At 62.4% G+C, this 114,308-nt stretch carries 103 protein-coding genes, 2 tRNA genes and 2 pseudogenes (2 of these 107 running past the window's edge); 67 read left to right on the forward strand and 40 right to left on the reverse strand.

What is annotated here, in order from left to right:
- Together AC070A_RS12445 and AC070A_RS12450 are read right to left on the reverse strand one after the other, a co-directional pair.
- Positions 1-367, reverse strand: the start of a protein-coding gene (locus AC070A_RS12445) for a fatty acid desaturase family protein (RefSeq protein ID WP_113736746.1). It extends 617 nt beyond the left edge of the window; only the first 367 of its 984 coding nucleotides appear in the window; the start codon lies at positions 365-367; its stop codon lies beyond the left edge, outside the window.
- Positions 368-422: 55 nt separating this feature from the next.
- The gene (locus tag AC070A_RS12450) at positions 423-617 is read right to left on the reverse strand and encodes a hypothetical protein (RefSeq protein ID WP_162727986.1); all 195 of its coding nucleotides are present in this window, start codon (positions 615-617) and stop codon (positions 423-425) included.
- An 83-nt stretch (positions 618-700) separates the two neighbouring features.
- Here AC070A_RS12450 and AC070A_RS12455 point away from each other — a divergent pair, with 83 nt between their 5' ends.
- The 4 genes from AC070A_RS12455 to AC070A_RS12470 all read left to right on the forward strand — a co-directional run bounded on the left by AC070A_RS12455 (position 701) and on the right by AC070A_RS12470 (position 4,780).
- Entirely contained in the window at positions 701-1,795 is a 1,095-nt protein-coding gene (locus tag AC070A_RS12455) for a polyamine ABC transporter substrate-binding protein (RefSeq protein WP_057250997.1), read from the forward strand.
- A 104-nt stretch (positions 1,796-1,899) separates the two neighbouring features.
- Entirely contained in the window at positions 1,900-3,042 is a 1,143-nt protein-coding gene (locus tag AC070A_RS12460) for an ABC transporter ATP-binding protein (protein ID WP_057250995.1), read from the forward strand.
- 4 nt (positions 3,043-3,046) lie between these two features.
- The gene (locus tag AC070A_RS12465) at positions 3,047-3,958 is read left to right on the forward strand and encodes an ABC transporter permease subunit (protein WP_057250993.1); all 912 of its coding nucleotides are present in this window, start codon (positions 3,047-3,049) and stop codon (positions 3,956-3,958) included.
- A 3-nt stretch (positions 3,959-3,961) separates the two neighbouring features.
- On the forward strand, positions 3,962-4,780 hold the full coding sequence (locus AC070A_RS12470) for an ABC transporter permease subunit (RefSeq protein WP_112994584.1): 819 nt from the start codon (positions 3,962-3,964) through the stop codon (positions 4,778-4,780).
- An 86-nt stretch (positions 4,781-4,866) separates the two neighbouring features.
- On the opposite strand, the gene AC070A_RS12475 is transcribed toward AC070A_RS12470, so the two are convergent.
- On the reverse strand, positions 4,867-6,690 hold the full coding sequence (locus AC070A_RS12475) for an AsmA family protein (RefSeq protein ID WP_112994601.1): 1,824 nt from the start codon (positions 6,688-6,690) through the stop codon (positions 4,867-4,869).
- Positions 6,691-6,875: 185 nt separating this feature from the next.
- Between AC070A_RS12475 and AC070A_RS12480 the strand changes: the two genes are divergently transcribed.
- Positions 6,876-8,828: an acetoacetate--CoA ligase gene (locus AC070A_RS12480; RefSeq protein WP_112994583.1), complete on the forward strand. Its 1,953-nt coding sequence runs from the start codon at positions 6,876-6,878 to the stop codon at positions 8,826-8,828.
- 300 nt (positions 8,829-9,128) lie between these two features.
- On the opposite strand, the gene AC070A_RS12485 is transcribed toward AC070A_RS12480, so the two are convergent.
- Both AC070A_RS12485 and AC070A_RS12490 read right to left on the reverse strand, forming a co-directional pair.
- Positions 9,129-10,703: an ABC transporter permease gene (locus AC070A_RS12485; protein WP_255570980.1), complete on the reverse strand. Its 1,575-nt coding sequence runs from the start codon at positions 10,701-10,703 to the stop codon at positions 9,129-9,131.
- Positions 10,704-10,903: 200 nt separating this feature from the next.
- Positions 10,904-14,560 carry a PAS domain S-box protein gene (locus tag AC070A_RS12490; RefSeq protein WP_113736748.1) on the reverse strand — a complete coding sequence of 1,219 codons (3,657 nt, stop codon included), beginning with the start codon at positions 14,558-14,560 and terminating at the stop codon, positions 10,904-10,906.
- Between the two features lie 229 nt (positions 14,561-14,789).
- Here AC070A_RS12490 and AC070A_RS12495 point away from each other — a divergent pair, with 229 nt between their 5' ends.
- Together AC070A_RS12495 and AC070A_RS12500 are read left to right on the forward strand one after the other, a co-directional pair.
- Positions 14,790-15,239, forward strand: a complete 450-nt coding sequence (locus AC070A_RS12495) for a phasin (protein ID WP_113736749.1) — start codon at positions 14,790-14,792, stop codon at positions 15,237-15,239.
- Between the two features lie 192 nt (positions 15,240-15,431).
- Positions 15,432-15,508: transfer RNA gene (locus AC070A_RS12500), tRNA-His, on the forward strand.
- 65 nt (positions 15,509-15,573) lie between these two features.
- Here the strand turns inward: AC070A_RS12500 and AC070A_RS12505 are convergent.
- Positions 15,574-15,774, reverse strand: a complete 201-nt coding sequence (locus AC070A_RS12505; protein WP_143032880.1) for a hypothetical protein — start codon at positions 15,772-15,774, stop codon at positions 15,574-15,576.
- A 336-nt stretch (positions 15,775-16,110) separates the two neighbouring features.
- Between AC070A_RS12505 and AC070A_RS12510 the strand changes: the two genes are divergently transcribed.
- Together AC070A_RS12510 and AC070A_RS12515 are read left to right on the forward strand one after the other, a co-directional pair.
- Positions 16,111-17,874: an adenylate/guanylate cyclase domain-containing protein gene (locus AC070A_RS12510; protein WP_057250979.1), complete on the forward strand. Its 1,764-nt coding sequence runs from the start codon at positions 16,111-16,113 to the stop codon at positions 17,872-17,874.
- A 270-nt stretch (positions 17,875-18,144) separates the two neighbouring features.
- Positions 18,145-18,825 (forward strand): peroxiredoxin-like family protein, encoded by a 681-nt coding sequence (locus AC070A_RS12515; RefSeq protein WP_057250977.1) that lies wholly within the window; start codon positions 18,145-18,147, stop codon positions 18,823-18,825.
- Positions 18,826-18,899: 74 nt separating this feature from the next.
- On the opposite strand, the pseudogene AC070A_RS12520 reads toward AC070A_RS12515, so the two are convergent.
- From AC070A_RS12520 to AC070A_RS12530, 3 genes and pseudogenes are all read right to left on the reverse strand, one after another.
- Positions 18,900-19,015, reverse strand: a pseudogene (locus tag AC070A_RS12520) (LysR family transcriptional regulator); the annotation flags it as partial.
- Positions 19,016-19,335: 320 nt separating this feature from the next.
- On the reverse strand, positions 19,336-19,578 hold the full coding sequence (locus AC070A_RS12525) for a hypothetical protein (protein WP_057250975.1): 243 nt from the start codon (positions 19,576-19,578) through the stop codon (positions 19,336-19,338).
- Between the two features lie 577 nt (positions 19,579-20,155).
- A complete protein-coding gene (locus AC070A_RS12530; RefSeq protein WP_058320540.1) occupies positions 20,156-20,464 on the reverse strand; it encodes a hypothetical protein in 309 nt (102 codons plus the stop codon).
- Between the two features lie 476 nt (positions 20,465-20,940).
- Between AC070A_RS12530 and AC070A_RS12535 the strand changes: the two genes are divergently transcribed.
- Both AC070A_RS12535 and AC070A_RS12540 read left to right on the forward strand, forming a co-directional pair.
- Positions 20,941-21,282 carry a hypothetical protein gene (locus AC070A_RS12535; RefSeq protein ID WP_057251108.1) on the forward strand — a complete coding sequence of 114 codons (342 nt, stop codon included), beginning with the start codon at positions 20,941-20,943 and terminating at the stop codon, positions 21,280-21,282.
- Positions 21,283-21,941: 659 nt separating this feature from the next.
- Positions 21,942-24,332 (forward strand): arylsulfatase, encoded by a 2,391-nt coding sequence (locus AC070A_RS12540; protein ID WP_057250971.1) that lies wholly within the window; start codon positions 21,942-21,944, stop codon positions 24,330-24,332.
- 285 nt (positions 24,333-24,617) lie between these two features.
- On the opposite strand, the gene AC070A_RS12545 is transcribed toward AC070A_RS12540, so the two are convergent.
- Positions 24,618-25,499, reverse strand: a complete 882-nt coding sequence (locus AC070A_RS12545) for a LysR family transcriptional regulator (RefSeq protein ID WP_057250969.1) — start codon at positions 25,497-25,499, stop codon at positions 24,618-24,620.
- Between the two features lie 127 nt (positions 25,500-25,626).
- Here AC070A_RS12545 and AC070A_RS12550 point away from each other — a divergent pair, with 127 nt between their 5' ends.
- From AC070A_RS12550 to AC070A_RS12560, 3 genes are all read left to right on the forward strand, one after another.
- Positions 25,627-27,123: a CoA-acylating methylmalonate-semialdehyde dehydrogenase gene (locus tag AC070A_RS12550; RefSeq protein WP_057250967.1), complete on the forward strand. Its 1,497-nt coding sequence runs from the start codon at positions 25,627-25,629 to the stop codon at positions 27,121-27,123.
- Positions 27,124-27,445: 322 nt separating this feature from the next.
- On the forward strand, positions 27,446-28,552 hold the full coding sequence (locus tag AC070A_RS12555) for a YjgN family protein (RefSeq protein WP_082615835.1): 1,107 nt from the start codon (positions 27,446-27,448) through the stop codon (positions 28,550-28,552).
- On the forward strand, positions 28,542-29,597 hold the full coding sequence (locus tag AC070A_RS12560) for a M48 family metallopeptidase (RefSeq protein ID WP_162727984.1): 1,056 nt from the start codon (positions 28,542-28,544) through the stop codon (positions 29,595-29,597). The genes AC070A_RS12555 and AC070A_RS12560 overlap by 11 nt, the downstream gene beginning before the upstream one ends.
- 83 nt (positions 29,598-29,680) lie before the next feature.
- Here the strand turns inward: AC070A_RS12560 and AC070A_RS12565 are convergent, their stop codons facing one another.
- Positions 29,681-30,700, reverse strand: coding sequence for a Fe(3+) ABC transporter substrate-binding protein (locus AC070A_RS12565; protein WP_057250963.1), 1,020 nt, complete (start codon positions 30,698-30,700; stop codon positions 29,681-29,683).
- A 215-nt stretch (positions 30,701-30,915) separates the two neighbouring features.
- On the opposite strand from AC070A_RS12565, the gene rirA reads away from it, so the two are divergent.
- Complete coding sequence (gene rirA / locus AC070A_RS12570; RefSeq protein ID WP_112994600.1) at positions 30,916-31,380, forward strand: iron-responsive transcriptional regulator RirA; 465 nt, start codon at positions 30,916-30,918, stop codon at positions 31,378-31,380.
- A 134-nt stretch (positions 31,381-31,514) separates the two neighbouring features.
- Here the strand turns inward: rirA and AC070A_RS12575 are convergent, their stop codons facing one another.
- Both AC070A_RS12575 and AC070A_RS12580 read right to left on the reverse strand, forming a co-directional pair.
- A complete protein-coding gene (locus tag AC070A_RS12575; RefSeq protein ID WP_162727983.1) occupies positions 31,515-31,904 on the reverse strand; it encodes a response regulator in 390 nt (129 codons plus the stop codon).
- Between the two features lie 73 nt (positions 31,905-31,977).
- Positions 31,978-32,691 (reverse strand): helix-turn-helix transcriptional regulator, encoded by a 714-nt coding sequence (locus AC070A_RS12580; protein ID WP_057250959.1) that lies wholly within the window; start codon positions 32,689-32,691, stop codon positions 31,978-31,980.
- 649 nt (positions 32,692-33,340) lie between these two features.
- Between AC070A_RS12580 and AC070A_RS12585 the strand changes: the two genes are divergently transcribed.
- The 8 genes from AC070A_RS12585 (at position 33,341) to AC070A_RS12620 (ending at position 40,892) form a co-directional block, all read left to right on the forward strand.
- Positions 33,341-34,936: an ABC transporter substrate-binding protein gene (locus AC070A_RS12585; protein ID WP_057250957.1), complete on the forward strand. Its 1,596-nt coding sequence runs from the start codon at positions 33,341-33,343 to the stop codon at positions 34,934-34,936.
- 203 nt (positions 34,937-35,139) lie between these two features.
- Positions 35,140-36,144, forward strand: a complete 1,005-nt coding sequence (locus tag AC070A_RS12590) for an ABC transporter permease subunit (RefSeq protein WP_112994576.1) — start codon at positions 35,140-35,142, stop codon at positions 36,142-36,144.
- Between the two features lie 10 nt (positions 36,145-36,154).
- Entirely contained in the window at positions 36,155-37,063 is a 909-nt protein-coding gene (locus AC070A_RS12595) for an ABC transporter permease subunit (protein ID WP_057250954.1), read from the forward strand.
- A gap of 2 nt (positions 37,064-37,065) precedes the next feature.
- Entirely contained in the window at positions 37,066-37,908 is an 843-nt protein-coding gene (locus AC070A_RS12600) for an ABC transporter ATP-binding protein (RefSeq protein WP_082615831.1), read from the forward strand.
- Positions 37,905-38,735, forward strand: coding sequence for an ABC transporter ATP-binding protein (locus tag AC070A_RS12605; RefSeq protein ID WP_492384493.1), 831 nt, complete (start codon positions 37,905-37,907; stop codon positions 38,733-38,735). Before AC070A_RS12600 ends, AC070A_RS12605 begins: the two co-directional genes overlap by 4 nt.
- 179 nt (positions 38,736-38,914) lie before the next feature.
- Positions 38,915-39,259, forward strand: coding sequence for a RidA family protein (locus AC070A_RS12610; RefSeq protein ID WP_057250950.1), 345 nt, complete (start codon positions 38,915-38,917; stop codon positions 39,257-39,259).
- Between the two features lie 176 nt (positions 39,260-39,435).
- Positions 39,436-39,606 (forward strand): hypothetical protein, encoded by a 171-nt coding sequence (locus AC070A_RS12615; RefSeq protein ID WP_093231984.1) that lies wholly within the window; start codon positions 39,436-39,438, stop codon positions 39,604-39,606.
- A 155-nt stretch (positions 39,607-39,761) separates the two neighbouring features.
- A complete protein-coding gene (locus AC070A_RS12620; protein ID WP_373419808.1) occupies positions 39,762-40,892 on the forward strand; it encodes an AI-2E family transporter in 1,131 nt (376 codons plus the stop codon).
- 10 nt (positions 40,893-40,902) lie between these two features.
- On the opposite strand, the gene AC070A_RS12625 is transcribed toward AC070A_RS12620, so the two are convergent.
- Positions 40,903-41,700 carry a response regulator gene (locus tag AC070A_RS12625; protein WP_058320468.1) on the reverse strand — a complete coding sequence of 266 codons (798 nt, stop codon included), beginning with the start codon at positions 41,698-41,700 and terminating at the stop codon, positions 40,903-40,905.
- Positions 41,701-41,934: 234 nt separating this feature from the next.
- Between AC070A_RS12625 and AC070A_RS12630 the strand changes: the two genes are divergently transcribed.
- A complete protein-coding gene (locus tag AC070A_RS12630; RefSeq protein ID WP_244495600.1) occupies positions 41,935-42,090 on the forward strand; it encodes a NepR family anti-sigma factor in 156 nt (51 codons plus the stop codon).
- A 60-nt stretch (positions 42,091-42,150) separates the two neighbouring features.
- On the opposite strand, the gene AC070A_RS12635 is transcribed toward AC070A_RS12630, so the two are convergent.
- Complete coding sequence (locus AC070A_RS12635) at positions 42,151-42,399, reverse strand: YMGG-like glycine zipper-containing protein (RefSeq protein WP_034800856.1); 249 nt, start codon at positions 42,397-42,399, stop codon at positions 42,151-42,153.
- A 461-nt stretch (positions 42,400-42,860) separates the two neighbouring features.
- On the opposite strand from AC070A_RS12635, the gene AC070A_RS12640 reads away from it, so the two are divergent.
- Positions 42,861-43,184, forward strand: a complete 324-nt coding sequence (locus tag AC070A_RS12640) for a hypothetical protein (RefSeq protein WP_057250943.1) — start codon at positions 42,861-42,863, stop codon at positions 43,182-43,184.
- Positions 43,185-43,232: 48 nt separating this feature from the next.
- Positions 43,233-43,430 (forward strand): CsbD family protein, encoded by a 198-nt coding sequence (locus AC070A_RS12645; protein ID WP_057250941.1) that lies wholly within the window; start codon positions 43,233-43,235, stop codon positions 43,428-43,430.
- 130 nt (positions 43,431-43,560) lie between these two features.
- Here the strand turns inward: AC070A_RS12645 and AC070A_RS12650 are convergent, their stop codons facing one another.
- Positions 43,561-43,758: a hypothetical protein gene (locus tag AC070A_RS12650; RefSeq protein WP_057250939.1), complete on the reverse strand. Its 198-nt coding sequence runs from the start codon at positions 43,756-43,758 to the stop codon at positions 43,561-43,563.
- Positions 43,759-43,984: 226 nt separating this feature from the next.
- Here AC070A_RS12650 and AC070A_RS12655 point away from each other — a divergent pair, with 226 nt between their 5' ends.
- Both AC070A_RS12655 and AC070A_RS12660 read left to right on the forward strand, forming a co-directional pair.
- Complete coding sequence (locus AC070A_RS12655) at positions 43,985-44,149, forward strand: DUF1328 domain-containing protein (protein ID WP_065372751.1); 165 nt, start codon at positions 43,985-43,987, stop codon at positions 44,147-44,149.
- A gap of 290 nt (positions 44,150-44,439) precedes the next feature.
- Entirely contained in the window at positions 44,440-45,693 is a 1,254-nt protein-coding gene (locus AC070A_RS12660) for an NAD(P)/FAD-dependent oxidoreductase (protein ID WP_112994574.1), read from the forward strand.
- 81 nt (positions 45,694-45,774) lie between these two features.
- On the opposite strand, the gene AC070A_RS12665 is transcribed toward AC070A_RS12660, so the two are convergent.
- Complete coding sequence (locus tag AC070A_RS12665) at positions 45,775-46,527, reverse strand: SDR family NAD(P)-dependent oxidoreductase (RefSeq protein ID WP_112994573.1); 753 nt, start codon at positions 46,525-46,527, stop codon at positions 45,775-45,777.
- A gap of 92 nt (positions 46,528-46,619) precedes the next feature.
- On the opposite strand from AC070A_RS12665, the gene AC070A_RS12670 reads away from it, so the two are divergent.
- Positions 46,620-47,240, forward strand: a complete 621-nt coding sequence (locus AC070A_RS12670; protein ID WP_112994572.1) for a TetR/AcrR family transcriptional regulator — start codon at positions 46,620-46,622, stop codon at positions 47,238-47,240.
- A gap of 74 nt (positions 47,241-47,314) precedes the next feature.
- Here the strand turns inward: AC070A_RS12670 and AC070A_RS12675 are convergent, their stop codons facing one another.
- The gene (locus AC070A_RS12675) at positions 47,315-47,785 is read right to left on the reverse strand and encodes a hypothetical protein (RefSeq protein WP_218372964.1); all 471 of its coding nucleotides are present in this window, start codon (positions 47,783-47,785) and stop codon (positions 47,315-47,317) included.
- Between the two features lie 255 nt (positions 47,786-48,040).
- Between AC070A_RS12675 and AC070A_RS12680 the strand changes: the two genes are divergently transcribed.
- A complete protein-coding gene (locus AC070A_RS12680; protein WP_058325424.1) occupies positions 48,041-49,180 on the forward strand; it encodes a fumarylacetoacetate hydrolase family protein in 1,140 nt (379 codons plus the stop codon).
- 46 nt (positions 49,181-49,226) lie between these two features.
- Here AC070A_RS12680 and AC070A_RS12685 read toward each other — a convergent pair whose 3' ends face one another.
- Positions 49,227-49,475, reverse strand: a complete 249-nt coding sequence (locus AC070A_RS12685) for a hypothetical protein (protein WP_057250937.1) — start codon at positions 49,473-49,475, stop codon at positions 49,227-49,229.
- A gap of 204 nt (positions 49,476-49,679) precedes the next feature.
- Here AC070A_RS12685 and ggt point away from each other — a divergent pair, with 204 nt between their 5' ends.
- Positions 49,680-51,284: a gamma-glutamyltransferase gene (gene ggt, locus AC070A_RS12690; protein ID WP_058325425.1), complete on the forward strand. Its 1,605-nt coding sequence runs from the start codon at positions 49,680-49,682 to the stop codon at positions 51,282-51,284.
- Positions 51,285-51,388: 104 nt separating this feature from the next.
- Here ggt and AC070A_RS12695 read toward each other — a convergent pair.
- Positions 51,389-51,462, reverse strand: a tRNA-Gln gene (locus AC070A_RS12695).
- A gap of 373 nt (positions 51,463-51,835) precedes the next feature.
- Here AC070A_RS12695 and AC070A_RS12700 point away from each other — a divergent pair.
- The 3 genes from AC070A_RS12700 to AC070A_RS12710 are packed head-to-tail and all read left to right on the forward strand — an operon-like array spanning position 51,836 to position 54,535.
- Positions 51,836-53,419 carry a Ppx/GppA phosphatase family protein gene (locus tag AC070A_RS12700; RefSeq protein ID WP_112994570.1) on the forward strand — a complete coding sequence of 528 codons (1,584 nt, stop codon included), beginning with the start codon at positions 51,836-51,838 and terminating at the stop codon, positions 53,417-53,419.
- A complete protein-coding gene (locus AC070A_RS12705) occupies positions 53,416-54,153 on the forward strand; it encodes an RlmE family RNA methyltransferase (RefSeq protein WP_093231993.1) in 738 nt (245 codons plus the stop codon). The genes AC070A_RS12700 and AC070A_RS12705 overlap by 4 nt, the downstream gene beginning before the upstream one ends.
- 1 nt (position 54,154) lies before the next feature.
- Complete coding sequence (locus tag AC070A_RS12710) at positions 54,155-54,535, forward strand: VOC family protein (RefSeq protein ID WP_093231994.1); 381 nt, start codon at positions 54,155-54,157, stop codon at positions 54,533-54,535.
- 61 nt (positions 54,536-54,596) lie between these two features.
- On the opposite strand, the gene AC070A_RS12715 is transcribed toward AC070A_RS12710, so the two are convergent.
- Positions 54,597-56,006, reverse strand: a complete 1,410-nt coding sequence (locus tag AC070A_RS12715; protein WP_058325428.1) for a DHA2 family efflux MFS transporter permease subunit — start codon at positions 56,004-56,006, stop codon at positions 54,597-54,599.
- A gap of 189 nt (positions 56,007-56,195) precedes the next feature.
- Here AC070A_RS12715 and AC070A_RS12720 point away from each other — a divergent pair.
- The 5 genes and pseudogenes from AC070A_RS12720 to AC070A_RS12740 all read left to right on the forward strand — a co-directional run bounded on the left by AC070A_RS12720 (position 56,196) and on the right by AC070A_RS12740 (position 61,586).
- A pseudogene (locus AC070A_RS12720) lies at positions 56,196-57,183 on the forward strand (MBL fold metallo-hydrolase).
- A gap of 215 nt (positions 57,184-57,398) precedes the next feature.
- Complete coding sequence (guaB, locus tag AC070A_RS12725) at positions 57,399-58,901, forward strand: IMP dehydrogenase (protein ID WP_093231996.1); 1,503 nt, start codon at positions 57,399-57,401, stop codon at positions 58,899-58,901.
- Between the two features lie 99 nt (positions 58,902-59,000).
- Positions 59,001-59,417 carry an MAPEG family protein gene (locus AC070A_RS12730; RefSeq protein WP_093231997.1) on the forward strand — a complete coding sequence of 139 codons (417 nt, stop codon included), beginning with the start codon at positions 59,001-59,003 and terminating at the stop codon, positions 59,415-59,417.
- A gap of 143 nt (positions 59,418-59,560) precedes the next feature.
- Positions 59,561-60,589: an alcohol dehydrogenase AdhP gene (gene adhP / locus AC070A_RS12735; protein WP_112994569.1), complete on the forward strand. Its 1,029-nt coding sequence runs from the start codon at positions 59,561-59,563 to the stop codon at positions 60,587-60,589.
- Positions 60,590-60,710: 121 nt separating this feature from the next.
- On the forward strand, positions 60,711-61,586 hold the full coding sequence (locus tag AC070A_RS12740; protein ID WP_112994568.1) for a dienelactone hydrolase family protein: 876 nt from the start codon (positions 60,711-60,713) through the stop codon (positions 61,584-61,586).
- A gap of 12 nt (positions 61,587-61,598) precedes the next feature.
- Here the strand turns inward: AC070A_RS12740 and AC070A_RS12745 are convergent, their stop codons facing one another.
- Positions 61,599-62,510, reverse strand: a complete 912-nt coding sequence (locus tag AC070A_RS12745; protein ID WP_057250919.1) for a hydrogen peroxide-inducible genes activator — start codon at positions 62,508-62,510, stop codon at positions 61,599-61,601.
- Positions 62,511-62,698: 188 nt separating this feature from the next.
- Between AC070A_RS12745 and katA the strand changes: the two genes are divergently transcribed.
- Complete coding sequence (katA, locus tag AC070A_RS12750; protein WP_112994567.1) at positions 62,699-64,183, forward strand: catalase KatA; 1,485 nt, start codon at positions 62,699-62,701, stop codon at positions 64,181-64,183.
- 91 nt (positions 64,184-64,274) lie between these two features.
- Here the strand turns inward: katA and AC070A_RS12755 are convergent, their stop codons facing one another.
- Positions 64,275-65,225 (reverse strand): LysR substrate-binding domain-containing protein, encoded by a 951-nt coding sequence (locus AC070A_RS12755; RefSeq protein ID WP_112994599.1) that lies wholly within the window; start codon positions 65,223-65,225, stop codon positions 64,275-64,277.
- A 207-nt stretch (positions 65,226-65,432) separates the two neighbouring features.
- On the opposite strand from AC070A_RS12755, the gene AC070A_RS12760 reads away from it, so the two are divergent.
- Entirely contained in the window at positions 65,433-65,720 is a 288-nt protein-coding gene (locus AC070A_RS12760) for a YjiS-like domain-containing protein (protein WP_057250915.1), read from the forward strand.
- Positions 65,721-66,064: 344 nt separating this feature from the next.
- Here AC070A_RS12760 and AC070A_RS12765 read toward each other — a convergent pair whose 3' ends face one another.
- From AC070A_RS12765 to AC070A_RS12790, 6 genes are all read right to left on the reverse strand, one after another.
- The gene (locus tag AC070A_RS12765) at positions 66,065-66,892 is read right to left on the reverse strand and encodes a DUF937 domain-containing protein (RefSeq protein ID WP_112994566.1); all 828 of its coding nucleotides are present in this window, start codon (positions 66,890-66,892) and stop codon (positions 66,065-66,067) included.
- Positions 66,893-67,005: 113 nt separating this feature from the next.
- The gene (locus tag AC070A_RS12770) at positions 67,006-68,379 is read right to left on the reverse strand and encodes a glutamate--cysteine ligase (RefSeq protein ID WP_112994565.1); all 1,374 of its coding nucleotides are present in this window, start codon (positions 68,377-68,379) and stop codon (positions 67,006-67,008) included.
- Positions 68,380-68,637: 258 nt separating this feature from the next.
- Positions 68,638-69,375 (reverse strand): 16S rRNA (uracil(1498)-N(3))-methyltransferase, encoded by a 738-nt coding sequence (locus AC070A_RS12775; protein WP_112994564.1) that lies wholly within the window; start codon positions 69,373-69,375, stop codon positions 68,638-68,640.
- A gap of 10 nt (positions 69,376-69,385) precedes the next feature.
- Positions 69,386-70,891, reverse strand: coding sequence for an inorganic phosphate transporter (locus AC070A_RS12780; RefSeq protein WP_113736757.1), 1,506 nt, complete (start codon positions 70,889-70,891; stop codon positions 69,386-69,388).
- Between the two features lie 137 nt (positions 70,892-71,028).
- Positions 71,029-71,535 carry an NUDIX hydrolase gene (locus tag AC070A_RS12785; RefSeq protein ID WP_112994563.1) on the reverse strand — a complete coding sequence of 169 codons (507 nt, stop codon included), beginning with the start codon at positions 71,533-71,535 and terminating at the stop codon, positions 71,029-71,031.
- 206 nt (positions 71,536-71,741) lie between these two features.
- Positions 71,742-72,530, reverse strand: a complete 789-nt coding sequence (locus AC070A_RS12790; RefSeq protein WP_218372963.1) for a FadR/GntR family transcriptional regulator — start codon at positions 72,528-72,530, stop codon at positions 71,742-71,744.
- A gap of 273 nt (positions 72,531-72,803) precedes the next feature.
- Between AC070A_RS12790 and AC070A_RS12795 the strand changes: the two genes are divergently transcribed.
- On the forward strand, positions 72,804-74,078 hold the full coding sequence (locus AC070A_RS12795; RefSeq protein WP_093232007.1) for a DUF3422 family protein: 1,275 nt from the start codon (positions 72,804-72,806) through the stop codon (positions 74,076-74,078).
- Between the two features lie 70 nt (positions 74,079-74,148).
- Here AC070A_RS12795 and AC070A_RS12800 read toward each other — a convergent pair whose 3' ends face one another.
- Positions 74,149-75,045 (reverse strand): LysR family transcriptional regulator, encoded by an 897-nt coding sequence (locus AC070A_RS12800; protein WP_058320452.1) that lies wholly within the window; start codon positions 75,043-75,045, stop codon positions 74,149-74,151.
- Between the two features lie 106 nt (positions 75,046-75,151).
- Here AC070A_RS12800 and AC070A_RS12805 point away from each other — a divergent pair, with 106 nt between their 5' ends.
- The 4 genes from AC070A_RS12805 (at position 75,152) to glcF (ending at position 79,623) form a co-directional block, all read left to right on the forward strand.
- Entirely contained in the window at positions 75,152-76,591 is a 1,440-nt protein-coding gene (locus AC070A_RS12805; RefSeq protein ID WP_057250902.1) for an FAD-linked oxidase C-terminal domain-containing protein, read from the forward strand.
- Positions 76,588-77,799, forward strand: a complete 1,212-nt coding sequence (glcE, locus tag AC070A_RS12810; protein ID WP_112994561.1) for a glycolate oxidase subunit GlcE — start codon at positions 76,588-76,590, stop codon at positions 77,797-77,799. The genes AC070A_RS12805 and glcE overlap by 4 nt, the downstream gene beginning before the upstream one ends.
- A 29-nt stretch (positions 77,800-77,828) precedes the next feature.
- Complete coding sequence (locus tag AC070A_RS12815; RefSeq protein ID WP_057250898.1) at positions 77,829-78,209, forward strand: DUF4870 family protein; 381 nt, start codon at positions 77,829-77,831, stop codon at positions 78,207-78,209.
- A 118-nt stretch (positions 78,210-78,327) separates the two neighbouring features.
- On the forward strand, positions 78,328-79,623 hold the full coding sequence (gene glcF / locus AC070A_RS12820; RefSeq protein ID WP_112994560.1) for a glycolate oxidase subunit GlcF: 1,296 nt from the start codon (positions 78,328-78,330) through the stop codon (positions 79,621-79,623).
- A gap of 64 nt (positions 79,624-79,687) precedes the next feature.
- Here glcF and AC070A_RS12825 read toward each other — a convergent pair whose 3' ends face one another.
- Both AC070A_RS12825 and AC070A_RS12830 read right to left on the reverse strand, forming a co-directional pair.
- Positions 79,688-80,383 (reverse strand): L,D-transpeptidase, encoded by a 696-nt coding sequence (locus AC070A_RS12825; protein WP_093232011.1) that lies wholly within the window; start codon positions 80,381-80,383, stop codon positions 79,688-79,690.
- Positions 80,384-80,563: 180 nt separating this feature from the next.
- On the reverse strand, positions 80,564-81,334 hold the full coding sequence (locus tag AC070A_RS12830; protein WP_112994559.1) for a L,D-transpeptidase: 771 nt from the start codon (positions 81,332-81,334) through the stop codon (positions 80,564-80,566).
- A 254-nt stretch (positions 81,335-81,588) separates the two neighbouring features.
- Between AC070A_RS12830 and AC070A_RS12835 the strand changes: the two genes are divergently transcribed.
- Complete coding sequence (locus tag AC070A_RS12835) at positions 81,589-82,233, forward strand: DNA-3-methyladenine glycosylase I (protein WP_112994558.1); 645 nt, start codon at positions 81,589-81,591, stop codon at positions 82,231-82,233.
- Between the two features lie 130 nt (positions 82,234-82,363).
- Here the strand turns inward: AC070A_RS12835 and AC070A_RS12840 are convergent, their stop codons facing one another.
- Complete coding sequence (locus AC070A_RS12840; RefSeq protein ID WP_112994597.1) at positions 82,364-82,792, reverse strand: hypothetical protein; 429 nt, start codon at positions 82,790-82,792, stop codon at positions 82,364-82,366.
- A gap of 430 nt (positions 82,793-83,222) precedes the next feature.
- On the opposite strand from AC070A_RS12840, the gene hisS reads away from it, so the two are divergent.
- The 6 genes from hisS to AC070A_RS12870 all read left to right on the forward strand — a co-directional run bounded on the left by hisS (position 83,223) and on the right by AC070A_RS12870 (position 91,758).
- Positions 83,223-84,734: a histidine--tRNA ligase gene (gene hisS / locus AC070A_RS12845; RefSeq protein WP_112994557.1), complete on the forward strand. Its 1,512-nt coding sequence runs from the start codon at positions 83,223-83,225 to the stop codon at positions 84,732-84,734.
- Positions 84,735-84,739: 5 nt separating this feature from the next.
- Entirely contained in the window at positions 84,740-85,882 is a 1,143-nt protein-coding gene (locus AC070A_RS12850; protein WP_113736752.1) for an ATP phosphoribosyltransferase regulatory subunit, read from the forward strand.
- A complete protein-coding gene (gene hisG / locus AC070A_RS12855) occupies positions 85,879-86,574 on the forward strand; it encodes an ATP phosphoribosyltransferase (protein WP_112994556.1) in 696 nt (231 codons plus the stop codon). Before AC070A_RS12850 ends, hisG begins: the two co-directional genes overlap by 4 nt.
- 150 nt (positions 86,575-86,724) lie before the next feature.
- Positions 86,725-87,432: a glutathione binding-like protein gene (locus AC070A_RS12860; protein ID WP_112994555.1), complete on the forward strand. Its 708-nt coding sequence runs from the start codon at positions 86,725-86,727 to the stop codon at positions 87,430-87,432.
- An 89-nt stretch (positions 87,433-87,521) separates the two neighbouring features.
- Complete coding sequence (locus AC070A_RS12865; protein WP_112994554.1) at positions 87,522-88,745, forward strand: NAD(P)/FAD-dependent oxidoreductase; 1,224 nt, start codon at positions 87,522-87,524, stop codon at positions 88,743-88,745.
- A gap of 214 nt (positions 88,746-88,959) precedes the next feature.
- Positions 88,960-91,758 (forward strand): bifunctional diguanylate cyclase/phosphodiesterase, encoded by a 2,799-nt coding sequence (locus AC070A_RS12870; RefSeq protein ID WP_492384497.1) that lies wholly within the window; start codon positions 88,960-88,962, stop codon positions 91,756-91,758.
- 81 nt (positions 91,759-91,839) lie between these two features.
- Here the strand turns inward: AC070A_RS12870 and AC070A_RS12875 are convergent, their stop codons facing one another.
- The 3 genes from AC070A_RS12875 to groES all read right to left on the reverse strand — a co-directional run bounded on the left by AC070A_RS12875 (position 91,840) and on the right by groES (position 94,816).
- Positions 91,840-92,289: a hypothetical protein gene (locus tag AC070A_RS12875; protein ID WP_112994552.1), complete on the reverse strand. Its 450-nt coding sequence runs from the start codon at positions 92,287-92,289 to the stop codon at positions 91,840-91,842.
- A 527-nt stretch (positions 92,290-92,816) separates the two neighbouring features.
- Entirely contained in the window at positions 92,817-94,457 is a 1,641-nt protein-coding gene (gene groL, locus AC070A_RS12880; protein WP_057250876.1) for a chaperonin GroEL, read from the reverse strand.
- A 62-nt stretch (positions 94,458-94,519) separates the two neighbouring features.
- On the reverse strand, positions 94,520-94,816 hold the full coding sequence (groES, locus tag AC070A_RS12885) for a co-chaperone GroES (RefSeq protein WP_004675403.1): 297 nt from the start codon (positions 94,814-94,816) through the stop codon (positions 94,520-94,522).
- Between the two features lie 434 nt (positions 94,817-95,250).
- Here groES and AC070A_RS12890 point away from each other — a divergent pair, with 434 nt between their 5' ends.
- The 5 genes from AC070A_RS12890 to AC070A_RS12910 all read left to right on the forward strand — a co-directional run bounded on the left by AC070A_RS12890 (position 95,251) and on the right by AC070A_RS12910 (position 101,495).
- Positions 95,251-96,099 (forward strand): TIGR01459 family HAD-type hydrolase, encoded by an 849-nt coding sequence (locus AC070A_RS12890; RefSeq protein ID WP_057250874.1) that lies wholly within the window; start codon positions 95,251-95,253, stop codon positions 96,097-96,099.
- A gap of 13 nt (positions 96,100-96,112) precedes the next feature.
- On the forward strand, positions 96,113-97,099 hold the full coding sequence (locus tag AC070A_RS12895; protein WP_058325440.1) for a bifunctional riboflavin kinase/FAD synthetase: 987 nt from the start codon (positions 96,113-96,115) through the stop codon (positions 97,097-97,099).
- A 244-nt stretch (positions 97,100-97,343) separates the two neighbouring features.
- Positions 97,344-100,253: an isoleucine--tRNA ligase gene (gene ileS, locus AC070A_RS12900; protein ID WP_110878128.1), complete on the forward strand. Its 2,910-nt coding sequence runs from the start codon at positions 97,344-97,346 to the stop codon at positions 100,251-100,253.
- Between the two features lie 127 nt (positions 100,254-100,380).
- A complete protein-coding gene (locus AC070A_RS12905; protein ID WP_057250871.1) occupies positions 100,381-101,001 on the forward strand; it encodes a hypothetical protein in 621 nt (206 codons plus the stop codon).
- Positions 101,002-101,015: 14 nt separating this feature from the next.
- The gene (locus AC070A_RS12910) at positions 101,016-101,495 is read left to right on the forward strand and encodes a GNAT family N-acetyltransferase (RefSeq protein ID WP_057250869.1); all 480 of its coding nucleotides are present in this window, start codon (positions 101,016-101,018) and stop codon (positions 101,493-101,495) included.
- 52 nt (positions 101,496-101,547) lie between these two features.
- Here AC070A_RS12910 and AC070A_RS12915 read toward each other — a convergent pair whose 3' ends face one another.
- On the reverse strand, positions 101,548-101,997 hold the full coding sequence (locus tag AC070A_RS12915) for a nucleoside deaminase (protein WP_057250867.1): 450 nt from the start codon (positions 101,995-101,997) through the stop codon (positions 101,548-101,550).
- 73 nt (positions 101,998-102,070) lie between these two features.
- Here AC070A_RS12915 and AC070A_RS12920 point away from each other — a divergent pair, with 73 nt between their 5' ends.
- The 3 genes from AC070A_RS12920 (at position 102,071) to AC070A_RS12930 (ending at position 105,840) form a co-directional block, all read left to right on the forward strand.
- Entirely contained in the window at positions 102,071-104,245 is a 2,175-nt protein-coding gene (locus AC070A_RS12920; protein ID WP_162727981.1) for a pseudouridine synthase, read from the forward strand.
- 6 nt (positions 104,246-104,251) lie between these two features.
- Positions 104,252-104,812 carry a 16S rRNA (guanine(966)-N(2))-methyltransferase RsmD gene (gene rsmD, locus AC070A_RS12925; RefSeq protein WP_057250863.1) on the forward strand — a complete coding sequence of 187 codons (561 nt, stop codon included), beginning with the start codon at positions 104,252-104,254 and terminating at the stop codon, positions 104,810-104,812.
- Between the two features lie 146 nt (positions 104,813-104,958).
- Positions 104,959-105,840 carry a patatin-like phospholipase family protein gene (locus AC070A_RS12930; protein WP_057250862.1) on the forward strand — a complete coding sequence of 294 codons (882 nt, stop codon included), beginning with the start codon at positions 104,959-104,961 and terminating at the stop codon, positions 105,838-105,840.
- A 36-nt stretch (positions 105,841-105,876) separates the two neighbouring features.
- On the opposite strand, the gene AC070A_RS12935 is transcribed toward AC070A_RS12930, so the two are convergent.
- Entirely contained in the window at positions 105,877-107,712 is a 1,836-nt protein-coding gene (locus AC070A_RS12935) for a monovalent cation:proton antiporter-2 (CPA2) family protein (RefSeq protein WP_058325442.1), read from the reverse strand.
- Between the two features lie 146 nt (positions 107,713-107,858).
- On the opposite strand from AC070A_RS12935, the gene AC070A_RS12940 reads away from it, so the two are divergent.
- From AC070A_RS12940 to lpxK, 6 genes are all read left to right on the forward strand, one after another.
- Positions 107,859-109,205, forward strand: coding sequence for a TldD/PmbA family protein (locus AC070A_RS12940; RefSeq protein ID WP_058320535.1), 1,347 nt, complete (start codon positions 107,859-107,861; stop codon positions 109,203-109,205).
- Between the two features lie 82 nt (positions 109,206-109,287).
- On the forward strand, positions 109,288-110,103 hold the full coding sequence (locus AC070A_RS12945; RefSeq protein ID WP_058320437.1) for a 3'(2'),5'-bisphosphate nucleotidase CysQ: 816 nt from the start codon (positions 109,288-109,290) through the stop codon (positions 110,101-110,103).
- Positions 110,104-110,162: 59 nt separating this feature from the next.
- The gene (locus tag AC070A_RS12950; protein WP_057250859.1) at positions 110,163-110,399 is read left to right on the forward strand and encodes a DUF4170 domain-containing protein; all 237 of its coding nucleotides are present in this window, start codon (positions 110,163-110,165) and stop codon (positions 110,397-110,399) included.
- Between the two features lie 91 nt (positions 110,400-110,490).
- Positions 110,491-111,804, forward strand: coding sequence for a lipid IV(A) 3-deoxy-D-manno-octulosonic acid transferase (gene waaA, locus AC070A_RS12955; protein ID WP_058320436.1), 1,314 nt, complete (start codon positions 110,491-110,493; stop codon positions 111,802-111,804).
- Between the two features lie 25 nt (positions 111,805-111,829).
- Positions 111,830-112,534, forward strand: coding sequence for an HAD family hydrolase (locus tag AC070A_RS12960; RefSeq protein WP_112994551.1), 705 nt, complete (start codon positions 111,830-111,832; stop codon positions 112,532-112,534).
- Between the two features lie 311 nt (positions 112,535-112,845).
- Complete coding sequence (gene lpxK, locus AC070A_RS12965) at positions 112,846-113,886, forward strand: tetraacyldisaccharide 4'-kinase (protein WP_112994550.1); 1,041 nt, start codon at positions 112,846-112,848, stop codon at positions 113,884-113,886.
- A gap of 34 nt (positions 113,887-113,920) precedes the next feature.
- Here lpxK and AC070A_RS12970 read toward each other — a convergent pair whose 3' ends face one another.
- The gene (locus AC070A_RS12970) at positions 113,921-114,154 is read right to left on the reverse strand and encodes a DUF2093 domain-containing protein (protein ID WP_057250852.1); all 234 of its coding nucleotides are present in this window, start codon (positions 114,152-114,154) and stop codon (positions 113,921-113,923) included.
- A gap of 89 nt (positions 114,155-114,243) precedes the next feature.
- On the reverse strand, positions 114,244-114,308 hold the end of the coding sequence (gene mutL, locus AC070A_RS12975) for a DNA mismatch repair endonuclease MutL (RefSeq protein WP_112994549.1). The gene runs 1,747 nt beyond the window's last position; only the last 65 of its 1,812 coding nucleotides appear in the window; the start codon falls outside the window, past its right edge; its stop codon occupies positions 114,244-114,246.

The raw sequence follows: 114,308 nt of genomic DNA on the forward strand, positions 1-114,308 counted from the left end.
GCTGGTGGTGCGCGAGATGGTTCTGGCGATAGCCGTCGACGGTGGCAAGCACCGGCCAGGCGAGCAACAGGTCGCTCATCCAGTCGCTGAGTTTTCTGTTGCGGACGATGCGGTAATGCGCGGCCTCGTGGATCATGCAGCCGTGTGCATGCATGCGTCCGGCGATCAGCACAACGGCGAGCAGATAGACCAGCGGATTGCTGGCATATTCGCTGACGGCGATCGCCGCTGCGATCATCACCCAATCGAAAGCGATTGCGCCCAGCGCCTTGTGCGGCTCGAGCACGGAAAGGCGTTTCAGTTCCTTCGGGTCGATCCTGCGGCTTCGTCCGCCTGTGGCCTTCTCGCCAACGATCTTCTCGCCCATCGCAATACCCAAGCCTTGATGCACAACCGGCCGGAAAATCGCACGGCGATCATGGTTAATCAATTGTAAACGTCGGTCCGTACATGTCGAGCATCGACATGGTTAACTGCGGCGAGCGGTGACGCCCGGTTTGAGCAGCCGCCCGGCGGCTTGCCATAAGTGCCCGATTTTCCTTGGCTTGTGAAAAACACCGACCGATGCGGCGGCGCCTTTTGTTGGCACGAAAGCGCTTGAGGTTATCGAGAAACATGCCTAACCTCCGGCCTGAGCGAAGCGGATTGGACGGTGTCCCGGCATGCCGGGCCCGATACGAAAAATCAAAAGGGGAGTTGTATGTCCAAGCTCATCGTCACAACCCTGGCGGCAGCCGTACTGGCCGGTTCGACCATGCTGGCCTCGGCGCAGGAGCGCGTGGTCAACGTCTACAACTGGTCGGATTACATCGACAGCAGCATTCTGGAAGACTTCACCAAGGAGACCGGTATCAAGGTCGTCTATGACGTCTTCGATTCCAACGAGATCCTGGAGACGAAGCTGCTCGCGGGCGGTTCGGGTTACGACGTGGTCGTGCCGACGGCAACCTTCCTGCAGCGGCAGATCGCCGCCGGCGTGTTCCAGAAGCTCGACAAGTCGAAGCTGCCGAACCTTTCCAATATGTGGGACGTGATCATGGAGCGTACGGCGAAGTACGATCCGGGCAACGAATACGCCGTCGACTACATGTGGGGCACCACCGGCATCGGCTACAATGTCGACAAGATGAAGGCGATCCTGGGCACGGACGAGAAGCCCAACTGGGACGTGATCTTCAAGCCGGAACTGGCGGCGAAGTTCAAGGATTGCGGCATCCACATCCTCGATTCCCCGACCGACGTCATGCCGTCGGCGCTTGCCTATCTCGGCCTCAATCCGGATAGCCACGATGCTGCCGATCTGGAAAAGGCGGCCGAACTCCTGGCAAGCATCCGTCCCAACGTGCGCAAGTTCCATTCCTCGGAATACATCAACGCGCTCGCCAACGGCGACATCTGCCTTGCGGTCGGTTTCTCCGGCGACGTCTTCCAGGCCCGTGACCGCGCGGCCGAAGCGAAGGCCGGCGTGACCGTCGACTATGCGATCCCGTCGCAGGGTGCGCAGATGTGGTTCGACATGTTCGCGATCCCTGCCGATGCGCAGCACGTCGAGGAAGCCCATGCCTTCCTCAACTACATGATGAAGCCGGAAGTCGTCGCCAAGGCATCGAACTACGTCTTCTACGCCAACGGCAACAAGGCCTCGCAGCAGTTCCTCGACAAGGCCGTTCTGGAAGATACCGCCATCTATCCGTCGGAAGAGGTGATGCAGAAACTGTTCACGGTGACGCCCTTCGAGGCGAAGGAACAGAGGGTATTGACCCGACTCTGGACAAAGGTCGTAACCGGCCAGTAAGAGCGGAAAACGAATTGCCCGGACCTCAAAATCCGGGCAATTTTCTTAATGGGCGCCGGGGAAAACAAGAGCGCCCAATCGGCTGTATCATTCGGGGATAGATGATGAAGTCTCTCGGCAGTATTCGGCGGTCCTTTGCCCCCTGGGCGGATCCCGCTTCCAAGCCATTCATTTCCGTCAAGAACGTGACAAAGCGGTTCGGCGATTTCACCGCCGTCGACGACCTTTCGCTTGATATCTACACACGCGAGTTCTTTGCGCTCCTCGGCGCCTCGGGCTGCGGGAAGTCGACGCTCCTGCGCATGCTTGCCGGCTTCGAGCAGCCGACGTCGGGTGAGATCATTCTCGACGGGCAGAGCCTCGCCGGCATCCCGCCCTACCGGCGGCCGGTCAACATGATGTTCCAGTCCTACGCGCTCTTTCCGCACATGACGGTCGAGAACAACATCGCCTTCGGCCTCAAGCAGGACGGCATGCCGAAAGCGGATATCGCTGCGCGCGTCGCGCAGATGCTGAAGCTGGTGAAGCTCGAAAAGTTTTCCCAGCGCAAGCCGCACCAGCTTTCCGGCGGCCAGCGTCAGCGCGTCGCGCTCGCCCGCTCGCTTGCCAAGCGGCCGAAGGTGCTGCTCCTCGACGAGCCGCTCGGCGCGCTCGACAAGAAGCTGCGCGAGGAAACCCAGTTCGAACTGATGGACCTGCAGCAGGAACTCGGCCTCACCTTCGTCGTCGTGACGCACGACCAGGAGGAGGCGATGACCATGGCCGACCGCATTGCGGTGATGAGCCACGGCAAGGTCATCCAGGTCGCGACCCCGGCCGAGATCTATGAGGCGCCGAATTCCCGTTTCGTCGCGGACTTCATCGGCGACGTCAACATTTTCGAAGGAGCGGTCGGCGGGGCTGACGGCGGCTACGTGCGCCTTGAAGGCACCAACGGCTTCCCGATCCGCATGGCGTCGCCCGAAAGACCGGCTACAGGCGGCAAGTCCGCCGTCGCCGTCCGCCCGGAAAAGATTCGTGTCAGCCGCCAGCCGCCGGCACACGCGCCCGTCAACGCCGTCCAGGGGGAGATCTGGGATATCGGTTATCTCGGCGACATGACCGTCTTCCACGTGCGCCTGAAGGACGGACGCGTGATCAAGGCGTCGTCGCTGAATGCGGTGCGCGCGGTTGAGGATCCGCTCGGCTACGACCAGGAGGTCTGGATTTCCTTCGGCGAAGACGCCGGCGTCGTTCTGAAGGATTGAGACCATGACACGCGTCGCATCCGCTCTCTTCAGCCGCCTCGTCATCATCATCCCCTATGCCTGGCTGCTGTTTTTCTTCCTCATCCCCTTCTTCATCGTCTTCCGCATCTCGCTGTCGCAGACGGCAGTGGCGATGCCGCCCTATACGCCGGTCTTCGATCTCTTTGGCGGCCTGTCCGGAATCCTTGAAAAGGCGCGGGAGTTCTCGTTCGACAACTATGTCTGGCTGACGGAAGACGTCCTCTACTTCAACGCCTATGTATCGAGCGTCATCATCGCGGCGGTTTCGACTGTCCTGACGCTGCTGATCGCCTATCCGGTCGCCTACGGCATGGCGAAGGCACCGAAGACCATTCGGCCGACGCTCTTGATGCTGGTGATCCTGCCGTTCTGGACGAGCTTCCTGATCCGCGTCTACGCCTGGATCGCGATCCTGAAGCCCGAGGGCCTGCTCAATCAGTTCCTGATGAGTATCAACGTCATCGACCAGCCGTTGATCATCCTCAACACCAACTGGGCGATCTATATCGGCATCGTCTATTCCTATCTGCCCTTCATGGTGCTGCCGATCTATTCGTCGCTCGAGAAGATGGACCACACCCTGACCGAAGCGGCACTCGACCTCGGCTGCACGCCGTTTACGGCCTTCTGGCGCGTGACCTTCCCGCTCTCGCTCGCGGGCGTCGTCGCCGGCTGCCTGCTCGTCTTCATCCCGGCGGTCGGCGAGTTCGTTATCCCCGACCTGCTCGGCGGCTCGGAAACGCTGATGATCGGCAAGACCCTCTGGAACGAGTTCAACGCCAACCGCGACTGGCCGGTATCCTCGGCAGTGGCGACGATTCTGCTTCTGATCCTAGTGCTGCCGATCGTCTATTTCCAGAACGCGCAGGCCAAAGCCGACAGCGAGGGGAAGTAGGAGATGGGCACCTGGTCTCGCTTCAACATCGCCTCGATCGTGCTCGGCTTCGGGTTCCTCTACCTGCCGATCGTGCTTCTGGTGATCTTCTCGTTCAACGAGTCGAAGCTTGTCACGGTCTGGGCGGGCTTTTCGACCAAATGGTACACGCAGCTCTGGCACAATCAGGCGCTGCTCGATGCCGCCTGGGTGACGATCCGCGTCGCACTGATCTCGGCGACCTGCGCGACCGTGCTCGGCGCGCTCGCCGCATTGGCGCTCGTCCGCTTCACGCGCTTCCGTGGTCGCATGCTGTTTTCCGGCATGGTCTACGCGCCGCTCGTGATGCCCGAGGTGATCACCGGCCTGTCGCTGCTGTTGCTCTTCGTCGCGATCGGCCTTGACCGCGGCTTCTGGACGATCACGCTGGCGCACATCACTTTCACCATGTGCTTCGTCGCCGTGGTCGTGCAGTCGCGGCTCTTAAGCTTCGACCAGTCGATCGAAGAGGCAGCGCTCGATCTCGGCGCCACCCCGGTCCGCACCTTCTTTGCGATCACGCTGCCGGTTATCGCGCCGGCAGTGTTTTCCGGCTGGGTGCTGGCCTTCACGCTTTCGCTGGATGATCTGGTGATTTCGAGCTTCACGACGGGACCGGGCGCCACGACGCTGCCGATGAAGATCTACAGCCAGGTGCGGCTCGGCGTGACGCCGGAAATCAATGCGATCTGCACGATCCTCATCGGCATTGTCGCAATCGGGGTCGTCGTTGCCTCCATCGTCACCAAGCAGCGCGAGGCACAGCGCGAGCGCGACGAGCGGGCCGCCTTTGCGCAATCCTGAGCGGGAGCTGCTCCGCGCTTGGGCGTGAAGCGGCTTGTCCGTTGTGAACGGCAACCAGCGGCCGGCGTCCGTGACGCCGGCCGTTTTCAGTTGGGTTCGCCGAGGACCGACAGGGGCGAGATCACCGCATTCGGCCAGGACCCGCCGACGAAGAAGCGCAGCCTTTGTCCGGCATTGAGCGTGTCGATGAACGTGCCGGCGAGTGCCAGGCTGCCGGTGCGATAGGGAATGACGCCATTGACCGAGAGGCTGCCGGTTTTGCCGGTGAAAAGCGCCTGGTTCAGCCGCGCCGACCCCTGGCCGAAACTGGCTTCGATGTCGGCCGTCTGGAAAGCGAAGCTGCCATCGCTCGCCTGAGCCAGCGAGAAGAACTCTCCCGCCCTGACCAGGTCCGCGAAGGCGTTTGCGTCGAAACTGGAGAGGGTGCCGTTGGCGAGCGAGAGCCTGATGCGGCCCGAAGCCTCGGCCGCCTGCTCAGTCCAGAACGGATGCTCGGTCACCAGGTCGAAGTTGACGTTGCCGCGGCCGGACGGGATCGGGCCGGTAAACCCGAAGTCCGCGAGCGCTGCGGCGAGGTCGGCATTTTTCAGGACAAGTTCGAGTTTGCCGCCCTTTGCCAACCCCGCTTCCGAGACGGCGATCCGGCCACTGAGCCGGCCATTGGCATAGGTGCTGTCGGCGATGTCGATGGAAGCGCGCCCATGGTCGATGATGATGCCGGCCGCCACATCCACAAGCCGCAGCGGGCCGACCAATGCCTCCTGCGCCGACAGGCGGACATCGGCACGCCAGGTCCGCGCGAAAGCGTCACCGAGCTGCTTGGCGATGTCGTCAGGCTCCACCGGCAATTGATCGATGAGGGGTTGCAAACCGTTGAGGCCGATGCGGTCGAAGGCGAGCGTGCCCTCAATACGGGGCGTATCGTTGGCTGGCGTGGAGACGTCGAGAACACCGGTCGCGTTGGCGCCGCCCAGAGCAAACTGCAGATCGTCGAGCTTCAGGGAGCTATCACCTGTCGTGACATTGGCGCTGAGGTTGAAACTGCTGTCGGGCAGGGCACGCTCGGCTTTGCCCTCGAACCAGGCCGCCAGCGTTTGCAGGGATGCGGTCGAAAGCTGGAGCCGGCCCGAACTGATCGGTGTTTGTGAGAGACTGCCGACGCCTTCGAAAGAGAGGTTCAATGGCGTTGAGGTCAGCGATGTCCTGAGCGTCGTGTCGCGGCCGGCAAGAAGCGCCAGCGGTTCGTTGCAGTCGAGCGTCCAGGTTACCAGCTGTCCACCAATGCTGCCCGAGAACTGGGCGCCCAGAGGCTCGGAGAAGGACGGCCACTTGACCGTTCCGGAGATGCCGGAAAATTCACGGGTCTGATTGGTAATGAGATCGATGACCTGCAGGCGTCCGTTTTCGACCGTGACGTCACCGAAGGGCGTATCGTCGCCGGAGGTCGATCGCTCCGGCACAGTCAACCAGTGTGGACGTTGCCAGTTGAGCGTGCCATCCGTCCGCCTTTCCAGCGTGACGACCGGCTCGATCAAGCGGATGTCCTCGAGGTCCGGGTCGCCATCGATGGCTGAAAGCAGGCTGAAGGACGCGGTTATGCTGCCGATATGCACGAGCTTGCGCGATGTGCCATCTGCCGTCTCGATCGTCGCGGAGCGCAGCGTGAGGGTCGGTTCCGGCCAGAAGCTGATCTCGGGATTGCCTGTTATCCGGCTTTTCCCACCTGACCAGGCGTCGAGCATGTGCTCCACCGTCGGGCGCACGTCGGCGGTCGAAATCAGCAGAGGCAGTGCGGCATTGTAGGCGACAGCAAGCCCCACTCCGATCGCTGCGGCCCACAGGAAGTGGTGACGGCTGAGCCGCGACCGCAGGCGTGCGTCGCGCATCTTATGCAGGAAATTCCGTGTCATGTCTGCCCGGTCGCCATCGCTTGGATCTCGCATGTTGGATAGGCCTTCGGTCTTCAGAAATCAAATGCGACGGACAGGAAACAGACAGGTAAATGTCGCCGGCGCGATGCCGAGACGACTGCAGGTACTGTTTATTTTGCGATGCAGCATGGTATAGAGAGCATGGAGTAGGAGTGGAGGAAAGCATGCAAGCAGAGCAGCCATTGTGGGTTCCGAGTCCAGAGATCCGTGCGCATAGCCCAATGGCTGAATTCATCGCCTGGTGCAGCGAACGCTTCGGCAGAACCTTTGCGGATTATGACGCGTTCCATGCATGGTCGGTGGCCGAGCGTGGTGACTTCTGGACCGCAGTCTGGGAGCATTGCAACGTCGTCGGGGAGCGTGGCGCGACTGCCCTCGTCAATGGCGACCGGATGCTCGATGCCGGTTTCTTCCCCGAAGCGAAACTGAACTTCGCGGAGAACCTGCTTCGCGAAACCGGCGATGGCGATGCGCTTGTCTTCCGCGGTGAGGACAAGGTCGACTACCGCCTGTCGTGGAATGATCTGCGTGCTTTGGTGTCGCGACTACAGCAGGCGCTGAAAGCGCAGGGCATCGGCCCGGGCGATCGCGTCGCGGCGATGATGCCGAACATGCCGGAAACCATCGCGCTGATGTTGGCGACCGCCTCGATCGGGGCGATCTGGTCGTCCTGCTCTCCCGATTTCGGCGAGCAGGGCGTTCTCGATCGGTTCGGCCAGATCGCGCCGAAGCTGTTCATCGCCTGCGACGGCTACTGGTATAACGGCAAGCGCCAGGACGTCGACGCGAAGGTGCGCGCGGTCTCCGCGAGCCTTGCAGTGCCGGCGCTGATCATACCCTATGCCGGCGACAGCGCAGCGCTTGCGGCCTCGATCGCGGGCGGCAAGACTCTCGGAGATTTCATCGCGCCGTTCGAGGCGAAGACGCTGACGTTCGAACGGCTTCCGTTCAGCCATCCGCTCTATGTGCTGTTTTCGTCGGGCACGACGGGTGTTCCGAAGTGCATCGTTCATTCGGCCGGCGGCACCTTGCTGCAGCACCTGAAGGAGCACCGATTCCATTGCGGCCTGCGCCGCGGCGAAAACCTCTTCTACTTCACCACCTGCGGCTGGATGATGTGGAACTGGCTGGTCTCGGGCCTGGCGGTCGGCGCCACGCTTTGCCTCTTCGACGGCTCGCCCTTCTATCCCGACGGCAACGTGCTCTTCGACTATGCCGCCGCCGAGAAGTTCGCCGTGTTCGGCACCTCGGCCAAGTACATCGATGCGGTCCGCAAGGGCGGCTTCGTGCCGGCCAAGACCCATGATCTCTCCACCCTAAGGCTGCTCACCTCCACCGGTTCGCCCTTGTCGCCGGAAGGCTTCTCCTTCGTCTACGAAGGCATCAAGTCGGACGTCCAGCTCGCCTCGATCTCCGGCGGCACCGATATCGTCTCCTGTTTCGTGCTCGGCAATCCCTTGAAGCCGGTCTGGCGCGGCGAGATTCAGGGGCCCGGCCTCGGATTGGCGGTCGACGTTTGGAACGACGAGGGGCAATCCGTGCGCGGTGAAAAGGGCGAGCTCGTCTGCACCAAGGCGTTCCCGTCGATGCCGGTGATGTTCTGGAACGACCCGGAGGGTGCCAAGTATCGCGCCGCCTATTTCGAGCGCTTCGACAATATCTGGTGCCATGGCGACTTTGCCGAATGGACCGAACATGGCGGCATCGTCATTCACGGCCGCTCCGACGCGACTTTGAACCCCGGCGGCGTGCGCATCGGCACTGCGGAGATCTACAATCAGGTCGAGCAGATGGAGGAGGTCGCAGAAGCCCTCTGCATCGGGCAGGATTGGGAAGACGACGTACGCGTCGTTCTCTTCGTTCGCCTCGCATCTGGTATCGCGCTCACCGACGATCTGACCAAGGCGATCAAGAACCGCATCCGCATCGGCGCGTCGCCGCGCCACGTGCCGGCGAAGGTGATCGCTGTCGCCGACATCCCCCGCACCAAGTCGGGCAAGATCGTCGAGCTTGCCGTTCGTGACGTCGTGCACGGCCGTCCGGTGAAGAACAAGGAGGCGCTCGCCAACCCCGAGGCGCTCGACCTTTTTGCCGGGCTCGAGGCCCTTAAAAATTGAGGGCGCGTTAACTTGTTGGCGCTCCCCGAATTAACCACGCCTTCAGACTTGCTGAAAAATCACTAAAATTGCGGAGCCGCCTGGTAAGGTCTTGTTAAGAATTGGGGGCGCATGGTCATGTCAACTTGAGGCCGGTCGATGTAAGTCGGCGCTCGGCAGCGATGCCGCCGCAGACATGATGTCATCCCTTCTCGAGCACTTGTTGGTTTAGCATTCGATTATCGAGGTGGCCTCCCAGCCACCTTTTTTTTATGCCGTTGCTGCCGTCAGAAACTCGCAGGGCGGGCTTCCCGATACCTATCAGGATCGGCCTTCGAGAGACCGCGACACGGCAATGACCGGGATCATGCCGGCGATGACGATGATCATGGCGGCGACCGAAGCATCCTCCACCTTCGCCCGCGAGGCGTCCTCGTAGACGAGGGTGGCGAGCGTGTTGAAGTTGAAGGGCCGCAGCATGATCGTGGCGGAAAGCTCCTTCATCGTTTCGATGAAGACGAGCAGGGCTGCAGTCAGAACGGCTGGGCGCATCATCGGCAGCAACACGGTGCGCAGGGTCTGTCCGCCCGTGCGCCCGAGCGCGCGCGCGGCCATGTCGAGATGCGGAGAGAGCTTCTGGAAGCCGGCTTCGAGCGTGCCTTCCGCCATGGTGAGGAAACGCACGCTGCAGGCATAGATGATCGCAAAGCCGGTGCCGGTCATCATCAGGCCGGTGGAGATGCCGAAGGTTTCCCGCATGCCGGCGTCGACCGCATTGTCGAGAGCAGCCAGCGGAAAGAGCACGCCGATCGCCAGCACCGTGCCGGGCACACCGTAGCCGAAGGAGGCGAGCCGGCCGGCCGTGTCGGAGACGCGGGAGTGCCCGGTGCGCGCCGCATAGGCCAGCACGAAGCCGAGCAGCACCGTGGCCATCGCCGTCGCGCCCGAAACCAGGATGCTGTGGAAGAGAGCATTCAGAAGGCGAGGCTCCACGAACTGGTCGATCCGCTTCAGGGCGAAATTGCCGAGGATGAAAAACGGCACGGCGAAACCCGAGAGGACGGGCAGCAGGCAGGCGAACATTGCCGCCCATTTCTTCCAGCCGGTCAACGACAGCCGGACGGCGTCGTGGACGGCTGAGGTCGTCTTCTGGCTGGAAAAACGCTGGCGACGGCGTGCGGCCCGTTCAATCATCATCAGGCCGATGACGAAGACCAGCATGATGCAGGCGATCTGGGCGGCGCCCGCAAGACTACCGCGGTTCAGCCAGGTATCGAAGATCGAGAAGGTCAGCGTCTGCACGCCGAGGAATTCGACGGCACCGATATCGTTCAAGGTCTCCATCGCCACCAGCGTCAGACCGATCATGATCGCCGGGCGAGCCATCGGGATCTGGATGCGGAAGAACACTTTCAGCGGACCAGCGCCGAGCGTGCGCGCGACGTCCGCAGCCGCCCGTCCCTGCATCAGGAACATCGAGCGGCAGGCGAGGTAGATGTAAGGATAGAGCACCGAGCTCAGCACTAGCACCGCGCCGCCGAGCGAGCGGATATCCGGAAACCAATAGTCGCGGCTCGTCTTGAAGCCGAAGATCAAGCGGATCAGGCTCTGCACCGGCCCAGTGAAGGTGAAGAGCTCACCGAAGGCATAGGCCGCAAGATAGGCGGGGATGGCGAGCGGCAGCACCAGGGCGGCGGAGAGAAATCGGCGAAGCGGAAACTCGCAGCTTGCCACCAGCCAGGCGGTCAGGATGCCGATGATTGCCGTGGTGGCACCGGTCAGCGAAACGAGGAGCAGCGTTCGCCCGGTCGCGCGCGGAATGACGTTTTCCATGAGATGCGGCCAGTTGTCGCCCCCGCCCGAAACGGCGAGCCATGCGATCGCGATGATCGGCATCAGCACGATCACCGACGTCAGGCCGGCCCAGGTCGCCAGGAGAGGATGGGAAAGACCGGTTCCTGCACGTGCAAGACGCCGCTTTGTTCTCTGAGTGATGGACTGCAATCGATCGATTCCGAAGCGTGACGGCAGGAATAGCTAACCGGCGGCCAGCAAACTGGCCACCGTGAGTCAACATTTCCTTATAACATCCGGTCTCAGTTCGCCAAGACGCGTTGTGACGGGAAGGAGATTTCCACCAGCGTGCCTTCGTTCGGCGCGGAGGTGATCGAGAAGTGCGCCCGATTCGCTTCGGCCATGGCCTTCGTCAGCGGCAGGCCGAGCCCGGTGCCGTCGCCGCGCTTGCGTGCGCCGGTCGTCACCTGTCGGAATGGCTTCATCGCCTGGTCCAGCTCGTTGCGCGTCATGCCGACGCCGGTGTCGCGGATCCGCAGGATGACGCTGCCGTTCGCCTCGTAGGAGGTCGACACGACGATCTGACCGCCTGAGGGCGTGAAGCGGATGGCATTGGCCAGGATATTGAGCGCGATCTGCTTGATCGAACGGCCATCGGCGACGACGTTCGGCACGGCTGCCGAAAGCGAGGTGCGGATGATGACACGCTGGCTGTTGGCCTGCGGCTGGACGAGAGACACGGCCTCGGAAACCGCCTCGTTGATCTCGACGGCGCCGAAGTCGAGTTCCATCTCTCCGGCTTCGATCTTCGAGATATCCAGGAGATCATTGACGATATCGAGCACATGGCGGCCGGAGCGGCCGATATCGCCGGCATATTCGATATAGCGCGGGTGGCCGACCGGGCCGAAATGCTCACTCGCCATCATGTCGGAGAAGCCGATGATCGCGTTGAGCGGCGTGCGGATCTCGTGGCTGACGCGGGCTAGGAACTCGGTCTTGTGGGCGTTTGCCGTTTCTGCCGCGCGCTTGGCGTTCCGGAGCTCTTCTTCCGTCCGCTTCCACTGGGTGATGTCGCGGATCACGGCGCAGAAGCCGTTCGATGCCGAAAGCCTTCCGATGGTCATGAACAGAGGGATGAAGCCGCCATTGGCCTCCCGCCCGATCACCTCGCGGCCGTCGTTCAGCACGCTTGCGACGCCGTGGCCGGAAAGACCGTGCAGGTAGTCGATCACGGCCTTCTGGCTTTCATGGGCAAAGAGCGCCGCGAAGGGTTTGCCGCGGATCTCGCCCTCGTCATAGTTGAAGAGCGCGCTCGCCGAACGGTTCACCGAGCGGATATCGCCGTCATGGCCGAGAACGACCACGCCATCGGTGGCCGTTTCCAGAATGGATTTAAGCTCGTCGATTTCCGTCTTCAGGCGGTCGACCTGTTCGCTGCCTGCCACCGCCTCGTCACTCTTGGCCGGCTGGGCGCTCGGCGCGCTTGCCGGCGTCAGTGCCAGCATCAGCGCGCTGTTGCCGCCCCAGCGGATCGAGTGCAGGCGCGCGATGACCGGCCGCAATTGGCCGTCCTTGCGGATCAGCGTCATCGTGCCGTCGGGTTCGCCGTCGATCGCCTCTTCGCCGTTGGCAAACAGCGCGTCTATGCCGCCTTCCTGTGCGAACGCGCCGAGATCGCTATAGGCCGTGAGCCGCAGGAACTCCGGATTGGCATGCAGCAATTGCTCGCCGCGATGGACGAGCATGCCGATCGGCAGGCTGTCGAGGATCTCGCCGCTAAGACCGATGTCGGCCGTTTGCTGCTGGACGTCGGTCTCGCTGGCGGCGTCGCGTGTCTCTGCGTCAAGCTCGGTTTCGCTTCCGCTTGCCGCGACAGGTGCTGCGTCCTCAATTTCCGGCTCGTCCGACGGGGGCTGCAGCGAAGCGGTGTCGTCGTTCTCACCCGCAAGGAGGGGCCCGTCTGTTGCCGCGCTGACTGTTTTGCCGCTTTCCGACGCGGCGTCTTCCTCTTCAGGCGGCTTGCCGAAATTCTCGCCCAGTTGCCGGGCGATCTCGCGAAAGGCCGCCTGTTCGCCGCGTGTCAGCCCGTTCGCCGCGCGGTGCTGCTCAAGCTCGACGACCTTGTCGGAGGTTCGCCGGCCTGGTGTCTCGACGACGCGCAGCACCGGGCGCTCGCCCTGGAAGGGATTCGAGGGGGGCGTGGGCTCTTCGACAAGGCTTTCCTCTTCAGGTGGAAGTTCCGTTGCTTCCGGCACGACCGAGAAAAGCGGCAGGTCTTCGGGTTCGGCAGCGCTGCCTTCGCCCGTGATAGTCTCTGTCGCAGGTTCAGGTGCGGGCGACGGTTGTTCTTCGGCCTGCGGTCCGGCCGCAACCCGGCCTTCGGCCTCAGCCTCGCCGGCTGGACTTTCGCTCTCGGCCCGTTCTGGCAGGGGCTCGTCTGTCTCCGCCTCGGTGAGGCCGAGCGCCAGGCCGTTGGCGTTCTCGTCCTCGACGGCATCGGCCAGGCGCACGATGCCGAAACCGCGGAAGCCGTCGAATTCGCGCGAGCGGGAATAGGTGGGTAAAGCCGCAAGATCGACCGGAACCTTGAGGCTCGTGCCTTGAATGGGCCAGAAAATCGTCTTGCCGGACCAGGTGTCGCGTCGCTGCAGCAGCGTGCCGATCTTGTGGTCGCGGTCGAGGTCGTAGCGTACCGCGACTTCGGTGAAGCTTGCGCCAATCACGTCGGCCGCGCGCGGGCCGACCGCGGTTGCGAATTCCTCGGAGATTTCGCTGAAGCGGCCCTCGGCATCGATTTTCCAGACGAAACGCACCGCACGACCGCCGGGCGTGAAGACGAACTCCGCCGGCTCCCCGGCAGCCTTGTCCACTTCGGTGATTTCGGCCGTTTCGTCTTCGGCTGCCTCGACGACAGCCGCTTCGGCAGCGATTTCAGTGGTCTCGACGCTCAGGTCCTCTGCGTCGGGTTCGTCCGCGGACGGTGCAATTGTCGTCTCGTCGGCGGTACTGGACGGCTCCGGCTCGATGACAGCGTCCGCCAGGACGCCCACTTCATCCGTGACCTCGACACCGTTGTCGATCTGCTGTTCGACGTCCGATGCGTCGGGTTCGTCAGCCGTTTCCAACGGCTCGAGCGGCGCCAGGCTTGCGGCCGGTTCGTCGCCCATTTCGTCGGTTGCCAATTCGGCGTCGGTCGCAATCTCGCTTTCGTCCGGACCCTGATCCTGGACGGGCGGCAACACCGGCGCTTGCTCGGCTGCAGGAGAGTGTTCCTCGGGGTCGAGAGTGCCGAGAATGGTCTCGACGGCAAAGAGCAGGTGCAGCGACGGATCGTCGGCGATCTTGCCGACGGCTGCCGGCAGATGGCCCTTGCGGGTGGCGACCGGCCGTTTGATCAGCCAGTCGTGGTCGCGCGAGACCGCGACGACGAGTTGCTTGCGCGTCTCGTCCGACATGCCGAGGTCGGGAAAACCCGAGGAATGCGCGACAACGGCGCCCTCGCTGTCGAGCACGGCCATGTGGGTGTCGGGGCCGTCCAGGCCGGCGATCATGCGTGCGGCCCGATCTTCGATCGAAAGCGGTGCGCCTGCATGCGGCGCGGTGAAGAGCACGGCATCCTCGTCCGGCCGAACGCGGATCATTTCGACGGCGACATTGAGCGGCGTGCCGCGAAAGCCTGAGTACTTGCGGATCGAAAGCTGGCGGCGATCGCCGACGCGCACGAGTTGCGCGGCTGCGGCGCGCAACTGGCGCAGCGAAAGATCGTTCTGTTCCGGTCCTGCATCGATGAAGTCATAGATCGATCCGGCACCGAAGAACGCGGCGCCCTGATCGTTTGCCCAGAGGATGCGTGCGAAGTCCCGCGAAAACAGGATCGCCGCATCGCCACGGGCGAAATGCTCTCGCACCCGCGCATGCACGGCGATGTCGATGAAAGGATACTGTCTCGCGGGCATGAACGGGCCTATTGACGGATCGCTTACGGGTTAACACTCTATTAATACCCGGCGGATCCGCGGGGGTCCAGCGAGGCCCGAAGCTTCGTCCCGGCTTTCACCGCGAAAGGTTAATGCCCGGGTTTTTGTGCGCTGCACAATTTTATTGCAATGCACAAGGAGATCGACTATATAGTGCGCATCAAGCAACGGCGCCTCAGAAGAGGGCCTGACACCAAGGAGCGCTTTCATGGCTACCAAGAAGACCGACGACGTATTTTCCCTTTCCTCGTTCGACCCGGCGAAGATCACCGACAGCTTCCGCGATTTCGCGGAAAAGGGTGCCGCCCAGTCGAAGGAAGCCTATGCCAAGATGAAGACCGCCGCCGAAGAGGCGACGAAGACCGTCGAAGCCACGCTTGAAAGCGCTCAGACCGGCACCGTCGAAATCGGCCTCAAGGCGATCGACGCGCTGCGCACCAATGCGGAAAACTCGCTCTCGCACATGGAAGCGCTGCTCGGCGTGAAGTCGCTCTCCGAGTTTGTCGAACTGCAGACGAGCTTTGTCCGCAAGCAGGCCGAGCTTGCCGTCGAGCAGGCCAAGTCGATGCAGGAAGCGACCAAGAAGGTTGCCGAGAACGTCGCAAAGCCGGGCAAGGAAGCTGCCGAAAAGGCAATGTCCTCCTTCAGGAAGGTCTAAGCCGACCGACTGTGCTGCCTGGCGGGGAGCGACAGACCTTGTCGCCACCGGATCTGCCGGGCGCGCCGAAATCCAAAAAGACCGGATGGGTTGCCATCCGGTCTTTTTGCAGGATAATCTCAAGTTAAGGCTTGCAAAGCGACGGAAGTCTCCGTATGTGAGCCGCCAAGCGACACACATGTCGCGAGCAGTGCGGTTGTAGCTCAGTTGGTTAGAGCGCAGGTTTGTGGCACCTGAGGTCGTAGGTTCGATTCCCACCAACCGTACCATTTCCTTCTTATCTCATTGATATTGAAGCGCTTGCGTAGCAGCCATCGCCGCAAACATCGCGCGCTCAGAACAGCTTGGCCATCGCTCTCAGCGCCACCACGTCATCGACGCCATTCTGGTAAAGCTCGAACAGCCGGACTGCCAGCTCCTTAGCCTCCGATGAGCGGCGCGGAAGATTTCTCTCTCGTATCGCATCCCTGAAGACGTCTTCGATCTTGATGAATTCACCCGGCAGGATTGGCCGGCCCGTAACAGCGACAAGCATCGTTCCATCCTCCTTCCTCAATTCCGTATGCGAACCGCTTCTGGGGCGGGCCGCCTGTTCATCGCGGTCGCCCTGAGCCATCGCACAGGGTTTTTCCGATGGAGCAGAAACGCAGGAAGACAACTCTCTGTTCCTGCCGCTGCGCTACCCAGATCGGGCTAATCGGCTGCATGGCTGCCGCCCGAGGTGGATGAGAGACGGTCCAGTTGGGCCAACTGCCTATGGCGGGTCTCAGGCGTGAACAGGCAAGCCGCAGACCGACCGCAGACTGAATAGACATTGGGGCCATCCGCCGGTAAAATTTTGAGAAAGGATTCTCGGAAGGCGCCGCAATCCATGGCCAACGAATCCATCAAGCGCAGACTCGCCGCCATCCTGGCTGCTGACGTCGTCGGCTACAGCCGGCTGATGGAGCGTGACGAGACGAGCACCTACACGCGGCTCATGGCGCGGTGGAAAGAGGTGCTGGAGCCGCTCGTCGCCACCCACCAGGGCCGGGTCTTCAAGACGACAGGGGACGGCGTGCTCGTCGAATTCTCCAGCGCCGTCAATGCCGTCGAATGCGCCGCAGCACTTCAGCGGGAAATGATGGCCGCAAACAGGGATGTCCCGGCGGATCAGGCGATCGTGCTTCGCGTCGGCGTCAATATGGGCGATATCATGGTCGCCGACAGCGATCTCTATGGTGATGGCGTGAATGTCGCGGCCCGGATCGAGGCGCTCGCCAGACCCGGCGGCGTCGCCATCTCGGATGGTGTTCATGAATATATGCACGGCCGCATCGACCTCCACTTCACCGACAGCGGTCACCACGAGGTCAAGAACATCGAACGCCCGGTGCACATCTGGAGCTGGTCGCCGGACGAGTACGCGGGCGCTTCTGTCGAGGTCGTCGCCGAAACTCCGCCGCAGCTACCGGCTCGGCCCTCGATCGCCGTGCTGCCGTTCGACAACATGTCCGGCGATCCGGAGCAGGGTTATTTCGCCGACGGCATCACCGAGGACATCATCACCGATCTCTCGAAGGTTTCCGGCCTCTTCGTCATCGCCCGCAATTCCTCCTTTGCCTACAAGGGCAAGTCGCCGGATATCCGCAAGGTGAGCCAGGAACTTGGTGTGCGCTATGTTCTTGAAGGCAGCGTGCGCCGCGCCGCCAACCGCATCCGCATCAACGCCCAGATGATCGACGGCACGACGGGCGGTCATCTCTGGGCCGAGCGCTACGACCGCGGCATCGAAGACATTTTCGAGGTTCAGGACGAAGTGACCCGCACCATCGTCACGGCGCTCAAGGTGAAGCTGACGGCCGGCGAGGAAGAGCGACGCGAAAGCCGCGGTAAGGTCGATCCGGAATCCTATGATCTGCTCGTCCGGTCCCGTCAGGCCATTCTGCGGTTCGATGCCGTGTCGTCAGCGGAGGCGCGCAGCATGCTCGAGCGCGCTATCGCCATCGATCCGGGTTTGGCAGCCGCCTACGCGTCCCTCTCGATCATCGCCTTGACCGATTTCATCAACCGATGGAACGGCGGGACGGTGGACAATCTGGAGCGTGCCTTGGAACTGGCGCAGAAGGCTGTTGATACCGACGACAACGAGCCGCATGGCTATCACGCGCTTTCAATCGCGCTCTGCTGGATGCGGCGTTTCGATGAGGCCGAAAGCGCCGCCCAACGGATGATCAAGCTCGATCCCAATTCCGCCGGTGGCCATACCGCCCTCGGCACGATCCGGGATTTTCAGAGCCAGTTCGAAGACGCGCTGCCGTTCTATACGCGGGCGCATCGGCTCGATCCGCAGTTCGACCTGTCGCTGCATTTCCTTGGGCGGACCTTGCTGAACCTCGGCCGTTTCGACGAGGCCGAGATCGCCTTCATGCGCCGGCTGGCGCTGGCGCCGCGATCCGACATGACGCGCTTCTATCTCGCCTGCCTCTACGGTCGCACCGGGCGTCACGAGGAGGCTCGGCGCTATTGGCACGAGGTGTTCGAGGTCAACCCGAATTTCTCCATCGACCACCTCAAACGGGCCTTGCCCTATCGGGACCCTGCCGTGCTCGGCCGCCTGGTGGATGGACTACGGGAAGCCGGCATTTCCCTTTAGATGCGACACCGGACAGCATGCGTTCTGAGACGCTCTGATCCATCGCTTCTGGACCATCGCTCATTAACGAGGGGAGGGGCGCGTGTCAGGAAGTCCATGCGGCCTTGCCGGGGTAGCGTCCCGTGGCACGATTCACCGTTTACTGCTTGCTCGCGAGCCAATGTGGGACCATTCTCAGGTTGATCCTGGCTATACGCTAAGACGAGAGGTCAGGCCGTGCGATGCTGTGCGGCCTCTTCTTTATTGGTCCTTCGGACGAGGAGGTTGACCATGTCTCCACAATATCAGGACCATCCGTTACGACTGGGCGACCAGGCTCCGAACTTTGTGCTGGATGCGATCTCACGCGAGGGCAAGATCGCCCTTGATGATTTTCGCGGCCGTCGCCCATTGTTGGTCGGGTTGTATCGGGGCCTGCTATGTCCCTTCTGCCGTCGCCATGTTGCGGCAATGGCACAGTTAAACCCGGCCCTGCGCGAAAAAGGCGTGGACTCTCTGGCGGTGGTGAACACCCCGGTCGAACGCGCGCGGCTCTATTTCCGCTATCATCCGATACCCGGCCTTCTTGCTGCATCCGACCCGGAGCGGGCGTCACACCGCGCCTTCGGCTTACCCCTCCTCGAGTTCACGGAGGAAGAAACCGACTGGCCACACAAGGTCGGAATGGACCTGGTCAAGACGATGCGGGTCGATCGGCCGGGGGAATTGCCTGAACCGATGGACCCGGCGGCCGCCGGTGACCTTCTGAGCGAAAAGGATGGGTACGAAATCACAGACGCCGATCAGCAGGTGAGGACACCCGGTCATATGCAGCTTGTCGGCCATTTTCTGCTCGATCGAGAAGGTGTGGTGCGCTGGAGCTTTACAGAAGTTGAGGACCAGGGTCAAAATATGTGCCAGGCGCTCAATCCCAAGGAACTGATGGCGGCCGCTTCACAAGTCGCACATTGATAGCGAAAATTCGCTCGACGAGGCCGCCGGGTTGCCGACGCGCGATTGTGGCGGATTTCTCCGATTCAGGCGTGTCAGACGAAGATCTGATGTTCCGCCGTCACCAGTTCCTGCAGGAAAGCCACGACTGTGCGCACGCGCACGAGCTCGCGGGCGCTTTCGTGATAGGAGGTCAGTAGGCGCGGCGGATGGGCGTCAGCCAAGCGGCGCGATGAGCGGTGGACTCGTTCGTGACGAGCTTTCACCAGAAAATTCCATAGAATGTGATGTAGATTATGACCCCAAGGGAAATCGCAAGCGATGACCGGATCATGAAGTCAACGAATCTGAATTGATATCCGAAGCTTCCAATGTACGATCTCATGGTTTTCTTCCTTTCTTATTTTGTTTGTGATCGACTATAGCCGTGCTCTGGCCATGTTCGGCAGTTTGTACTTCTCCTCCGAGGGGCGGGCCCAAGGTGTTATTTGATTAATTGGAAACAAGCGCCTTCCCGCGAAATAGGCGACATTATTCCGAGCTGCCGGGCTTACGTTTCTGTTTGCAATAGAATGCCCGTGCGGCTGTCAGCAGCGCCTCTTCGTCCAGTGGGTAGAGGCGGAACTCGGTCATGAGAAATTGCGCCAGCCGCTGAATTTGTTGGCCCTGCCGCGATATTCCGCACTCAGCACAAGCCGCGTCAAATACGCGCCGGAGCACGCCAATTTCGGTCTCACTCAATGCCGGGACGATATCATCGGAGTACCCGTGCATAGAGCCTCTCTTTCAATTGTTGAACATCTGCGGGTGCCCCGGGGCGCGTCGCGTTTAAACGGCCTCGTGCAACGCGCTTCGACAGTTTGATTTCACGCGTGTCGCTATCGCCAAACCGCTGCGCACTTTTTGCGCGACATGCTTTAGGGCGTGTTGAGAGTACGCAGAGCCCGCGCCGCATTCTTTTGGCTGAGCCCCGTCATCGTCCATGAACCGATCTTTGCCGGCACGCCCGTGAACACATGGTAGATGGTGTACGACCTGTCGCATTCGACGCGGCGTCCGTATTGATAGAGCCTCATGGATCTGTTGGGCGCCCCGCCTTCCGATTCCCATACACTAATGGCGAGTGCGTGTTCGTCGTCGCTATTTTTCATATCGCGTCCCTAACCTCGGTTTCGGTGTGTGTTCCAATGTTCAAAGCCGTCTGTCTCTCTGGATGGCTTCCTGAAGAAAATCGTCTGAACAGCACCGATGCATCCTTACTTGTGTGATGAGGGCGATAGGTTTCGGTCGCATAGGCCGACATCTTCGTTCGACTTTTGGGGCTAACTGACGAGCCAAGCGGCAAACGCCGTTACCCATCGAATTGCTGTCTCTCCGATTTGGGCGAGAGGGAGATTGCGTGCCTGTCGCGGTCCACTGCGATGAGGCCTTCAAGCTCCTCAGGATCGATGGCAACAAGTCGCATTTGGTATTTGTTCTCGACCGTCGCCGGCAGCTTGATGAGGGTCGCCACGCGGCGATAAGCCAGCCAGGAGATGCCTTCAATCAACTCCTCGTCCTCATCAACTTCGTAGTCGCCCGGGGCCACCATCTCGCAGAGGCCTGGCATCCAGAACGGTTCATCGAAATGGACGGTTCGGTATTTCGTACGGGTAAACATACTGCCCCCTTTCTTATGGCGAACGCCGTTCGCAAGGTTCAGCCAAATCGGGCTGGTCTGGCGCCAATGCAGCGCGAACAACTGCCGTCAAGGATCGATGATTGGTGAGTTTGGCGGTCTGGAGCCTCTGACGAAGCAAAAAGCCAAGCTGGCCTAAGAACGACGTTTAATCTGTATCCGATGATTGAGGCTTTACCAAGATATTTTGGGAGTATTAGACGGACTCATGAAAAAATTATGGAGAATTCGACGTCAGTTGATATATATAAATCCAGAGAAAGATCAAGAATTATGTATTTCTATAAATATTAGTATCAATAATTAAATATCGAATATTTCACATTAACATCGATTCTTGATTGTTTACATTGACGTTTTTAAAGCGCAAACTGGAAAATCTGGATTGCCATTGGCTCATGGTCCGAGCGCGGGCCTGTAACGATCCCGATAATCACCTGATTAGAGGGAGCAAAGTCATGACACTCGATCGAATTTTTGAATGGACAAGACCCTACGCCATTGGTTTAGGCATTGGGCTTTTCGCGGCGCCGATTGTCGGTTTCAATGCTGGATGGCTTACGACCACGACTGCCAGCACGCGGGCGGCGGAAACCGCTCAGGTGGATGCATTTGCGGGCATCTGTTCAAGCGCAGCAGGACGAATGGCTACTGCCAGAAGCACGGACCTCGCTGCAATCAAAGGCTTCGACAATCGTGCGAAACGCGATGAATTCGTAGCCGCAATCATGACCGATATCCAAGTTCCGGCAGGTCTCGTAGGCAAGGTCGGTACGAATTGCAGTCGCTCATTGTCCTGAGTTGCTGTGGACGCCGTGCACTGGCATCGCAACCAAAATGAAAATTAGGAGGTCGCCGTGAGGAACTTTACTCTCACTCGATTCTATACGTACGATTTCACCCGACTGTTCGTCGCGCTTGGGTTTACGCTCGCGATAGCCGTGATTGTCTATTCCGCGCTGTTTGGAAGCATCTTTTAGTCGTGTGGATGGCACATGGGCCTTGGTTCCGTATGGAGCCCTGACTGGCAATTCTGGTCGTCTCGTCGCTCATGTGCTACGTACGGTTTGCCTGTCGCCGCGAGGACGCCATCCTCGAGCTAAGCTGGTGCGCGCCGAGGTCTCGGCGAGCGCTAGCTGTCAGCGCAGGTGCGTGCGGTCGGCGAGCAGCGTGCGAATGATCGCGTCAGCATCGCCTTGGAGTGTTCTCATCGGCGGGCGGAGGGGGTGAGATTTTGCATAGTAGTTTGCACCGCAGATGATGCCGATGCAGCTGATAAGCGTTTGAAATCTAAAGAACCTATCGCAGTGTCGTCCCCACGCAACGTTATGCGTTTCCCTCAGATTGTCCCACGCTGACACCCAGTCCGCAGGGCATGCGAACCGGCTTCGTAACTGTTACAACCTTGCCTAATTTTAGCATTCTGTAATTCTCTTTTTTTCACCGGAGGAGAAGCGACATGCTAAGACTAGGTACGCTCTTTCTTGCCACCTTGAGTTTGACGGCAGCTTCGAATTTCAATGCCAATGCGCAGGAAACCACGGGTGAATTGGGTTCGCCCAGCGCAACAACGACGATCGACGGTCGATATCTACCGAACCCGCCGGCGGCGTTCGGTGGAGAAATCGGCCTCGACGCGAAAGCCTCAAAACCCTATTGGCCACCGCAGATCGTCCCCCGAAAGGGCGCCCCGAACATCCTTCTGATCATGACCGATGACGCTGGATACGGCGTTGCGGGCACTTTCGGAGGCGTGATCCCCACGCCGGCACTCGACCGTGTCGCAAACGCGGGGTTGCGCTTTACGCAGTTCCATTCCACCGCGCTCTGCTCGCCGTCGCGCGCCGCGCTTATCACCGGCCGCAATCACCATTCAGCGGGTTTCGGCGTCATCTCCGAGCAGGCAACCGGCTATCCCGGCTATGACTCGATCATCGGCATAGAGAACGCTACGATCGGCGAGATCCTGAAGCAGAACGGCTACGCCACGTCCTGGTTCGGAAAGAACCACAACACGCCCGCTTTTCAGTACAGCGCCGCTGGTCCGTTCGATCAATGGCCGACGGGTATGGGCTTCGACTACTTCTATGGGTTCATGGGTGGCGACACCAATCAATGGGAGCCGTACCTGTTCCAGAACACCACCCAGATTTTCCCCTGGACCGGTAAGCCCGACTACAACCTCATAACGGACACGGCCGACAACGCCATTGATCATATAAAGCAGCTAAATGCGGCAGCACCCGACAAGCCGTTCCTCGTTTACTACGTGCCCGGTGCCACTCATGCCCCCCACCATCCAACCAAGGAATGGATCGACAAGTTCAAGGGCAAGTTTGACATGGGGTGGAACGAGTTGCGCGAGCAGATTTTCGCCAATCAGAAAAAGCTCGGCGTCATTCCCGCCAACACGCAGCTAACCGAATGGCCAGAGAGCCTCCCGAAATGGGATTCTCTCGACGAAGAGAGCAAGAAGCTGTTCGCGCACCAGGCTGAGGTGTTTGCTGCCTACGTGGCCTACTCGGACCATGAGATCGGGCGGGTTATCCAGGCCGTCGATGATCTGGGTAAGCTCGACAACACCCTCGTCATCTACATTGAAGGTGACAACGGCACGAGCGCCGAAGGAAGCGTGCTCGGAACCCCGAACGAACTGATCACGATCGAAGGCATGCAGATGCCGGTCGCAGAGCAGATGGCGTTCTATGATAAATGGGGCTCCAACCAAACCTATCCGCATATGTCGGTTGCCTGGTCATGGGCGTTTGACACGCCGTTCAAATGGACGAAGCAGGTTGCTTCGCACTTCGGCGGCACGCGTCAGGGCATGGCGATGTCCTGGCCCGCACGGATCAAGGAAGCCGGTGGAGTTCGCACTCAGTTCCACCACATGATCGATATCGTTCCTACGATCCTCGAAGCAACAGGCATAACCGCCCCGGTTATGGTCGATGGCGTTGCGCAGAAACCGATCGAAGGCGTGAGCATGGCCTATACATGGGACAATGCCCAAGCCTCATCTGCCCGCAAAACGCAATACTTTGAAATGTTCGGCAATCGCGGCATCTACAGCGATGGCTGGTATGCCTGCACGACACCACCAGCAGCGCCGTGGTTGATGGGCACGACGGCGATGCCGGACGTCGTCGATGGCTATAAATGGGAACTGTACAACCTCACTGAGGACTATTCCCAGAACAACGACCTTGCTGCAAAAATGCCGGAAAAATTGCACCAGATGCAGGAACTGTTTCTGATGGAAGCGGCGAAGTACGACGTCTTCCCATTGGACAACTCGATCCTGGAACGCCTTGAGACGCCACGGCCGAGCACCACCGCCGGACGGAAGGAGTTTAGCTACGCCGGCGTAGTGTCAGGTCTTCCGACAAGCAATGCACCCAGCGTCATCAACAAATCCTACACGATCACCGCAGAGGTAACCGTTCCTGAAAACGGCGGCGAGGGTATGCTCGTCACCACAGGGGGGCGCTTCGGTGGATACGGGTTCTATCTCCTCAAGGGCAAACCCGTATTTCTGTACAACTTCGTCAATATGGAGCGCTTCCGTTGGGAGGGGCAGGACACCCTTTCATCCGGCAAGCACACGCTGGTGTTCGATTTCAAATCTGACGGACCCGGCATGGGCAAGGGCGGCACTGGCGTCCTGAAGGTGGACGGCAAGGAGGTCGCGAACGCGAAAATACCACACACGATCCCGGCGCTCATGCCTTGGGATGAGACTTTCGATGTGGGCGTCGATACTCGCACAGGTGTAGATGAAACTGATTATCAGGTCCCGTTCGCCTTTAACGGTGAAATCGCAAAGCTTACCGTCAATCTGCAGCCGTAAACCTTAATTTGCGGGCTTTGGGGATTTGCGTCCCAGAGCCCGCAGTTTCAGACTTCAGAGTTTACGATGCGATGTGACGCATGGTGGGCCCGCAGGAATTCTGAAAAGCAAGCAAACTCAGGCACTTCGAAAAATGTGGGACAAAAAAACGGCTTCTGGCAACCGTACCATTCTCCTTATTTCTTCTCTTTCTCGTTTGAAGCGCCTCGGTGCGCCGCTCCCGTTGATCGTGCTCGTGCGCCCCGCGGACGCGCCGTCTCTCGTGCATCCTGGCCCGGTCCGGTCTCAGACGAAGATCTGATGTTCCGCTGTCACCAGTTCCTGCAGGAAGGCCACCACCGTGCGCACGCGCACGAGGTCCCGGGCGCTTTCGTGATAGGTGGTCCAATAGGCGCGGCGGATCGTCGTTTCCGGCAGGATGCGTTTGAGCTCCGGCGTGTGGCGGGCGATATAGTTGTGCAGGATGCCGATGCCGGCGCTGGAGCGCACCGCTTCCGTCTGGCCGGTGGCGCTGGAGATCTCGAACGAGGCGTCCCAGCTTCGCATGATCTCGGCGGAGAAATTCAGAGATGGCGTGAAGATCAGGTCCTCGACATAGCCGATGCGGCGATGTTCCCTCAGATCGTCGATCGTCTGCGGCGTCCCGTGTTTTTCCAGGTAGTCCGATGAGGCGTAAAGACCGAGCGTGTAATCCGTAAGCTTCGAGGAGACGAGGCGGCCCTGTTCCGGTCGCTCGATGGTGATTGCGATATCGGCCTCGCGCTGCGACAGCGAAAAGGAACGCGGCACCGGCACCAGTTGCAGCTTCAGCTCCGGATAGCGGGCCGTCAGGCGCCCGAGGCGCGGCGCCAGGAACGAGACGCCGAAGCCGTCGGGCGCGCCGATGCGCACCGTGCCGGCGATTGCCGTGTCGATCCGGCCGATCTGCGATTGCGCCGCCAGCATCTCCGTCTCCATCCGCTCGGCTGCCGTCAGGAAGATTTCCCCTTCGGCGGTCAGCTCGCAGCCATTCGGCCGGCGCACGAGAAGCCGGGTCTTCAAGGTTTCCTCAAGCGCCGTCACCCGGCGGCTGAGCGTGGCATGGTTGACGCCCAGCCGCTTCGATGCCGCCAGGATCTGCCCGGTGCGCGCCACGGCTAGAAACATTCTCACATCGTCCCAATTCATAGGCAGATACCTCGTCTCAACACCATGGACTTTAGTTTTTGCACAACGGTTGCTGAATATCGGAAATTGCTTTGTTGAAATCGTAGTGCGATCATGCCGCCACAATCAAGGTCTGGAGGAACCAACCATGTACGAACTCGGTCATTTCATCGATGGCAAGCGCGTCGCCGGCAAGAGCGGTCGCGTTGCCAACATCTTCAACCCGGCAACCGGCGAAGTGCAGGGCACGGTGGCGCTCGCAAGCGACGCGGAGCTTGCGGCAGCGGTCGAAAGCGCCAAGGCGGCGCAGCCGAAATGGGCGGCCACCAACCCGCAGCGCCGTGCCCGCGTCTTCATGAAGTTCGTCGAGCTCCTGAACACGCATATGAACGAACTCGCCGAGATCCTCTCGCGCGAACACGGCAAGACCGTCGAAGACGCCAAGGGTGACCTCGTCCGCGGCCTCGAAGTCTGCGAATTCGTCATCGGCATTCCGCATCTGCAGAAGAGCGAATTTACCGAAGGTGCAGGCCCCGGCATCGACATGTATTCGATCCGCCAGGCCGTCGGCATCGGCGCCGGCATCACGCCGTTCAACTTCCCGGCGATGATCCCGATGTGGATGTTCGCCCCGGCGATCGCCTGCGGCAACGCCTTCATCCTGAAGCCGTCCGAGCGTGACCCGTCCGTTCCGATGCGCCTCGCAGAACTGATGATTGAAGCCGGCCTGCCGGCAGGTATCCTCAACGTCGTCAACGGCGACAAGGGCGCCGTCGACGCGATCCTCACCCATCCGGATATTGCCGCCGTTACCTTCGTCGGCTCGACCCCGATTGCCCGCTACGTCTATGGCACGGCAGCGATGAACGGCAAGCGCGCCCAGTGCTTCGGCGGCGCCAAGAACCATATGATCATCATGCCCGACGCCGATCTCGACCAGGCCGCCAATGCGCTGATGGGCGCCGGCTACGGCTCGGCCGGCGAGCGCTGCATGGCGATCTCGGTTGCCGTCCCGGTCGGTGAAGAAACCGCCAACCGCCTGATCCAGAAGCTGACCCCGATGGTCGAAAGCCTGCGCATCGGTCCCTACACCGACGAAAAGGCCGACATGGGTCCGGTCGTCACCAAGGAAGCCGAGCAGCGCATCAGAAGCCTGATCGACAGCGGTGTCGAGCAGGGTGCTGAGCTCGTGGTCGACGGCCGCGACTTCAAGCTGCAGGGCTATGAAAACGGCCACTTCATCGGCGGCTGCCTGTTCGACCATGTCACCCCGGACATGGACATCTACAAGACGGAAATCTTCGGACCGGTTCTCTCGGTCGTTCGCGCCAAGAACTACGAGGAAGCCCTCGACCTGCCGATGAAGCACGAATATGGCAACGGCGTCGCGATCTACACCCGTGACGGCGATGCGGCCCGCGACTTCGCCTCGCGCATCAACATCGGCATGGTTGGCGTCAACGTCCCGATCCCGGTTCCGCTCGCCTACCACTCCTTTGGCGGCTGGAAGTCCTCGTCCTTCGGCGACCTGAACCAGCATGGCCCGGACTCGATCAAGTTCTGGACCCGCACGAAGACCATCACCGAGCGCTGGCCCTCGGGCATCAAGGATGGTGCCGAGTTCGTCATGCCGACGATGAAGTAACGACGGGACAAAGATCCTCCCGCCTCCAGGGCCTCCTTCGGGAGGCCCTTTTTTGTTGCGCGCCGGGGACCTCCCTCGGGAGCTCCTTTCCTGTTGCATGCCATGCTGCGCTGCAACTAATTTGATATCCCCGAGGCGCTGAAAATTGATTCGCGCCTCGGTCGAATATTGCAGGCATTTCGATCGTTCTTTTGCATGGAAGGCTCATCCGGGGGGATAGCCACGGTTCGCTGGGTTCACAAATGACGTCATCCTGTCGCAACGCGGCGCCTGTCTGTTAGCGGGCCGCCGCAAGCTGATTTTCATTGAGAGAGGTTTTATCATGGTCGTGGCCGAAACGGCGTCGATGCAAGGGACGTCGACGCAGAGGGTACCGGACAATTTCCACCGCCTGTCGTTCAGCGGTAGCGGAAAAGAGTATTTTGGCATCTGGATCGTCAACGTGCTGCTGACGATCATCACGCTCGGCATCTATTCCGCCTGGGCAAAAGTCCGCCGCAACCGCTATTTCTATGGCAATACTGTGCTGCTCGGGCGCGCCTTCGAATATCATGCGAAGGGCAAGCAGATCCTGATCGGCCGGGTGATCGTGTTCGCCTACCTGATTTTCTACAACGTCATGCTGACCTTCGTGCCGATCGCCGGCATCATCCTTGCGCTGCTGCTGGTGGTCTTCGTGCCGTGGCTGGTCGTCAGGGGCCTGCGTTTCAGCGCCCGCGTCACCAGCTATCGCAATGTGCGGTTCGATTTCGTCGGCGGCGTCGGCGGTGCGTTCCTCGCCTTTATTGTCGGTCCGGTCATCTCGGTTCTGACGCTCGGAATCCTGGTGCCGCTCGCCAGCCGCTGGTCCTACCGCTACATCGGCAGCAACCTGCGTTACGGACAAAGGGCATTTACGACCGATCCTTCGGTCGGTGCGATCTACAAGTCCTGGTTCCTGTCGGCGGCCATCATCGTTGCTGGCCTGCTGATCATCGCCTTTATCGGTTTCCTCAACCTGGCCGTGATCATGACGCTGTTCGACGGTTCCTATGTGGCCACCCCGGAATTGCAGGTTTCGATGATTGCGTTGTTCGTCATCGGCTACCTCGCGTTCTTCTCGATCTTCGGGGTCGCGACGCTGTTCTATCGTGCTGGCGTTCGCAACGTCGCCTGGTCGGCAACGACCTTCGACGGCAAGCATCAGCTGACGAGCGATCTGTCGCGGGGCCGTTACGCCTGGATCACGATCACCAACGTGATCGTCACCCTCCTCACACTGGGCCTGATGCGTCCCTGGGCTGCGGTGCGCATGACGCGCTATGTCAATGAACATACGGGTGTACATTTCGAAGGTAATGTCGGCGAGATGTTCGACAAGATCGCCCAGGAAGGTTCGGCCGTTGGTTCGGAGTTCATGGATTTCGAAGGCTTCGACTTTGGCTTCTAGCGTCACAGAGATTGCTGTTGGCGAGTGGCATCCCGCCGGTTCCAGCCGGTCGGTGCCCTCGCGGCTGATCGAAGATGGCGGCGGCGTCAAAGCCTTGGGTGAGGACGGTGTCGAACTTGCAGGCGGCGTGCTTGCCGCCGTCGACATTTCCGCGCGTGTCGGCGCCATTCCGCGTCGTGTCGAGTTTCCCGACGGTTCGCTGTTCGAGACGACCGACAACGACGCCATGGATCGCTTCCTCAAACGGAAGGGAAAAACCAGTCTCGTCCACGAGTGGGAGCGTTTCCACCCGCGCCTGATCGCGGTCGTTTTGGCGACCGTGCTCTGCGGCGTGGCCATCTATCGTTATGCCGTGCCGGCGCTCGTCGAAGTCGCCGTGCTGGTGACGCCGCCGATCGTGCCGAAGATCATGTCGGCAAGCACCTTCGAAACAATGGATCGAACGCTGCTCGACACGTCGGCGCTTTCAGCTGAGCGGCAGAACAAGATCCGTGACGGGTTCAACGCGATCGCGCGCCAGTCCGATCGCGGCGAGGGCGGATATAGGCTCAACTTCCGCAAGGGTGGCACCATCGGCCCGAATGCCTTCGCGCTACCCGACGGCACGCTGATTGTCACCGATGAGCTGATCGAGCTTGCCGGCGACGATACCGAAATGATCATCGGTGTGCTGGCGCACGAGATCGGTCACGTCGAGCTCGAGCATAGCCTGCGGCAGATCTACCGTGCCGCCGGCGTCGCCGGGCTGATCATGATGATCGGCGGCGACATCGGGTCCGGTGCTGAAGACATTCTGGTACAGGGCGCCGGTCTTTTGACGTTGTCCTACTCACGCGGCGCGGAAAGTGCTGCGGACAGGCACTCGGTCGAGTTGATGCAGAAGGCCGGCAGGGATTCGACGGCGATCGCCCGCTTCTTTGATCTGCTCGAAGACAAGCTCGATGACCACGGCGACACCAGCATCCTGTCGACCCATCCCGGCACGCCCGAGCGTCGCAAGGCAATCCTCGACTATGCTGCCCAGTTGCGTGCCGGGGCCCAATGAGCCTGCGGTTCTTGCCGTCCAGCGACCTGAAACGAAAACAGCGGGCCGAGGCCCGCTGTCCGTAACGCGAGTTCGGTTCGCGATCAGTCCTGCGGGCCGTCGTTGTAGCCGACCTTGTCGACCAGTTCCGATGCCTTCTTGCGGTTGGCGGCGATGTCGGCGAGAGGCAATTCGTCCGGCTTGATCGTGCCGAAGGACTTCACGACGTCTGACGGCTCGGCGCCCGGAAGAACCGGATATTCGTAGACCTGCTCGGCGTAGATCTTCTGGGCTTCGCCTTCCGACAGGAATTCCATCAGCTTCAGCGCGTTGTCCTTGTTCGGGGCGTTCTTGGCGAGTGCCATGCCCGAGATGTTGACGTGCGTGCCGCGGTCCTTGGCGTTCGGGAAGAGCACCTTGATGGCGGCAGCCCAATCCTTCTGTTCCGGCTCCTTCTCGTTGGTCAGCATCAGACCGACATAGTAGGTGTTGCCGAGTGCGAGGTCGCATTCGCCGGCGAGAATCGCTTTGGCCTGGTCGCGGTCGCCGCCGTCGGGCTTTTTGGCGAGATTGTTCTTGAGGCCCGTCAGCCACTTCTCGGTTTCGGCTTCGCCATGGTGGGCGATCATCGAGGCGAACAGGCCGATGTTGTAGGAGTGCTGGCCGTCGCGGGTGCAGATCTTGCCCTTCCACTTCGGATCGGCAAGTTCTTCATAGGTGATGTCGTCCTGGGCGACGCGGTCCTTGGAAGCGTAGACGACGCGGCCGCGCGTGGTGAGGCCGAACCAGTTGCCGTCAGGATCGCGGAAATGTGCCGGGATGTCCTTGCTGATCGTCTCGTTGACGACCGGCTGGGTGACGCCTGCGTCCTTGGCTTCGGTCAGGCGGCTGATGTCGACCGTCAGGATCACGTCGGCCGGCGAGTTGGCGCCTTCGGCCTGGATTCGCTCGACGAGGCCCTTGTCGAGGAAGAGCACGTTGGTGGTGATGCCGGTTTCCTTGGTGAAGGCGTCGAGCAGCGGCTTGATCAGATCGGGCTGCCGGTAGGAATAGATATTGACCTCACCGTCGGCCCAGGCGGCGCTCGTCGTAAGCAGGGTTGCCGTCAGGGACAAAACGCCCATCGCTGCTCTTGAAACGGACATCGCTTCCTCCATTTTCTTGTTTGAGCTAAGTTAACAAAAATGCTCATCTTTCTTGACCTCAGCGCCCAGAACAGTCAATCGGGAAACGGTTAACACTCAACAAGAAGTGAATTTTCGAGCTTTTTGGAATTGTTCCAAACTACGATCCGTCCTATATGATGAACTCGTGAACCTCTCGAATGCCGGAGTGAATGATGCGTCTGACGAAACAAACGAACTACGCGGTTCGCATGTTGATGTACTGCGCCGCCAACGGAGAAAAGCTCAGCCGCATTCCCGAAATCGCCAGGGCCTATGGCGTTTCCGAGTTGTTTCTCTTCAAGATCCTGCAGCCGCTGACCAGGGCCGGCCTTGTCGAGACCGTCCGCGGCCGCAATGGCGGCGTGCGCCTGCCGAAGCCCGCATCCGCCATCACCCTGTTCGATGTCGTCAAGGTAACGGAAGACAGCTTCGCCATGGCGGAATGCTTCGAGGCCGGCGAGATCGACTGTCCGCTCGTCGATAGCTGTGGCCTCAATTCGGCGCTCCGCAAGGCGCTCAACGCGTTCTTTGAGGTGCTTCAGGGCTACACGATCGACGACCTCGTCAAGGCGCGTCCCCAGATCAACTTCCTGCTCGGTCTCGAAGAAACGAAGCGTCCGCAGACCACGGCTGCCTGACGATCCAGGGCCTACTGCATGTCACCTTAAATCGACCTCGTTTTAAGGACAAAGATATGCAGCAAATCAAAGTGCTACAGCGACCTTTGCGCGTCTGATAGAACGCGCGGCGCTGTAGCGGAGCTTCGCTGGGTTCACCCCTGCGGCAGATATTCCCGCAATATGAAATCGATCGCGGTCGGGTCGATTTCCGCCTTGTCGATGCGGAAGTCGGCACCGTACTCCTCCAGATTCTGAAAGTAGGGATCGGCGAGCGACGCCGAAATCACCCCGATCGGCCCGATGTAACCCTGGTGCCGAAGCGCCGGCACGGTCTCGCGGAAATCGCGCTGCGGCTGAAGTCGGTTGTCCAGGAGGATCATCGACACCGGCTTGCCCGAGCGCAGGAAATCCAGCGCGCCCTCCATCGTCTGGCAGTAATGCAGCTCGATCTCGATATTGCTCACCTTGCGGATCAAGGCGCGCAGGATCAGGTTTTCAGTCGGATCGTCGTCAACGAGCAGGATGTGAGCTTTTCGCGTCATGACCGATACCCTTGCTGATTTGCAGGCGTCCTGTTCGTTGGGCGTGGTGTAGTGGGATACCACGCATCGGCTGTCACTGGATGATCTGTTCTCGGATCGCCTTCGCCACCATCTGGGTGCGGTTGACGACATCAAGCTTTTTCAGGATCGTTGCGGTGTGGGAATTCACGGTGTGCTCCGACACGGAAACGATGAGAGCGATCTCGCTTGCCGTCTTCCCGTGCGAGATCCACTTGAGAATTTCGGTCTCCCGCGGCGTTAGGCCCATGCCGGTCTTGTTGGCCAGCGCGATGCGATAGAAGTAGTCGAAGGCTGAGACCGCGTCATAGGCGACTTCGACATGCTCGGTGCGGCCGATGTCATCGCCATCACCGAGAAAGAGAACGGCGTAGCGCGCGCCGGTGGCAGCCGCATGCACGGGCACGCTGAGCAGCAGCTCGAAACCGAGCTGCACGAGCAAATTCTGGCTGGTGTCGCAGCCCGGGTCGTCCGTCCGCCAGACGGAGGAAATCGCCGACCGGTGCAGCGTCTTGTAGAAGAGGGAGTCACCGAAGCGGTGGCGCTTGTCGTATTCCTCGGCAAGCCCGGAGGGAAGATCATGCAGCACCAGGCGGGTGGACAGCATGCACGCGTCGTTCTCGTTGCCGAGCTGAAGAATGCCGAAATGGCTGAAGCCGAACCTGAGCGCCATCGTGTGGAAGATGCGGAAGAAGTCTACGCGGTTCAGCGCTTTCTCAAGTTCGTCGCGAAGATCGTATCGCCTGTGATTTTCCAGCAAAGCCGCCACGGAATGGCTATCCCCTTGTCGTCGCGCGGCAGTCTATCCGGCGCGCCGGAGCGATCAACCGGCAAAGATCGGCGCCGGCATTGCTGGCAGCAAGCATCATGCCCGTCCCTCGGCAAACCTGCCGAAAGACGGCAAACTGTAAAAGGCGGCTGCCGGTCCCTCCCAAGGACGTCTGGGCACGTCGATTGTCTCCCCCGAGTTTTGTATACATTCTATTGCACAATCCTGTTGGTGATTTCTACCATAGTATCTTGGGATTGACGGAAACCTGTCGGTACCGAATCTCACTCTCGTGAGGCGGATGATCGTGTATTCCGCAGGCCCGCCGTTCGCGCTAGAATAAAGGCGGGCATCCGGGGCGAGACTAGCCCCGGTGGAGGGACGAACAAGGCACGTTGTAAACCCTGCGGAAACAGCCGGGAAGCCTTGGTTCGAAGGTGTCGCGCTGCATTGATTCGTCAGTCGATTCTAAAACAGTGGACAGAGATCCCGGCTCTACCTGCGGGCGAATTTTTCGCATAGACAAATTTATGCGGCGACTTATTGCAATGCGACGCCAAATGTCGTTCCATCCGGCCTTGACCGGGGGGCAACGGCATTCCGCGTCAGGAAAACACGAGAACAAAAACAAATCTGGGAAGCAAAGCTCATGAAAAAGCTCACTACTCTGTTTGCAGCGACGGCGCTTGCCACGCTGATGGCCGGCTCTGCCTGGTCGAAGACGTTCGTCTATTGCTCGGAAGGTTCGCCTGAGGGTTTTGACCCGGGCCTGTATACCGCCGGCACGACGTTCGACGCGGCGGCACACACGGTCTACAACCGCCTGCTCGAGTTCAAGAAGGGCACGACCGAAGTCGAGCCGGGCCTTGCCGAGAGCTGGACGATTTCCGACGACGGTCTCGTATACACGTTCAAGCTGCGTCCGGGCGTCAAGTTCCAGACGACCGAGTTCTTCACGCCGACCCGCGAGCTGACCGCCGACGACGTGGTGTTCTCCTATGAGCGCCAGCTGAAGGCCGACAATCCGTGGAACAAGTACATCACCGGCGCTTCGTGGGAATACGCAGCCGGCATGGGCTTCCCGGAAGTCATCAAGTCGGTCGAAAAGGTTGACGACCTGACCGTCAAGTTCACCCTGACGCGCAAGGAAGCTCCGTTCCTCGCCAATATCGCAATGCCGTTTGCTTCGATCCTGTCGAAGGAATATGCCGACAAGCTGCAGGCTGACGGCAAGATGGAGCAGATGAACCAGATGCCGCTCGGCACCGGTCCGTTCGCCTTCGTCGCCTACCAGCAGGATGCTGTCATCCGCTACAAGGCGAACCCGGACTACTGGGGTGGCAAGCAGAAGATCGACGACCTCGTCTTCGCAATCACCACCGACGCTTCCGTTCGCTTCCAGAAGCTGCAGGCCGGCGAATGCCACCTGATGCCGTACCCGAACGCTGCCGACGTCGAAAAGATGAAGGCTGACCCGAACCTGAAGGTCATGGAACAGGCCGGCCTGAACGTCGCCTACCTCGCCTACAACACGACCCAGGCTCCGTTCGACAAGCCGGAAGTGCGCAAGGCGCTGAACAAGGCGATCAACAAGCAGGCAATCGTCGACGCCGTCTTCCAGGGTGCTGCCCAGCCGGCCGTCAATCCGATCCCGCCGACGATGTGGTCCTACAACGACAAGCTTGAAGACGACACCTACGAGCCGGAAGCAGCCAAGAAGATGCTCGAGGACGCAGGCGTCAAGGACCTGTCGATGAAGCTCTGGGCAATGCCGGTTTCGCGTCCGTACATGCTGAACGCTCGCCGCGCAGCTGAACTGATGCAGTCGGACTTCGCCAAGGTCGGCGTCAAGGTCGAGATCGTCTCTTACGAATGGGCCGAATACCTCGACAAGTCCAAGGCGAAGGATCGTGACGGTGCCGTCATCCTCGGCTGGACCGGCGACAACGGCGACCCGGACAACTTCCTCGACACGCTTCTCGGCTGCAATGCTGTCGGCGGCAACAACCGTGCGCAGTGGTGCAACCAGGAATTCGACACCCTCGTGAAGAAGGCGAAGGAAACCTCGGATATCGCCGAGCGCACCAAGCTCTACGAAGAGGCCCAGGCCGTCTTCAAGCGCGAGGCGCCGTGGGCGACGATCGACCACTCGCTCTCCGTCGTGCCGATGCGCAAGAATGTCGAGGGCTTCGTTCAGAGCCCGCTCGGCGATTTTGCCTTCGACGGCGTGGACATCACCGAGTAATTTAGTTAACTGATCCTTAAGGGGGCGTTTGCCAAGGGCAAGCGCCCCTCTTTGCATCCACTATAGCGACCCGAGTTCCTCCTGGAGCGCAAAAGGTCGCTGTGGCATTTCGACTTGCTGTATGCTTCGCCGTTAAGTGGGAAAGCATGCAGTGGTGCCAGCGGCGGGATACAATGCCGCGGCAACATGGCGCGGGGTTTAACATGTTCCGATTTCTCTTGGGGCGATTGGCTGTCCTGATACCGACCTTCGTCGGGGTCTCCATCATCGCCTTCTCCTTCATTCGCCTGCTTCCGGGCGATCCGGTGGCGCTGCTTTCGGGCGAGCGCGTCATGTCGCCGGAGCGGCATGCGGAAATTTCACATGCGCTCGGTTTCGACCGACCGATCGTGGTCCAGTACCTCGACTATCTCTGGGGCGTGCTCCACGGGGATTTCGGTACTTCGATCGTGACCAAGAAGCCGGTCATCGACCAGTTCTTCGAGCTGTTCCCGGCGACCGTCGAGCTTTCGCTCTGCGCGATCCTGTTTGCGATCATCCTCGGCATTCCGGCCGGCGTGATTGCGGCGATCAAGCGCGGCTCGGCCATCGACCAGGCGATGATGGGCACCGCACTCGTCGGCTTCTCCATGCCGATCTTCTGGTGGGGCCTGCTGCTCATCATGCTGGTCTCCGGCATGCTGCAGTGGACGCCGGTCTCGGGCCGTATCTCGCTGATGTACTTCTTCCCGCCGGTTACCGGTTTCATGCTGATCGACTCGCTGCTGTCCGGCCAGCCCGGCGCCTTCAAGTCGGCGGTCAGCCACCTGATCCTGCCGACGATCGTGCTTGGCACCATTCCGCTTGCGGTCATCGCGCGCCAGACGCGCTCGGCGATGCTTGAAGTCCTCTCTGAAGATTACGTCCGCACGGCGCGCGCCAAGGGTCTTTCGACCTTCCGCGTCGTTGGCGTCCATGCGCTGCGCAACGCGTTGATTCCGGTGGTTACCACCATCGGTCTGCAGGTGGGCGTCATGCTCGCCGGCGCGATCCTGACGGAGACGATCTTCTCGTGGCCGGGTATCGGCAAGTGGATGGTGGATTCGGTGTCGCGTCGTGACTACGCCGTCATCCAGGGGGGCCTGCTGGTCATCGCTGCGGTGATCATGGTGGTCAATCTCATCGTCGACCTGCTCTACGGTCTGATCAATCCGCGTATCCGGCACTAAGGAGGGCGTCATGTCTCAAGCTGCTGCAACAAGCGCCGTTTCGACCGATCCGTCCCGCCGGGCGCGACTGGCCGAGTTCTGGTATTATTTCTCCGAGAACCGCGGCGCTGTCATCGGCCTCGTGTTCTTCCTGCTCCTCGTCCTGCTGGCGGTCTTTGCGCCGTGGATCGCGCCCCATGATCCGGTGGCGCAGTACCGTGATGCGGTTCTGGTTCCGCCGGTCTGGCAGGAGGGCGGCCGCGCCGGCTACCTGCTCGGTACCGACGCCGTCGGCCGCGACATGCTGTCCCGTCTGATCTACGGCACGCGCTTCTCGCTGTTCGTCGGCGTCATCGTGACGACGTTGTCGCTCGTCGGCGGCATCGCGCTTGGCGTCATCGCCGGCTACTTCCGTGGCTGGGTCGATACCGTCATCATGCGCGTGATGGACATCATCCTCGCCTTCCCGTCGCTGCTGCTCGCCCTGGTGCTTGTCGCGGTTCTTGGGCCGGGCCTCGTCAACGCCATGATCGCGATCGCGCTCGTCTTCCAGCCGCACTTCGTGCGCCTGACGCGTGCGGCCGTCATGAGCGAAAAGACCCGTGACTACGTGGTTGCCGCCAAGGTCGCCGGCGCCGGACATGGCCGCCTGATGTTCAAGACGATCCTGCCCAACTGCATGGCGCCGCTGATCGTCCAGGCGACGCTCTCCTTCTCGAGCGCCATTCTCGACGCTGCAGCCCTCGGCTTCCTCGGCATGGGCGCCCAGCCGCCGACACCGGAATGGGGCACGATGCTCGCCGAGGCCCGCGAGTTCATCAGCAGCCACTGGTGGGTGGTCACGCTTCCGGGTATCGCGATCCTGATCACGGTGCTGGCAATCAACCTGATGGGGGACGGCCTGCGCGATGCTCTCGATCCCAAGCTGAAGAGGTCCTGATCATGGCGCTTCTCGAAATCGAAAACCTGGTCGTCGAATTCCAGACGGCCGCCGGTCCCTTCCGCGCCGTCAACGGCGTCTCCATGAAGGTCCACGAACGCGAGGTTCTGGCGATCGTCGGCGAGAGCGGCTCGGGCAAGTCCGTGTCGATGCTGGCCGCCATGGGACTTCTGCCCTGGACGGCGAAGGTGACGGCCGACAAGCTCACCTTCAACGGCCGCGACCTCTTGGGCATGTCGGCGAACGAGCGACGCAAGATCATCGGCAAGGATATTGCCATGATCTTCCAGGAGCCGATCGCCAGCCTCAACCCGTGCTTCACCGTCGGCTTCCAGATCGAGGAAGTGCTGCGCATCCACATGGGTCTCGACAAGGCCGGCCGCCGCAAGCGCGCCATCGAACTGTTCGAGGCGGTCGGCATTCCCGATCCGGCCGAGCGGCTCGGTCACTTCCCGCATCAGATGTCGGGCGGCCAGTGCCAGCGTGTGATGATCGCGATCGCGATCGCCTGCAACCCGAAGCTTCTGATCGCCGACGAGCCGACCACCGCGCTCGACGTGACGATCCAGAAGCAGATCCTCGACCTGCTGATGAAGCTGCAGGCCGAGCACAAGATGGGCCTGATCATGATCACGCACAACATGGGCGTGGTCGCGGAGACCGCCGACCGGGTGGTCGTGCAGTACAAGGGCCGCAAGATGGAAGAGGCCGACGTGCTGACGCTCTTCGAAAATCCGAAGAGCAACTATACCCGCGCACTTCTGGCGGCTTTGCCGGACAACGCGACCGGCGATCGTCTGCCGACGATCTCCGAACTCTTCGTCGATGAAGGAGCGGCCCAATGAGCGTGATCCTTGAAGCGCGCAACCTGGTGCGCGACTACCATATCCCCGGCGGCCTTATAAAGAAGGCAAAGACCGTTCATGCCTTGAAGGGCGTGAGCTTCAGCGTCGAACAGGGCAAGACGCTGGCGATCGTCGGCGAGAGCGGCTGCGGCAAGTCCACGCTTGGCCGCATCCTCACTCTGATCGACGCGGCGACCTCGGGCGAGCTGTTGATCGAAGGCAAGAAGATCGACATCGCCAAGGGCGACATGACGCCGGAGATGCGCCGCAAGGTGCAGATCGTCTTCCAGAACCCTTACGGCTCGCTCAACCCGCGTCAGAAGATCGGCGACATCCTGATGGAGCCGCTGGTCATCAATACCGATACGCCCGCCGACGAGCGTCGCGATCGGGCGATGACGATGTTGAAGAAGGTCGGTCTCACCGACCTGCACTTCAACCGCTACCCGCACATGTTCTCCGGTGGCCAGCGCCAGCGTATCGCCATTGCGCGCGCGCTGATGCTGAACCCGAAGCTGCTGGTGCTCGACGAGCCGGTATCGGCGCTCGACCTTTCGGTTCAGGCACAGGTCTTGAACCTGCTCGCCGATCTGCAGGACGAGCTCAAGCTGACCTACGTCTTCATCAGCCATGACCTCTCGGTCGTGCGTTACATCGCCGACGACGTCATGGTGATGTATTTCGGCGAAGCCGTCGAATATGGCAGCCGTGACGAGGTCTTCGCCGATCCGAAACACAGCTATACCAAGACGCTGTTTGCCGCGACGCCGCGTGCGGACGTGGAGAGCATCAAGGCACGATTGGCGAAGAAGAAGCAGGCGGCCTGATCCATCACCGCTGATTTTCGCCGAGGAAACAAGAGAAGCCGGGCAGCCACTGCCCGGCTTCTTTGACATCAAGACACGATGGTGTAGAGGTGTCGCGCCGCCTTCACTTCTCGCCTCTGGGCGGCGGGCAGCCGCTTTTCGGCCGGACGACCGTTCGGCCCAACCTCAGGAACACGATCATGGAAATCAAGCGTTTCGAAACCGGCCCCCGTATGAGCCAGGCCGTGGTCTACAACAACACCGTTTACCTCGCCGGCCAGGTCGGTAACGCCGGTGACGATGTCGTGACGCAGACGAAGCAGGCGCTTGCCGAAGTCGACCGTCTTCTGGCGCTCGCCGGCACCGACAAGACCCGCATCCTCTCTGCCACCATCTGGCTTGCCGACATGGCCGATTTCCCGAAGATGAACTCCGTCTGGGATGCCTGGGCTCCGCAGGGCCATACCCCCGCGCGCGCTACCGGCGAAGCCAAGCTTGCGACCCCGGAATACCTCGTCGAGGTCATCGTCGTCGCTGCCGCCTAAGCCCTGCGGTACGGGCTTTTCCGCATCACGCTTTCAGCGCCGTCGGACCTCCTGTCCGGCGGCGTTTTTCGTGGCGCCGCTTGGGTCGCGCAGGGAACCAATTGGCGAGCCCGCACGTTATCGTCCGAACCAAGAATCTGGCCAAAAAACCGGGCCAACCTTTGGGAGGACTGTCTATGCTCTATTGGCTACCACGGGTCTGTGTCCTTCTTTTCGCGGGCGTCCTGATCGCTTTCGGTCTCATTCCGGACACCGCTGCGGGTGTCGCTAACACCTTGCTCGTCATCATTCTCGGCCTCGGTCTGCTCTCGCTGACCCTGCATATCTTTCCACCGGAACGTCATTGATCGAGCGCGATCCAGGCGGCGTGCCGCAATCTGAGGCGAAGCCTGCGGCTGGGCAGTTCGATGTCCTGCCCGCAAGACCGGACGGCAGTCGCGCGTCCGTGCCTGAAGGACAGCGAGGCATGCCTGAGGGACAGCGAGGCGTGATCTTGGAAACCTTGCGGCGAGCCGGTGCTTCACACGAGTACAAGCGCGCAAGACGCATTGTCGAAGAGGAGGCGGCCGTTGCGACGGCGGCGCCGTCGACCGCGCCGCGGCGTGACGGTATCGATCTGATGGTTGCCTGGAGCATCGTCGGCCTCTTCGTCATTGCCGGGTCCGCTGCCATCTACACCATGGAGACGATCCTGCTGCCCATCACGCTCGCGATCGTTGTCGGTATCGTTCTCGGGCGCACGGCTGACGCACTGGCGCGCTATGGTTTGCCGCCGATCTTCGGCGGCCTGCTGCTGGCGATGATTTTCGTGATCGGTCTGTCCTTCCTCGTCAACGCATTGCTCGGCCCGCTGACGGCACTCGCCTCCGAAGCGCCGAAGCTTGCCGAGGGCGTCGTGGCGCGCATCATGCCCTTTGTCGACCGGTTTGAGTGGTTGCGGCTGGCGGTCGCGCGGAGCGTAGGGAACGATGCGATTGCCGATACCGTTATGAAGAACGCCGGCCCGATGCTCGCTGCCACCGTCGGGGGACTGACACCGGCCCTCGTACAGACTTTGATCTTTCTCGCAGCGCTCGGTTTGTTTCTGCTTGGCCGGCTGGAACTGCGCAAAGCCATCATTCTCGCCTTTGCCGGCCGCGAGCAGCGCCTCAGCGCCATCCGCATCATGAATGCCATTGAAGATGCACTGGCGCGGTACTTCTCCATCGCCAGCCTGATCTATCTGGCACTCGGAACTGTGACGATGGTCATCGCACTCGTCGGTGGCCTCGCCATGCCGCCGCTCTGGGGCCTGTTTGCTTTTGTCTCAAGCTTCATTCCCTATCTCGGCGTGACGGTGATGACGCTGAGCCTTGTCGTCGGCGGGCTGATGACGCACGAGGTGCTGTGGCTGGCGCTGGCGCCGGCCGTGGCTTTCTTCGTCGTTCACCTGGCCATGGAAAATCTCGCCATTCCGGCCATCCTCGGCAGTGAACTCGAGGTGAATCCGTTTCTGGTGTTCATTGCGATCGTCTTCTGGACCTGGATGTGGGGCGCGGTCGGCGCCATGCTGGCGCTGCCGCTTTCTCTCATCGTCCTTGCAATCGTCGAAGAAATCCGTGAGCAGCCGCCGGAACGGCAACTGCCTGGCTGAAGGGGAAAGATCAGCGCCGAGCCGAGCGGGCGTGCTCGTCGAAGAACAACGCCTGACTGATCAGAGCCTTCACCATGTCCGGATTGAACGGCTTGGTCACGAGGAAGGCCGGTTCCGGCCGCTTGCCAGTGAGCAGTCGCTCGGGGAAGGCGGTGATGAAGATCACCGGCACCGTCGCCTGAGTGAGGATTTCGTTGACGGCATCGATGCCCGAGCTGCCATCGGCGAGCTGGATGTCGGCGAGCACCATCCTCGGGGATGTCTTGCGATAGAGATCCAACGCCTCAGTATGGGTGCGGGCGATGCCCGTCACCCTGTGGCCGAGGCTTGTCACCATGTCTTCGATGTCGAGCGCGATCAGCGGCTCGTCCTCGATGATCAACACATCGGTTGCGACCTGGCGTGAGATGTCTTCCGAGGCAACCGTCAAGAGCTTCGAAAATTCGCCCTGGCTCAGACCCATGATCTCCGCCGCATCGGCGATCGAGAAGCCTTCGACCGAGACGAGCAGGAAGGCTTGGCGCGGCGCAGGCGCGATCAGCGACAGGTTCGCGGCCGCCTGTTGTTCCCAGGCAAAGGGCGAGGCGTTTTCCGTCAGATCGATCGAAATCTTCTCGAACTGCGAGCAGAATAGTTTGTAGAGGCTGATTCGATCGTTCGACGTATCCGGGAAGAGGCCGATGTCCTCGATGAGGGCTTCGAGAACGGCGGCCACATATCCGTCACCCGCGGCCTGCGAACCGGTGACGGCGCGGGCGTAGCGGCGCAGGAAGGGCAGGTGTGGCGCGATCCGGGTCGAAAGGGACATCAACGACTTCCTTAGGTGCAATACGATTCGTTTGTTTTCTGAGGATAGGGGACATCTGGCGGAATACGTGAATGGTTTTGAACACGTTTTTCGGCCTAGAGCAAATCCGGCACACTCGCCAGGCGGTCTTCTGTGCGGATGGGTGGAAAACAACGGGAAGGCCGCAAGCGGCGGTAGATTCAGAACATGGACGACGGGACCGAAAGACGGGAAGGGCAGGGCGGAGGACCGGGTGTGGCCGCGGAAAATTCGGATGCCCACGGGCTGATCGGCGCCAGATTGAAGGCGCTCTATCAAGCGCTGGAACAGGAGCCGGTTCCTGAGCTCTTCGTCGATCTGCTTGAAAAGCTGGAGAAAGCGGAAGCGGCGGCGGCTGAGCGCGGGCCTTGAGCCTAACCCGCCTTAACGGAAGAAACGGGCCAAGGCCCGTTTCTCCATTGTTCGTGCCGATCAGCAGGCGGCCTCATAGCGGCGGCCGTAGCGGTCGCGATAGATGCAGCGGCCCGGTTCGTTGGCATTCCCGATGAGTGCACCGGCAACGCCGCCGATCGCTGCGCCCACGGCAGCACCTCTGACATTGCCCGTTGCTGCGCCGCCGACAATGGCGCCACCGGTTGCGCCGATTGCCGCACCCTTTTCTGTTTGCGTGCAGGCGGCCAGCGGGAGAATGAGGCTTGCTACGATCAGTATCTTCTTCATGACGCGTTCCTATCCGGTTGCTCTGTTGAACATAGAATCGGTTACTTGAAATTGATTTGTCGGGACTGATGACGAACAGAATGACGACAATGAGGCATCTGTCGCACCCGGTGCCGCGTCATTGGCCAGCTTTGACTTGCTCGCAATGGGCGAGCTACGTGTGGTGTGTCCTTGCCTCCCAGCATCTCCTCCATCGCTCGGCCGCAGTCGCAGCACTTGTTATCGTTGCGAAAACGACGACTGCTGCGTTTTGTTCCATAGCCGCCGGTCCGGCATAGCATCTCTCGCCGGCAGCGACGGCTGCCGGAACGGCGTCCATGCGCATCTGAAGCGCGAGGCGTGGGCGCGGCGAACGCGCTACGTGGGCAAAGGTTCCAACAAAAATTAGATCTCGTCCGGTGGAACAGGAGGGCAGTCGTCCCCGTTTGCCGTTCTCAAGTTTGACGTTGGGGAGCATGCCCATGGAACACATAGCTGCCATCATGGTCCTGGTCGGCTGCATGCAGGCCACGGACGCCTGCCGCGAGGTGCCGGCGCCGACCGAGGCGTTCGAAACCGTAGACGAATGCCGCGAACTGCTTTCGCCGGCGATCAAGGCGACCGCCGGGGCCTTCAAGCACGCCTATGGTGCCTGCGCCGAGGTTGACCCGGCTCTGCTTGTCGAGGACGCGACCATCGAATGGCACGTCACTCCTGCGGGCCGCTTGCAGGTCAAGGTGCAGGTCGATGATGGCAGTTACACGGTTGCCGCGCGCCACGACAGCCATGCGAAGACCCGCAACTGAGTTCACGGGCCGCGCGTGTGGCGGCCCATCAAACCGAAAGGCAAAGCAATGAATTGGGATATCGTCGAAGGCAAATGGCATGAACTGAAAGGCAAGGTGCAGGCGCAATGGGGCAAGCTCACCAACGACGATCTCGACGTCATCGATGGTCGTCGGCAGGAGCTTGCGGGGCGTATTCAGGCCCGCTACGGGGTCGCACGCGACGAGGCGGAGCGTCAGATCGACGAGTGGATGTCACGGCGCTAGGAAAAGGGTCGACACAAGCTCGGCAACCAGAGGCGCGTAAAGTTGCAAACAGAAGAAGACAGGCGATGACATAAGAAAAACCGCCCGGCCCTGGCCGCGGCGGCTTTTCAATTGTCTTGCGGAAGCTTGGTTATTTCTTCTGTGCCATCCGTTCGCGCCGGCGAAGTTCTTCGAGAAGATGTTCGAGTTTCGCACTCTGATCTTCGCTGCTATTGACGTAAAGATCGCGCATCGTCTTACCGATGTGAAGATTGCCAGCCTGGAGATCTTTTCTCTCCCGACCCGCTGCAACCGCCGTTTTCCAGATATGTGCTATCGGCATCTTCATTTCGACCCTGCATATTCCATGGAGGAGGAACGTCAGAGTATCTCGAATGTTCCGGGCATTTCCGGTACAAACCGTCTCGATTTGGGACTCTTTTGTCTATCATGGTAAATGAATGGTTAATGTCCGTGGGAATGAAGATTTTCTCAGAGCGCATTTCATAAGATATTTGGAACAAAGTGATAGTTGTGGCGTTTGCTTTGCAGTAATCCTGGCAAGGAGAATTGCTATGTTATACTATGCGCTTGTCTTCCTCGTTGTGGCAATCATAGCGGGTGTACTTGGTTTCGGTGGCGTTGCGGGTACCTCGGCGGGTATCGCGCAGGTCCTTTTCTTCCTCTTCCTCGTCTTCCTGGTGATTTCGCTGGTCGCGGGCCTGGTGCGTCGAGGCTGACGGAGCGGTCGCAAACGCAAGGTAGTTGGACATGGGCGGCGGCAACGTCGCCCTTCTTGCATCCGCAGGTCCGCTCCGTCGGCTCGCCTTGCTTGCCCTTGCAGGCCCGCTTGGCTATTGATGCCGATACCGCCGCTTTTGCCTTGAGGATACCGAAGATCATGAAATCGCTGGAACTGCTCGTCGAGCAGATCATCCTCTCCAGCCGCTCGCTGAAGAAGAAATGACGTTGGCGCCGTGGCTCGAGCAAAGCCGCGGCTTGTCTTGATCGGAAAACGGGGCAGCTGCAAATGAAGACTGACGTAGTGGTTCTCGGCGCCGGCATCGTCGGTATCTCCACCGCCATCCATCTGGCGCGGCGCGGCAAGTCGGTGGTGCTTCTCGACCGTCGCGGCGCCGGCGAGGAAACCTCCTACGGCAATGCGGGGCTGATCCAGCGCGAGGGTGTGTTTCCCTATGGCTTCCCGCATGATTTCGGCGCGCTCTTCCGTTACGCGCTGAACAACACGATCGACGCGTCCTATCATTTCCGGGCCTTGCCGGGGCTGGTGCCGTTCCTGGCGCGGTACTGGTGGCATTCGGGCTTTACCCAGCACCAACGCATCGCCCATCTCTATGCGCCGCTGATCGAGCATTCGATCAGCGAACACCAGGACCTGATCGCGGCGTCAGGCGCGGGCGAACTCATCCGTAAAGACGGCTGGATGAAGGTTTTCCGCACCGAGAAGCAGCGCGATTCGGCCTACAAGGAGGCGGAGAAGCTTTCGGCTGGCTTCGGCGTCAATCACCAGAAACTGTCTTCAAGCGAACTGAAGACGATCGAACCGTCCATCAAGGCTGATCTCGTCGGCGGTCTGCGCTGGAGCGATCCCTGGTCGATCCGCGACCCGCACAGTCTCAACAAGGCTTATCTCGCCTATTTCCAATCGCTGGGCGGGCGCCTCGTTTCCGGCGACGCAGCCACGACTGAACATATCCTCGAAGGTCCCGGTTGGCGCGTCGCGACACCGGAGGGCCCGCTCGAGACCCGCGAAGTCGTCGTGGCGCTCGGTCCTTGGGCCGACACGGTCACTCGCAAGCTCGGCTACCATATCCCGCTCGCGGTCAAGCGCGGCTACCACATGCACTATGGCATGCAGGAGGGCGCGCAGCTCAACAACTGGGTGCTTGATGCCGAGAAAGGCTATTTCCTGGCGCCGATGCTGCGCGGCATCCGTCTGACGACCGGCGCCGAATTCGCCTGGCGCGATGCGCCGAAGACGCCGGTACAATTGACCCGCGCCGAACGGGTGGCGCGCGAATTCTTCCCGCTTGCCGAACGCCGCGACGAAGAGCCGTGGATGGGCGCGCGCCCCTGCACGCCGGATATGATGCCTGTCATCGGCAAGGCGCCGCGCCACGAGGGCCTGTGGTTTGCCTTCGGCCATGCGCATCACGGCATGACGCTCGGGCCAGTCACCGGACGGGCACTGGCGGAAGCGATGACCGGAGAAAAGACGGTCATCGATATCGCGCCATACCGGCCGGAACGCTTCCTCTCTTAGGATCCGCACCCAAGACCAAATTTTCACAAGGCCGGAAGCGTCGCTTCCGGCTTACTTCGTTTCCGTAGAAGGGAAGATGCTTCAGGCGTTGGTGCCACCGTCAATGGTGAATTCGGCGCCGGTGACACTGCGGCCGTCAGGGCCCGCAAGCCAGGCGACAACGCCTGCCACATCGCTTGCCTCGTTGAAGCGGGGGATCGCCATCAGCCCGCGCTGCGGACCGGCAAGCTCGCCATCGGCGGGGTTCATGTCGGTATCGGTCGAACCGGGATGGACGATGTTGACGGTAATGCCCCTCGGCCCGAGATCACGCGCCACCGCCTTGGTAAAGCCGACGAGCGCGGATTTGCTCAGCACATAGAGGCTCATCCCCGGCCACGGAACGCGTTGGGCGAGGTTGCTGCCGATCGAGATGACGCGTCCGCCCTCGGGCATGTGCGCTGCTGCAGCACGCGTCGCAAGGAACACCGCCTTCACATTGACGTCGATCGTCCGGTCAAAGTCGTCCGCAGTCACCTCCGTCACCGTTCCGGCATCGAACACGCCGGCATTGTTGACGAGGATGTCGATGCGGCCGTGCTTCGCGGCAACCGCGCCGACAGCAGCCTCGACCGCGCCCGGATCGCGGTTGTCCGCCTGGATCGCCAGCGCCCTGCCGCCGCCCTTGGTGATCTCCGCCACCAGTGCCTCAGCCTTTGCCTTGGACTGGCTGTAGGTCACCGCGACGGTTGCGCCTTCATCCGCCAGACGTTTTGCGATCGCCGCGCCGATGCCGCGGCTACCACCCGTCACCAGAGCCACCTTGTTTTTCAAACTCGTCACTGGTTTCTCCATATCTGTAGTGATCGATACATATATAAAGGGGCGACTTGCCAGCCGCTGTCAAGCGATTTATGTATTGATCGATACAGAAAGGAATTACTCCCATGTCGAGCCGCGGCCGTCCACGCAATTTTTCCCGAGAGGAGGCGCTCGCCAGCGCCATGCGGCTCTTCTGGGACAAGGGCTACGACAACACGTCGCTAACCGATCTGACCCAGGCGATGGGGCTGAAACCGCCGAGCCTCTACGCGGCCTTCGGCAGCAAGGCACAGCTCTTCATCGAGGCGGTCGATCTCTATGGCCGGACGGACGGTGCCGGCATCTGGGATGAGCTGGAAACGGCCCCAACGGCCAAGGCGGCGGTACATGACCTTCTGAGGCGCACCGCCGAGAACTTCACCCGCGGCGGCGAACCGCGCGGCTGCATGGTCGTGCTTTCGGCGCCGCAGATGGCGGGCGGGGATCCGGAGGTCTGTGACGCGTTGAAGGTGCACCGGCTTGAAAAGCAGGTCGCGCTTGAGCGGCGGTTCGAGCGTGGTGTCGCGGACGGCGATCTGCCTGAGGGCACGCCGTGCGCTGCAATCGCGGCCTATGTCGCCTCGCTCCAGCATGGAATGTCGATCGAGGCCCGCGACGGCGCAACACGGGAAACCTTGCTGGCGATCGCCGACTGCGCCGCCGCCGGCTGGGACGCCATGGTCGCGGCATCGATCAAGCCGAACTGAGCGGCCGAACTGAGCGCTTTTTAAGCGCCAATGGCCGAAGGGAGAGCCCTCCAGCCATGGCCGTCGGTCAACCGTTACTGTGCCGGCTGCGTCATGTTGGGCGTGGTGCCCGGCGTCGAGTTCGGGGTTGAACCCTGCGTTTCGGGCGTCGGGGTACCCTGCTGCGGCGTCGCTTCGGGCGCCGGCTGGGTCGTCGTTTCACCAGAGGGCGCCGTGCTGCTATCGGCCGGCGGAGTAACCCGACCCGTCGTGCCTGGTGTCGCGGTACCCGGTGCCGTCGTGTCCGGAGTTGCCTGACCCGTTGCCGGCTGGTCCGTAGTCGGCGGCGGTGCCGCGGTATCGGCGGTATCCCGGCTCAGTTCAGCCGGCAGCCAGGCGATCAGCGCCAACACCAGACCGGCGAGCAGGATGATGACGATCGGCCAGTTGCTGCGCCCCGAACGGGCCGGAGGCACATCGCTCATGTGCGCTTGCGTCTGCGGCAGAGGCTGCCCTGTCACCGGATCGATCACCGGCTTTTCCTTGAACTCTTCGTGCTGGTTCATTGCGTTCATCCTTTTCTTGGCGTCCTCCTGGCCTCAGGCGACTGCTCCTGAACCTTCCTAGGCAGCCGTAGGCAGCGGATTTCGCGCCGTCGCGAAGCGACAAGGGCGCCCGGAGGGCGCGTGGCATAACCGTAAACGCGTGAAAATATGCAATGTTCCGGACGCTACAACCCAAGGGACGCTTGCGCGCTGCCGTCGGCTTTACATCTCCCTTCTCGGCTGCAAGAAATAGAGTGCGCACGGAGGATGGGCGGCATGACCGATACAGCGTTTGGCAAGGGCACTTTTGTCGGCCGCGTCTGGCGTCCCGATCTCGGCGGGCCGTCGCTTGTCACGATCCGCGACGGCGCTCTGTTCGACATCACCTCGAAGGCAACGCCGACGATGCGCGACCTGCTTGAGCTCCCGGATCCGGTCGCGCATGTGCGCTCCGTAGCCGGCGAGCGGCTTGCCTCGCTTGAAGAGTGTCTCGCGCGGAAAGCGGATGCATCGACCCTCCATCTCATCGCGCCCTCGGACCTGCAGGCAGTGAAGGCCTGTGGCGTCACCTTCGCGCGCTCGATGATCGAGCGCGTCATCGAGGAGAGGGCGGCGGGCGATGCGTCCCGCGCCGAAGCGATCCGCAGCCGCGTCACCGCCGTCATCGGTGACAGCCTGCGCAACCTGAAGCCCGGCTCGGCGGAAGCAGCCCGCGTCAAGGCAGCGCTCCAGGAGGAGGGCGTCTGGTCGCAATATCTGGAAGTGGGCATCGGCCCGGATGCCGAAGTCTTCACCAAGGCCCAGGTGCTCTCGGCGGTCGGCCCTGGTGCCGCTGTCGGTCTGCACCCTGCCTCGCGCTGGAACAATCCGGAGCCGGAGATCGTGCTCGCGGTCTGCTCCAGAGGCCAGGTCAAGGGCGCAACACTCGGCAACGACGTCAACCTGCGCGACATTGAGGGCCGCTCCGCGCTGCTTCTCGGCAAGGCTAAGGACAACAATGCCTCCTGCGCCATCGGCCCCTTCATTCGCCTGTTCGACGAAACCTACACGATCGACGATGTCCGCAAGGCCGAGCTCACCCTGCTTGTCGAAGGGGAGGACGGCTACCGGCTCACCGGCCGAAGCTCGATGGCGGAGATCAGCCGCGATCCGCTCGATCTCGTCGCCCAGACCATCGGTCCGCACCACCAATATCCCGATGGCGTCATGCTGTTCATGGGCACGCTCTTTGCCCCTGTCGAAGACCGCGACGAACCCGGCCAGGGTTTTACCCACAAGCTTGGCGACGTGGTGACGATTGCCAATGCCGAACTCGGCCGGCTGACCAACACCGTCAGGCTTTCGACGGAATGCGCGCCCTGGAATTTCGGTGCTGCGGCGCTGATGCGCAACCTCGCGGGACGCGGCCTGCTTTAGCGCGACCGGCCGCTTCCGTTGCCCGACCTATTCCGGTCGCGGGCGGCTATGTCATCTTCCGCATGACCCAGAGAGCGCGGCCGGGGTGGGCGATGTCGGGCACGACTTGAAGCCGCGCATCGTCCTTCAGCCGTTCTGCCTCTGCGGCGTCGAGAAACAGGATCTGCCGATCGGTTTCGTTCGCGTTTGGCGTAATCCACCAGCGCCGATCCTCGCAACAAAGACCGGCTTCCGGATTTTCCTGGATATACTCGATCGCATATTCGGCGTCCGTCTTTCTGCCAGCATCGAACATGGGCCGTCCTCCGCCTGTGATCGCTTGCAAGTGAGCTATTATGCGCCTGCTGCGGAGCTTTGGGCAGCCCGGAAGTGTTCTCCCGCCAATCGCCTCATGCGCCGCACCAGTCTCCGGCGCTTCAACGTCGGCCTTTCCATCCGCCCGGCAGGCGCATAGGCTCGCGAGCCTGAGTTGTCCCTATGTTCTTGGAGTTCCCGTTCCATGCGTGACCTGCACCTGCCTGGCCGCTCCGTCGTCATGGGCCGGCATGGCGCCGCCGCCACGTCGCACGCCCTTGCCACGCTCGCCGCCATCGAGATTCTGCGTCGGGGCGGCAATGCCGCTGACGCCGCGATTGCCGCCTGCGCCGTGCAATGCGTGGTCGAGCCGGGCTCGACCGGCATCGGCGGCGACAATTTCGTTCTCTTCGCCCCCGCCGGCACCAATCTCGCCGATGGCGGTCGGGTCTATGGCCTCAACGGTTCGGGCCGTGCGCCCGAGGGCCTTACCGCAGAACACCTGCTGAAACAGGGACTGAACGAGATCCCGCTCACCTCGGTGCACGCCGTCACCATCCCCGGCGCGGTCGATGCTTGGAGCAAGCTGAACCGGCGTTTCGGTTCCATGCCGCTCGGTGAACTGCTGCAGCCCGCCATCCGCCACGCGGAGGAGGGATTTGCGGTCACCGAAAGGGTCGCCGTCGATTGGAACCGCAACGAAGACAAGCTGAAGGCGGACCCCAACAGCGCCCGCATGTGGTTGAAGGACGGTCGCGCCCTGCGGACCGGTGAGGTCTTCCGCCAGCCCGAGCACGCGAAAGTCCTGCGGGAGATCGCCGCCAAGGGCCGCGATGGTTTCTATTCAGGCTGGGTCGCCGAGGACATGGTGGGCTACCTGCGCAGCCTCGGCGGCATGCACGCGCTCGACGATTTCGCCACGCAGGAGGCCTTCTGGGTCGATCCGATTTCTACGACCTATCGCGGCATAGAACTTCTGGAAATCCCGCCAAGCGGAGTCGGCATTACCACCTTGCTGATACTCAATATCCTGAGCGGCTTCGATCTGAAGAAATACGATCCGGTCGGCGTCGAGCGTTTCCATATCGAAGCCGAGGCGACGAGGCTGGCCTTCCAGGCGCGTGACAGGTATGTCGCCGACCCCGACTTTGCCGATGTGCCGGTACAAAAGCTGCTTTCGGCCGCCTTTGCCGACGAGCTGCGCGACCGCATCGACCTGAAGAAGGCCATGCCGGTGGTTGGTCCAGCCGGTGCCACCACCTATCGCGACACGGTCTACATCAGCGTCGTCGACGAAAAGGGCAACGCCTGTTCCTTCATCAATTCGCTGTTCTGGCCTTACGGCACGGGCATCAGCAGCCCGAAGACCGGCGTTCTGCTGCAAAACCGCGGTGTCGGCTTTCGCGTTGATCCTGCGCACCCCAATTGCGTGGGACCGCGCAAACGCCCGCTGCACACGATCATCCCGGCGATGGCGATGAAGGATGGCAAGCCGTGGCTCTCCTTCGGGGTGATGGGCGGCGGCTTCCAACCGGTTGGGCAGAGCCACGTGCTGACCAACATCGTCGATTTCGGCATGAACGTGCAGGAAGCGATCGACTGCGCCCGCGGCTTCCACCAGATGGGCCGCTTCGAGGCAGAACGCGGCATCCGCGAGGACGTGCTGAAAGGGCTCGCCGCATTCGGCCACGAGATCAAGATGGCCGAGATGCCGCACGGCGGCGGCCAGGCGATCCTGATCGATTCGGTCAACGGCGTGTTGCAGACGGGCTCGGATCCGCGCAAGGACGGCTGCGCCCTGGCTTTCTAGGGCTAGCGGACTGCCGTTGGTCACACCGCGCATGAAAAGGTGCGATGATGCTGGGCCGCGGGCGCTCGTTTCGCCATAAATTCGGTTCTATCGCAGGAAGAGTTTGGCTGGGGAACCTGGATTCGAACCAGGACTAACGGAGTCAGAGTCCGCTGGTCTACCGTTAACCTATTCCCCAAGGTCGCTGTCGGGCGCTGCCCGTCGCGTCGGTGTGGCGGGCTTATAAACAAAAGCGCGGCCAATGCAAATACCTTTTGGCAAAAAAATGCGATCTCGATGTGGCGGCGGGATTTTTGCACCGATTTGCCGGTACCGACGGTACGTCGTGGTGCCGCCCATTTGCGGCCGGGCGGCGGCGCTGGACACGATTGCGAGGGGGTGCAGATCGCCATCGCCGTCCGCAGTGTTGACCGTATCCGGCCTTACCCCTTGGCAGCACAGTCAAAAACAGTTTGGCGAACGGGGCTTGCGCTGGTACAGTCGCGCCAACGAAAAATCGAGAGAGCGCCTTGAGCGGCCCCTGGGCTTGCGCGGCGCCATGGTTGAGACAAGTGAAAGACCCCGATCACGGCGAAAAGCCGTCCGAATCCGGGGCGTCGGCAGCAGGCCGCAGTGATGGATCGAAGCTCGGTCCGCGCAACGGCAAGGGCAAGCGGAAACGACGCAAGTCGTCTGCTTCGCCGTCTGCAATTGCCAGCCAGCCCGGCATTGCCGGCATGGCACGGCGTCCCGCAGGAGAGAACGAGGCGGAACCGGCGCGCAAGCGCAAACGGCGTCGTCGTTCGAAATCCGCAAAACAACAGGCCGCAGTCGCGTCCGCGCCGCAGGGCGGCAGCGCGCAACTCGTTGAGTCGTCGCTCGGCGAGCGCAAGGGCCACAAGCGCAGCAAGAAGGCGCGGCATCGCCGTGGGCTCCAGGGGCGTCCGCTCACGAGCGGCGAGCGCCAGCCGGCCCAGCAAAGGGCTGCCGATGGCGGCAATGGGCGATCGGGGCCCTCCGCCTCCAACGGGCAGACGGCGTCACAGCAGCGGCCGGGCCAGCGCGCCGATCAACCGCGCGCGCCCTATGTTGCCGCCAGCGAACCGCCGGCGCCGCTTTATGCCGCGCTTGACCTCGGCACCAACAATTGCCGGCTTTTGATCGCTCAGCCGACGCGCCCCGGCCAGTTCCGGGTGGTCGACGCCTTTTCGCGCATCGTTCGCCTGGGCGAGGGGCTCGGTGCCAGCGGCCGGTTGTCAGACGAGGCGATGGAGCGCGCGGTCGAAGCGTTGAAGATCTGCGCCTCGAAGCTCGGTGCCCGCACGATTCGCCGCAGCCGCCTGATCGCGACGGAGGCCGCGCGCGCCGCCGAAAACGGCGAAAGCTTCCTTGAGCGGGTGGCGCGGGAGACCGGCCTTGATCTCGAGATCATCAACCGCGAAACCGAAGCGCGGCTTGCCGTCTCCGGCTGCTCGTCGCTCGTCGATCGCGAGACCCGTTCGGTCGTGCTCTTCGATATCGGCGGCGGCTCGTCCGAGATCGCCGTAATCCGCATCGGCGATTCCAGGTCGAACCGGCTTGCCAATCACATCACCCACTGGACCTCGCTGCCGGTCGGCGTCGTCACGCTCTCCGAGCGCCATGGCGGCCAGCACGTGACGCCGGCAAGCTTCGAGGCGATGGTGCAGGAGGTGGAGGGCATGCTCTCCCGCTTCGACAGCCCACCGGTCGAGGCGCTGGCAAACGGCGCCTCCGGCAGCGGCTTCCACCTGATCGGCACATCCGGCACGGTCACGACACTTGCCGGCGTGCATCTCGACCTGCCGCGCTACGATCGCCGCCGCGTCGATGGCCTGTGGCTCACCGATGACGAAGTCTCCGCCATGCAGGCGCGCCTGCTCTCCTGGGATTTCAATGCGCGTGCCGCCAATCCCTGCATCGGTCCGGATCGTGCAGACCTGGTGCTGGCCGGCTGTGCGATCCTCGAAGCGATCCGCCGCCGCTGGCCGTCGACGCGCATGCGTGTCGCCGATCGCGGCCTGCGCGAAGGGCTGCTCACCGATATGATGGCGGACGACGGAGCCTGGCGCCGCTCGCGGCCGCGCCGTCACCAGCGCGGCGCCAACGCCGGCAGCCAGGAAGGAAACAAGGCATGACGAAACCCCCTGTTGGCGGCAACCGCAGCGGCCGCAAGCTTGGCCAGAAGGTCAAGAAGGGCAAGCTCAAGGCATCCTCCCGCCGCTGGCTGGAGCGCCACATCAACGATCCCTATGTGCAGCGCGCCCAGCTCGAGGGCTATCGCGCCCGTGCGGCGTTCAAGCTTTTGGAGATCGACGAGAAGCACAAGATCCTGAACGGCGCTCGCCGCATCATCGACCTCGGTGCCGCCCCCGGAAGCTGGACGCAGATCGCCGCCAAGGTCACCAATTCGACCGATGCCGATCCCCGCGTTGCGGCGATCGACTTCCTCGAAGTGGACCCGATCCCGGGCGTGCGTATTCTGCAGATGGACTTCCTCGACCCTGAAGCGCCGGAAAAGCTCAAGGAAGCGATCGGCGGTACGCCGGATCTGGTGATTTCGGACATGGCGGCACCGACGACCGGACACCGCCAGACCGACCACCTGCGCACCATGCATCTCTGCGAGGTCGCCGCCTATTTCGCCGTCGACGTGCTTGCCGAGGGCGGGCATTTCCTGGCGAAGACCTTCCAGGGCGGCACGGAGCGCGAACTGCTCAATATGCTCAAGCAGAATTTCCGTCAGGTCATCCATGTGAAGCCGGCATCGTCGCGGTCCGAATCGGTCGAAATGTTCCTGCTCGCCAAGGGCTTCAAGGGGCGCCAGAAGGCCGGAAACGAAACGGAAACCGAAGACGAGGCGGCGGAATAGCATGCTGCTCTACGTGACCGTCGGCACCAACGATCTGGAACGCGCCGGCGCGTTCTATGACGCGGTGTTGCCGGCGCTCGGCTATCACCGCCAACGGCAGGACGAGACCGAGATCGGTTACGGTGCTGCGGGCGACCGCATCCGCTTCTGGGTGGTGACGCCCTTCAACCGCGCGCCCGCCACCTATGGCAACGGCGTGAGCATCGCGCTTGACGCCAAGACGCGCTCAGCCGTCGATGCCTTCCACGCGGCAGCCCTTGCCAATGGCGGTATCGACGAGGGCGCACCGGGGCTGCGCCCGTTCCACGCGAACTTCTACGGCACCTGGGTTCGCGATCTCGACGGCAACAAGCTCGCCGCCGTGTGCGAGCGCCCTGAATAGCTCTCGCTGTTGGCGCCGTCCTTTCGGACGGAAAATCGCCGCGCGTTTCCCTGAAATATCCTTACTTCCCCGCGGCCGACTCGACTTCGCGCACTGGTAGCCGGTGCCCGGAAACCGAGGCGCCGGCGTTCTTCGCCATGGTCAGGAACGGGATCGCCGCGATCAGGTTGGCGCCGGCGATGATCATGAAGGCGGTGTGGAAATCGTCGAGCTGCAGCGGGCCGCCGCTGAGTTTGGTCTCGATTTCCAGGATCGCGCCGGCAACGGCGACGCCGAGCGCCAGGCTGATCTGCTGCAGCACCGCGCTCATCGAGGTCGCCTTGCTGGCGTCCGCATCGTCGATATCGGCGAAGGAAAGCGCGTTGACGCTGGTAAAGAAGAAGGAACGGGCGAAGCCTGCAATCAGCAGGATGGTGATCATCACCAGATAGGGCGTCGCCGGCGTGAAGAAGCCATTGGCGAAGGTGGTGATCGCAGCGAGGATTGCGGCGAGGATCAATGTCGTACGGAAGCCGGCGAAGGCAAGCACGCGCCGCGCGTAGAACTTGGTGGTGATGGCTCCGACTGCGCCGATGAAGGTGATGAGACCGGACTGGAACGGATTGAGCCCAAAGCCGACCTGCAGCATCAAGGGCATCAGGAAGGGCACTGCGCCGACCGAGATACGAAAGATCGTGCCGCCGATCGAGGCGGCGCGAAACGCGCTGTCCTTGAAGAGATTGAGATCGAGAACCGGCGCCGGGTGGCGGCGGGCATGACGGATATAGAGCAGAGTCGCGACCACACCGGTCACCACCGAAGCGATGCCGACGATCGGCGGTAGGGCCGGCAGGCTGATCACCGACAGGCCGAAGACGATGCCGGAGGCGGCGATGCCGCCGAGCAGGAAACCGAGAGCGTCGACCGGTGGAGGATCGCGCGGCTCCATTTTGGGCAGATAGATGCCCGAGAGGATGTAGCCGGCGATGCCGACAGGCACGTTGATCAGGAAGATCCAGTGCCAGGAGAAATAGGTGGTGATGAAGCCGCCGAGCGGCGGTCCGGCGAGCGGCCCGACCAGAGCCGGGATCGTCAAAAGCGCCATGGCCGAGACGAGTTCGCTGCGCGGCGTGCCGCGCACCAGCACGAGGCGGGCGACCGGCGTCATCATCGCCCCGCCCATGCCCTGCAGGAAGCGCGAGAAAACGAAGGCGACAAGGCTGTTGGAGATGGCGCAGAAAATGGAACCGGCGATGAAGACGAGGATCGCCGCGCGGAAAATCTTCTTGGCGCCGAAGCGGTCCGCCATCCAGCCGCTAAGCGGAATGAAGATCGCAAGCGACACCATATAGGCGGTCAGCGCCAGCTTGAGCGTGATCGGCCCGACGCCGATGTCGCGGGCGATGGCCGGCAGCGACGTGGAAATCACGGTCGAATCCATCTGCTCCATGAAGAGAGCGACGGCAAGGATCATCGGGACGATACGGTTCATGGAATGTGCTTCGAAGACGGCCAGCGATAGTGAGAAGCTAATGCCGGTGATGGCTTTTGTCGGGGCGAAACCGGTGATTGCGGATCAAAAGCCTGTGATCCTGGCTGGCCTTCGCTGTCAAGACGCTAGTTCTGGCCCAGTTGTCCATGGGGCAACGGGATCCAACAGGGCAACGAAGTGGGATGGACCATGAGTGAGATGTCGATGAAGCGCCGGACCTTGATGGGGGCGGGAACGCTGGGGTGCTGGCTGCGCCATCGTTGATGACGGGCGTTGCGGTGGCTGAGGAAAAGGCGGAAAAGACCGACATGAACGCTAGCCATCCCCCGATCCGATCTCTCAAGCTTGGCGTTTCAAGCTCGTCGTCGTCAATGACGGCACGCGCGTCACCGAGAAACCGCATGAGATCTATGGCACCAACCAGCCACAGCAGGCGGTTGCGGAACTGCTGCAACAGAACTTTCTGCCGACCGAAGCGCTGGTCAACAGTTTCTCGCCGGTTCTCGTCGATACCGGAACGGATGTCGTGCTCTTCGATACCGGCAGGGGCGAGGGCGGCCGCCAGGCCGGTATGGGCCGCCTGGCCGAAGGCATCCGTGCCGCCGGCTATGCGCCGGAGCAGATTTCGGTCGTGGTGGTGACTCATATGCACGGCGATCACATCGGCGGCCTCATGGAGGCCGGCAAGCCGGCATTCGCCAATGCCCGCTACGTGATGGGTGAAGCCGAATATGCCTTCTGGAAGGACCCGGCACGGGCAGGCACGCCGGCGGAAAATGGGCACAAGGCGGTGCTGGAGAAGATAGTGCCGCTGGCGGAGAAGACGACTTTCATCGGCGACGGCGCCGAGATCGTGCCCGGTATCTCGGCCGTCGCCGCATTCGGTCATTCGCCGGGTCACATGGTGTTCCGTCTCGATTCCGACGGCAAGGGCATGATGCTGACGGCCGATACCGCCAACCACTATGTGCTGTCGCTGCAGCGCCCCGATTGGGAAGTGCGCTTCGACATGGACAAGGCGAAGGCGGCCGAAACGCGCCGCAGGGTTTTCGACATGATCGCCAGCGACCGGCTGCCCTTCATCGGCTACCACATGCCGTTCCCGGCCGTCGGCTTCGTCGAGAAACAGGGCGAAGGCTACCGCTTCGTTCCCGTCAGCTATCAGCTCGATATCTGATCGGTATCGAGCCGGGTGAGGGGCTGCATCTCGCGAAATTGCTGCTCTGCAACAAATATCGGCCGAAGGCGGGACATTTCCCGGCTTTGGCTATTTTCATCCTGACATATCCGTGTTACGAGCCCTCGCCAACTTCCAAGACACGCTTTGAAGTCGCCCGGTGGACAAATCGCAGCCCGTCCCCGGGGGTTTTCGTTTATTGAAGGGAATTGGCCATGGCGCGCATCATCGAAACGGCAACTGGTCTGGAGGCTTTGACCTTCGACGACGTTCTGCTCCTGCCCGGACATTCCGAAGTCATGCCGGGTCAGACCAATATCGCAACCACCATTGCCCAGGACATTGACCTCAACCTGCCGATCCTGTCTTCGGCGATGGACACGGTGACCGAAGGGCGCCTCGCGATCGCCATGGCACAGGCCGGCGGCATCGGCGTCATCCACCGCAACCTGACGCCGGCCGAGCAGGCCGAAGAGGTTCGCCAGGTCAAGAAGTTCGAAAGCGGCATGGTCGTCAATCCGGTGACCATCGGCCCCGACGCCAAGCTCGCCGATGCGCTGGGCCTCATGAAGCAGCACGGCATTTCCGGCATCCCGGTCGTCGAGAACGGCGGCGCCGGTGGCCAGAAGCAGGGTCGTCTCGTCGGCATCCTCACCAACCGTGACGTCCGCTTCGCTTCCGACCCGAACCAGAAGATCCACGAGCTGATGACCCATGAGAACCTGGTCACGGTCAAGGAAAGCGTCGACCAGCAGGAAGCCAAGCGCCTCCTTCACGCGCACCGCATTGAGAAGCTTCTGGTCGTCGACGCCGACGGCCGCTGCGTCGGCCTGATCACCGTCAAGGACATCGAGAAGGCGCAGCTCAACCCGAACGCCTCCAAGGACGCGCAGGGCCGCCTTCGCGCCGCCGCCGCCATCTCGGTCGGCGATGACGGCTTTGAGCGCGCCGAGCGGTTGATCGACGCCGGCGTCGACCTGATCGTCGTCGACACCGCCCACGGCCATTCGCAGCGCGTGCTCGATGCCGTCGCCCGCGTCAAGAAGCTCTCGAACTCGGTTCGCATCATGGCCGGCAACGTCGCCACCGCCGCCGGCACCAAGGCGCTGATCGATGCCGGCGCGGATGCGGTCAAGGTCGGTATTGGCCCGGGCTCGATCTGCACCACGCGCATCGTCGCCGGCGTCGGCGTTCCGCAACTGGCCGCGATCATGGGTGCTGTCGAAGCCGCCCAGGCTGCCGGCATTCCCGTCATCGCCGACGGCGGTATCAAGTTCTCCGGCGACCTCGCCAAGGCGATCGCTGCCGGTGCTTCGGCTGTCATGATCGGCTCGCTGCTTGCCGGTACCGATGAAAGCCCGGGCGAAGTGTTCCTCTACCAGGGCCGTTCCTTCAAGGCCTATCGCGGCATGGGTTCTGTCGGCGCCATGGCTCGCGGCTCGGCGGACCGCTACTTCCAGGCGGAAGTACGCGACACGCTGAAGCTGGTTCCGGAAGGCATCGAAGGCCAGGTTCCCTACAAGGGCCCGGTTGCAGGCGTGCTCCACCAGCTCGCCGGCGGACTCAAGGCGTCCATGGGCTATGTCGGTGGTCCGACCATCAGGGAATACCAGGAGCGTGCGCAGTTCGTACGCATCTCCGGCGCCGGCCTTCGCGAAAGCCACGCCCACGACGTGACGATCACCCGCGAAAGCCCGAACTATCCGGGCGCGCACTGATCGCGATTGCATTCGAAGGGCGCCGCGTCTTCTCGCGGCGCCCTTCGCCTTTTCAGATTAAGTGTTTTTCAGAATAAGCCTTTTTTCAGGGAGCAGTGCATGACGGGTTTCGAGATCTTCTGGCCGATCGTGGTCCATGTCTTTCTCGTCTTCTGCCTTTACGCTCTCCTATCCTTCCGTCGGATGAGGCTGGTGCGCGCCGGCAAGGTGCATGCGGCTCAGTTTCGCGAGAACCGCGACGAGCCGGGCGAAAGCCTGGTGGTGAAGAACAGCATTGCCAACCAGTTCGAGCTGCCGGTTCTCTTCTACGTCTGCTGCGTGCTGCTCTACATCACCGAGGCCGACAACATCGTCTCCCTCGCGCTTGCCTGGCTTTTCGTCGTCCTGCGCTACGTGCACGCCTTCGTGCATGTCACCAGCAACCGCATCCGCTATCGCCGTCCGCTGTTCATGGGGGGCGTCGCGACGCTATTTGCCATGTGGGTGTGGCTTGCGGTCTGGATGGCGATGAGCTGATCCCGGTTCGCACCCCAAGCGAATTGGCGCAAATCTGAGACAGTCTGCGCGAACGATCCTCGCGCCTTGATGCGTATCAAGTACCCGATGCCGCCTTTGCGGGTAGTCTTTCCGAGTTGGACGACAACGCATCGGAGGACGAGATGACCGCAACGATGAAAGCCGCCGTGGTACGCGAATTCGGCAAGCCGCTGGTAATCGAGGATGTGCCGATACCGGAGCCGGGCCCCGGCCAGGTGCTGATCAAATACGAAGCGACCGGTGTCTGCCATACGGACCTGCACGCCGCCAACGGCGATTGGCCGGTAAAACCGAAGCCGCCTTTTATCCCCGGACACGAAGGCGTCGGTTATATCGCCAAGCTTGGCAGCGGCGTCACACACCTGAAGGAAGGCGACCGCGTCGGCGTGCCGTGGCTGCACACGGCCTGCGGCGGTTGCACGCCCTGCCGTACCGGCTGGGAAACGCTCTGCGGCAGCCAGCAGAACACCGGCTACTCCGTCAACGGCACCTTTGCCCAATACGGCCTTGCCGATCCGGATTTTGTCGGGCGCCTGCCGGCAAAGCTTGAATTCGGACCGGCCGCACCGATCCTCTGCGCCGGCGTCACCGTCTATAAGGGCCTGAAGGAAACCGAAGTGCGTCCTGGCGAATGGGCGCTGATTTCCGGCATCGGCGGGCTCGGCCACATGGCGGTGCAATATGCCAAGGCAATGGGCATGCATGTCGCCGCCGTCGATATCTTCCCGGACAAGTTGGCGCTTGCGCGAAAACTCGGTGCTGACCTCGTCGTCGATGCGCGTGACAAGGACGCGGTCGAGCAGGTTCAGAAGGCGACCGGCGGCGTGCACGGCGCACTGGTGACGGCGGTGGCACCCAAGGCGATGGAGCAGGCGTTCAACATGCTGCGCTCCAAGGGGACCATGGCGCTCGTCGGCCTGCCACCCGGCCAGATGTGCCTGCCGATCTTCGATACGGTGCTGAAGCGCATCACCATCCGCGGTTCGATCGTCGGCACGCGGCAGGATCTCGAGGAGTCGCTGGAGTTCGCCGGCGAGGGCAAGGTCGCCTCGCACTTCACCTGGGACAAGATCGAGAACATCAACGCGATCTTCAAACGCATGGAGGAAGGCAAGATCGACGGTCGGATCGTGCTCGATCTCAACGGCTGATCGGCCAAAACGAAACACGCAGCAGTAACGCAAGTTTGTATGTTCGCAACCGCCCGCCGACTTATTCTGTCGCGGGCGGTTCTGTCTGCCGCCGCGGGAGAACGAACCGAAGGAGGCTGACATGCAGGAACCGACAATCACACAGGCGATGATCGATGCCTATGACGAATACACGCATCTGACCCTCGATCGCCGTCGCTTCATGGAAAAGCTCACCGGACTGGCCGGTTCCGCGGCTGCGGCCGCGGCGATCGCGCCACTGCTTGCTGCCAACGGCGCCAAGGCGGAAATCGTTGCGGCGGCCGATACCCGTATCACCGGCGAGGATATCTCTTACCCCGGGGCTGGCGGCGACATGAAGGGGTACCTCGTTCGCCCAGCGGAGGTGAGCGGAAAACTGCCGGCGGTGATCGTCATTCACGAGAACCGCGGGCTCAATCCGCATATCCGCGACGTTGCTCGACGGATGGCGCTCGAAGGCTTCCTGGCGCTTGCACCGGACTTCCTGTCGCCGTCGGGTGGAACGCCGACGGACGAGGACAAGGCACGCGAGATGATCGGCGCGCTGGATGCGGCAGCAACGACGGCGAATGCAGTTGCGACCGTGGCCTTCCTGGAAGGGCACCAGCAATCGACGGGGAAGGTTGGTGCCATCGGCTTCTGCTGGGGAGGTGGCCTCGTCAACCGGCTTGCTGTCGGCTCGCCCGATCTCAGGGCCGGCGTCGCCTATTACGGCGCGCAGCCCAAGGCGGAGGATGTGCCGAAGATCAAAGCCGCCCTGCTGCTGCACTATGCCGGGCTCGACGAACGCATCAATGCCGGCATCGACGCCTATCAAAAGGCGCTGAAAGACGACGGCAAGGACGCGACGATCTATGTCTATGACGGCGTCAACCATGCCTTCAACAACGACACCTCGGCCGCGCGCTATGACAAGGCTGCCGCCGATCTCGCCTGGGGCCGGACGGTGGAATTCCTGAAGGCCAAGCTCGCCTGAGCGCGTCTTAACTCAGGCGGCCGCCGCCCGGATAATATCGTCGGCGCAGTCGCTGATTGCCGTTGCGAGCGCTTCCATGTCGCGCTCGCGCGGACTGCTGCGCCGCCAGACGAGGCCGATCTCGCGGGCCGGCTCGGGTGCGGCGAAGGGCACGATGCGGATCGAATTGCGTGCGGCCTCGGTCGCAATGGCGATTTCAGGGATCAGCGTCATGCCCATGCCATTGGCAACCATCTGCAGGAGCGTCGTCATCGAGGTCGCGCCGAACGAGACAAGGCGGCGCTTGCCGGCGGTGCTGCAGACGGCGAGCGCCTGGTCGCGCAGGCAATGGCCTTCTTCGAGCAGGAGCAACTGTTCGACATCCACCTGATCTTCGGTCAGCGGCGACATCAGGATGTTTCGCTCGTCGTCCGCCATCGCCATGTAGAAGCGGTCGGAAAAGAGCGGTTTCGTCGACAGCCCGTCGGTTTCGATCGGCAGGGCCGCGACGACGGCGTCGAGCAGACCCTCGCCGAGATCGGCGACCAGCCTCGATGTCACCGATTCCTTCAACTCGATCTCGATCGCCGGATAGACGCGGCGCAGATGCGGCACCAGCCGCGGCACGAGATAGGGCGCAAGCGTCGGGATGACGCCGATGCGGATCCGCCCTTCGAGCGTGCCGGAGCTGGCGCGTGCGCTCTGTTCCAGCATGTCCACGTCGGCGAGGATGGTGCGGGTGCGGGCCAGCACCTCTTCACCCTTGCGAGTGAGGAAAACGCCGCTGCGGCTGCGCTCCACCAGCTTCACCCCCAGGTGGTTTTCCATTTCCATGATCTGGGCGGAGAGCGCCGGCTGGCTGACATGGACCAGTTCGGCGGCCTTGCCGAAGTGGCGAGCGGAGGCAAGAGCCTCGAAATAGCGCATCTGTCGAAGTGTAAGCATGATAAGAAAATCCTATCAATTTTTAATTTATATGCAATTGGAGATTATCGAAGCCCTGTGGGAAAACCGTCTGGCCAAGGCGTCCGGGCTTTGAGCGCCGCGCGAATTGCGGCTGGCAGCCCCTCAGGCTGCTGTCGGGCAGATCTTGTCCGATCTCCCGGGCGCGAACCCTATGACAGGAGGACGCGATGTCAGATCGACCCATATTGACGACGAGTGCCGGAGCGCCGGTGCCCGACAACCAGAATTCGCTGACGGCCGGTCCGCGTGGCGGCGTCATGATGCAGGACTACCAGCTTATCGAAAAGCTGTCGCATCAAAACCGCGAGCGCATTCCCGAGCGCGCGGTGCACGCCAAGGGCTGGGGCGCCTATGGGACGCTGAAGATCACAGGCGATATCTCCAGATACACCAAGGCCAAGGTTCTGCAGCCGGGCGCTGAGACCCCGATGCTGGCGCGCTTCTCGACTGTTGCCGGTGAACTGGGTGCTGCCGACGCCGAACGCGACGTGCGCGGCTTCGCGCTGAAATTCTATACGCCCGAGGGCAATTGGGATCTCGTCGGCAACAACACGCCGATCTTCTTCGTCCGCGATGCCTACAAGTTCCCGGATTTCATCCACACACAGAAGCGCCACCCGAAGACCAACCTGCGTTCGGCGACCGCCATGTGGGATTTTTGGTCGCTTTCGCCGGAAAGCCTGCACCAGGTGACGATCCTGATGTCGGACCGCGGATGTCCGGTATCGCCGTTGCACATGAACGGCTACGGCTCCCACACCTTCTCCTTCTGGAACGACGCCGGCGAGCGCTATTGGGTGAAGTTCCACTTCAAGACCCAGCACGGCCACAAGTTCTACACCAATGCGGAAGCCGCCGAGGTGATCGGCCGGACGCGCGAAAGCTATCAGGAAGCGCTCTATGGCGCGATCGAGGAGGGCAACTATCCCCGCTGGACGCTGCAGGTGCAGATCATGCCGGAACTCGACGCGGAGAAGACACCCTACAATCCCTTCGACGTCACCAAGGTCTGGACGCATGCGGACTATCCGCCGATCGAGGTCGGCGTTCTGGAGCTCAACCGCAACCCGGAGAACTATTTCGCCGAGGTCGAGAACGCCGCCTTCTCGCCGTCGAACATCGTGCCCGGCATCGGCTTCTCGCCGGACAAGATGCTGCAGGCGCGGCTCTTCTCCTATGCCGATGCCCACCGCTATCGGCTCGGCACACACTACGAGCACATCCCGGTCAACCGACCGAAATGCCCGGTGCATCACTATCACCGTGATGGCCAGATGAACACGTTCGGCGGCATCCAGACCGGCAATCCGGATGCCTATTACGAGCCGAACTCGTTCAACGGTCCGGTCGAGCAGCCATCCGCCATGGAGCCGCCGTTGCGCATCAGCGGCGACATGGCCCGCTTCGACCACCGCGAAGGCAACGACGACTACAGCCAGCCGCGGGCGCTCTTCAACCTGTTCGATGCCGGTCAGAAGGCGCGCCTGTTCTCCAACATCGCGGCCGCCATGGGCGGCGTGCCGGGCCCGATCGTCGAGCGCCAGCTTGCGCATTTCAAGCTCGTCCATCCGGATTACGAAGCCGGCGTGCGTGCGGCGCTTCATGCGGCACACGGCTACGAAGCGGAGGCGGTCAGCACTGCCGCCGAATAGGCAGGACGAGCGCTTGACAGGCGCTGTTCTCCGGAAATGAAAAAGGCCACGTACCTGTCGGTGCGTGGCCTTTTTTGGTTTCTACCGGCTCCTACCAGCCCGGCAGCATGTGGCTCTGCCGCAGGCGCGGATAGCGCGGGAAGCCCTTGATGTCGGCTTCGAGGTCGTCGTTAGTGCTGATCGGCGTGATGTTGTCGAGGCAGGCGGTGATGTGGTTGCTGATCGCGTTGGAGAGCGAGGGCGAAAGGCCCGGCCGCTTCATGATGCCGATCTGCACCGGTGCCAGCGCGGGGAAGCCGTCGGCAAGCGTCAGCACCTTCATGCCGGGGCGCAGCGCAGATTCCGGCAGGACCGAGACGGCCATGCCGGCAAGCACGGCCGCGGCGACGACCGTCGACGACCAGCTTGTGAACAGGATCTGGTATTCGCGTCCCGTCGCATCGAGCGCTGCGCAGGCGGCCTGCCGCCAGAGGCAGTCCCGCCGGCCGACCGCAAGCGGGATCGGCGCGTTTTCCGGCAGCGGATGGTTGATCGAACTCACCCAGCAGAGAGGCTCGGTCCGGACGACATCCGAGGCGCGTGCACGCGGATTGTGCGTGACGAGCGCGATGTCGAGGTCGCCCTTCGCCATCTTCTCGGCGAGATCCACGGAGGGTTCGCAGATGATATAGAGCTCGACATTCGGATGCGTCTTGGCAAACCGCATGATGATCTCGGGCATGTAGCGGTCGGCGTAATCGTCGGGCGTGCCGATGCGGAGCGTTCCTTCAAGGCGGTTGTCGTCGAAGGAGGCGATCGCTTCATTGTTGAGGCGGATCATCCGGCGGGCGAAATTGAGTAGCCGGTCGCCTTCGACCGTCAGCCGGTTGCCGCGACCATCCTTCATGAACAGCGCCTTGCCGATGCGCTCTTCCAGGCGGCGCATCTGCATCGACACGGCGGATTGAGTCTTGAAGACCCGGTCGGCCGCCTTGGTGAAACTGCCGGTGTCGGCGATCGCGACAAAGGTCTGGAGCTGGTCGATATCGAGCGGTGCGGACATGGCCGTGATGCATCCATAAAATTGTTTGATGAATATCATTAAAAACATTCGTTGGACTGATCAATAAGGATTTGCGATCAATCAGGGGCAAATTCATCGATCCCCGGCCGGCAATTTCGCCGGCGATTCCCAAACCCTTTGGCCCGCCCCTGCGTTTGACCTCCCCGCAGGGGATGGGCCTCTTCGTGCCTGAAAAGGAGAATTGTCATGCGCACGACACAGCACGTCCTCGATCTCGACTTCGTTGCAGGAAAGCAGTCCCGCGCCGTCGGCGTGACAGGTATGCTCACGTCCGCATGGCACCAGCTCCGAAACCGATATGCGATCGGCCGTCTGAATGACATGGATGACCGCCAGCTCCTCGATATGGGGTTAAAGCGAGAAGATGTGCGCGAGGCGATCACCTCGCCCTTCTTCGACAATCCGGCGAGTTACCTGACGCGCGCCTCGCGAAACCGGGCGAGCCTCTTCTACAAGGGGACCCGCCACGACTGACCGTTGACGAGTTGGAGCGGGGTGAAAGCGGGAAACCGCACCCTCGGCCCGCTTCACGGCGCATCCCGCCGCTTAGGGTGTGCCAGTCGAGCATGATCCGCGAAAGCCAGCCGCCGCCGCGGATCATGCTGCGAATTTCAGAGTTCGGCGCTGCTGATCCTTAGAGGTCGCGCGCCCAAACGTTCCCCGCAGGGTAGAGCCAATAGACCCTGCCGCTTGGCCCGGTACATGACCAAGACATGTACCGGGCCTTTTTCTTTTGAGGTTTGCGCAAGGGCGCACGCACTCTCTCAGGCGCAGAAGGTTGCGCCGTCCAACGGAGGCGTGGTCAGGGAAGGGGCGTTTCAGCTCTTTGTGCCGGGTCCGGTCTTGTAGATATCGAACAGCGACTCGACGTTCTTCTGATATTCCTTCTGCATTTCCAGCCCGGTGTCGAACATGCTGTTCATCACCTGGGAGAACTGGGCAAGGGCCGGATTGTCCGATGCCGGCTTCTGCGCGCCGGCGGCGCCCGCCTGCATCATGTCCTGAAATGCCTTGACGAAGGGGTTGTCGGCAAAGACGTCTGATGTCTTGGCCTTCTCTTCCTTCTTGGCCATGCCAAAGAAGCCCTGCATCGCCTGCGTGAAGGGGTTGTCGAAGGGGTTCGGCTGCGGTTCCGGCTTCTTGGCAAAGCCGGCCGCTTCCATCCACTGGCGCATCGCCGCTGCCATCGGGTTGTTGGCGAAGGCGTCGCTTGCGGCGGCGAATTGCCCGGTCGTCTGCTTGAACAGTCCGCCCATCAGCGTATCGGCCATGACCGGCAGCATCTGCTTGTAGATCTCCTGGCTGATGCCGGTGACCTGCGCGGCCTGCGCGGCGATCGCGCGCGACATTTCCTTCGATCCGAACAGCTGTCCGAGAACACCGTTGCCGTCGACCATGCCCTGTGGCGTGAAGGCCTGGCTCATGTCTTCGAAGTATTTGGCGTAGTTGCCGCTGCCGAGCGCCGTGAGCAACGCGCCGAAATCATATGGATTGGCCGTGTTGCGCTTGAAGGCGGCCGAGAAGGCGGGCAGCAACGCTGCCGTCGCCTTCGTCATCTGCTCCTGGGCGAGGCCGAATTGTTGAGCCATCAGTTCGATGGCCTTACCATTCTGGGCCTGTGCGAACATGTCAAAAAGCGGTGCCATCCCAGTTCCCCTTCGGCATCTCGACGCGCGGCGCTGTAAGCGACGCATATCCTTGCACTATAACGGGAAATCGGGGGCTGGAAACCGCTTTTTGAGAGCGCCTGGCGGGCGCCTCAATATTGGTATTCGGCGAAAACCGGATCGACCGAGCCGTTCCAGCGACCATTGTAGAGTGCCAGCAGGTCTTCGGCGAGCGTCGCCTTCTTGGCGAGCACCTCGTCGAGTGGCGCGAGGAACTGGCTTTCGTCGACGCCATCCCCGTTCAGCCGGTTGCGGCGCTTCAGGCCGCCGCGCGAAATGGCGATGACTTCGCGGGCGATGTCGTAGAGGGTGCCGGTGCGGAACCTTGTCGCAAGCGCCTGAACCGGAACGGCGTCGCGCATCGCGCTCACCTCTTCGAGGGTCCAGTCGCGGGTCAGTGTCTCGGCGGCATCGAGCGCTTCGCGATCATAGAGCAGGCCGACCCAGAAGGCCGGCAGCGCACAGATCCGCCGCCACGGGCCGCCGTCGGCGCCGCGCATTTCGAGGAAGCGCTTCAGCCGAACGTCGGGGAACAGCGTCGAAAGGTGGTTGGTCCAGTCGCCCATGTTCGGCTGCCAGTCGGCGATCTCGCCCTTCAGCGCGCCGCCCATGAACTGGCGGAAGGTGACGTGGGTACAGTCATGGTAGTGGCCGTCGCGCACGACGAAGTACATCGGCACGTCGAGCGCCCATTCGACATAGTCGGCGAAGCCGAAATCCGGACGGAAGGCGGACGGCAGCAGGCCGGCGCGCTGGTTGTCGGTGTCGCGCCAGATATCGCCGCGCCAGGAGAGCAGCCCGTTCGGTTTGCCGTCGGTAAAGGGCGAGCTCGCAAACAGCGCCGTCGAAAGCGGCTGCAGCTTCAAGGACACCTGCATCTTGCGGCGCATGTCCTCTTCGGAGGAAAAGTCGAGATTCACCTGGATCGTGCAGGTGCGGTACATCATGTCGAGGCCCCTGGTGCCGACCTTGGGCATGTAGCGGCTCATGATGCCATAACGCGATTTCGGCATGCGCGGTGTCTCGGCGAAGGTCCACTTCGGGCTGCCGCCGATGCCGAGGAAACGGATGCCGAGCGGTTCGGCGACTTCGCGCAGAACCGCCAAATGCTGGTTCGATTCCTTGCAGGTCTGGTGCAGGTTTTCGAGCGGCGCGCCGGAAAGCTCGAACTGGCCGCCCGGCTCCAGCGAGATCGCGCCATTGCCCGACTGCTCGGCAAGGCCGATGATGTTGCCTTGGTCGACGATCGGTTCCCAGCCGCTCTTTGCGGCCATTCCATTCAGAAGCGCCTGGATGCTGGCCTCGCCGAAATAGGGGACGGGGCTGTTGTCCGCCTTAAAGAAGGCGAACTTTTCGTGCTCCGTGCCGATCCGGAACCGCTCCTCCGGTTTCGAACCTTCTGCCAGATAGGCGGTCAGGTCAGCGACAGAGGTTACCGGCGTCTGGTCGGTGGTATCTCGGGCCATGAGCGTCTTCTTTTGTTTGGGCGGCTCCCACTGGATAGCGGGAGTTGATGAAGGCTGCTTGAACCGTATTCAGGTGCGGTGCAAGTCAATTTCTTTCAAGATCTCATCAAAAAAAGTAGGACGATTGCTTGCGCTGGAGCAAGCTCCGTGGAACTGGGTATCGTCGACCCAACCATACCTTGTGTTGAGAGGTCCCCTTCTTCTAGGAGCCATCTTCTAGGAGAACGAGCGGCTCCCGGTTTGCCGCGGAGCGACCGGCTATCGCCAGTCGCCGACAGTCGCCTGGATGACCGCCATGGCTGCGACAGCGGCGGTGTCGGCCCTGAGGATCCGCGGTCCAAGCGGAATGCTGCTGACGAAATCGAGGCTGCGCAGCAACGTTCGCTCTGTCTCGGAGAAACCGCCTTCCGGACCGACCAGCAAAGCGAGTTTCTTCTCCTTGACGGCGGCGAGAATTGGCAACGGGTTCTGGCTGTCACTGCCTTCGTCGCAGAAGATGATGCGCCGGTCGGTGGGCCAGGTGGCCAGCACGTCCTCCAGTCGTCGCGGCTCCTCGACATCGGGAATGCCGAGCACGCCGCATTGTTCGGCCGCCTCGATGACGTTGGCGCGCACGCGCTCGATGCTGCCGAGCTTGCCCTGCACATGCTGCGTCATGACCGGCTGCAGCACGCCTGCGCCCATTTCGACGGCCTTCTGCACGAGATAGTCGAGCCTGCCGACCTTCAGCGGCGCGAAAAGATAGACGAGATCGCAAGGTTCGGGCTGCGGGCGCGTCTGCTCGACAGCGGTCAGCACCAGCTTCTTCTTGCTTGCGAAGGAGAGCTCCGCACGCCACTCGCCGTCACGTCCGTTGAAGACGAGGATCGACGAACCGTCCTCATAGCGAAGCACGTTGACCAGGTAGTTGAACTGCTCTTTGGTCGCCTCGTGGGCGGAGCCCGCATTGAGGGTATGTTCGACGAACAGTCGCTGCATGCGAAAATTGGCGCGCATATCGGGGCCTTCACATGAAAATGCTGGAGAGGATGAGGTAGAGGACGGCCGATAGCGCGGCCGAGGCGGGAACGGTGATGACCCAGGCGCCGACGATCGTCAGGAAATGCGAACGGCGTACAAGGCGCCGGCGCCGGACTTCGGCGAAGTTGGTTTCTTCCGTTTCCATGAAGTCGGCCTGCCCTGTGCGCTGTCGGACATATTGTAGGCGACGCTTGGAATTGCGGATGTACCATTCACGGAAGAAGCCGACGCCGAAGACGGCACCAACGGCCGTGTGGGTCGAACTGATCGGCAGTCCGAGCGCCGATGCCAAAAGCACCGTGACCGCGGTGGCGAGCGCGACGCAGAAGGCGCGCATCGGATTGAGCTTGGTGATTTCCTGACCGACGACGCGGATAAGCTTCGGGCCATAGAGCAGAAGACCGATCGAAATGCCGAGCGCGCCGATCGCCAGTTGCCACAAGGGAGCCGGCGATTTCTCCGTGGTGATGACGCCGTCCAGGGCCGAAACGATCGCGGATAACGGGCCGATTGCGTTGGAGACGTCGTTGGCGCCATGCGCGAAGGAGAGAAGTGCTGCAGCCAGAATGAGCGGCGCACGAAATAGTTTGCGAAGTGACTGGTTGCGGTTGTCCAGCCCCTCTGACTGTTTGTAGATCCACGGCTTGGTCAGGAAATAGACGGCAGTACCGATGATGACGCCCAGGCTGAGTCCTGTTGGCAAAGAGATTGCCGCAACCTGAACTAGGGCAATCTCCGCGAGGTATGCGGTGAAGCAGCCCGCGGTGACACTGAGAATGACCGGCATCCATCGCCTTGCGGCAGCGATCTTGTCCTCGCGGTAGATGATGAATTCCTTGAGGAAGGCGAGGAATGCTGCGGCAATTGCGCCGCCGAGAAGCGGCGAGACCGACCAGCTCAAAGTGATGCCGGCAAGCGACCACCATTGGACGCTGGAAAAACCGGCCGCGGCAATGCCGGCGCCGACGATGCCGCCGATGATCGAGTGTGTGGTGGATACAGGCGCCCCTGAATAGGTGGCGATATTGATCCAGGCCGCAGCCGAAGCGAGTGCCGACATCATGATCCAGATGATCGCTTGCGGGCCGAGCACATCTTCGCCGTAGACGATGCCTGCTTCGATCGTCAGCGCGACCTCGCGCCCGGCAAGCATCGCGCCGGCGATCTCGAAGATGGCAGCGATGATGAGCGCCGTCGCCATCGACATCGCTTTGGCGCCGACGGCCGCACCAACGTTGTTGGTCACGTCGTTGGCGCCGATGTTCATGGCCATGTAGCCGGCGATCGCTGCCGCGGCGATGATGATCGGCGCGCTCGCGGAATGGGTCACGAAACTCGCGGCAAAGGCCATGCTGAGGAGCAGAAAGAGGCCGGCGAGCGCCGGCGCCGCCAGGCTGCGGCGGACATGCTGCGACGCCTCTTCGGCAAGGCTCAGCTTGTCGAGGTCTTTGTCGATCGTCTGTTTTGCGAGGCGTATGCGCGGCTGTGCCACTGCCTGGAACTCCATTGTCACCATGGCCACTAAGGCCACTGCAACAAGCATTCAAGTGGATTTGATGGACATCGGTGCCGCGTGCGTCGGGAACCCGCATTCAGGGGCATTGCGTGCCCGGGGGATGGCCCGGAAGGCTAGCCGTTCGCAGCCTTCGGCATCGACGCAGGCGGCGCCGCCATGCGTTCGCCAAAGGCGAGGATGAGGTCCTTCAACGATGGCTCGGCCACCCGTGAAGCGGCCTCCCTGTAGTCGACCCATTCGAGCTGCCGGCGGCCTTCCTCGGGGAAGTGCTTTGCGAGGTCGTCGACTTCCAGCGCGTGGACCTGCACCTTGACCGAAATCTTCAGGCCATGGTCCATGCGCTTCTGGTAGAGATAGAATCCGATCGTCGACTTCTGCACGTGCCCTTTGACGCCGGCCTCTTCGTAGGCCTCGCGCTCGGCCACCTCGTGGGCGCGCTTGCCTTGCATCGGCCATCCCTTGGGAATGACCCAGCGGCCGGTGTCGCGGCTGGTGATCATGAGGATTTCGAGGGCCTTGGTCTTCTTGCGGATCCGATAGCAGAGCGCGGCATATTGCATGCGCGCCGGGCGGCGCAACATCAGTTGGACATCGGATGCGAGTCTGTTCAAGAAGTTCAAGGTCGTCTGCGCTCCTCTCGACGAATCAGTGTTCTTGTTTTCTGTTAAAGCCAGTATGGCAGCGTCCTGTTGCGTGTAAATGTCGCGGCCAGCGGGCAGCCGGATATGCAGTCAGCTTTCCGCTGAACTGTTGTCCAGATACGACAGGATATGGTGTTTCCGCGTCGGTTTGCCAATCGCGGGCAGCTGGGCGTAGGTCTGCTCCGTCAGTTCGCGCGGTCGCGCTGCTGCAAGCGCAGGCGGGCGATACGGTTCCATTCACCGGTGCGCTCCGCCTCGCGGGTTGCGGCGGCAACGAAGTCGATATGGTTCTGCGACGCCGCCTTTGCATTCGCCGGATCTCGCGCCATGATCGCGTCGTAGATCGCCTCGTGCTGGCCAAGCAGCCGATCGCGGGCGCCCGGCGCATCGAAAACCGAGTTGCGGTGAAAGAAGATGCCCTGCTGAAGCAGCCGATAACAGGCGCGCAGCGTATGCATCAGGATGATGTTGTGGGCGCTCTCACCGATTGCCTGGTGCAGCTCGATATCGGCCTCGAGCTCCGCGTCGAAGTCGCCGGCGGCGTGCGCCGCACGCATGCGCTCGATGATCCTGGTCAGGATGTCCCGGTCGAAATCCGTGGCGCGGGTGGCGGCCAGTTCTGCGGTCAGGCCCTCCAGCTCGCGCCGGTATTCGAGATAATCCTGGGTCGCCTTGTGATGACGGGCAATCAGGTCGATCAGCGGCTTGGAGAAAATCTTCCCTACGACATCGGCGACGAAGGTGCCGCCGCCATGGTGGCTTTCGACCAGGCCGCGTCCTTCGAGTTCCTTGAGCGCCTCGCGCAGGATCGGCCTCGATACGTCGAAGCGTTTGGAAAGCTCTCTTTCGCCCGGCAGCCGATCCCCGTCGCGCAGCACGCCTTCGAGGATCAGGAGCTCGATCTGATGTACGACTTCGTCGGCCGTGCGGCTGTGGCTGATGCGGGCGAAGAGGTCGATCTGGTCGTCGGTCACGTCTTGGTCTCCCGGATCACGATGATTTCCGGTCGTTTCGGCCAAAAGACATCGTGATTCTGATAGGTTAGGGCGGAAAGGGACGGCAAGTCGCGAGGGCTCCCCCATCCCGCTCTGGGCCGCAATTTAGGCAGCCGGCGGCAAGTGGTCAATTTGCTTGTCCACTTTGTGCGGCTGACAAAAGTCAAACTGCGGCAATGCGTCCTTTTTCTTTTGCTCGTTCGATTGATAAGAGAGTCGTGATGAACGCGTGAGGGGGGACAAGAGCGCTTCATGGCAAAGGGTAGTTTTGCATTTCCGGTGGCGCCGATGCGCGCCTTGGCCTTGGGCGAGGTTCATTCGCGCCCCTATGCGCTGGTCACCACGCCGCGGGTGATCTTTCAGCTCGCCTTCCTGACGGATGGCGGCTCGATCGTCGATCATGCCGTGTTGTCGGAGCTGTCGCGCGCACGCGGCATCGCACCGCCGGGGCGGGACGCGAACCATCATGCGATGCCCTGGGGGCAGGGCACGCTGCGCTGGGAGCGTCACACCGAATTCTCCACCTACTTCTGGGATGCGCCACCGCCGGAGCGGTTCGGCGGCGAGGTGCCGATCCATCCCTTCGGCGACGGCTTTTCGCCGCCGGGCTCGCTGATCTCGGGTATCCGCCTGGAGATCCGGCCGGACACGCCCGAAACCCGTGACGCGATCGGGCTCTTCGATCCGACGAGCCTCTGCTACAGCGAAACCAAGAACGGCCAGGCGGTAATCGTCACCGACTTCCGCCAGAACGGCGACGGCCTGACCCAGATACTGGTTATCGACCGTGGCATGACCGAGGCAGGCACCGGCGCGCTCATTCAGCGCCTGCTCGATATCGAGACCTACCGGACACTGGCGATGATGGGCCTGCCGCTCGCCCAGTCGCTGTCGCCGGAGATCCGCCGGACCGAGGATGGCTTGACCGGAATCACCCAACGCATGAAGGAAAATGTGCGCGAGGAGGCCGACGACATGCTGGCCGAGATCACCCGGCTTGCCGCCGACCTCGAGGCGGGTGCCGCGCTCAGCCTCTATCGCTTCGGCGCCAGCCGCGCCTATTACGGCATCGTGCAGGAGCGCATTCGCACGCTCTCCGAGACGCCGCTTCCGGGCTACGAGACCATCGGCACCTTCCTCGAACGACGCCTCGCGCCGGCGATGCGCACCTGCCAGTCGGTCGAGGAGCGCCAGGCCAACCTGTCGCGGAAGCTCGCCCGCGCCACCGCTCTTCTCAGAAGCTGGGTCGATGTCGAGCTCGAACGGCAGAACAGTGCGCTTTTGAACTCGATGGACCGGCGCGCCAAGCTGCAGCTACGCCTGCAGCAGACCGTCGAAGGCCTGTCGGTCGCCGCCATTTCCTACTACGTCGTTGGCCTGTTCGGCTATCTCGCCAAGGCCGTCAGCCACGAGCTGCCGATCGATCCGGGCCTCTTGACTGGCCTTGCCGTTCCCTTCGCCGTTGCCGGCGTCTGGCTGATCGTGCGCCGCATCCGCCGCCATCACGAGGAAGGTGAGCACAAGTAAGCAATTCCAGCAAAAGTGTGCAGCGGTTTTGCGTTCGGAATTGCGAAAAACAAATAGCCCGTCTTGGAAACTACTGTTCCCAGTAGGGGATCGGCCCGTAAAGCCCGGCCAGGTAGTCGATGAAAAGGCGCACCTTGGCCGGCAGGAACTGGCGGCTCGGATAGACGGCCGAGAGGGTCAGTTGCTTGGAGCCTTCCCATTGCGGCAGCACCTGTACCAGCTGGCCGCTGCGCAATTCCGGGCCGATATCCCAGGTGGAGCGCAGCGCAATCCCCGCGCCGGCGATGACGGCGGCGCGCACGATCTCGGAGGAATTGGTCACGAGCGGCCCCTCCGGGTGCCAGACCAGCGCGCCTTCCGGCCCTTCAAGCTTCCAGTTGTCGTTGTTGTGCGCCGGCAGGCAGAGATGGTCTGCGAGGTCGCCAATTTCCGTCGGCGCACCATTGCGGGCAATGTATTCCGGCGAGGCGCAGAGCAGCCGGCGGACGGGCGCAAGTTTCCGTGCGACCAGGGACGAATCCACCAATTCGCCGATCCTGACCGCCATGTCGAAGCCGTCCGCGACGATATCCGTGAATTCGTCCGTCAGCACGATGTGCAGTTTCAGGTCCGGATGGTCCTTCATGAACTTCGTCAGGTGCGGCGCGATGTGCATCCGGCCGAAGGAGGTGGGCGCTGAGATTCTGAGCACGCCGAGCGCATGCGACGAGCGTCCGGAGGCATAGGCCTCGGCCTCCTCGATGCCCGAGAGAATGCCGAGTACGCGATCGTAGAACCCCTGGCCGGCTTCGGTCAGAGAGATCTGGCGTGTCGTGCGCTGCAGAAGCCGCGTTCCGAGGCGATCTTCGAGCCTCTTGATGCGCTTGGAGATCACAGCTGGGGAAAACCCCAGCGCCCGCCCCGCTGCCGACATACTGCCGGTGGAAACGACCCGTGCAAAAATCTCAAGATCGCCTAAATTCGTCATCAATCGTTGCCATTGTTTCCAAAACGGAAAAGCTCAATAGCATTTGCAGGGACTCTAGCCTAGTGGTAAAGAAAATAGACCAATTTACATGCGGCGGGAGAAACTGATGGCGGAGACGATCGGTTTTCTGCAACCGAAACAGGCTGTTATCGCCCGGCGCCGCGAGATCGTCGCCGACCTCGCCGACCTGTTGCCCGAGGGCTGCCTGATCAGCGACGAGCGCGGGCTGAAGCCCTTCGAGACAGATGCCTTTATCGCCTATCGTCGCATGCCGCTTGCCGTCGCGCTGCCGGAGACGACCGAGCAGGTCGCAGCCCTTCTCAAATATTGCAGCCGCTATGGCATCCCGGTCGTGCCGCGCGGCGCCGGAACCTCGCTTTCGGGCGGTGCCATCCCGCAGGAGGATGCGGTCGTCATCGGCCTTTCGAAGATGTCGCGCATACTCGATATCGACCTCTTCAATCGCGCCGCGACGGTTCAGGCAGGCGTCACCAATCTCAATATTTCCGAGGCGGTTTCCGCCGACGGTTTCTTCTATGCGCCGGACCCGAGTTCGCAGCTTGCCTGCACGATCGGCGGTAACATCGGCATGAATTCCGGCGGCGCCCATTGCCTGAAATATGGCGTTACCACCAACAATCTGCTCGGCGTGAAGATGGTGCTGTTCGATGGCACGGTTATCGAGCTCGGCGGCAAGGCGCTGGATTCGGTGGGCTACGATCTGCTCGGCCTCGTCTGCGGTTCCGAGGGGCAGCTCGGCATCGTCACCGAAGCGACGGTGCGGTTGATCGCCAAGCCGGAGGGTGCCCGTCCCGTGCTCTTCGGCTTTGCCTCTTCCGAAGCGGCCGGCGCTTGCGTCGCCGATGTCATCGGCTCCGGTATCATCCCCGTCGCGATCGAGTTCATGGACAAGCCGGCGATCGAGATCTGCGAAGCCTTCGCCCATGCCGGCTATCCGCTCGATGTCGAAGCGCTGTTGATCGTCGAAGTCGAAGGCTCCGAGCCGGAAATGGATGCGACGCTTGCCGGTATCGTTGCGGTCGCGCGCCGTCATGGGGTGGCGACGATCAAAGAGTGCCAGTCGGCCATGGAAGCGGCTGCGATCTGGAAAGGCCGGAAATCCGCCTTCGGCGCCACCGGCCGCATCGCCGATTATATCTGCATGGACGGTACGGTGCCGCTCAGCCAGCTTTCGCATGTGCTGCGTCGCACCGGTGAGATCGTTGCGAGCTACGGCCTGCGTGTCGCCAATGTCTTCCACGCCGGCGACGGCAACATGCATCCGCTGATCCTCTACAACATCAACGACCCGGAGGATGCGGCGCGCGCCGAAGCCGCCGGCAACGATATCCTCAAGCTCTGTGTTGACGCCGGCGGTTGCCTGACGGGCGAGCACGGCGTGGGCATCGAAAAGCGGGACCTCATGCTACACCAGTACAACCGGATCGACCTCGACCAGCAGATGGCGGCGCGGGCCGCCTTCGATCCGCAATGGATCCTGAACCCGTCCAAGGTCTTCCCGCTCGAAGGGCGTCCCGCCGCATGATCGTGCATTTCGAACCGGCAAGCGAAGAGGGGATAGCGACCGTCGTTCGCGCGATGGCGGCCGATAGGGCTTCGCTCGCGTTGATCGGCGGCAACACGCGCGCGGGTCTTGGCAATCCCGTGCGTGCCGACCGGGTACTGTCGACGCGCCGCTTGTCCGGCATCGTCAGCTACAATCCGGCCGAGATGACGATCACCGCGCTTTCGGGGACGCCGCTGCGCGCGATCGAAGAGGCACTGGCGGACAACCGGCAGATGCTAGCCTTCGAACCGATGGACCATCGGCCGATTTTCGCCTCGTCGGGAGAGCCGACGATCGGCGGGGTCTTTGCCGCCAACGCCTCCGGCCCCCGGCGCTATGTCGCCGGTGCCGCCCGCGACAGCCTGCTCGGCGTTCGCTTCGTCAACGGTGAGGGGGAGGCAATCAAGGCCGGCGGACGGGTGATGAAGAACGTCACCGGCCTGGATCTGGTCAAGCTTTTGGCCGGCTCGCACGGCACGCTCGGCATCCTCACCGAAGTCACCTTCCGCGTCCTGCCGTTGCCGCCGGCGTCCGAGACCATTGTGGCTTCCGGGCTCAACGATGCCGAAGCCGCGGCGGTCATGGCCGAGGCGATGGCGCAGACGGTGGAAGTTTCGGGTGCCGCACATCTGCCGGAAAGCGTGCGCGGGCGGTTCCTGGATGGCGGGCTTCCGGACGGCGCCGCGACGGTACTGCGGCTCGAAGGACTGGAGGCATCGGTTGCGCTCCGGGCTGAAAAACTGACGAATGCGGTCGGTCGCTTCGGCGCGGTGACCCGGCTCGATGCTATCAGGACATCGAGGCTCTGGGCCGAGATCCGCGACGTCAAACCCTATGCCGACGGCACCAGGAAGCCGCTCTGGCGCGTCTCCGTCGCTCCATCGCTCGGCCATCAATTGGTGGCGGCGCTCAGGCTGCAGACCGGCGTCGATGCCTTCTATGACTGGCAGGGCGGTCTCGTCTGGCTGCGCATGGAGGCCGACCCCGAAGCGGAACTCGTGCGCCGCTATATCAAGGTTCTCGGTGGCGGACATGCAACGCTGGTCAGGGCCGAAGAAGGTTATCGTGCCGCCATTCCATCGTTTGAACCACAACCCTTGGCCGTGGCACAATTGAGCGAGCGCGTCCGCGCGAAGTTCGACCCGCACCGGATCTTCAATCCGGGCCGCATGGCTGCGGTCTCCTGAGGCGACGGCGGTGAACATGGGAGGAGTTGATGAGCGATAATGGTCCGCAGACACCGTTTTCCCGCGAGACTGATCGCTGGCTGGAGCCGGGCAAGATCAATGTCCAGGTGATCTATGTCCTTTATCTCGTGGGCTTTGCGGTGGGGATCACTCCGATCATCGGCGTGGTGATGGCCTATCTCAATCGCGGCAAGGGTGCGCCGTGGGTCCAGACGCACTATGAATGGGCGATCCGGACCTTTTGGATCGCCCTGTTGTTCGGCGTAATATCGTTGCTGCTGACGGTGCTGTTGATCGGCGTTCTCGGTTTCATCGCCACCGCCGTCTGGATCGTCGTGCGCTGCGTCGTCGGCCTGCAACGGGCCGCGCGCCAGGAGCCGATCACCAATCCCGAAAGCTGGATGGTGTAGACCACGGCGCAAACCCTGAAACCGGGTCCGGTCGAAGGATGCTGAAATGAGAATGCCGCGGTGACCGAAGCACGTCGCAAGTGCCCGTTACCGCGGAACCGGAAAGTGGAGTTCGCGTTTGCAGACCAATTTTACCCCCGCGCAGCTTGCCGACCCGCATGTGGCCGAATCCGAGGCCATCCTGCGCAAATGCGTGCACTGCGGCTTCTGCACCGCCACCTGTCCGACCTATGTGACGCTCGGCGACGAACTCGATAGTCCGCGCGGGCGCATCTATCTCATCAAGGACATGCTGGAAAACGGCAGGGCGGCCGACAAGGAAACGGTCACCCACATTGACCGCTGTCTCTCCTGTCTCGCCTGCGCAACCACCTGTCCCTCCGGCGTCGACTACATGCATCTGGTCGACCATGCGCGCGTCCACATCGAAAACACCTATCGGCGCCCGTTTAGGGATAGATTGGCGCGTTCCGTGCTGGCGGCGGTGCTGCCCTATCCCGCGCGCTTCCGCCTGTCGCTGAAGGCGGTCGGCCTTGCCCGGCCCTTCGCAGGGATGATGAAGCGCATGCCGTTGCTGAAGACCTTCGGCGTCATGCTCGATCTCGCGCCAAGCGCCGTGCCGCAGCCCTCCACTTCCGCCGTGCCCGGCGTCCACACGGCGCAGGGAAAACGTGTCGGTCGTGTCGCGCTCCTGTCCGGATGCGCGCAGCCGGTGCTAAAGCCGGAGATCAACGAGGCGACGATCCGTCTTTTGACGCGCTTTGGTGTCGAGGTGGTTGTTTCGGCCGGCGAAGGCTGTTGCGGCGCCCTGGTGCACCACATGGGCCGCGAGAACCAGGCGCTTGAGGCGGCGCGCCGCAACGTCGACGCCTGGCTGAAGGTCGCAGACGAGGGCGGGCTCGATGCCATCGTCATCACCGCTTCGGGCTGCGGAACGACGATCAAGGACTACGGCCACATGCTGCGGCTCGATCCTGAGTATGCAGAAAAGGCGGCACGTGTCTCGGCGCTGGCAAAAGACATCACCGAGTACCTGTCTACGCTAGACCTGCCGGAACAGGATGCGAGGGGCATGACGCTTGCCTATCATTCCGCCTGCTCCATGCAGCATGGCCAGAAGATCACCGTGGCGCCGAAGCAGCTTTTGAAGCGTGCTGGCTTCGTCGTCCGCGATCCGGCCGAAGGCCACCTCTGCTGCGGTTCGGCCGGCACCTACAACATCCTGCAGCCGGAAATCTCGGCGAAGCTGAAGGCGCGCAAGGTCAAGAACATCGAGGCGACCAAACCGGATGCGATCGCCACCGGCAATATCGGCTGCATCACCCAGATCGCCAGCGGCACTGCGATCCCCATCCTGCATACGGTCGAACTGCTCGACTGGGCCTATGGTGGAGCAAAGCCCAGGGGGCTCTGATGGACAGGCAAAAGGCCGGCTCCGTGAGGAACCGGCCTTTCAAACTGTGCATGGTCGATGACCGTCAGCCGCCGAAGATCTGGCGGAAGATGTCGACGCCGCGATCGTCGAAATAGGTGTCGCCGGCTTTGCTGCCGGGGCCGATGACGATGACCTTGGTGCCGATGTCGGCCCGGTCGTAGAGGTGTTCCACGTCGTCGTTCATCATGCGGATGCATCCGGATGACATGTTCTGGCCGATGGTCCAGGGCTGGTTGGTGCCATGGATCCGGAAGATCGTGTCGCGGCCGCCCTTGTAGAGATACATGGCGCGGGCGCCGAGCGGGTTGTCGATGCCGCCTTCCTGGGTGACCGGCAGGATGCGGCCCTTGGCAGCCTCGCGCTGGCGCATCTCCGCCGGCGGTGTCCAGGTCGGCCATTCGGCCTTGCGGCCAACCTTCACGACACCCGACCAGCCGAAGCCGTCGCGGCCGACACCGATGCCGTAGCGCGTCGCGCGGTTCGGGCCGTCGATGTAGTAAAGATACTTGTTGTTGGTATCGACGATGATCGTGCCGGGGGCTTCGTCGGTGCGGAAGCGAACCTTGGTGCGCCAGTATTGCTTTGCCGGCTTCTTCGGCGTGGCCACGAGTACAACGTCTGATGATTTGACCTTAGGGCCTGTGGCCGGCGTCGGCGTGAAAGCCGAGGCGCTGGCGGCGGCAAGAATAGTGCTGGTCGCGATGGCGATCGCGACCACTTTGCTGGCATGACGCTTCATATACGATTCCCTCTAACCCTCGTTGCAGGCAGGCTAAGCAAAATGCGCCGAAGTTCAAGCCTGCCATACAGCCGGCGGACCGCCGAACTTATATCTGTTCATGCTGCTGTTGCCTGAAAATCACGCATAGGCAATAGCAAAACGTGCGAGGGGGAGGGAATATTCTATGCTATGCTCTAATTATATGACGATAACCTTCGTGCCCACCTTCACGCGCTCGTAAAGGTCGACGACGTCTTCATTGCGCATGCGGATGCAGCCGGAGGAAACGGCATAGCCGATCGTCCAGGGCGCATTGGTGCCGTGGATTCGATAGAGCGTCGAGCCGAGATACATGGCGCGTGCGCCAAGCGGGTTTTCCGGGCCGCCGTCCATGCGAGCCGGCAGGTAGTGGCCCTTGGCGGCTTCGCGGCTGATCATCTCCTGCGGCGGCGTCCAGCTCGGCCACTCCGCCTTGCGGGTGACCTTGTGGGCGCCTGCCCATTCGAAGCCCGGCTTGCCGACGCCGACGCCATAGCGCCGTGCCTCCCCGTTGCTGGTCACCAGATAGAGAAAGCGGTTGTTCGTATCGATGACGATCGTGCCCGGCTTTTCCTTGCTCTCATAGGCGACCGTCTGCGGCAGGTATTGCGGGTCGAATTTCGACTTGACCGGCCGCTGGGCGCGCATGGCGTTGGCCGGCTGGATCAGCGGGTTGATGGCGCGGCGCTTGACCTGCGGCTGCGCGACCTGTCCCTGATAATACTGTTTTCGGGTGGCTGCCGGAATCTGCTGCCGGTAGATGACCTGCCGCGTGCGGGCCTGCTGCCCGCCGAGCTGCATTACCCAGGGGGCGGTGAGGTCGGGGCTGACGACCACCGGAGGCCGGTTCTGATACCGATCCTGCGCCACGGCGGGAGCGGCGACGAGGGTCAGCAGGGAGACTGCTAAAAGAAGGGATTTTTTCAACATCGGACGGACTCGCTACCTTTCGCCGAAATTCATCAAGGGGGCGCAGACAGCCGAAGAACCGGACGCTCGAGCGGGGGAGTATGCGCCTTGGCAATGGCGCGATCGTGTCACCGGGGGGCCACCGAATGGTAAACGGCGCTTCATTAAAAGGCGAAGGCGCCGATAAAGCTTTGGGTAGGGTTATCCGCCGCTTTAGGAATCTGGTTTGCAAATGGTAAAGGCAGGGAAATGAACGGGATGGAGCGAGGAAAGCGATGACGGTCAAGGGCATAGTGATCGGCGAGGACGGACTTCAGCGCTGCGCCTGGCAGGGCAATCTCGACGACTACCGTCGCTATCATGACGACGAATGGGGCCGTCCGGTCACCGACGATCGCCGCCTGTTCGAGAAGATCTGCCTCGAAGGGTTCCAGTCCGGCCTGTCATGGCTGACGATCCTGCGCAAGCGCGAGGCATTCCGTGCCGCCTTTGCCGGCTTCGATTTCGACAAGGTCGCGATGTTCGATGAGACCGATATCGAGCGCTGCCTTGCCGATACCGGCATCGTGCGCCATCGCGGCAAGATCGTCTCGACCATCAACAATGCCCGTCGCGCCCAGGAACTCAGGCAGGAATTCGGTTCGCTCGCGGGCTATTTCTGGTCATACGAGCCGCAGGCAGCCGAGCGCCCGAAACTGGTGACCTACGAGGCGATCGTCGCCAACCCGACGACCCCGACCTCGATGCGGATTTCCAAGGACCTGAAGAAGCGCGGCTGGACCTTCGTCGGCCCGACGACGATTTACGCCTTCATGCAGGCCATGGGTCTCGTCAACGATCACATCGAAGGCTGCCATTGCCGCGTGGTTGTCGAGGAACTGCGTGGCAAGCTCGCAAGACCCAGGGCTCGCGTGGCCTGATTGGCGCGCCCGTCATCAGTTTGGGGGTGGGAGTTTCCCGGTGAAGGCTTTGCTTGAGGGAGCGCCATCGAGGCGCCTCATAGAGCTGCTTCAACCCAGGGAATAGTGTCCGCGGTTTCAAGCTTTGCGCTCAAGCGCAGAGCATCACGCGCTCGCGCGGAAAGGCAAAGATGCCTTGCAGCAGGTCCTCGCCGCTTGGCGTATCGAGCACGGACCGACCGACGCAGAAGAGCTGCGCCGCTTGCGAGGTCGGCGCGCGCACCGTGGCGGTAAAGCAGAACGAGGATGACGAAGCGGTCGCCTGTTCGAGTATGTTGAGCACGGTTGGGCGTTCCTTGCGGTCATAGGCGCGCACCAGATCGATGATGCCACAGGAAGGAGCGGAGATGCCGAGCAAGGCGGCGGTCTGTTGGCCGAGCTGGAAAATGCCGGTCGCGAGATCGCAGCGCCAGGCTTCCATGATGTAGGTCCCCTCGTCGAGGCCCCGCATCCAATTGTGATGTGCGCCCAGATGTCCGGGCCGGATCGCCCCGCAGCCAGGTGTCATGAATCTCAACATGATGCCCATCCCTCTCTTCGCGCCGACCGCGAGACGTCTCCGCAGAAATCCGCCATTCCCGATGAAATGGTTCGCCGTTCCATTTTGCCGTTGGGGTATTGGGTCCGATGCTCTCATTGCATCCGGAATGACCTGCGGGTAAATGCTCCGGACCGAAATTAGCCGATGATCTTCATGATCGAAACGTCGGCGATCGATCGGGTGATAAACTTTTAGTGATTGTTGGCGATTTAATGCGCCTTATGGTTGAAGTCAACCCGATCCGATCGATAGGTCGAGACAGCCGGCTCCAGCTTCGTCTCGCGCCGAGTACCCCGCATCGCTTGCTACGACCGGCGCAACGCGCGCTTTGCGCGGTGCAAACCCTTGCCGCCCCCCACTTGATCCGATAGGGAAAGCAGCCAACACGCTGACAGTCCGGAATGCTCCCATGACCGAGAAACAGAAGAAACCGCAGAAGCTCAAGGCGCGCCTGCCGCGCGGCTTTGTCGATCGCTCCGCCGCCGATATCCGTGCGACCGACGAAATGATCGGCAAGATCCGGGCGGTCTACGAGCATTATGGATTCGATCCGGTCGAAACGCCGCTGTTCGAATATACCGACGCGCTCGGCAAGTTCCTGCCCGACAGCGACCGGCCGAACGAGGGCGTCTTCTCGCTGACGGACGACGACGACCAGTGGATGTCGCTGCGCTACGACCTGACGGCGCCGCTCGCCCGTCACGTTGCCGAAAACTTCAATGAGATCCAGCTTCCGTTCCGCACCTACCGTGCCGGCTACGTCTTCCGCAATGAGAAGCCGGGCCCGGGCCGCTTCCGCCAGTTCATGCAGTTCGACGCCGATACCGTCGGTGCCGCCGGCGTCCAGGCGGATGCCGAAATGTGCATGATGATGGCCGACACCATGGAAGCCCTCGGCATCGCGCGCGGCGACTACGTGATCCGCGTCAATAACCGCAAGGTGCTCGATGGCGTCATGGAGGCGATCGGTCTCGGCGGTGACGACAAGGCGAACGCGCGCCTGACGGTTCTTCGCGCTATCGACAAGCTCGACAAGTTCGGTCCCGAAGGCGTGCGGCTCCTGCTCGGCGAAGGCCGCAAGGATGAGAGCGGCGACTTCACCAAGGGCGCGGGCCTCAACGGCGAACAGATCGACAAGGTGCTCTTCTTCGTCGGCATCAAGGACTACGCCGAAAGCGCTGCCGAGCTCGCGGCCCTCGTTGCGGGAACGTCGAAGGGCGGCGAAGGCGTCGAAGAACTGAACACCATCCGCAGTCTGGTGCTGAGCGTCGGCTACGAGGCTGACCGCATCAAGATCGACCCCTCGGTCGTGCGTGGTCTTGAATACTATACCGGCCCGGTTTTCGAGGCCGAGTTGCAGTTTGCCGTCACCAACGAGAAGGGCGAGAAGGTCGTCTTCGGTTCGGTTGGCGGTGGCGGCCGCTATGATGGCCTCGTCTCGCGCTTCATGGGCCAGCCGGTGCCGGCCACCGGTTTCTCGATCGGCGTTTCCCGTCTGATGACGGCGCTCAAGAACCTCGGCAAGCTCGGCGCGTCGGAAGTGCTCGCCCCGGTCGTCGTCTGTGTCATGGACCGCGACATCGAGAGCATGGGCCACTACCAGCGCTTCGTGCAGCAGCTGCGCCATGCCGGCATCCGCGCCGAAATGTATCAGGGCAACAAGAAGAATTTTGGCGATCAGCTGAAATATGCCGACCGCCGCGGCTCGCCGCTGGCGATCATCCAGGGTGGCGACGAACGCGCCGCGGGTCTCGTGCAGATCAAGGACCTGATCGAGGGCAAGCGCCTGTCGGGCGAGATCGAGGACAATGCGGCCTGGCGCGAGGCGCGCGTGGCCCAGGTTTCCGTGCCTGTGGCCGAGCTGGTCGAAAAGGTACGCGAAATGCTGGCGGCGCAGGCCGAGGATCGGGCAAGGGGCTGACGATCATGGCCCTCATCAATCTGCCTGCCTTCGCCGACGATCTGCTTGCCGACTTCGAAAGCCTCGGCACGCTGCGTGTCGACACACCGGTGATCCAGCCGGCCGAACCCTTCCTCGCCATGGCCGGCGAGGATCTGCGCCGCCGTATCTTCATGACCGAGAGCGAGACCGGCGAGAGCCTCTGCCTGCGCCCGGAATTCACCATTCCCGTCTGCCTGCGCCACATCGAGACGGTGACCGGCACGCCGAAGCGCTACGCCTATCTCGGCGAGGTCTTCCGCCAGCGCCGCGAGGGCGGCAACGACTTTTACCAGGCCGGCATCGAGGATCTCGGCGATACGGATATCGCCACAGCCGATGCCCGCATTGTCGGTGACGCGATGCGTGTCGTTGCCAACCGCTTGCCGGGCCGGGGTCTCAACGTGACGCTCGGTGACCAGGCGGTGTTCGAAGCCGTCGTCGGCGCCTGCGGCCTGCCGGCCGGCTGGCAGAAGCGGCTGATCCATGCCTTTGGCGACCAGAAGCACCTGCAGAAGCTGCTCACCGAACTCGCTCATCCGCGGACGGTCGGTGTCTTCGGTCCCGAGGTCGTGCGCCTGTCGATGGACGGATTGCTTGAGGATGAAGCCCGCCTCATCGCCCATATCGCCGAAACGATGGAATCGACCGGCTACTCCACCAATGCCAGCCGCTCGCCGCAGGACATCGCCCGGCGGCTGAAGGAAAAGATGGAGCTGGCGAACACGCAGCTCGATCGCAAGACGCTGGACCAGGTTGGCGCGTTCCTGGCGCTCGACGTTCCGCTCGCCGATGCTCCGGCGGCACTCTTCGCCTTCGCGCAGAAGTCCGGCCTCAAGCTCGATGAGGCGCTCGCCCGCTTCGATGCCCGTGTCGCAGCACTTTCCGCGGCCGGTGCCGACATCGGCGCGATCCGCTACCGCGCGGCCTTCGGTCGTCCGCTCGACTATTACACAGGCCTCGTCTTCGAGGTCGAAGTCGCCGGCATTCAGGCAGTTCTGGCCGGCGGAGGTCGCTTTGACCGGCTGTTGACGCTGCTCGGCGCCCGCGAACACATTCCCGCCGTCGGTTTCTCGCTCTGGCTCGACCGCATCGAAAAGGCGATTACCTCCCAGGGAGGCGTTCAATGACCATCACCATCGCGCTGCCGTCCAAAGGCCGGATGAAGGATGACGCCTCGGCGATCTTCGAACGGGCCGGAATGAAGATCGTCGCCGTCGGCAACGATCGCTCCTATCGCGGCCGGGTCGAAGGTTCTGATGATGTGGAGATCGCGTTCCTGTCGGCCTCCGAGATCTCGCGGGAACTCGGCAACGGCTCGATCGATTTCGGCGTCACCGGCGAAGACCTGGTGCGCGAGGGGCTCGCCAATGCCGATGCCCGCGTCGAGTTCTGCGCCCGTCTCGGCTTCGGTCATGCCGATGTCGTCGTCGCAGTGCCGGAGATCTGGTACGACGTCGACACCATGGCCGATCTCGGCGACGTTGCCGCCGACTTTCGTGCCCGCCATGGCCGCCGCCTGGCGATCGCGACCAAGTACTGGCGGCTGACGCAGAACCATTTCTCGGGAAGCCACGGCATCCAGCTCTATCGCATCGTTGAAAGCCTCGGTGCGACCGAAGGCGCGCCGGCGTCCGGCTCGGCCGACATCATCGTCGATATCACCTCGACCGGCTCGACGCTGAAGGCGAACCATCTGAAGATCCTGACGGACGGCGTGATCCTGCGTTCCGAGGCCTGCCTGGTGCGGGCGCGTAAATCGGCGCATGACGGCGATCCGGTCGTGGCACGGGTTATTGCGGCGGTTCGCGGCGTGCTTTGACGCTGCGAACGGGGCAGGGCGGAGCCTTCGGCTATCTCGCTGGCCTCGCGGACTGCAAAAATTAAAGTAGGGCCCTCACAAAGCGCGCCCTCCGCTCCTATGTAAGGCGTGCAGACGGCGCCCTTGCCGCTTCGTTTCCAGGAGACCTTCATGGCCGATCTTTCCGCCTTTCCGATCACCAAGCGCTGGCCGGCGAATAACCCGGATATTATCCAACTTTATTCGCTGCCGACTCCAAACGGCGTGAAGGTCTCGATCGCACTCGAAGAGCTGGGTCTCGCCTACGAGCCTCACAGGGTCGCCTTCGATGCCAACGAGCAGAAATCGCCGGAGTTCGTCTCGCTCAATCCGAATGGCCGCATCCCGGCGATCATCGATCCCAATGGCCCGGATGGAAAGCCGATCGGTCTCTTCGAGTCCGGCGCGATCCTCATCTATCTGGCGGAAAAGACCGGCAAGCTGCTGCCGGCCGACGCGGCCGCTCGCTACCAGACGATCAGCTGGGTGATGTTCCAGATGGGCGGCATTGGCCCGATGCTCGGTCAGTTCGGCCATTTCTTCAAGTTCGCTGCCGACAAGGTTGCCAACAATTCCTATCCCGTCGAGCGCTACCGTGACGAAGCGAAGCGCCTTCTCGGTGTGCTGGAAGCGCGTCTTGAGGGGCGGCAATGGCTGATGGATGACGATTACACGATCGCCGACATCGCCACCTACCCCTGGGTCGAAGGCGCTCGCAGGTTCTATGGCGGCGCCGAGGTCCTGGATTACAAGAGCTTCCCGAACGTGATGGCCTGGGTCGAGCGCGGTCTGTCGCGCCCGGCGGCTCTAAAGGGCATGGAAGTGCCGCGCAAGGAATAGCATTCACGACAGCCCTGTGCCTGAGTTGACGAAGCTCGGGCGCAAGGCTAGGCCTTGCTGTACAGACGAATAAGAAGCAGGTGAGAAGCGTGTCGGGAAGGCTTGTAGTTGTCGGTGGCGGTCAGGCCGCCTTTGCCCTGGTTGCCAAGCTGCGTGCCCTCAAGGACGAGCGGCCGATCACCATCGTCGCCTCCGAAGCGAGCCTGCCCTATCAACGCCCACCGCTTTCCAAGAAATACCTGTTGCGCGAGATGAGCCTCGACCGGCTGCTCTATCGGCCGGAGGCCTGGTACGGCGAGCACAATGTCGACATACGGCTCGAGACGACCGTGACCGGCCTTGACCGTGCGGGCAAGCGCGTGACGCTCAGCGACGGGACCTCGCTCGAATACGAGGTGCTCGCCTTTGCGACCGGCGCTACGCCGCGCCGGTTGCCGGCTTCCGTCGGCGGGGATCTCGAGGGCGTGTTCGTCGTGCGCGACTTCCGGGATGCGGATCGCCTTGCCGAGGAAATGAAGCCCGGCCGTCGCGCCCTGGTCGTCGGCGGCGGTTACATCGGCCTTGAAGCGGCGGCGGTCGCCCGGACCTGCGGGCTCGAGGTCACGGTCATCGAGATGGCCGACCGCATCCTGCAGCGCGTTGCCTCGTCGGCGACATCCGGCCTGGTGCGCGATATTCACCACGCCCGCGGCGTCGATATCCGCGAGGGGACCGGCCTCAATCGTCTCATCGGCGAAAGCGGCCGGGTGACCGCAGCGGAACTTTCCGATGGGTCGAGATTGCCGGTCGACGTCGTCATTGTCGGGATCGGTGTCACCGCCAATGACCGCCTGGCGCATGATGCCGGCCTCGAAACCGCCGGCGGCATCGTCGTCGATGCCTTCGGACGGACTGCCGACCCGGCGATTTTCGCTATGGGCGATTGTGCCGTGCTTCCCTGGGAGGACCTGCGCATCCGGCTGGAATCGGTACAGAACGCCGTCGAGCAGGCCGAGGCCGTTGCGGCAATCCTCGCCGGTAGCGAACACCCCTACGAACCCAAACCCTGGTTCTGGTCCGACCAGTACGACGTCAAGCTGCAGATCGCCGGCTTTGGACTCGGTCATGACGAAACCATCGTCAGGCCCGGTCAGCGCGAGGGCAGTGTGTCCGTCTGGTACTTTAGGCAGGGACGCTTCGTGGCGGTCGATGCGATCAATGACGCCAAGGCCTATGTGACGGGCAAGAAGCTGCTTGAAACCGGCATCAATCCCGACCGGGCCGTCATTGCCGATCCGCAATCGGACCTCAAGGCGCTGCTATCCCAGCCCTGAGCGGCAGACCACGCCTAGCCGCGCTTTCCACCTGCTGCAACTTGCAGGCGGTCCGATTTCAATTTTCGTTAACGACGAAACGACTGTTTGGCCACGCAACTGTGGGCCGGAGCGACGATTTATCATTTCCTTAAATCACCTGACGTCAACACAGGCCGCTTAACTGGAGGCGAAAGGTCTCGTTTCCCGGCGGTTGTTGATTTAGGCGATTGCGATGTTCAAGGTTCTTACATGCCTCGTGGTGGAGCATAATCCGAAGCTGGTCGCGTTGGCGGCGCTCATATGCTTCCTGTCCAGCTACGGCGCGGTGGCGCTGTTGCAGCGCGCGCGTGGATCTTCCGGCAAGGCGCGGACGATCTGGGCGGTGGCTGCAGGCATTGCCAGCGGCTTCGGCATCTGGGCCACCCACTTCATCGCCATGCTTGCCTACGACCCCGGGGTCGTCCTTGGCTACCAGATGGATCTGACGGCCCTGTCGTTGGCCGTTGCGATCGTGCTGACCACGACAGCGCTGCTGATCGCGACCTGCGTGCAGGATCGGCTGGCCTGGATTGCCGGCGGCCTGGTGCTCGGCGCCGGCGTTGCCTGCATGCATTTCCTCGGCATGGCGGCCCTCGATGTTCCCGGCAACCTGCGCTGGGACGCCACGCTCGTTGTCGCGTCGATCGTGCTCGGCTCGCTGTTCGATATCGGCGCACTCGGCACGATTGCCCGTATGGGCAAGCCGCTGAAGGCGAAGATCATCGCGACGCTCCTGATGACGCTCGGCATCGTCGCACTGCACTTCACCGCCATGGGCGCTGTGACGATCGAAGTCGGTCTCATCACCCCAACCTATGAAGGCATGATCCAGCCGCATCTGCTCGCCTTCGTCATTGCCGGAACCGCCTTCTTCCTTCTGTCCCTGGTGCTGGTTGCCGCCGGCTTTGCCCATCATGCCGAGCTCTCCGCCGCCGCAACCGAACGGGAGTTCACGCGCTTCGTCCGCAGCGTGAAGGACTACGCGATCTACATGCTCGACGTCGATGGCCGCGTGGCGAGCTGGAATGCCGGCGCCGAGGCCAACAAGGGTTATGCCGCCGAGGAAATCATCGGCAAGAATTTCGCCTGCTTCTATTCGGACGACGATCAGCGCGATGGCCTGCCGCGCCGCGCGCTTGAGGTTGCCATGGTCGAGGGCAAGTTTGAGAACGAGGGTTGGCGCTATCGCAAGGACGGCTCTCGCTTCTGGGCGCATGTGGTGATCGATCCGTTCCTGGACGAGGAGGGCAAGCACGCCGGCTTCATCAAGATCGTCAAGGACACCACCAAGGCGAAGGCCGATGCCGATCGCATCGCCGAGGTCAGCAACAACCTCGATGTCGCGCTCGAGAACATGTCGCAGGGTATCTGCCTGTTCGATAGCGATGACCGGCTGCTCCTGTCGAACCGACGCTGCCGCGAGATCTTCGGCTTCTCCGAGACGCTTGCCGGCAAAGGCCTGACCTTCCGCGAGATCGTCGAGATCGTCTTCGCCCGCATTTACGCCGAGCCCGAAATTGCGCGAGCCAAGGCCGAGGAACTCTATCAGAAACACCGGATCGAAATGGTCGGCAAGGGCGGTGGCGATATCGTCGAGAAGCTCGCCAACGGCCGCTCGATCCTGACCAAGCACCGCACGCTGCCCGATGGTGGCTGGGTCAGCACCTATGAAGACATTACCGAGCGCCTGGATACCGAGGAACAGATCACCTTCCTTGCGCGTCACGACAGCCTGACGGGCCTGCCGAACCGGTTGCAGTTCAGCAGCTACCTCGAAGAGGAACTGGATGCGGCCGCCTGGTTCAACCGCAAGGTTGCCGTCATCGGCATCGACCTCAACAAATTCAAGGAAGTCAACGACCTGCACGGTCATGCCGCCGGCGATTTCGTACTGGTGACGATTGCCCAGCGCGTGAAGGGCCTGTTGCAGGAAGGCGAGTTCGTGGCGCGCCTCGGCGGCGACGAGTTCGCTGCGGTGAAACGCTTCGAGGAACTGGCCGAACTCAACGACTTCCTGCGGCGGATCGAGAAGAGCCTGCACGAGGAAATGCGCTTCGGCGATTTCGAGCTGAAGTCCGGCGGCAGCATGGGCGTCGCCATCTACCCGCAGGATGCGGAAACGGCCGATACGCTGATCAACAATGCCGATCTCGCGATGTACAGGGCGAAGGCTGCGCTCAACCAGACCGTCTGCTTCTACGAGGTTTCGATGGGCGAGGCTGCCCGCCAGCGGCGTGCACTTGCCAACGATCTCTGGGATTCCGTCGACAAGAAGCAGCTTGCTCTGCACTACCAGGTGCAGAAGTCGGTGATGACCGGCGTCGTCATCGGCTACGAGGTGCTCCTGCGCTGGCATCATCCCGAACGCGGCATGGTGCCGCCCAGCGAATTCATTCCACTCGCCGAAGAGTGCGGTGCAATCCTGCCGATCGGCGAATGGGTGCTGCGCGAAGCCTGCCGCGAGGCGGCTGGCTGGGAGAGCAACCACAAGATCGCCGTCAACCTGTCGCCGGTCCAGCTCGCCAATGGCGATATCGTCAGCCTGGTGCAGGACGTGCTTGCCGAGACCGGGCTCAATCCGAACCGGTTGGAGCTTGAGATCACGGAGTCGACGATCATCGACGACAAGGAGCGCGCGCTGCTGACCCTGCGTCAGATCAAGGAACTCGGCGTAACGATCGCGATCGACGATTTCGGCACCGGGTACTCGTCGCTTGAAACGCTCCGCTCCTTCCCCTTCGACAAGATCAAGCTCGACAAGAGCTTCATGTGGGAAGTGGAGGGCAGCCCGCAGGCCAAGGCGATCGTCCGCGCCATCCTGGCGCTCGGACAGAGCCTGTCGGTGCCGGTCCTTGCCGAGGGCGTCGAGACGCAGACGCAGCTCGATATCCTGCAGGCGGAAGGCTGCGACGAGGCACAGGGCTATCTGCTCGGCCGGCCGGCCCCGATAACGCTCCTCTTCAGCGGCGACGAAGAGGCGGCCGCCGCCTGATCGGCGGACGTCATCATCGCGAGGGTCGCGTCCATGGCGAGCGCCTTGTCTGCGCGAACTGTCGGCCGGGTCAGGCTTGCGCTATTGCCGCAGCAACGTCCGGCCGGCGCCTTCCACCAGGAAGCGCGGGAAGAAGAAGACACCCGTTATCGTGCCGGAATAGCGCTGTTCGAGGCCTGAGGATTCGCCGATGCAGAACAGCGGCTGTTTCTGGCCGTGCTCTTCGAGTGCGATCGTCGTCGAAAAACAGAAGGATGAGCAGCTTGTCGCCGCCTGCTCGAAAAGCTCGAGCACGTGGTTGCGGTCGGCTGGGTCGTAGCAGCGCACGAAGTTGAGCAGGCCGCATTCGCCGTCGCGCAGGCCATGGATGGCGGCAGCTTTCTCGCCAAGCCGGAACAGCCCCGTGGACAAGTCGCCCGACCAGCCTTCCGCCGCACAGAACTGTTGCAGGAACTCGTGATGTGGCAGGTCGAGGTGCGGCTGTCCCGGAGTGCCGAGGGGAACGGAATTTGCTCTCGTGATCTTGAACACGGTCTACCCCAGCAGCATTCCTGGACATCGTCTTCGACGCCCCAGGAAACACGTCCTATTGTGCAAATTCCGCCCAACCATGAACCAATGCAAGAGTACACGCCACCTCCTGCGGCGTTTGTTCAACTCGAAAGGTCGCGAGATAGTAATGAAGCTCGCCTTCGAAGTAATTTCGTCGGGGAGGTCGGCTCAATTTGCGATTAAATACTTATATGCTTTTCGTGATATTCTCGAAGAGGTCTCGGATGTTCGGTTAGTGCGAAAAAGCTTTGGCGATTGTTCGCCCGCTTGAGTTCGCTACCCGATCTCCCATGAATCTCCGCCCACTTGGGGCGCTGTTATAGTTCGTTTTTTTTCGACTTCAACGGTTTTTTGAAGCCGGACTACAACCGGCGGGATTTTTCTGCGGAGAGATTGGCGGGGGCTCGCCCAGCCGCGAACGGCATTGATAAAAAACGAGAAAGGGCGACCCGAGGGCCGCCCTTCCGATCCGGATGGATCGCTAATGCGAAAAGGCTATCGCCTTATCACATCATGTCCATGCCGCCCATGCCGCCCATGCCGCCCGGCATGCCAGCAGGTGCATCCTTCTTCGGCAGTTCGGCGATCATGGCTTCCGTCGTGACGAGGAGGCCGGCAACCGAGGCTGCGTCCTGAAGGGCGGTGCGAACGACCTTGACCGGGTCGATGATGCCCATGGCGATCATGTCGCCATATTCGCCGGTCTGGGCGTTGTAGCCGAAGTTGTCCTGGTCCTTGTCGAGGATCTTGCCGACAACGATCGAAGCTTCGTCACCAGCGTTCTCTGCGATCTGGCGGGCCGGAGCCTGCAGAGCGCGACGAACGATGTTGATGCCGGCTTCCTGGTCGTCGTTGGCACCCTTGACGGTGATCTTGACGGAAGAACGCAGCAGGGCAACGCCGCCGCCCGGTACGATGCCTTCCTGAACAGCAGCGCGCGTCGCGTTGAGAGCGTCGTCGATGCGGTCCTTCTTTTCCTTCACTTCGACTTCCGTCGAGCCGCCAACGCGGATCACGGCAACGCCGCCAGCGAGCTTGGCAAGACGTTCCTGCAGCTTTTCGCGGTCGTAGTCGGAGGTGGTTTCTTCGATCTGGGCCTTGATCTGGGCAACGCGGCCTTCGATGTCGGCCTTCTGGCCGGCGCCGTCGACGATCGTCGTGTTTTCCTTGGAGATCGAAACCTTCTTCGCACGGCCGAGCATGTCGAGCGTGACGTTTTCGAGCTTGATGCCGAGGTCTTCGGAGATCACGGTGCCGCCCGTCAGGATGGCGATGTCTTCGAGCATGGCCTTGCGGCGATCGCCGAAGCCCGGAGCCTTGACGGCAGCGATCTTCAGGCCGCCACGCAGCTTGTTGACGACGAGCGTTGCAAGAGCTTCGCCTTCGACGTCTTCAGCGATGATCAGGAGCGGCTTGCCGGTCTGAACGACGGCTTCGAGAACCGGGAGCATGGCCTGGAGGTTCGAGAGCTTCTTCTCGTGGAGGAGAACGAAGACGTCGTCGAGGTCAGCGACCATCTTTTCCGGGTTGGTGACGAAGTAGGGGCTGAGGTAGCCGCGGTCGAACTGCATGCCTTCGACGACTTCGAGTTCGGTTTCGGCGGTCTTGGCTTCTTCAACCGTGATGACGCCTTCGTTGCCGACCTTCTGCATCGCTTCAGCAATGTCGAGGCCGATCTGACGCTCGCCGTTTGCCGAGATCGTGCCGACCTGTGCGACTTCTTCCGAAGTGTTGATCTTCTTGGCCTTGGCCTGGAGATCCTTGACGACTTCGGTGACAGCGAGGTCGATACCACGCTTCAGGTCCATCGGGTTCATGCCGGCTGCAACAGCCTTGGCGCCTTCGCGAACGATCGCCTGGGCAAGAACGGTTGCAGTCGTGGTGCCGTCGCCAGCGATGTCGTTGGTCTTCGAAGCAACTTCGCGGACCATCTGGGCGCCCATGTTTTCGAACTTGTCTTCGAGTTCGATTTCCTTGGCAACCGATACGCCGTCCTTGGTGATGCGCGGAGCGCCGAAGGACTTGTCGATGATGACGTTACGACCCTTCGGGCCGAGCGTGACCTTTACCGCGTCAGCGAGGATGTCGACGCCACGCAGCATCTTTTCGCGCGCGGTGCGGCCGAACTTGATTTCTTTTGCAGCCATTAGAGAAAACTCCCGGGCTCATTGCCCATTGGTTGTCATAAAAAGGGGTGGACGACGGCTGATCAGCCGATGATGCCCATGATGTCGGCTTCCTTCATGATCAGAAGGTCTTCGCCGTTGATCTTGACTTCGGTGCCCGACCACTTGCCGAACAGAACGCGGTCGCCAGCCTTGACGTCGAGAGCAACAACCTTGCCGCTTTCGTCACGGGCGCCCGAACCGACGGCGACGATTTCGCCTTCCTGCGGCTTTTCCTTGGCGGTGTCCGGAATGATGATACCGCCCTTGGTCTTCTCTTCAGACTCGACGCGGCGAACGACGACGCGGTCGTGCAGCGGGCGGAAGTTGGTGCTTGCCATTAGTCTAATCCCTCGATCAAATGACATTACGGATCGCTGATCGACCCGATGGATGGGTGTTAGCACTCTCATTTATCGAGTGCTAGCGATGCCGAGATAAGCCTGGGTATGGGGTGAGTCAAGGATCGGCGCCTAGATTTTTTGCCGGCGGCAGTAGCCTTGGGCGAGCGCAGCAGGCGAGGGCGTAGGCAGCCTAGCCCCATTCTTGGCGAAATGTAGGCGATCGCGTCGACGAATGGCATTGGCGGGATTTTGACGGTTGATAACCGCTACAAAGTGCTTTGGCGAAGCGGGCGGCATCGGCAATGCACTTTTCTTTGACGCCCGACACCGCCGGAATCCTTGGGAGGGGGCGCCTTTTTCGGGCGCCGAGACTTGTAATCTCCTGCCTTCCTTGCCATGCAAGCCGGAAACCGTGTTTGCAGGAAGCCAGAATGGCCGCAAGGATCAACAGTTTTCGGGAAATCGCTGCGCGCTACGACGTGGTGCTGTGCGATGTCTGGGGCGTTCTTCATAACGGCGTGCAGGCCTTTGCCTCCGCTTGCGAGGCGTTGGCCGAGGCGCGTGCCGCCGGCCTGACTGTGGTGCTGATCACCAACTCGCCGCGTCCGCATCCGGGTGTGAAGATCCAGATCCGCGGTCTCGGCGTGCCGGACGAAGCCTACGACCGGATCGTGACCTCGGGCGATGTGACCCGCGCGCTGATCGCCGCCGCCGCCAAAAAGATCTTCTTCATCGGTGCCGAGCGCGACCTGCCGCTGCTCGAAGGCCTGGGAACGCAGATCGTTTCGTCGGAAGATGCTGAGACGGTCGTTTGTGCCGGCTTCTATGACGACGAAACCGAAACGCCGGAGCATTACCGCGCGACACTGACGGGGCTTGCCAAGCGCAAGATCCCGTTCATCTGTGCCAATCCGGATCTGGTGGTCGAGCGCGGCCACAGGCTGATCCCCTGTGCCGGCGCAATCGCCAAGCTCTATGAAGAGCTCGGTGGCGAGGCGCGCATTGCCGGCAAGCCCTATATCGCCATCTACCGTGCGGCGCTGACCGAGGCGAAGGCCGTTCGCGGCGCGCTTGACCTGTCGCGTGTCATCGCCGTTGGCGACGGCATGCCGACGGACGTCAAGGGTGCCCAGGATGCCGGCTTCGATCTGCTCTATATCAGTGCCGGTATCCACGCCCAGGAATACATGAACGAAAGCCGCACCGACGAGGCGAAGCTCGCCGCCTTCCTGAAGAAGGAAGGCGCGTCGCCGAAATATTGGATGCCGCGGCTCGCCTGACGGGAAGACGGAGATGACGGTTTTTCATCGCAACGAGACCCGTGATCCGCTTCCGCAGCATCTGCGCGGCGGCGTCGTCGCGATCGGTAACTTCGACGGCGTGCACCGTGGTCACCAGTCGGTGCTCAATCGGGCGCTGGAGGAGGCCAATGCGCGCGGTGTGCCGGCGCTCGTGCTGACCTTCGAGCCGCATCCGAGAACCGTGTTCCGTCCGGAAACCCCGGTCTTCCGACTGACGCCGGCACCGCTGAAGGCGCGCATTCTCGAAGGCATGGGTTTCGGCGCCGTCATCGAGTATCCGTTCGACCGCACCTTCTCGCAGCTTTCCGCATCGGATTTTATCCACCGTATCCTGCTCGAATGGCTGCACGCCTCGCATGTCGTCACCGGTTTCGATTTTCACTTCGGCAAGGGGCGCGAGGGCGGCCCCGCCTTCCTGATGGCGGCCGGCGGCGATAACGGATTTGGCGTGACGCTCGTCGATGCCTTCCGCGACGAAAACGCATCGGTCATCTCGTCCAGTTACGTGCGCTCGCTGCTTGGCGAAGGTGATGTCTCGCAAGCTGCCGGCATGCTCGGCTATCGCTATCTGGTCGAGGCGGAAGTGATCGGCGGCAAGAAGCTCGGCCGCGAACTCGGCTTTCCCACCGCCAATATGCGGCTTGCGCCCGAGGTGGAACTGAGGCCTGGCATATACGCCGTGCGTTTCCGCCGGGCCGACGGCTCGCTCTACGACGGCGTCGCGAGCTTCGGGCGCCGCCCGACAGTCGATAGCGACGGTGAGCCCTTGCTCGAAACCTTCGTCTTCGACTTTTCGGGCAATCTCTACGGCGAGATCTGTGCGGTCACCTTCTTCGGCCACCTGCGCGACGAGCTGAAATTCGACGGGCTCGATCCGCTGGTGGCGCAGATCCGCCAGGACGAGGCAGAGGCGCGGGCGTTGCTCTCCGGTGTGCAGCCGCTCGGCGACATCGACCGCAAGCTCAACTTCGCCCGATAAAAGATTTCGGCGTTGCTGTGGCGGCGGACCTTTTCAAAAGCCCGAAAACGCCTTAAACAACCGGCCACCATGACCCGGCACCGTCGATTGATCATCGATCAGCGAATTATTGGCCCGGCCTTCCGCGCGCTTTAGTCAGCCGGAAGGTCCGGGATTTCGGCGTTTCCGACGCCCCAGTCATCTCTCGATACCGAGCCCATTTCGTATGCGCGGCCCCTCGCGCGAAGAAGCGATTGCAAAGACCATGACCGACACCGCTGAAAAGATCGACTACTCCTCGACCCTCTATCTGCCGCAGACGGAATTCCCGATGCGCGCCGGCCTGCCGCAGAAGGAGCCGGAAACGGTGGCCCGCTGGCAGCAGATGGGCCTCTACAAGAAGCTGCGCGCATCGGCCGCCGGCCGCGACAAGTTCGTGCTGCATGACGGCCCGCCCTATGCCAACGGCAACATCCACATCGGCCACGCGCTGAACAAGATCCTCAAGGACGTCATCAACCGCTCGTTCCAGATGCGCGGCTTTGACGCCAACTATGTGCCCGGCTGGGACTGCCACGGTCTGCCGATCGAGTGGAAGATCGAGGAGAAGTACCGCGAGAAGGGCCAGAACAAGGACGAGGTCCCTGTCAACGAATTCCGCAAGGAATGCCGTGATTTCGCCTCCGGCTGGATCCAGGTCCAGGCCGAGGAGTTCAAGCGCCTCGGCATCGAGGGCGACTTCGACAATCCCTACACGACGATGAACTTCCATGCGGAAGCCCGCATCGCCGGCGAATTGATGAAGATCGCCAAGCTCGGCCAGCTCTACCGCGGCTCCAAGCCGGTCATGTGGTCGGTCGTCGAGCGCACCGCGCTTGCCGAAGCCGAAGTCGAATATGCCGATGTCGAGAGCGACATGATCTGGGTGAAGTTCCCGGTCACCGAAGGTCCGGACGCGCTTTCCGGCGCCTTCGTCGTGATCTGGACGACAACGCCCTGGACCATCCCGGGCAACCGCGCCATCGCCTTCTCGTCGCGTTATGCCTATGGCCTCTATGAAGTGGCGACCGCCGAGAACGACTTCGGCCCGCAGCCGGGCGAGAAGTTGATCTTCGCCAAGCGCCTGGCCGACGAATCCGCAGCCAAGGCCAAGCTCACCTTCAATTTCGTTCGCGACCTTGAGGCCAACGAGCTTTCTGCCGTCACCTGCGCCCATCCGCTGCATGGTCTCGGTGGCGGTTACGCTTTCAAGGTGCCGCTGCTCGATGGCGATCATGTCACCGACGATGCCGGCACCGGCTTCGTGCACACCGCCCCCGGTCACGGCCGCGAGGACTTTGATGCCTGGATGGACAGTGCCCGCGCGCTCGAAGCCCGCGGTATCTCCTCGGCGATCCCGTTCACGGTCGACGATGCCGGCTACTTCACTGCCGACGCCCATGGCTTCGGTCCCGATGCCGAAGGTGGCGCCGGCCGCGTCATCGACGACAAGGGCAAGAAGGGCGACGCCAACGATCGCGTCATCAAGGCGCTGATCGCCCGTCATGCGCTCTTTGCCCGCGGCCGCCTGAAACACTCCTATCCGCATTCCTGGCGTTCCAAGAAGCCGGTCATCTTCCGCAACACGCCGCAATGGTTCGTCTATATGGACAAGGCGTTCGGCGACGGCACAACGCTGCGTTCGCGTGCGCTTTCGGCCATCGACGACACCCGCTTCGTTCCCGGCGCCGGCCAGAACCGCCTGCGCGCGATGATCGAGGGACGCCCGGACTGGGTGCTCTCGCGTCAGCGCGCCTGGGGCGTGCCGATCGCGATCTTTGCCGACGACCAGGGCGAGATCCTGATCGACGAGGCCGTCAACGCCCGCATCCTCGACGCGTTCGAGCAGGAGGGCGCCGATGCCTGGTTTGCCGAAGGTGCCAAGGATCGCTTCCTCGGCAACGACCACGACCACGAAAAGTGGCACCAGGTGATGGACATCCTCGACGTGTGGTTCGATTCCGGTTCGACCCACACCTTCACGCTCGAAGACCGTCCGGACCTGAAGTGGCCGGCCGACGTCTATCTCGAAGGTTCGGACCAGCATCGCGGCTGGTTCCATTCCTCGCTGCTCGAGGCCTGCGCGACGCGCGGCCGCGCGCCCTACAACGCCGTTGTCACCCATGGCTTCACCATGGATGAGAAGGGCGAGAAGATGTCGAAGTCCAAGGGCAACACCGTCACGCCGCAGGAGGTGATGAAGGATGCCGGCGCCGATATCCTGCGCCTGTGGGTGATGACGACGGACTATTGGGAGGATCAGCGTCTCGGCAAGACGATCATCCAGACCAACATCGACGCCTATCGCAAGCTGCGCAACACGGTCCGCTGGATGCTCGGCACGCTTGCCCACGACAAGGGTGAAGAGATCGCCTATGCCGACATGCCGGAACTCGAAAAGCTGATGCTGCATCGGCTGGCGGAACTCGATCAGCTTGTGCGCGAAGGCTACGATGCCTTCGACTTCAAGAAGATCGCCCGTGCGTTGATCGATTTCTCGAACGTCGAGCTCTCGGCTTTCTATTTCGACGTGCGCAAGGACGCGCTCTACTGCGATGCGCCGTCGAGCCTGCGCCGCCGTTCGGCACTCGCCGTCATCCGCAAGCTCTTCGATTGCCTCGTCCTGTGGCTGGCGCCGATGCTGCCGTTCACCTCGGAAGAAGCCTGGCTGTCGCGGAAGCCCGATGCGGTTTCGGTGCATCTCGAACAGTTCCCGGCGATCCCGGCGGAATGGAAGAACGATGCGCTCGAAGCCAAGTGGGACAAGATCCGTACGGTCCGCACCGTTGTCACCGGTGCGCTCGAGATCGAGCGCAAGGACAAGCGCATCGGCTCGTCGCTGGAAGCGGCTCCGGTCGTCTACGTCGCCGATCCGGAACTCTTGAAGGCGCTGGAAGGCCAGGACTTCGCCGAGATCTGCATCACGTCGGGCATCGTGATCGAAGCCGCGGAAGGCCCTGCGGATGCGTTCCGCCTTGCCGACGTGGCCAAGGTGAGCGTCGTGCCGAAGCTTGCCGAAGGCCAGAAATGCGCCCGCTCCTGGCGGATCACGACCGATGTCGGTTCCGACCCGATCTACCCCGACGTGTCGGCCCGTGACGCCGCTGCCTTGCGCGAACTTGGTTTCAAGGCTTAACGCATTGTTACCGGATGAATTGCACTCGTTGCGTTCATCCGGTAAAACCTGCCCGAAATTTGGCGGATTTCTCCGCCATGGGCGCTTGAGTGGCCGCGCTGACCGGTGGCCGGCTGGAAGGAATCTCATGGAAATGACGCGAGAGTTGCGAGTGTTTGCCAGCGTGGCCGCCATTTTGACGAGCGGCCTGGTGCTTTCGGGCTGCATCGGCGGCCCGACCTATGGCACGGACAAGACCGCCGGCGAACAGCTCATGGACGACCTCGGCAGCGTCGCCAGCTTCGGCCCGCCGAAGCGTGATCCGGTCAAGTATCAGCCGCGCCCCGGCCTCGTTCTGCCGCCGTCGGCGCAGCAGACTGCTCTCGTCGAGCCGCAGAAGTCGCTTGCCAGCCGTGAGGCTAACCCGGAATGGGTCGAGTCTCCGGAAGAGGTTCGCAACCGTCTGCGCGAAGAGGCCGACGCGAACAAGAACAACCCGAACTACGTTTCCCCGCTTGCCAAGGCTAGCGCCAACGGCCGCCGGCTCTCGGCCAAGGAGCAGCAGGAAGCTTATCGCGCAGGCCGTAAGATCGAGATGGGCGCCTATTCCGACAAGCGACGCTTCCTCAGCGATCCGCCGCTTGATTACCGCCGCCTGCCGGAGGGTACCGAGACCGAACTCGGCGAGCCGGAGAAGGACAAGGAGCGCCGCCGCAAGAAGGAGGCGCAGATCAAGAATTCCGGCTCCAAGTGGTACTGGCCTTTCTAAGCAGCGCATAAGCCATGACGATCAGCATTCGCGACGCTCGCCCGGAAGACGCGCAGACCATTCTGCGCTTCATCACCGAACTTGCCATCTACGAGAAGGAGCCCGACGCAGTCGAGGCGACGGTCGAGATGTTGCAGGCCTCGCTCTTTGGTCCGGGTTCCATTACCCGCGCCGTGATCTGCGAGAAGGACGGCAAGCCCGCAGGCTTCGCCATGTGGTTCTACAACTATTCGACCTGGCAGGCACGCAAGGGTCTCTACCTTGAGGACCTTTACGTTACGCCGGATTGCCGTGGCTCCGGCGCTGGCAAGATGCTGCTGAAGCATCTGGCGAAAATTGCCGTCAAGGAAGGCTGCGGCCGCTTCGAATGGAGCGTGCTCGACTGGAACGAGCCGGCGATACGGGTCTACGAGGCGGTCGGTGCCGAGCCGATGTCCGAATGGACGCGCTACCGTCTCTCCGGCGCGGCCCTCGAAAGCTTCGCGGCCGACTGAGGCGACCTCAAGAAAATCTGAAACGGGCTCGCGTTCAGAGTCGGGATTGGTTTCACCGCTTGCCGGCGAAGAAATTCCTGAGAAGGTCGGCAGCCTCGCGCTCGGCGAGGCCCGAATAAACGTCCGGCACGTGATGGCAGGTGGGAGAACCGAAGAAGCGCACGCCGCTGTCGACCGCGCCGCCCTTCGGATCGTCCGCGCCGTAGTAGAGGCGGCGGATGCGGGCGAACGAAATCGCCGCGGCGCACATGGTGCAGGGTTCGAGGGTGACGTAGAGATCGGCGCCCGTCAGCCTTTCGTCCTTGAGGACGGCAGCAGCCTCGCGGATGGCGACAATCTCCGCATGTGCAGTCACGTCGTTGAGTTCACGGGTGCGATTGCCGGCGCGGGAGACGATCTGGCCATCGAAAACGACCACGGCGCCGATCGGCACTTCGCCGCGTTCTGCCGCCTTCCTGGCCTCCTCAAGGGCCACATCCATGAAGTGTGTCGTCTCAGCCATCGCTCAAACAATAATTTCTCTTAACCCACGGGCCGCGACCTGATAGGACAGCCGCAAAAGGCAGGCAACACAAATGACATCCAAAGACAAGCCCACACGGCCTGGCGGCAAGTCCGCCGGCCGGGACAAGAAACCGCATTTCGCCGACAAGAAGGCTGGAGCACCGAAAAAGGTTGCAGGCCCGAAGACATTTGGCGCCAAGACCTCCGGACCTAAGGCTGACGGCCCCAAGTCCTTCGGACCAAAGACCGGCGCTTCGCGTCCGGCCAGGGAGCGCCCGAACGCGGCTGCTCCGGGTGTCGACGAACCGCAGCGCATCTCCAAGATCCTGGCGCGCGCCGGCGTCGCCTCGCGCCGCGACGTCGAGCGCATGATCATGGAAGGCCGCATCAAGCTCAACGGCGTCATTCTCGATACGCCGGTCGTCAACGCGACGCTTGCCGATGCGATCGAGGTCGATGGTCAGCCGATCCGCGGCATCGAGCGCACGCGCCTCTGGCTCTACCACAAGCCGGCCGGCCTAGTGACCACCAATGCCGATCCGGAAGGCCGCCCAACCGTATTCGAAAACCTGCCCGACGAACTGCCGCGCGTTCTGTCGATCGGCCGCCTCGACATCAACACCGAGGGCCTGCTGCTTTTGACCAACGATGGTGGTCTTGCCCGTGTGCTCGAACTACCGTCGACCGGCTGGCTGCGCCGCTACCGCGTTCGCGCCCACGGCGAGATCGATCAGGAAGCGCTCGACCGGCTGAAGGACGGCATCGCCGTCGACGGCGTGCTCTATGGCGCGATCGAGGCGACGCTGGACCGGGTGCAGGGCTCGAACGTCTGGATCACCATGGGGCTGCGCGAAGGCAAGAACCGCGAGATCAAGAACGTGCTCGGCGCGCTCGGTCTCGACGTCAACCGCCTCATCCGCATTTCCTATGGACCCTTCCAGCTCGGCGAACTGCCGGAGGGACATGTCCAGGAAATCCGTGGCCGGACGCTCCGCGATCAGCTCGGGCCGCGCCTGATCGAGGATGCCAAGGCAAACTTCGACGCACCGCTTTACAACGATCAGGCAGCGACCGTAGCCGGCGACGCGCCGGAGGATGATACCGCCGATACGCGCCGGCCTGAACGTGCCAACCGCTGGGAAAAGCCGGAGGACAAGCGCGAGCGTGCTCTGGCCCGGCTCGACACGCGTCGCGACGATCGCCGTGACGGCGGCCGCAAGGACGGTCCTCGTGGCAAGGGCGGCTCCCGCGACGACCGTGACGCCAAGTTTGAGGACCGGCCGAAGCGCGCGCCGGCGCAGCGCGCCCGCACCGCCAATGTCTGGATGGCGCCGGGCGCCCGTCCGCTGGCCGAAAAGAAGCCGAAATCCGCTGAAGGCGACGCCACGGAGAAGCCCGCCCGTCGCGAGCGTCCGGAAGGCGCGCCGAAGACCAAGCGCTACGGTCGCAGCAAGGATGGCTTTGCGACGAAGACATCCGGCAAGTTCGACCCGGACCGCAAGGGCGGCTCGCACAGGGACTTCGATCGTCCCGCTGCGGCCGCGCCGGTCAAGCGTCGCGACGAAGAGGGCGAATGGATCAGCGCCAGCGAGCCTGCCCGTCGCGGCAAGGACGAGGGCCGGGATGGCGGCTTCGGTCGGCGCAAGGCGGGCGACGCGGGAGACCGCAGGTCGCGCGATCACGGTGACCGTCCTGCGCGCCGTGAAGGCGGCGACCGTCCTGCTCGTTCTGAAGGCGGGCCGCGCAGCTTCTCCGACAAGCCGCGGTTCCCGCGCGCCGATGGCGACCGGCCTGCCCGCCGCGAAGGTGGCGACCGCCCGCGTGGTGATCGACCTGCCCGCTCCGAGGGTGGTCCACGCAGCTATTCCGACAAGCCGAGGACCCCGCGTGCCGAGGGCGATCGTCCGCCACGCCGCGAAGGTGGAGACCGACCGTTCGGTGATCGGCCTGCCCGCGCCGAAGGTGGACCGCGCAGCTATTCCGACAAGCCAAGAGCCCCACGCGCCGAGGGCGATCGTCCGCCGCGCCGTGAAGGCGGGGACCGTCCGTTCGGCGATAAACCCCGCGGCAAGTCCTTCGGGGGCAAGCCGTCCGGTGGAAAGTCCTTTGGCGAACGCACTGGCGGCCCGCGCGGCGGCAAACCTGGCGGCGGCAAACCCGGCGGTGGGCGCCCCGGCGGCGCTGGACGCTCCGGTGGTGGCGGACGCCCGGCCGGCGGCGGCAAGCCGCGCGGCAGAGGAAACTAAGCGGCGGTGCGTATCGTCGGTGGAGAGTTTCGGGGGCGCAGCCTTGCGACCCCCAAGTCCAACGATATCCGTCCGACCACGGACCGGACGCGCGAAAGCCTGTTCAACATCCTGAGCCATTCCTATCCGGAGGCGCTCGACGGCACCCGTGTGCTCGACCTTTTTGCGGGCACCGGCGCCGTTGGCTTCGAGGCTCTCTCACGCGGGTGCCGGCAGGCACTCTTCGTCGAGCAGGGCGTCGAGGGCAGGGGACTTCTGCAGACGAACATCGAAACGCTCGGCCTCCAGGGCCGAGCCAAGGTCTTCCGCCGTGACGCCACCAGCCTCGGCGGCGTCGGCACGATGGAGCCGTTTCATCTGGTTTTCGCCGATCCGCCCTACGCGAAGGGTCTCGGCGAGAAGGCGCTGGAATCTGCCGCCGCCGGCAATTGGCTCGTCCCCGATGCACTGGTGATCCTCGAAGAGCGGGCGGACGTTCAGCCCGCGCCGACGGCCGTGTTCGAGCGGCTCGATGTCAGAGCCTTCGGCGATACACGCATGCATTTCTACCGCTTCCGCGGTGCCTGACCGTCATATTTTCGATTTCTTTGCGAAGATAGGCTGACGCCGACCATACACGTTTCCTTATCCCGCGCCTTACGGCGACCTTCTGCATAATTTGTCCTTAAAATGATTCCGCTTTAGGGAATCATGCAGAAGCGGAGGACATGCCGATGAAGCAGGATCTTTCGATGACGAAGGCGCCGACGCAGGTGACGAGCCAACCGACGGTGGCCCTGGCGCTTGGCGGCGGCGGCGCGCGCGGGCTTGCGCATATTCACGTCATCGAGGCCCTGGACGAGCTCGGCATTCGCCCGGTGGCGATCGCCGGCTCTTCGATAGGCGCAATCATGGGTGCCGGCATGGCGGCCGGCATGCGCGGCGAAGAGATCAGGGGCCACACGCTCTCGACCATCGGCCATCGCCGCGAGGTCCTCAATCGGCTCTGGCAATTGCGGCCGTCGAGCCTTTCCGAAGCCATGGCGAACGGTTTTCGCTTCGGGCAATTCAATGTCGAGCGCGTTCTCAGGGCTTTTCTGCCCGAGGCCATTCCGCCGAAGTTCTCGGATCTCGGCATCCCGCTCAAGGTGGTCGCTACCGACTATTACGGCCAGACAGAACATATCTGCGAAAAGGGTGACCTGTGGCAGGCGCTGGCTGCCTCCGCTGCCCTGCCTGCGATCTTCATCCCGGTGAAGATCGGCGGGCGCGTGATGATCGACGGCGGCATCTACAACCCTATCCCCTTCGATCATCTGCGCGGCCTGGCGGACATCGTCATCGCCGTCGATGTCGTCGGTGGTCCTGACGGCGACGGCAAGACGATCCCGAGCCGCATCGACAGCCTGTTCGGTGCGAGCCAGTTGATGATGCAGTCGATCATCGCGATGAAGCTCAAGGAAGGTGCACCGGATATCCTGCTGCGCCCAGATGTCGGCCGCTACCGGGTGATGGATTTTCTGCGGGCCCAGGACGTGCTGAACGGAACCGTCGCCATCAAGGACCAGCTGAAACGGGCGCTCGACGAGCGGATGCGGGCGCCGACGCTCAAGTGAGCGCCGACGACTGAGGGCCGGTTCGCCTGAGCGAGACTACGCGCTTTCGCGCTCGTCCGCAGGAAGCCCCGGCAGGATCCGTTCGCCAGTCTCCTGGGAGTGATCGACCTCGCGCTTCGGCTTGACCAGCGGCTCCGGCCTGACGGGACGCGAATGCAGCATGTCGCGACCGGCTGTGATGCCTTCGGCCTCCTGCAGCACGAGCCGGGCCTCGTCGCGCTTGCGGATGTCGTCCATGATGGCGATTGCCTCGTCGTCGCCGACCCCCAAAGCCTCCAGTGTCTTGCGGCCGAAGAGCAGGCCGGACTCGAAAGTCTCGCGCAATTCGTAGTCGACGCCTTTGGCGCGCAGTTCCAGCGTATGCAGGCGGTCGTAGGAGCGGGCGTAGATGCGTGCATTTGGATATTCGGACTGCACGAGGTCGATGATGTGGTCGGTCGTTTCCTTCTTCTGGGTGCAGACGGCGACGATCTTGGCCCGTTCGATGCCGGCGGCGCGCAGCACGTCGAGACGATTGCCGTCGCCGAAATAGATGCGGAAGCCGAAGGTCGCGGCCTGGCGCACGCGCGCGGCCGAATGGTCGATGATCGTCACGTCGCGGCCGCCGGCGAGCAGGATTTGCGCCGCGATCTGGCCGAAGCGGGAGAAGCCGATCATCAGCACGTCGGCATTGGCGCCGTCGAAATCTTCCTCGATCTCCTCGTCCATCTCGTCCTGTTCGCGCATCAGCTTTGCGGCCAGCATGGAGGCAAGCGGCGTCAGCGCCATCGACAGTGTCACGATCGCAACCAGCAACGAGGCGTCGCCATCCGAGAAGACGCCAGCGGTTGCCGCCGCGGTGAACAGCACGAAGCCGAATTCGCCGCCCTGCGGCAGCAGCAGGCTGATGCGCACCGCGTCGTTGTGGTGGGATCCGGTGAGCCGGCAGAGCCAGTAGAGCACCAGGCTCTTCAGCGCCATCAAGAGCGGCACGGCGATGATGATCAGCTGGTAGCGCTCGACGATGACGCCAAGCTCCAGCGACAGACCGACGGCCATGAAGAACAGCGCCTGCAGGATACCGCGGAACGGTTCGATATCCGCTTCGAGTTCATGGCGATAGGAGGATTCCGCCAAGAGCACACCCGCGAGGAAGGCACCCATCGCCATGGAGAGTCCGGCAAGCTGCATCATGGTCGCCGCGCCCATGACGACGAGCAGGGCGGCGGCGATCATGACGTCGCGGGCGCCCGTGCGGCCGATGATCTGGAACAGGGGGTTAACGAGGTAGCGGCCGGCAGCGAAGAGCACGACGATCGCTGTGGTGGCGATCGCAAAATCCTCGAGCGGCGGTGTCGTATCCTCAGGCGCTTGCGCCGCCATAAGCGGGATCAGCGCCAGCAGCGGCACGATCGCGAGATCCTGCAGCAGGAGAATGGAGAAGGATCGCTGCCCGTAGCGGGTGTTGCGGTCGTTGCCCTCGTCGAGGATCTGCATGGCAAAGGCGGTCGACGACAGCGCCAGGCCGAAGCCGGCGATGATGCTGCCGCCCTGGCCGAGGAGCCCGAGGGCATAGATCATGGAAGAGAGCACGATGCCGGTCAGCACGACCTGAGCCGTGCCGAGGCCGAAGATATCGCGCCGCATCTGCCAGAGACGTGACGGTTTCAATTCGAGGCCGATGATGAACAGCAGGAACACGACGCCGAGCTCCGAGACATGCAGGATCTGCTCGCCATCGGTGATGCTTTGGGCGACCGGACCGATGAGCACGCCGGCGCAGAGATAGCCGAGGATAGTGCCGAGGCCGAGCCGCTTGAAGATTGGTGCGGCGACCACTGCGCCGCCGAGCAGCATCAGCGCCTGAGAATAGATGATCGGTGTCGTTGCCATGCCTGCGGCTTTCACTATTGGGCACCCGGCCCCGATGAGGGAGCTTTCGAGAGCGGTCATTTGCGGTGTATGGGCGGGAATCAGGCCGATGCCCTTGATGCCTGCGTCACTGCACAATAAATGGGGCAGGAATGAAAGGCTACATCATGTCAGACACGATCGATTCTGCCGACCTCGAAAAACGCGCCTCCGAACTCGTGGACCTCGCCCGAAAGGCCGGCGCCGATGCGGCGGATGCGGTGGTGGTGCGCGGGCGCTCCCGTTCCGTCTCTGTGCGCCTCGGCAAGGTCGAAGCGACGGAAGCCTCCGAAAGCGACGATTTCTCGCTCCGAGTATTCGTCGGGCGACGCGTCGCCAGCGTTTCGGCCAATCCGGGCTTCGATCTGAAGCTGCTCGCCGAACGCGCCGTCGCCATGGCCAAGGCTTCGCCGGAGGATCCCTTTGCCTCGCTCGCCGATGCGGACCGGCTGGCAAGCTCCTATCCCGACCTCGACCTCTTCGACCCCACCGCCGTTTCCACGGATTCGTTGACGGAAGCGGCATTGGCTGCCGAAGAGGCAGCACTTGCGGTCTCAGGCGTCACCAACTCCAGCGGTGCCGGCGCTTCGGCCGGCATGGGCGGTCTGGTTCTCGTTACCTCGCACGGTTTCTCCGGCTCCTACATGGCGACCCGTTTCGGTTGCTCCGTCAGCGCGATTGCCGGCGAAGGCACGAAGATGGAGCGCGACTACGATTTCGACAGCCGCCTCTATGTCGGTGATCTCCGGCCGGCCGAGGAGATCGGCCGCCTTGCGGGCGAACGTGCGGTCGCGCGCCTCAATCCGCGCCAGGTGCCGACGGCCAAGAACGTCACCGTCGTCTTCGATCCGCGCATGGCGCGCGGCTTCGTCGGCCATCTGGCGGGCGCGATCAACGGTGCGGCCGTCGCCCGCAAGACGAGCTTCCTGCGTGACCGGATGGGCAAGCAGGTGATGAAGGCGGGTCTTTCTGTGACCGACGACCCGCTGATCGTGCGCGGCTCTTCTTCGCGTCCCTTCGACGGCGAAGGTGTCAGTGGCGAAAAGCTCGTGATGGTCGAGGACGGGGTGCTGAACCATTGGTTCCTGTCGACCTCGGCAGCGGCCGAACTCGGTCTGGAGACCAACGGCCGCGGTGTGCGCGGCGGCCCGACGGTCAACCCGGCCTCGACCAATCTGGCGCTCGAGCCGGGTTCGATCTCGCGTGAGGATCTGATCCGCGGTGTCGGCAACGGCTTCTACGTGACCGAACTGATCGGCCAGGGCGTCAACATGGTGACCGGCGAATACAGCCGCGGCGCCTCCGGCTTCTGGATCGAGAACGGCGAACTCACCTTTGCCGTCTCCGAGGTGACGATCGCGTCCAATCTCAAGGACATGTTCATGGCATTGACGCCGGCAGACGACATCGATCGCAAGTTCGGCGTTGCCGCACCGACGCTTGCCATCGAGGGCATGACGCTCGCTGGTCTCTAAACAGGCCGAAGACAAACCGGCGCGGGGACCCGCGCCGATCCGGCTCTCGTGCTATAGGAGAGGCGGGCTGACGGGGTTTTGAATGTTTGACACAGCACCATCGGGCGCGGACTGGAAGCCGGATCTCGAGTTGATCCGCGCCGCCGCGGTCGTCGCCGGGGAAACGGCGCTCGGTTATTTTCGCAAATCGCCCGACGTCCGCTGGAAGAACGAGGGCCGCTCGCCGGTCAGCGAAGCGGATCTGGCGGCAAACGATGTGCTGAAGACGCGGCTGCTTGCGGCGCGGCCCCACTACGGCTGGCTGTCGGAAGAGACCGACGACGACTCCAGCCGCCTGACCCGCGAAACGGTCTTCGTCGTCGATCCGATCGACGGCACGCGTGCCTTCATCGCCGGCAAGGAACTCTGGTGCGTCAGTGTTGCCGTCGTCCACCGGGGGCAGCCCGTCGCCGGCGTCCTCTATGCTCCGGCGCTTGACGAACTCTTCGAGGCGGTCGCCGGCGGTAGCGCGCTGAAGAACGGCACGGCGATCTCGGTGCGAGAGGCAAAGGCCGGGGAAATGCTGCATCTGGCGGCCGCCGAAGATACGGTCGGCAAGCTTCCGGCCGTCTATCGCAACACCGTCACGCGCGTGCCGCATGTTCCGTCGCTTGCCTATCGGCTGGCCATGGTTGCCGACGGGCGGATCGACGGTACGCTGGTGAAGAAGAATTCCCATGATTGGGATCTGGCTGCGGCCGATCTCATTCTCGCCCGGGCCGGTGGCGCGCTCGTCGATCTCGACGAGCAGCCCTTGTCCTACAATCGCTCCAGCGTCGTTCACGGCGTTCTCTGCGCAGCGGCAAAGCCGCTCTTGCCAGGCCTGATCGCCGCATCGCGGTCGATGGAGCCCCATTGACCTTTGGGGCCGAATGCCTCAAATCAACGCCCATACCCAAAAAGAAAAATGGAATTCCGATGGCTCACGAATCCGAGAAGAAACAACGTCTGCACCTCGTCTTTGGCGGTGAACTCACCACGCTGACGGACGTCCACTTCCGCGATCTGGACAAGCTCGATATCGTCGGCATCTACCCGGACTACGATAGCGCTCTCGTTGCCTGGAAATCCAAGGCGCAGATGACCGTCGACAACGCTCACATGCGCTATTTCATCGTCCACATGCATCGTCTGCTCGACCCGGAAAACGGCTGATGCCGATGAGGTCGGGATGCGCGGCGCAAACCCGCATGCCAGTCGCCCCTAAGTTTCTCGCCGCTGAGACGGCTGGGGAAGGTGTCTCGTCATGAGCAGCTTTCGCGCGCGCCTGGCGCTCTCCAGCTATCGCTGGATCGGCTCGGCCATCTATCCCCTGGTTTGGTCCTACCTTGCCATTCGCGCGGCGAAGGGCAAGGAGGATCCGGCTCGCCGTCGCGAGCGCTACGGCCATGCGAGCGCACCACGGCCGCAAGGCCCGCTCGTCTGGTTTCACGCCGCCAGTGTCGGCGAGACCAATGCGGTCATCCCATTGATCAAGGAAATCCGCAGGCGCGGCATCAATGTCGTGCTGACGACGGGTACGATGACCTCGGCACGTGTCGTTGCCCAGCGCCTGGGAACAGGCGTCATCCACCAGTATGTCCCGCTCGATTTCAAGCCGGCGGTCAGCCGGTTTCTGAACTATTGGGAGCCGGATCTCGCGATCATCGCCGAGTCCGAAATCTGGCCGATGACCATCCTGGAGCTCGGCCGGCGCCATATTCCGCAGGTTCTGGTGAACGGCCGTCTGTCCGATCGCACCTTCGCCCGGTGGAAGCGGCGGCCGGCGCTTGCCGACGCGCTTTTTGAAAACCTGGCGCTGGTCATCGCACAGTCCGACGTCGATGCGGAGCGCTTCCGCACGCTCGGCGCGCTGCCGGTCATGGTCTCCGGCAATCTGAAGGTCGACACTGATGCGCCGCCGCATGATCCGCTGGCGCTGAAGGAGTATGAGCAGCAGATCGGCACGCGGAAGACCTGGGCGGCGATCTCGACCTTCGACGGCGAGGAAAACGCGGCCGGCGTCGTGCACCGCGCGCTGAAGGAACGGACCGGCCTCCTGACGATCATCGTGCCGCGCCATCCCGAGCGCAGTGATGCGATCGAGGCGGCGCTGACGGCCAAGGGCCTGAAGGTCGCGCGCCGCACGCGGCGTGATCCGCTGACGCCGGATGTCGATGTCTTCCTCGGCGACACCATCGGTGAAATGGGCCTCTATCTGCGCCTGACCGAAGTCGCCTTTGTCGGCCGCTCGCTCTTTGCCGAAGGCGGCCAGAACCCGCTGGAGCCGGCGATGCTCGGCTGCGCTATCCTGTCCGGCGGCAATGTGCAAAATTTTCGCGAGACTTATCAGACGCTTGCAAAGAACGGCAGCGCCAAGATCGTGCGCGACGTCGAGATGCTGGCGAAGGGCGTCAACTATCTGCTCGCCAACGACGACATGCGTCGCTCGATGATCGATGCCGGCCTCGAAACCGTGCAAGAGATGCGCGGCGCTCTGTCGGCGACGATGAAGGGGCTCGAGCCCTATATCAATCCGCTCATCGTCAAGGCGCGTCTCAATCCCCCGACCGAAAGCTGACACAAACAGGAGACGATCCCTCATCATGACCGCACCCAAGGCCATAGCCGGCATCCTGTTCGACAAGGACGGAACCCTGCTCGACTACGCAAAGAGCTGGGTGCCGGTGAACTATGAGCTGGCACGGCTTGCGGCCAAGGGTGATGAGGCATTGGCCCGCGTATTGCTGAAAGCGGGCGGCATGGACGCCGACACCGGCCATGTACTGCCTGACAGCCTGCTTGCGGCGGGCAACACGGTTGAGATCGCGACCGGTTTCGTGGGGGCGGGCGCGCCCTTTACCGTGGCGGATCTCACCACCCTGTTCGACAGCCTGTTCGCGCGCTCGGCGGAATATGCCGTCCCGGTCACCGATCTTGGCACATTCTTCGCCGGTCTGCATGCCAAGGGCTATCGGCTTGGGGTCGCCTCCAGCGACAACGAAAAATCGATCCGCGAGACCGCCAAACGCTTCGGTTTCGATGGTTACCTGCATTATGTAGCGGGTTATGACAGCGGCTACGGCGTCAAGCCGGAGCCTGGCATGGTGCTCGGCTTTTGTGCCGCAACAGGCCTGGAGCCGCAACAGGTCGTCGTCGTCGGCGACAACAATCACGACATGCACATGGGCCGCAGTGCCGGCGTCGGCATGACGGTCGCGGTGCTGACCGGGACCGGTTCGCGCCAGTCGCTCGCGGCGGCTTCGGACCATTGCCTTGCCGACATCACCGAACTTGAGGCTGTCCTCTAGAGCGCCGTGTGTTCAGATGAACGCACTAAGGACGCTCTAGCACTTTGTTTCTAGAGCATCTTTCCGCTTTCACGTGATTCCGCTTGAAAGCGGGACGCTCTAGTCGCAAATCCGGGAAAAGCGTGAAGCACTTGTCTGTCGGCAGGCCATTCTGCCGCGCGGCCGCCGGCCCAGGTCGCTGCAATCGTATCCATAGCTTGCGTTTTTTCACATTCTGACGTTTTTTGGGCGATCCGCCGGCTTCCGGCGGCAAGAACGACATATGTCCTCCCGGAGCGGATGGACGACACCGGCTGGGGCACGGAACGAAGATGGTATCGGAAGCGCCACCATTCTGGTGGACAAAGGCGGATTGGCGTGCGCGCGCGTTGTGGCCGTTTTCATGGGTATATGGCCGGATTGCCGGCCTGCGCATGGACCGAGCCCATCGAGCCTCGGTTCCGGTTCCGGTCATCTGCATCGGCAACTTCACCGTCGGCGGCGCCGGCAAGACGCCGACCGCGATCGCGCTTGCCCGCGTCATCCGTCAGAAAGGGTTGAAACCCGGGTTCCTGAGCCGCGGCTATGGCGGCTCGCTCGACGTGACGACCGTCGTCGATCCGGAGCATCACCGTGCGCGCGATGTCGGCGACGAGCCCCTGCTTCTGGCGCGTGAGGCGTTGACCGTCGTCTGCCGCCGCCGTGTCGATGGCGCCCGCCGGCTGGCGAAGGAAGGTGTCGATATCATCATCATGGACGACGGCTTCCAGAGCGCGCGTCTGGCCTTCGACTTTGCGCTTTTGGTCATCGACTCGCGCCGCGGCATCGGCAACGGCTATCTGGTGCCGGCAGGCCCGGTGCGGGCGCCGCTGCCCAATCAACTTCGGCACGCCACGGCATTGCTGAAGATCGGCGGCGGCACGGAGGCCGATGCCCTGATCCGCCGCGCAGCCCGTGCCGGAAAGCAGATCTACGAGGCCGATGTGGTGAGGCTCGACGACGGGTCGCTGAAAGGCGTCAAGGTCCTTGCCTGGGCCGGTATCGCCGATCCGGAGAAATTCTACCGCACGGTGCGCGAGACCGGTGCTGTCGTCGAGGAAACCCGCAGCTTTCCGGATCATCACCATTTCTCCGACGACGAGATCGCCGACCTGCTCAATCGAGCGGCGGCCTTGGGCTGCACGCTTGTCACGACCGCCAAGGACATGGTTCGGCTCGAGCCCGGCCATGGCCGCGCCGCCGAGTTGGCCGCGGCCAGCCGCGTGATCGAAATCGACGTGCGCTTCGACGACCCTATGGCGCCCAAGAAGATTATCGAGACGGCACTTGCTGCCGCGCGCGCGCGAAAGCTGCGCGAAGGCGCGAGCAAGTAATCACTTATCGGTGTGGGAGAAGCCGGGCTGAGCCTTAGCGGCGCTGGTTCGGCAGCGCGCCGGCGCGCTTTTCCGCCTCGAGCGAGGCTTCCGCATCGACATAGGCTTCCTGCCGGGCGACGCTCCAGTAGCGCAGCTCGTCGACGGGAATGGTCTTGCCGGTCATCGCGCAGATCACATGCGAGCCGGCGAGAATGATCTGAAAGTCGCCGTCGAGATAACGGATTTTCGCCTCGCGCGACGCGCTTCCTTCAAACCGGTTCATCATGTTCGTTGCCTATTGCGTCTCTGTGGTCTGTTCTCTGGTCTAGCTCGCCATCCGGCAAAATGCCAGCCGCATTTCGCCGCCGCGCGCGATCAGCTTCGGCCGAACAGCCGTTCAATATCGGAAAGCTTGAGCTCGATATAGGTCGGCCGCCCGT

This window comes from Ensifer sp. GW101-20A05, from assembly GCF_059424735.1.

Coding starts and splice junctions, on each gene's coding strand:
- AC070A_RS12950 (WP_057250859.1), top strand. CDS start 110,163: ATGGCTCACGAATCCGAGAAGAAACAACGTCTGCACCTCGTCTTTGGC.
- katA (WP_112994567.1), top strand. CDS start 62,699: ATGTCAGATCGACCCATATTGACGACGAGTGCCGGAGCGCCGGTGCCC.
- AC070A_RS12450 (WP_162727986.1), bottom strand. CDS start 617: ATGTTTCTCGATAACCTCAAGCGCTTTCGTGCCAACAAAAGGCGCCGC.
- AC070A_RS12730 (WP_093231997.1), top strand. CDS start 59,001: ATGACGGGTTTCGAGATCTTCTGGCCGATCGTGGTCCATGTCTTTCTC.
- AC070A_RS12495 (WP_113736749.1), top strand. CDS start 14,790: ATGGCTACCAAGAAGACCGACGACGTATTTTCCCTTTCCTCGTTCGAC.
- AC070A_RS12645 (WP_057250941.1), top strand. CDS start 43,233: ATGAATTGGGATATCGTCGAAGGCAAATGGCATGAACTGAAAGGCAAG.
- AC070A_RS12815 (WP_057250898.1), top strand. CDS start 77,829: ATGAGCGATAATGGTCCGCAGACACCGTTTTCCCGCGAGACTGATCGC.
- groL (WP_057250876.1), bottom strand. CDS start 94,457: ATGGCTGCAAAAGAAATCAAGTTCGGCCGCACCGCGCGCGAAAAGATG.
- AC070A_RS12675 (WP_218372964.1), bottom strand. CDS start 47,785: ATGAACCAGCACGAAGAGTTCAAGGAAAAGCCGGTGATCGATCCGGTG.
- AC070A_RS12670 (WP_112994572.1), top strand. CDS start 46,620: ATGTCGAGCCGCGGCCGTCCACGCAATTTTTCCCGAGAGGAGGCGCTC.
- AC070A_RS12945 (WP_058320437.1), top strand. CDS start 109,288: ATGTTTGACACAGCACCATCGGGCGCGGACTGGAAGCCGGATCTCGAG.
- AC070A_RS12930 (WP_057250862.1), top strand. CDS start 104,959: ATGAAGCAGGATCTTTCGATGACGAAGGCGCCGACGCAGGTGACGAGC.
- AC070A_RS12795 (WP_093232007.1), top strand. CDS start 72,804: ATGGCAAAGGGTAGTTTTGCATTTCCGGTGGCGCCGATGCGCGCCTTG.
- AC070A_RS12485 (WP_255570980.1), bottom strand. CDS start 10,703: ATGCCGATCATCGCGATCGCATGGCTCGCCGTTTCGGGCGGGGGCGAC.
- AC070A_RS12610 (WP_057250950.1), top strand. CDS start 38,915: ATGGAAATCAAGCGTTTCGAAACCGGCCCCCGTATGAGCCAGGCCGTG.
- AC070A_RS12765 (WP_112994566.1), bottom strand. CDS start 66,892: ATGGCACCGCTTTTTGACATGTTCGCACAGGCCCAGAATGGTAAGGCC.
- AC070A_RS12650 (WP_057250939.1), bottom strand. CDS start 43,758: ATGAAGATGCCGATAGCACATATCTGGAAAACGGCGGTTGCAGCGGGT.
- AC070A_RS12540 (WP_057250971.1), top strand. CDS start 21,942: ATGCTAAGACTAGGTACGCTCTTTCTTGCCACCTTGAGTTTGACGGCA.
- hisG (WP_112994556.1), top strand. CDS start 85,879: ATGACCATCACCATCGCGCTGCCGTCCAAAGGCCGGATGAAGGATGAC.
- waaA (WP_058320436.1), top strand. CDS start 110,491: ATGAGCAGCTTTCGCGCGCGCCTGGCGCTCTCCAGCTATCGCTGGATC.
- AC070A_RS12475 (WP_112994601.1), bottom strand. CDS start 6,690: ATGACACGGAATTTCCTGCATAAGATGCGCGACGCACGCCTGCGGTCG.
- AC070A_RS12870 (WP_492384497.1), top strand. CDS start 88,960: ATGTTCAAGGTTCTTACATGCCTCGTGGTGGAGCATAATCCGAAGCTG.
- AC070A_RS12705 (WP_093231993.1), top strand. CDS start 53,416: ATGACGAAACCCCCTGTTGGCGGCAACCGCAGCGGCCGCAAGCTTGGC.
- ggt (WP_058325425.1), top strand. CDS start 49,680: ATGCGTGACCTGCACCTGCCTGGCCGCTCCGTCGTCATGGGCCGGCAT.
- AC070A_RS12850 (WP_113736752.1), top strand. CDS start 84,740: ATGGCCCTCATCAATCTGCCTGCCTTCGCCGACGATCTGCTTGCCGAC.
- AC070A_RS12595 (WP_057250954.1), top strand. CDS start 36,155: ATGTCTCAAGCTGCTGCAACAAGCGCCGTTTCGACCGATCCGTCCCGC.
- AC070A_RS12545 (WP_057250969.1), bottom strand. CDS start 25,499: ATGAATTGGGACGATGTGAGAATGTTTCTAGCCGTGGCGCGCACCGGG.
- AC070A_RS12970 (WP_057250852.1), bottom strand. CDS start 114,154: ATGATGAACCGGTTTGAAGGAAGCGCGTCGCGCGAGGCGAAAATCCGT.
- AC070A_RS12710 (WP_093231994.1), top strand. CDS start 54,155: ATGCTGCTCTACGTGACCGTCGGCACCAACGATCTGGAACGCGCCGGC.
- AC070A_RS12550 (WP_057250967.1), top strand. CDS start 25,627: ATGTACGAACTCGGTCATTTCATCGATGGCAAGCGCGTCGCCGGCAAG.
- AC070A_RS12585 (WP_057250957.1), top strand. CDS start 33,341: ATGAAAAAGCTCACTACTCTGTTTGCAGCGACGGCGCTTGCCACGCTG.
- AC070A_RS12960 (WP_112994551.1), top strand. CDS start 111,830: ATGACCGCACCCAAGGCCATAGCCGGCATCCTGTTCGACAAGGACGGA.
- AC070A_RS12800 (WP_058320452.1), bottom strand. CDS start 75,045: ATGACGAATTTAGGCGATCTTGAGATTTTTGCACGGGTCGTTTCCACC.
- AC070A_RS12665 (WP_112994573.1), bottom strand. CDS start 46,527: ATGGAGAAACCAGTGACGAGTTTGAAAAACAAGGTGGCTCTGGTGACG.
- AC070A_RS12935 (WP_058325442.1), bottom strand. CDS start 107,712: ATGGCAACGACACCGATCATCTATTCTCAGGCGCTGATGCTGCTCGGC.
- AC070A_RS12940 (WP_058320535.1), top strand. CDS start 107,859: ATGTCAGACACGATCGATTCTGCCGACCTCGAAAAACGCGCCTCCGAA.
- AC070A_RS12840 (WP_112994597.1), bottom strand. CDS start 82,792: ATGTTGAGATTCATGACACCTGGCTGCGGGGCGATCCGGCCCGGACAT.
- AC070A_RS12510 (WP_057250979.1), top strand. CDS start 16,111: ATGGCCAACGAATCCATCAAGCGCAGACTCGCCGCCATCCTGGCTGCT.
- AC070A_RS12860 (WP_112994555.1), top strand. CDS start 86,725: ATGGCCGATCTTTCCGCCTTTCCGATCACCAAGCGCTGGCCGGCGAAT.
- AC070A_RS12575 (WP_162727983.1), bottom strand. CDS start 31,904: ATGACGCGAAAAGCTCACATCCTGCTCGTTGACGACGATCCGACTGAA.
- AC070A_RS12555 (WP_082615835.1), top strand. CDS start 27,446: ATGGTCGTGGCCGAAACGGCGTCGATGCAAGGGACGTCGACGCAGAGG.
- hisS (WP_112994557.1), top strand. CDS start 83,223: ATGACCGAGAAACAGAAGAAACCGCAGAAGCTCAAGGCGCGCCTGCCG.
- AC070A_RS12460 (WP_057250995.1), top strand. CDS start 1,900: ATGAAGTCTCTCGGCAGTATTCGGCGGTCCTTTGCCCCCTGGGCGGAT.
- rirA (WP_112994600.1), top strand. CDS start 30,916: ATGCGTCTGACGAAACAAACGAACTACGCGGTTCGCATGTTGATGTAC.
- AC070A_RS12655 (WP_065372751.1), top strand. CDS start 43,985: ATGTTATACTATGCGCTTGTCTTCCTCGTTGTGGCAATCATAGCGGGT.
- AC070A_RS12825 (WP_093232011.1), bottom strand. CDS start 80,383: ATGAAGCGTCATGCCAGCAAAGTGGTCGCGATCGCCATCGCGACCAGC.
- groES (WP_004675403.1), bottom strand. CDS start 94,816: ATGGCAAGCACCAACTTCCGCCCGCTGCACGACCGCGTCGTCGTTCGC.
- AC070A_RS12615 (WP_093231984.1), top strand. CDS start 39,436: ATGCTCTATTGGCTACCACGGGTCTGTGTCCTTCTTTTCGCGGGCGTC.
- AC070A_RS12740 (WP_112994568.1), top strand. CDS start 60,711: ATGCAGGAACCGACAATCACACAGGCGATGATCGATGCCTATGACGAA.
- AC070A_RS12835 (WP_112994558.1), top strand. CDS start 81,589: ATGACGGTCAAGGGCATAGTGATCGGCGAGGACGGACTTCAGCGCTGC.
- AC070A_RS12775 (WP_112994564.1), bottom strand. CDS start 69,375: ATGCGCGCCAATTTTCGCATGCAGCGACTGTTCGTCGAACATACCCTC.
- AC070A_RS12635 (WP_034800856.1), bottom strand. CDS start 42,399: ATGAAGAAGATACTGATCGTAGCAAGCCTCATTCTCCCGCTGGCCGCC.
- AC070A_RS12480 (WP_112994583.1), top strand. CDS start 6,876: ATGCAAGCAGAGCAGCCATTGTGGGTTCCGAGTCCAGAGATCCGTGCG.
- AC070A_RS12920 (WP_162727981.1), top strand. CDS start 102,071: ATGACATCCAAAGACAAGCCCACACGGCCTGGCGGCAAGTCCGCCGGC.
- AC070A_RS12600 (WP_082615831.1), top strand. CDS start 37,066: ATGGCGCTTCTCGAAATCGAAAACCTGGTCGTCGAATTCCAGACGGCC.
- ileS (WP_110878128.1), top strand. CDS start 97,344: ATGACCGACACCGCTGAAAAGATCGACTACTCCTCGACCCTCTATCTG.
- AC070A_RS12660 (WP_112994574.1), top strand. CDS start 44,440: ATGAAGACTGACGTAGTGGTTCTCGGCGCCGGCATCGTCGGTATCTCC.
- AC070A_RS12490 (WP_113736748.1), bottom strand. CDS start 14,560: ATGCCCGCGAGACAGTATCCTTTCATCGACATCGCCGTGCATGCGCGG.
- adhP (WP_112994569.1), top strand. CDS start 59,561: ATGACCGCAACGATGAAAGCCGCCGTGGTACGCGAATTCGGCAAGCCG.
- AC070A_RS12530 (WP_058320540.1), bottom strand. CDS start 20,464: ATGTTTACCCGTACGAAATACCGAACCGTCCATTTCGATGAACCGTTC.
- AC070A_RS12505 (WP_143032880.1), bottom strand. CDS start 15,774: ATGCTTGTCGCTGTTACGGGCCGGCCAATCCTGCCGGGTGAATTCATC.
- AC070A_RS12915 (WP_057250867.1), bottom strand. CDS start 101,997: ATGGCTGAGACGACACACTTCATGGATGTGGCCCTTGAGGAGGCCAGG.
- AC070A_RS12625 (WP_058320468.1), bottom strand. CDS start 41,700: ATGTCCCTTTCGACCCGGATCGCGCCACACCTGCCCTTCCTGCGCCGC.
- AC070A_RS12770 (WP_112994565.1), bottom strand. CDS start 68,379: ATGGCCCGAGATACCACCGACCAGACGCCGGTAACCTCTGTCGCTGAC.
- lpxK (WP_112994550.1), top strand. CDS start 112,846: ATGGTATCGGAAGCGCCACCATTCTGGTGGACAAAGGCGGATTGGCGT.
- AC070A_RS12605 (WP_492384493.1), top strand. CDS start 37,905: ATGAGCGTGATCCTTGAAGCGCGCAACCTGGTGCGCGACTACCATATC.
- glcE (WP_112994561.1), top strand. CDS start 76,588: ATGATCGTGCATTTCGAACCGGCAAGCGAAGAGGGGATAGCGACCGTC.
- AC070A_RS12680 (WP_058325424.1), top strand. CDS start 48,041: ATGACCGATACAGCGTTTGGCAAGGGCACTTTTGTCGGCCGCGTCTGG.
- AC070A_RS12465 (WP_057250993.1), top strand. CDS start 3,047: ATGACACGCGTCGCATCCGCTCTCTTCAGCCGCCTCGTCATCATCATC.
- guaB (WP_093231996.1), top strand. CDS start 57,399: ATGGCGCGCATCATCGAAACGGCAACTGGTCTGGAGGCTTTGACCTTC.
- AC070A_RS12535 (WP_057251108.1), top strand. CDS start 20,941: ATGACACTCGATCGAATTTTTGAATGGACAAGACCCTACGCCATTGGT.
- AC070A_RS12590 (WP_112994576.1), top strand. CDS start 35,140: ATGTTCCGATTTCTCTTGGGGCGATTGGCTGTCCTGATACCGACCTTC.
- AC070A_RS12745 (WP_057250919.1), bottom strand. CDS start 62,510: ATGCTTACACTTCGACAGATGCGCTATTTCGAGGCTCTTGCCTCCGCT.
- AC070A_RS12895 (WP_058325440.1), top strand. CDS start 96,113: ATGACGGTTTTTCATCGCAACGAGACCCGTGATCCGCTTCCGCAGCAT.
- AC070A_RS12470 (WP_112994584.1), top strand. CDS start 3,962: ATGGGCACCTGGTCTCGCTTCAACATCGCCTCGATCGTGCTCGGCTTC.
- AC070A_RS12515 (WP_057250977.1), top strand. CDS start 18,145: ATGTCTCCACAATATCAGGACCATCCGTTACGACTGGGCGACCAGGCT.
- AC070A_RS12715 (WP_058325428.1), bottom strand. CDS start 56,006: ATGAACCGTATCGTCCCGATGATCCTTGCCGTCGCTCTCTTCATGGAG.
- AC070A_RS12755 (WP_112994599.1), bottom strand. CDS start 65,225: ATGTCCGCACCGCTCGATATCGACCAGCTCCAGACCTTTGTCGCGATC.
- AC070A_RS12830 (WP_112994559.1), bottom strand. CDS start 81,334: ATGTTGAAAAAATCCCTTCTTTTAGCAGTCTCCCTGCTGACCCTCGTC.
- AC070A_RS12910 (WP_057250869.1), top strand. CDS start 101,016: ATGACGATCAGCATTCGCGACGCTCGCCCGGAAGACGCGCAGACCATT.
- AC070A_RS12905 (WP_057250871.1), top strand. CDS start 100,381: ATGGAAATGACGCGAGAGTTGCGAGTGTTTGCCAGCGTGGCCGCCATT.
- AC070A_RS12640 (WP_057250943.1), top strand. CDS start 42,861: ATGGAACACATAGCTGCCATCATGGTCCTGGTCGGCTGCATGCAGGCC.
- AC070A_RS12760 (WP_057250915.1), top strand. CDS start 65,433: ATGCGCACGACACAGCACGTCCTCGATCTCGACTTCGTTGCAGGAAAG.
- AC070A_RS12565 (WP_057250963.1), bottom strand. CDS start 30,700: ATGGGCGTTTTGTCCCTGACGGCAACCCTGCTTACGACGAGCGCCGCC.
- AC070A_RS12525 (WP_057250975.1), bottom strand. CDS start 19,578: ATGCACGGGTACTCCGATGATATCGTCCCGGCATTGAGTGAGACCGAA.
- AC070A_RS12685 (WP_057250937.1), bottom strand. CDS start 49,475: ATGTTCGATGCTGGCAGAAAGACGGACGCCGAATATGCGATCGAGTAT.
- AC070A_RS12890 (WP_057250874.1), top strand. CDS start 95,251: ATGGCCGCAAGGATCAACAGTTTTCGGGAAATCGCTGCGCGCTACGAC.
- AC070A_RS12455 (WP_057250997.1), top strand. CDS start 701: ATGTCCAAGCTCATCGTCACAACCCTGGCGGCAGCCGTACTGGCCGGT.
- AC070A_RS12805 (WP_057250902.1), top strand. CDS start 75,152: ATGGCGGAGACGATCGGTTTTCTGCAACCGAAACAGGCTGTTATCGCC.